This window comes from Actinomadura vinacea (assembly GCF_039532545.1).
In the GTDB taxonomy this organism is placed as follows: Bacteria; Actinomycetota; Actinomycetes; order Streptosporangiales; family Streptosporangiaceae; genus Spirillospora; species Spirillospora vinacea.
The window spans coordinates 169,761-285,103 of sequence record NZ_BAAARW010000039.1; the positions used below are offsets into that span (position 1 = coordinate 169,761).

Genomic DNA, 115,343 nt, shown 5'->3' on the forward strand with positions numbered 1-115,343 from the left:
CGCGGCGGCGAAGACCGCCCCCAGGAAGCAGCCGGTGCGGATGCCCATTGAGATCAGGTAGCGCCGCTGCCGGTAGCCGATGTCCTCGGACATCGGCCTGGGCGCGTCGGTGACGGTGTAGACCTCGGCGGTCCGGCGGTGAATGACCTTCACATTTCCACGGTATGCCCTGGGGGACCGACAGGCGACAGCAGGAGGGCTCCAATGACCGACCGCACCTACCGCGTGACCGAGATCGTCGGCACTTCGCCCGACTCCGTCGACGACGCCGTGCGCAACGGCCTGCGGCGGGCGGGGCAGACGCTGCGGCACCTGGACTGGTTCGAGGTGACCGAGGTCCGGGGCCAGGTAGTGGACGGGGAGGTGGCGCACTACCAGGTCGGGTTGAAGGTCGGCTTCCGTCTCGAGGACGTTTGAGACCCGCGGAGGCCTGAGGCTCGCGGAGAGACCTCGGACGCTCCCAGGGGTCAGTGGGGGAACCCGGGGCTGCCCGGAGCCGTCCAGGGGCGGCTCAGGGCGCTTCAGGCGCTGAGGAGGCGTTCGGGTGCTGAGGAGGCGTTCGGGCGCCCCACGGGCGCCGAGGGGCGCCCTCCGGGTCGTGCTGGAGGGCGCCCCTCACCCGCGGCCGCCGGGATGCGCCGTCAGGACGCCTGCGACACCGTCGACATGTTGAAGTCGCCGACCCGGACCGGCGGCATCGCGGCCCGCGTGAAGTAGTCCGACCACTCGCGCGGCAGCGTCGGCCCGGTCGCGCCGACCTCGGAGACCCGGGCGAGCAGGTCGACCGGACTCTCGTTGAACCGGAAGTTGTTCACCGCGCCCACCACCTCGCCGTCCTCGACCAGGTAGACCCCGTCGCGGGTGAGGCCGGTGAGCAGCAGCCGCTGCGGGTCGACCTCGCGGATGTACCACAGGCAGGTCAGCAGCAGCCCGCGCTCGGTGCGGGCCACCATGTCCTCCAGCGGCGCGCCGCCCTCCGGCCCCGTCATGATCAGGTTGTCGATCGCCGGGGTGAGCGGCAGCCCGGTGTGGGCGGCCGAGTGCCGGGTCTGGGCCAGCGCGGCGAGGGTCCCGTCGGAGATCCAGTCGGTGCGGCCGAGGGCCAGGCCGTTGTCGAACACCGACGACTCCCGGCTGGAGGCGTGCGCGACCACGAACGGCGCGCACTCCACCCCGGCCGCGCCCGGGTCGCTGGACAGCGTGATCGGCAGCCCGGCCAGCTTCTCGCCGACCCGGGTGCCGCCGCCGGGCGCGCTGAACACGGTGCGGCCGTCGTGGGCGTCCCGCGCCCCCGCCGACCAGTACAGGTAGATCATCAGGTCGGCCACCGCGGACGGCGGCAGGATCGTCTCGTACCGCCCGGCGGGCAGGTCGACGCGCCGCTCGCCCCACTCCAGCCGGCGGGCCAGGCCGCCGGTCAGGCCCGGGACGTCCACGTCGGTGAAGTCGCGGGTGCCCACGCCCGCCCAGGCCGACCCGCCGGCGCCCTTGGCGTTCAGCTCCAGCAGCCCGGTCGGCTGGTCGTGGCGCAGCCGCAGCCCGGCAGAGGTGCCCAGGAACGTCGAGGTCAGCACGTGGTTGGCGAACCCGTACAGCCTGCGCCCGCCGGCCTCGGCGGCGGCGAACGCCTCGCCCAGCGCGGGAGCGAACCGGGAGAAGACCTCGATTCCGGTCTCGGCCGGCGAATCGTCCCAGCCGGCGGCCGCGGGCCCCTCGTCGATCAGCGGGGCGGCGTCCTCCGCGGCGTCGTTGCCGGCCGCGTCCGCCTCGGCGGCGCGGACCAGGTCCTCCAGGTCGGCGGCGTCGACCGCCGCGCGCGACACCACGCCCGCCGCGACGCCGTCGCCGGCGCGGCGCAGCGCGATCACCGTCAGCCGGCTGGAGCGGGTGACGCCGTTGGTGGTCAGCGTGTTGCCCGCCCAGCGCAGGTTGGCGGTGCTGGACTCGTCGGCGATGACGATGCAGTCGTCGGAACGGGACAGCGCCAGCGCCCGCTCGACGGCCTCCTGCGGCCTGAGGATGCTCACTGGCCGGCCTCCTTGAGCGCGTTGAGGATGTTGACCCCGCGGAACAGCGCCGACGGGCAGCCGTGGCTGACCGGGGCGACCTGCCCGGGCTGGCCCTTGCCGCAGTTGAACGCGCCGCCCAGCACGTAGGTCTGCGGGCCGCCGACGGCCTCCATCGAGTTCCAGAAGTCGGTGGTGGTGGCCTGGTACGCCACGTCGCGCAGCTGCCCGGCCAGCCGGCCGTTCTCGATCCGGTAGAACCGCTGCCCGGTGAACTGGAAGTTGTAGCGCTGCATGTCGATCGACCAGCTCTTGTCGCCGACGATGTAGACGCCGCGCTCCACCCCGGAGATCAGCTCGTCGGTGGACGGGCCGCCGGGCGCCGGCCGCAGCGACACGTTCGCCATCCGCTGCAGCGGCATGCTGGAGGAGGCGTCGGCGAACGCGCACCCGTTGGAACGGTCGGCGCCGGTCAGCCGGGCGATCCGGCGGTCCAGCTGGTAGCCGGTGAACATGCCGGAGGTGACGATGTCGAACGCCTGCGTCCGGACGCCCTCGTCGTCGTAGCCGATGGTGGCCAGGCCGTGCTCGGCGGTGCGGTCCCCGGTGACGTTCATGACCTCGGAGCCGTACCGCAGCGTGCCGAGCTTGTCGGGGGTGGCGAACGAGGTGCCGGCGTAGGCGGCCTCGTAGCCCAGCGCCCGGTCCAGCTCGGTGGCGTGCCCGATCGACTCGTGGATGGTCAGCCACAGGTTGGACGGGTCGATGACGACGTCGTAGGAGCCCGGCTCCACCGACGGCGCGGCCAGCTTCTCGGCCAGCAGCTCGGGGATGCGGGCCAGCTCGCCGTCCCAGTCCCAATGGCCGCCGGTCAGCCACTCCCAGCCGCGGCCGACGGGCGGGGCGATGGTGCGCATGGTGTCGAACAGGCCGTCGCCGATGCCGACCGCGTTCAGCACCGGGTGCAGCCGCACCCGCTGCTGGGTGGTGACGGTGCCGTTCAGGTCGGCGAAGAACTTGTTCTCCTTGACCTGCAGCAGCGTGGCGTCGGCGTGGTCGACCCGGTCGTCGGCCAGCAGCCTGCGGCTCCAGTCGGCCAGCAGCGCCACCTTCTCGCCGGTCGGCACGGTGAACGGGTCGATCTCGTACGCCGAGACCCAGGTGCGCTCGCCGTGCACCGGCTCGGGCGCCAGCTCGATCGGCTCGCGGTTGACGGCGGCGGCGACCGCGGCCACGTCCACGGCCCGCTCGGCGACCTTGGCGGCGCCTTCGGTACTCAGGTCGATGCCGGCGGCGAAGCCCCAGGTGCCGTTCTTGACCACCCGCACCGACAGCCCGACGTCGTCGGCGTCCAGCGCGGTCTCCAGGGCGGCGTCGTGCAGGCGCAGGGTCTGGCTGCGGATGCGTTCGAGCCGGAAGTCGGCGTGCTCGGCGCCCAGCTCCCGGGCCCGGGCCAGCGCCGCGTCGGCCAGCGCGCGCAGCGGCAGCGCGGTGAATGCGGGATCGATGTCATGCACCTACCGCAACCTACCCGGAACCCGTGCCGCGCCGCCGCCGCGCGCCCTGACGGGCGGTGGCCGCGGCCGGAACAAAGCGGGGTCGGCGGAACTTGTCGGAACGGCACATCTCGTTCCCGCCGGAAGGCCGATACGCTCCTCGGCAGTTGTGACCCGCCCATGGAATCCGACGTCAGCGCCGGGAAGGCCGCCGGCGTCGTCGACGAGAGGTACGACGATGAGTCGCTCAGTCCTCGTGACCGGTGGCAACCGGGGCATCGGCCTGGCCATCGCGCGCGAGCTGTCCGCAGGCGGTGACGCGGTGGCGGTCACCTACCGCTCCGGGGAGCCGCCCGAGGGCCTGTTCGGCGTCCGCTGCGACGTGACCAGCTCCGAGGACGTCGATGCCGCCTTCGGCAAGGTGGAGGCGGAGCAGGGGCCGGTGGAGGTCGTGGTCGCCAACGCCGGCGTCAACAAGGACACGCTGCTGGCCATCATGAGCGAGGACGCCTTCACCTCCGTCCTGGACACCAACCTGACCGGCTCCTTCCGGGTCGCCAAGCGCGCGGTGAAGGGCATGATGCGCAAGCGCAACGGGCGGATCATCCTGGTCTCGTCCGTGGTCGGGCTGCTGGGGTCGGCCGGGCAGTCCAACTACGCGGCGTCCAAGGCGGGCATGGTCGGCTTCGCCCGGTCGCTGGCCCGCGAACTGGCCTCCCGCAACATCACGGTGAACGTGGTCGCGCCCGGGTTCGTCGACACCGACATGACCGCGGCGCTCACCGAGGACCAGCAGAAGGCCATCAAGCAAGCGATCCCGCTGGGCCGGACGGCCCGGCCGGAAGAGGTCGCCAAGACCGTGCGGTTCCTGGCCGGCGAAGACGCCGCCTACATCACCGGGGCCGTGATCCCGGTGGACGGCGGCCTGGGCATGGGGCACTGAGGAAACGGGGGCAGCGAGAAAGATGGGGAACGCAGGCATGGGCATCCTCGAGGGCAAGCGCATCCTGGTCACCGGCGTTCTCACCGACGCCTCGATCGGGTTCCACGTGGCGCGGGTCGCGCAGGAGCAGGGCGCCGAGGTGGTGCTGACCGCCTACCCGCGGCCGACGCTGACCGAGCGCACGGCCAAGCGGCTGCCGTCCGGGCCGGACAACCCGCCGCCGGTGCTGGAGCTGGACGTCACCGACGCCGGGCAGCTGGACGGGCTGGCCGACGGCCTGCGCGGGGTCGGCTTCGACCGGATCGACGGGGTGGTGCACGCGATCGCGTTCGCGCCGCAGAACGCGCTGGGCGGCAACTTCCTGGAGACGCCCTGGGAGGACGTGGCCACCGCGGTGCACGCCTCGGCGTACTCGCTGAAGTCGCTCACGATGGCGTGCCTGCCGCTGATGAAGGACGGCGGCTCGGTGGTCGGCCTCGACTTCGACGCCAGCAAGGCGTGGCCGGTGTACGACTGGATGGGCGTGGCCAAGGCCGGGCTGGAGTCGTGCGCGCGCTACCTGGCCAAGTACCTGGGGCCGCAGGGCATCCGGGTCAACCTGGTGGCGGCGGGGCCGCTGGCCACGATGGCGGCCAAGAGCATCCCCGGGTTCGAGGGGATCACCGACGTGTGGACGCAGGCCGCGCCGCTCGGCTGGGACCTCAAGGACAGCGAGCCCACCGCGCGCGCCTGCGCGGCGCTGCTGTCGGACTGGTTCCCGGCGACGACGGGCGAGATCGTGCACGTGGACGGCGGGCTGCACGCGATCGGCGCGCCCACCGGCTGACCGCGTCCAGGGCACAGGCCCGGCGAGGCCCCGTGCGGTGCGGCACGGGGCCTCGCGGCATGCCCTGGGGCGTTCAGGATCACCGCCTCACTGGACGACGAGGCGTGCCAGCCGGGTGCGGCGCGGCGGGGCGGGCCGGTCCCGCACGGCCGCCGCCAGCGCGGGACCGGCCGCCTGCACGACCGACAGATGCCGCAGCGCCAGCCCGAACGCGGTCGCCACCAGCGGCCGCGACAGCCCCGCCGCGGCCTCCTGACCCGCACCGTCCTGGCCCGCGGAGTCGCCGTCGGGCGGCAGCACGGCCACCACGGCGTCGTGACGCGTCCCCCGGCCCAGCGCGACGGTGACCGCCCAGCCTGGACGCAGCCGCGAGGTGAGCTCGGGCGGGACCACCGCGGTGCCCCGCGTGAACCGCACGTGCAGCCCGGCGGCGTCGGCGCCGGTGACGACTCCGCCCTCGCCCACCGCGGCCTGCGGGAGGGGCGCGGCGACCAGGACACGGTCCCCGGGATCGAACCCGCCGAACCTGCCCGGGCCGGGATTGAGCCTGGCCTTCAACGCGGTGTTGAGCGCCGCCGCCCCGGCCTCGCCCGGCGCCGCCGGGACGACGACCTGGATCTCCTCGACCGGGATCCCGAGCGCGCGCGGGATGGAGTCGGTCACCAGCTGCACCGTCCGGTGCACGGCCTCGCCCGCGCTCGCCGCGGGGACGATCACGACCTCCTTGCCGGGCGCCTCGACCGCCACCAGCTCCCGCCCCCGCACGGCGGCGGTCAGCGCCGCCGGCGGACCGCCGGCCCCGGTGGACTCCAGTTCGACGACCGGGACGGTCTCCGAGGACTCCAGGTCGTCCAGGACGCGGCCGGGGCCGGCGGGCGGGAGCGACTCGGGCTCGCCGCACAGCACCAGGTGCGTCCCGTCCGCGCACGCCTGGACCAGGACGGCGCACAGCTCCACGTCCAGGCCCGCCGCGTCCGTCAGGACGACCAGGTCCAGCTCCAGCGGCCGCCGCTCGCCGCGGCCGAAGACCACGGTGCCGGGGACCACGGAGCCGGGGACCACGGGGCCGGGGGCGGCGTCCGGGACGCCCTCGGCGTCGGCCAGCGGCTCCAGGAGCGCGTGCAGGCCGACGACCGGGTACGCGGGCGCGTCCGGCCCCGCCAGCCTGGCGGCGGCGCGGTCGGTGGGCGTCACCACGGCCGCCCGCACGCCGTGCGCGGCGGCGGCCTCGGCGAGCGCCAGCGCGGTGGCGGCCAGATCGGCGGCCGCGCCCCGCAGCACGGTCACGCCGGTGCGCAGCGCCGCGGTGAGGGCGAGCGAGCGGTCCTCGGGCAGCCCGGACCGCACCGCCTTGATCGTGGGGTCGTCCAGCAGCGGCGCGGCGGTGGCGGTGAGCCGGGACAGGCCTTCGGCGGCGTCCTCCTCGGCCAGCGCCCACCGCGCCAGTCCGAGCGTCTCCTCCGGTTCGGGGATCTCTTCCAGGTCGCCGTCCTCCAGCGCGGCCTCGTCGAAGTCCGGCTCCTCGGTGAGCGCGATGGCCTCGGCGGTGTCGAGGGCGTCCTCGATCGCCTGCCGCGGGTCGGGGACCTGCAGCCGCTCAAGCGCGGTCACCACCTGGGCGGGCGGCGTGACGGTGTGGCCGTGCCGCGCCGCCTCCGCCAGCAGGTGCGCGACCAGTGCCCGGCCGCGGCGGCGGTCGCCGGGACCGGCCTCGTCGCCGAGCAGCGCGCGGGCGAAGTGGTCGGCCTGCCGCGGCGCCACCCCCGGCACGCGCAGCAGCCGCCACGGGTCCTCGCGCAACCGGTCCGCGGCGGCCGGTCCGAGGCCGGTCAGGGCGCGCCCCACCAGTGCCGTCGGGACGCCCGTCTCGGTGAACAGCTCGGCGAGGGCGGCGCGGTCGGCGGCACCGGGCCCGCCGGGCACGGGGGCGCCGGGCACGGGGTCGGACGCGGGGCTGGAGTGGGAGTGGGAATCGGTCACGGGCTCCGGATCGTAGCCGATGCGAGCGGGCCGCCACGGCCGTCGGCGCGCGTCACGGCGAGGCCGGGGCGATGTCGGACACGTCGTCCAGCGCCGCCCGGATCTCCATGGGGAGGGTGACCTGCTCGCTCAGCAGCGCCTGGCCGAGTTGCGCCGCCGTCCGGGACCCGACGATCGGCGCCGCCACGCCCGGCCGGTCGCGCACCCAGGCCAGCGCCACGCTCAGCGGCGTCACGCCCAGTCCCTCGGCGGCCGTCACCACCGACTCCACGATCCGTCCGCACTCCTCGTCCAGATACGGCTGGACGAAGTCGGCGAAATGCGGCAGGGCGGCGCGGGACCCGGCCGGGATGCCGGTGCGGTACTTGCCGGTGAGCACCCCGCGGCCCAGCGGCGACCACGGCAGCAGCCCCGCGCCCGCGTCCAGCGCGGCCGGCACCGCCTCCCGCTCGATGTCGCGGCGCAGCAGCGAGTACTCCAGCTGGGCGGAGATGACCGGCTCGCGGCCCGGCCAGGCGCGCTGCCAGGCGGCGGCCTTGGCGATCTGCCAGCCGGCGTAGTTCGACACCCCGACGTAGCGGGTGCGGCCGGACAGCACCGCCTCGTCCAGCGCCGAGAGGGTCTCCTCCAGCGGGGTGGACGGGTCGTAGGCGTGCACCTGCCACAGGTCGACGTACTCCAGGCCGAGCCGGTCGAGCGAGGAGTCCAGCGAGTTCAGCAGGTGCCGGCGGGAGGCGTCGTAGCGGCCGTTGGACCGGATGGCGGCCTTGGTGGCGATGACGAGCCCGTCCCGGTCGACCGCCTCGCGGAGCAGGTGCCCGAGGATGCGCTCGCTGAGGCCGTCGCTGTAGACGTCGGCGGTGTCCACGAGGGTGCCCCCGGCCTCCACGAACGCCGTCAGCTGCGCGGCCGCCTCGTCGGGCTCGGTGTCCTGCCCCCAGGTCATGGTGCCCAGCCCCAGCCGGGACACCACGAGCCCGCTTCGCCCGAGGTGACGCTCTTCCATGGTCGGAACAGTAGCGGGACCCGCCGACCGGGCGGGCCCGGCCGGACGGACGCGCCGCACCGTGGCCGCCGGTGACCATGCGTGCGCGCTCGGTGGCGATACGCTTCCTGCGGGCAGGCGTGCCGCCTCCCGTCGCCGCCCGCTCATGCCGAGGGGAACCGCCGACCGTGAACGTCGTGGAAGCGACCGTGCTGGGGATCGTCCAGGGACTCACCGAGTTCCTCCCGATCTCCAGTTCGGGACACATGCTCTTCGTGCCCAGGTTCCTGGGCTGGGAGGACCCGGGGGCGGCGTTCAGCGCGGTGATCCAGATCGGCACGATGGCGGCGGTCGTCATCTACTTCTGGCGCGACCTGGCCCGCATCCTGGTCACCTGGACCCGCAGCCTGTGGACGCCCGGCCTGCGCGGCCACCGGGACGCCCGGATGGGCTGGTACATCGGCCTGGGCACCATCCCGATCGCGGTGTGCGGGCTGGCGTTCAAGGACTTCATCGAGGGCCCGTCCCGGAACCTGTGGCTCAACGCCGGCACGCTGATCGGAATGGGGCTGCTGCTGCTGGTCGCCGAGTGGGCGGGCAGCCGCAAGCGCGAGGTCGCCGACCTCGACCTGCGGGACGGCCTGATCATCGGAGCGTTCCAGGCGCTGGCGCTGATCCCCGGCTCGTCGCGGTCGGGGTCCACCATGACCGGCGCGCTGTTCCTCGGCTACACGCGCGAGGCCGCCGCCCGCTACTCCTTCCTGCTGTCGGTCCCGGCGGTGGTGCTGTCGGGCCTGTTCGAGATGCGGAAGGCCTTCGGCGGCGGGCTCCCGGTCGCGCCCACGGTCGTCGCGACCGTCGTGTCGTTCGCGGTCGGCTACGCCTGCATCGCGTGGCTGCTGAAGTACCTGGCCCGGCACTCGATGTTGATCTTCGTGTACTACCGGCTGGCGCTGGGCGGGATCATCATGGGCCTGCTGGCCGCCGGGGCCGTCTCCGCGACCTGACCCGGTGCCGGAGCGGCGGACGCGGGCCAGCGCGGCAGCCGCGGCCCGTTGTGGATCAGCAGGAGGACCAGCGCGATCCACAGCAGCACCAGCGTGATCACGGTGATCGGCCACCGCTTGTGCGGCCTGCCGGGCCGGCTCACAGCCAGCCGCTCTTGCGGAGCCGGATATAGACGATCACGCAGACCACCACCATGACGACCATCACGGCCGGATAGCCGTACAGCCAGTGCAGCTCGGGCATGTAGTCGAAGTTCATGCCGTAGAAGCCGGCGACCATCGTGGGCACCGCGATGACGGCGGCCCACGAGGAGATCTTGCGCATGTCCTCGTTCTGCTGCTTGCCCATCAGCGCCAGATGCGCGGTCAGGACGCTGTTGAGCAGTTCGTTGTGGGCGTCGACCTGGCCGTCCACGCGGAGCAGGTGGTCCAGGACGTCGCGGAAGTACTCGCGGGTGGCCTCGCATTCCCGCACCCGCCCGCGGACGATCTCCTCCATCACCGGGATCAGCGGGTCCTGCGCGGTGCGGAACTCCAGCACCTCGCGCTTGAGGGAGTAGATGCCCTCGGTGACGTCGGGGCCGCCGGGCCGGAACACGGCCCGTTCCAGCTCGATGATGTCGACCTCGACCTCGTGCGTCACCACGCCGTAGTGGTCGACGACCTCGTCGCAGACGGCGTAGAGGACGGCGGCGGGCCCGTGCTCGAGCAGGGCGGTGTCGCCCTCGAGCCGTTTGCGGACGGGGCCCAGCGGGTTACCGCGGCCGTGCCGGACGGTCACCACGAAGTCGGCGCCGAGGAACAGCATGATCTCGCCGACCTCGATGTCGGAGGTGGCGTCCTCGTAGACCAGGGTCTTCAGGACGACGAACAGCGTGTCGCCGTAGCGTTCCAGCTTGGGTCTCTGGTGGGCGGAGACCGCGTCCTCGGCGGCCAGCGGGTGCAGGCCGAGCTCGTCGCGGACCAGCTCGAACTCCTGCTCGGTGGGCTCGTGCAGCCCGATCCACACGAAGCAGCCGCCCGGGCCGCCGGTCCCGGTGCGCGCGGCCTCGGCGCGGGCGGCGTCGAAGGCGTCGCTGATGTCGCCCTCGATGGTGCGCCGGCTCCCGCGCGAATAGATGGCCTTGTCGACAATCACGGCAAGCCATCTTTGCGCATCCGGCGGATCCGGGCCATCCGGGTGCATCGGCGTCCATCGCGGGCGATCTCGTAGAGTGCCTGGCGTGACGACGCTTTTGCTGGTGCGGCACGGCCTCACCGCGATGACCGGCCCCGTGCTCGCGGGGTGGACCCCAGGGGTGGGCCTGGACGACCGCGGCCGCGAGCAGGTGCGCGACCTGGCCGCCAGGCTGGCCCTCGTGCCGATCGCCGCCGTGGTGTCCAGCCCGCTGGACCGCTGCGTGCAGACCGCCGAGGCGCTGGTGGAGGGACATCTGGCCGCGCCGATCGAGAAGGTCGAGTCCGACGAGCGGTTCGGGGAGGTCCGCTACGGCGACTGGACGGGCCGCCCGCTGAAGGAACTGGCGGAGGAGCCGCTGTGGAAGGTCGTGCAGGCCCATCCCAGCGCGGCCCGCTTCCCCGGCGAGGAGGGCGAGGCGATGGCCGACGCCCAGCACCGCGCGGTGCGCGCCGTCCGGGAGTGGAACGAGCGGATCGCCGCCGAGCACGGCGCGGACGCGACCTACGCGGTGTGCAGTCACGGCGACATCATCAAGGCGATCGTGGCCGACGCGATGGGCCTGCACCTGGACCAGTTCCAGCGGATCCAGGTCGCGCCCGCGTCGCTGACCGTGATCCGCTACACCGAGTTGCGGCCGTTCGTGGTGCGGCTGAACGACACCGGCGGCGACGTCCGCGACCTGCTGCCGCCGCCTCCCGAGGAGGGCGGCGGCGGGGGAGAGGGTGACGCGCCGGTGGGCGGCGGCGCGTAGGGTCGTTGTCATGCCGGTCATAGCCTATGAACTGCCCGAAAGGTTCGTCGCCGGGGCCGTGGGCCAGCCGGGCGACCGCGCCTTCTACCTGCAGGCGCGGTCCGGCCGCCGGGTCACCAGCGTGGGGCTGGAGAAGTTCCAGGTGACGCTGCTGGCCGAGCGCCTGGAGGAGCTGCTGGACGAGGTGCTGCGGCGCAGCGGCGGCGACGCGCAGGTGCCCGCGGTGACGCCGGACGAGCTGCGCGACGACGGGCCGCTGGAGCAGCCGGTCGAGGAGGAGTTCAAGGTCGGCACGATGGCGCTGGCCTGGGACCCCGAGGACGAGCGGGTGGTCATCGAGGCGCAGGAGGTCACCGAGGGCGAGGACGACGCCGAGGTGGGCGAGGACGATCCGATGATCGCGGTGCTGCGGGTGCGGATCACCGCGGCGCAGGCCAGGGCGTTCGCCGAGCGGGCGCTGAAGGTGGTGGCGGGGGGCCGGCCGCCGTGCCCGCTGTGCGGGCTGCCGCTGGACACCGCGGGCCATGTCTGCCCGCGCCAGAACGGCTACCTCGGATAGCGCGCGGGGCCGGGCGGACATGGCAGGGTGGGCGATGACACGGCGACCGGGCGCGGGCTGTGCTGGATCATGGGCGGAGTGGCCGGAAGAATGAACGCATGACGCAGTCCTCCCGGGATCGAACCCCCGCCGGCGACGGGCGCGCCGTCTCCCCCCGAGACGCGGAGGCCGCCGAGCGGCTGCTGAGCCTGGGCCGGCTGACGGTGGAGGGGCGGCTGGTGCAGGCGTCCAACGCCACGCTGTACTGCGCCGTCGAGTGGGAGGGGCTGAGCGCCGCCTGCGTCTACAAGCCCGTGGCCGGGGAGCGTCCGCTGTGGGACTTCCCCGACGGCACGCTGGCCGAGCGGGAGGTGGCCGCGTACGCGGTGTCGGAGGCGATGGGCCTGCACGTGGTGCCGCCGACGGTGCACCGCGACGGCCCGTACGGGCCGGGCATGGTGCAGTTGTGGGTGGAGCCCGATCCCGATGTCGACCTGGTGGCGCTGTCGCGCTCGGAGGACGAGGCGATCCGGCGGATGGCGGTGTTCGACGCGGTGGTCAACAACGCCGACCGCAAGATCGGTCATCTGCTGCCGCCGGGCGACGGGCACGTGTACGGCTGCGACCACGGGGTGTGCTTCTCGGTGGAGTACAAGCTGCGCACGGTGCTGTGGCAGTGGCGCGGCAAGCGCCTGACCCGGGAGGCGGTGGAGGCGCTCGCCCGGGTCGAGGAGGGCCTGCGGGACGGCGGCGCGCTGGGGCGGCGGCTGGGCGAGCTGCTGACCGAGGAGGAGGTCGAGGCCACCCGCCGCCGTGTCGAGCTCATGCTCAAGCACCGGATCCATCCGTACCCGCCCGAGGACTGGCCCGCGATCCCCTGGCCCCCGATGTAGGTCGCCGCCGGGCCCCGGCGCCGGGTGATTTATCGGACAATGCTCCAATAGGGGCCATGTGCACGGCGATCGTCAGCGTCGACCCCTCGTCCCCGGTGCCCGTGATCCTCGTCGGTGTGCGCGACGAGTTCGCGGACCGCTCCTGGCGTCCCCCCGGCCGGCACTGGCCGGACCGGCCCGCCCTGGTCGGCGGGCAGGACCTGCGCGCCGGCGGGACCTGGCTGGCCGCCGACCCGGTCGCGCCGCGGGTGGCGACCGTCCTGAACGCGCACGGCGCGATGGCGCCCGAGGACGGCCGCCTCTCCCGCGGCGAGCTGCCGCTGCGGGTGGCCGCCACCGGCAAGCTCGGCCGCCTCGACCTGGCGCGCTACGACCCGTTCCTGCTGGTCGGCGCCGAACCCGACGCCGTGCGGCTGTGGCACTGGGACGGCGCGGACCTGGCCGAGCGGGAGCTGGGCCCGGGCCTGCACATGGTCCTCAACAACGGGCTGGAGGGGGAGGGCCGGCGGGTCGGCGCGACCGAGGACGCGCACATGGCCGCCCGGCTCGCGCACTTCCGCCCCCGCTTCGCCGCCGCCCGCCGCCCCGAGCCGCGCCCCGTCCCGGCCCCGGACACCGGCCCGGCGCCCGCCGAGCCGGTGGAGCGGGCGTGGGGCGAGTGGCTGCCGCTGGTGCACGGCGACGCCCTGGACCGTACCGCCCCCGAGTCGCTGCTCCCGCTGATCGAGCTCGACGACGGGCGGGGCTGGGGCACCACCTCGGTGTCGCTGCTCGCCCTGTCGGCGGACGGCGTCCGCTACGACTTCGCCGCCTCCCCGGGCGCCGCCGACGGCTGGACCCGGGTGCTCTGACCCGCCGCCGCCCAACGCTGTGACCTGCGGTTACCCGCGCCTTTGTCGCTGTACCCCATCCTGACTCACCCTGAGTGCTACGTTGACTACCTCGTGCGATCTTTGTGCTGTCCGGAGGGGGCCGGTCACGGCTGAACGGGGGGAGTGCGCATGGCTGGCAGCGTCCCGGGCGGGGGAGGGCCGGACCGTCCACCGGATACCGGCGCCCCCGCCTATCCGCCGCCGGGCCCGGCGGGGGATCGCATCGAGGGCCGCTCCCCGTTCCGGCTCGCCTGGCGGCGGTTCCGCCGCGACCGGGTGGCGCCGGCGGCGCTGGCGACGCTGGCGCTGATCGTGCTGTTCGCCCTGCTGGCACCGCTGTGGGCGCGCCTGACCGGGCACCCCTACGACGCCACCTTCCCCAGGACCGGCCTCGACGCGGCCGGGCAGCCGGTGGGGCCGTCCGCGCGGTTCTGGCTCGGCGCCGACCAGCTCGGCCGGGACGTGCTGGTCCGCGCCGCGTACGGGGCGCGGGTCTCGCTGCTGGTCGGGATCTGCTCGGCGGCGCTGGCCGCGCTGGCGGGCGTGGTCGTCGGGACGGCCGCCGGGTTCGCGGGCGGGCCGCTGGACGCGCTGCTGGCCCGGCTGATGGACCTCACCCTCGCGCTGCCCTACCTGCTGGTGGCGATCACGCTGGCCACCACCTTCCCGATCTCCTCCGCGGGCGGCGGGCTGGTCATGACCGTGCTGGTGATCGCGTTCTTCTCGTTCGCCGCGCTGGGCCGGGTGGTCCGCGGCCAGGTGCTGGCGCTGCGCGAGCGCGGGTTCGTGGAGGCGGCGCGGTCGCTGGGCGCCGGCAACGCGCGGATCATGTTCGTGGAGGTGCTGCCCAACCTGACCGGGCACATCACCGTGCTGACCTCGCTGCTCGTCCCGTCGGCGATCGTGTTCGAGGCGACGCTGTCGTTCCTGGGCGTGGGGGTGCGGGCGCCGATGCCGAGCTGGGGCGGGATGCTCGGCGAGGGCGGCGAGATGTTCCGGACGGCGTGGTGGCTGCTGGCCGTGCCCGGCGTGCTGCTCCTGCTGACCACGCTGTCGTTCAACCTGCTGGGCGACGGGATCCGCGACGCCCTCGGCCCGCACGGCGCCGCGCCGCGCGCGGGGGCGGACGCGGCCGCGCGGCGCCCCCCGGCCACGCTCCCCGCCCGTTCCGCGCGGGGGAGGTGACCGGCGATGCCGTGCCTGCTCGTGCGGCGGCTGCTGTACTCGGGGCTGGTGCTGTGGCTGGTGTCGACGCTGGTGTTCGCGTTCCTGCACATGTCGCCGGTGCCGGTGGAACGGGTCATCGGGGGGCCGCGCGCCACCGCCGCGACGCTCGTGCAGATCCGCCACAACCTGGGCCTGGACCGCCCGCTGCCGGTGCAGTACGCCGAGTTCCTGAAGCGGCTGCTGCGCGGCGACCTCGGCGACTCCTACGTGTACGACGCCCCGGTCGCCGGGCTCATCGGCGACCGGCTCCCGACCACGCTGTGGCTGGTCTTCGGCGCCGGGGTGCTGTGGTTCGCCGGCGGCGTCGCGCTCGGGGTGCTGGGCGCGACCCGCGCCGGCCTGTGCGACCGTGCCACGACGGTGTTCGTGCTGATCGGGACGTCCACCCCGGCGTTCGTGATGGCGCTGGTCCTGCTGCACCTGTTCTCCACCGTCCCGGCGGAACTGGGCCTGGGGTTCTTCGAGGCCGGGCCACCGCTGCAGGAGCACTTCTTCCGGCGGATGGTGCTGCCCTGGATCTCGCTGGCGCTGCTGCTGCTGGCCGCCTACACGCGGCTCACCCGCGGCTCGTTGCTGGAGGTGCTGGAGGAGGACTACATCCGCACCGCCCGCTCCAAGGGGCTGCCCGAGTGGCGGGTGGTCTACCGGCACGGGCTGCGGGCGGCGCTGGCGCCGGTCCTGACCCAGTTCGGCGTCGACCTGGGGGTGCTGGTGGGCTCCACGATCGTCACCGAGAAGGTGTACGGGCTGCAGGGGGTGGGGCAGCTGGTCTACCAGTCGATCGCGGCGGGCGACACACCGGTGATCATCGGGGTGACGCTGACCGTGACGGCGTTCGTGATCGCGGCGAACCTGGCGGTGGACGTGGGGCACTCGCTGCTCGACCCGAGGGTCCGGTTCGCCTGATCTCCGGGTGATCTCGGCGTAGGGACCGGAACGGGGCATGGATAAGCTTTCGGTATGCGATCGTGGTCCGTTCCCCAAGTGCCAAATCTCCCCGCGACCGGACTGCCCACGGCATCGGAGGCGCTGCGGCTGCACGACTCCGGGACGGGCTCGGTACGACCCACGGCGCCGGGCGCGACGGCCCGGATGTACGTGTGCGGCATCACCCCCTACGACGCCACCCATCTCGGCCACGCCAACACCTATCTCGCCTTCGACCTCGTCAACCGGGTGTGGCGGGACCTGGGGCACGCCGTCCACTACGTCCAGAACGCCACCGACGTCGACGACCCGCTGCTGGAGCGTGCCAGGGAGACCGGCCAGGACTGGCGGGAGCTGGCCGACCGCGAGATCGAGCTGTTCCGCGAGGACATGGTGGCGCTGCGGATCCTGCCGCCCGACCAGTACGTCGGCGCGGTCGAGTCGATCCCGCTGATCGTGGAGATGGTGGAGAAGCTGCGGGCCAAGGACGCCACCTACGAGGTGGACGGCGACCTGTACTTCCCGGTCGCGGCCGATCCGGGGTTCGGCGGGGTGAGCGGGCTGTCGCGGGCGGCGATGGCGCCGCTGTTCGCCGAGCGCGGCGGCGACCCGGACCGGCCCGGGAAGAAGGACCCGCTCGACGCACTGCTGTGGATGGCGCACCGGGACGGTGATCCGGGCTGGGACTCCCCGTTCGGCAAGGGCCGGCCGGGCTGGCACGTGGAGTGCTCGGCGATCTCGATCGAGCATCTGGGGATGGGCTTCGACGTCGAGGGCGGCGGCTCGGACCTGGCGTTCCCGCACCACGAGATGAGCGCCGCGCACGCCCAGGTGGCGACCGGGGAACGGCCGCACGCCAAGGCGTACGTGCACGCGGGCATGGTCGGGCTGGACGGCGAGAAGATGTCCAAGTCCCGCGGCAACCTGGTGTTCGTGTCCAGCATGCGGGCGGCCGGGAACGATCCGATGGCGATCCGGCTGGCGCTGCTGGCCCACCACTACCGCGCCGACTGGGAGTGGACGCGCGCCGACCTGGACGCCGCGTCCGCGCGGCTGGAGCAGTGGCGCGCTGCGGCCGCCCGCCCGTCCGGGCCGCCGGCGGCGCCGGTGGCGGCGGAGGTGCGGCGCCGCCTGGCCGGCGACCTGGACGCCGCGTCCGCGCTGGCGGCGATCGACCGCTGGGCCGCCGAACCGGGGACCGACCCGGGCGCGCCCGACCAGGTGCGGGCGATCGCCGACGCTCTTCTCGGCGTCGCGCTCTGAGCTGTGTTATTTCAATCCCGGCCCAGGGGCTCGCCTGGCGGCTCGCACCCTGACCGGGCCTGGGCGAGCGCGACATCGCTTCGCGATCTGGCCGGTGCTGCTCGCCTCCGGCGTCGCCCCACCGGCCAGGTAACGCGCTCGCGCGGCACCTGAGGCGACTTCGAGGTCCCGCCCTTCCCTTGGGGCCGGGTGGGCGCCGGTTCAGGCGGGGGTGGCGGAGCGCCGCGCGGTGTGCTCGCCGGCGCGCCGGGCGACCCGCCGCCGCGATGACCACAGCATGAGCGGGATGCCCGCCTGCCGCACCCGCCGGGGGACGAGCCGGTAGACGGACGAGACGGCGCGGAGCACCGTCCACAGCACGCGGTCCTTGCGGTCGCTCCACGGCAGCCCGTACTGCTCCCGGATCGGCTCGGGCAGCATCCCGGTGGTGACGAACCGGTTGACCCACAGCGCGGGCGCCATCCAGCGCAGCTTCCGCGACCACAGCACGGCCCGCATGACCTCGCGGCCGGTGTCGGTGACCTCCAGCGTGGAGATCATCTCGTCCATGTAGCGGCGGAAGGCGGCGATGTCGGCGGGCTGCGCGCCGGGCGGGCAGCCCAGCACGTCGGCGACGCAGCGGGCCTGGTCGACGTAGGCGGCGGCGAGGTCGCCGCTGGGGGAGCCCAGGACGCGCTCGTAGACGTGCAGGGCGGCGTCGATCAGCGTGGCGTTCACCCAGACCTGCAGGTCGGGGTCGTTGCCGGAGTAGCCGGGGCCGGTGATCCGCTCGTGCATGCGGCGGATCGCGCGGCCGATCCGCTCGGCCTCCTCCTCGGTGCCGAATGCGACGATGGTCAGGAAGTCGAGGGTGCCGAACAGCCGGTCCAGCGGCCGCTGCCGCAGGTCGCTGTGGTCGGCCACGCCCTGCGCGATCCTGGGGTGGGCGACCTGGAGCAGCAGTGCCCGGCCCGCGCCCAGCAGGACGGCGGGCTCGGCGGCGACGCGGCGCAGGACGGTGCGGTCCACGGCGATCCTTCCACCGGCAACGCGATAAGCGCATATTTACGCACGTTGCCCCGCATCTCAACACTTATTGGCGAATTGCCAACAAGGTAGGCGGCGGGGGCGGCCGGGGCCAGGGCCGCTTCAGGGCTTTTCAGGGCCGCTTCGTGACGTAGCAGTCCCAGTCCGCGGGGGTTCCGGCGTCGCCGTTGAGCCGGGCGTCGCCGTCGGCGGCGAACTGCGACCGGCAGACCTGGCTCATGGTGATCGGGGAGTCGGAGCTCAAGCCGCTGTCCTGCACGCAGTACCAGTGGCCGGAGCGGAAACCGGCCTGGAGATGGCCGATGGACTCGCAGTACCGCTGCGGGTCGGGCGCGCCGAGCACGACGGGCGAGGACGATGGCAGGGTCGGTCGGGGCCGGTCGCCGCCGTCGCCGCTTCCGGTGGGCGTGGGCGTGCCCCCGTCGCGCTGGGGCGGGGGCGTCCCGCCACTGCTCGGGCTCTGCCCGGGGGTCTGGGACTGCGGCGGGTCGGCGGCGGGCCTGCTCGCCTGCCCGCTGGGCGGGGCCGAGGACGCCGAGGCCGTGGGCGAGACGGCCGAGGGGCCCGCGATGTTCCGGCTCTTGCCGGTCTCGTCGGCGGTCGTCGCCAGGACGGCGAGGGTGCCGCCGCCGGCGACGGCGGCGAGCCCCAGGGCCGCGAGCGCGGCGGGGACCTTGCTGCGCTTGCGGCGCCGCCGGCCGCGCCGGGAGGGCGGTGAGGCCCCGCCGGGCCGGGGGCCGGCGCCCGCGTGCCGCCCACCGCCCGTGCTCTCGGACCCTGCCGCCTCCTTCTCGGCCGCCTCCTTCTCTCCCGCCTGCTGCGCGTCCGCCACGGGCCCGCCGGACGGGCCGTCGGCGGGGGCGTCGGCGAGGGTGTCGGAGGGGGCCGGCGGGTCGGCGGTGATGGCCGAGGCCTCCTCGCCGGCCGTGCCGAACGCCTCGTCGTGCCCGACCAGCCGCAGCAGCACCTGCTCGGCCGTGGGCCGCTTGGCGGGATCCTTGTCCAGGGCCGCGATGATCAGCTCGCGCAGTTCGCCGTCCAGGTCGCCCAGGTCGGGCTCTTGGTGCAGGACGCGGTCGGTGACGGCGCCGGCCGAGTCCGAGCCGAACGGGGGCCGGCCGGTGGCGGCGAAGGTCATCGTGGCGCCCCAGGCGAACACGTCGGCGGGAGAGCCCCCGGCCTCGCCGTCGACCTGTTCGGGAGCCATGTAGGCGGGGCCGCCGGCGGGGGCGCCCGCGGCGCCGAGGACCCGGGACAGCAAGAAGTCGATGACGCGGGCGCCGTCGGGGCCCAGCAGCACGTTGCCGGGCTTGAAGTCGCGGTGGACGATTCCGGCGCGGTGGATCGCCGACAGCGCGCTGGCGGTGTTGACGGCCAGGCGCTCCAGCGCGCCGCCGGTGACCGGCCCCTCCTGCTCGACCCGGCGGCTCAGCGCGGGCCCGGGGACGTACTCGCTGACCAGGTAGGGGCGGCCGGCGGCGACATCGGCGTCCAGGACCTGCGCGGTGCAGAACCGGGCGACCTGGCGGGCGACGCGGGTCTCCCGGATGAACCGGGCGCGCGCGGTCTCGTCGTCGTCGAAACTCACCCGCAGCAGCTTGACCGCGACCTGCTCACCGCCGGGACCGGTGCCGAGGAAGACCGTGCCCTGGCCGCCCGAGCCGAGCCGGCCGACCAGCTCGTACGCCCCCAGGCGCGTGGGGTCCTCCGCCTGCAGCGGCTGGGACTCCGGCACGGGCTCTCCTTTTCGGTCCGGTCTTATTGGACCCATCGCATAATGCCATCAAACGTTCACTCTTACAGCAGAGTCCACACCTATCACCTGGGATCGGTGTTCGCGTACCGGCGGAAGGGCGCCCTGTGCGGCCGAGGGGGACGCGCGGAAGGGACGCGCGAGGGATGCGCAAGCGGCACGGAAGGGGGCGGGACGGGGGTGCGGGTCAGCCGGCGTCGCGGCGGCGCAGGTAGCGCTCGAACTCGCGGGCGATCGCGTCGCCGCTGGCCTCGGGCAGCTCGGTGGCGTCCTTCTGCTCCTCCAGCGTGCGGACGTACTCGGCGACCTCGGAGTCCTCCTCGGCCAGCTCGTTGACGCCGTTCTCCCAGGCCCGGGCCTCCTCGGGCAGCTCGCCCAGCGGGACGGTGACGTCCAGCAGGTCCTCCACGCGGCGCAGCAGCGCGAGGGTGGCCTTGGGGGAGGGCGGCTGGGCGACGTAGTGCGGCACGGCCGCCCACAGCGACACCGTGCTGAGGCCGGCATGGGCACAGGCATCCTGGAGCACGCCCAGGATGCCGGTGGGCCCCTCGTACCGGGTCGGCTCGAGGTGGAGGGTGGTGACCAGGCCCGCCTCGGAGGCGGCGCCGGTCACCGGCACCGGGCGGGTGTGCGGGGCGTCGGCCAGCAGCGCGCCCAGCAGGACGACGTTCTGCACGTCCAGCTCGAGCATGATCCCGACCAGCTCGCGGCAGAACGAGCGCCACCGCATGTTGGGCTCGATGCCGTGCACCAGCACCACGTCGCGGCCTGTGGGCAGCCGGGTCCAGGACACGCGGGTGGTGGGCCAGGTGATGCCGCGGCTCTCGCCGTCGCGCATCTCGATCAGGGGGCGGGTGACCTGGAAGTCGTAGTAGTCGTCGGGGTCGAGTTCGGCGATGGGGACGGCGTCCCAGGTCGACTCGAGATGCTGGATGACCCCGCTGGCGGCCTCCCCGGCGTCGTTCCACCCCTCAAAGGCGGCCACGAGCACCGGATCGACGAGTTCCGGCACGTTTTCGAGCTCGACCACGCGCTGCCTCCTTCCGACGTCGGGTACAGCGTCACCGCGAGGGCCGTCATTCCCGGGGTCGGGGTCCCGGGGAGATGATCGGTGGCTGCCAGCCTACGTCCCGACGGGGACCTACCCCACCGTCCCACCGCCCAGACCCGCGGTGGGGCGGGGGCGGGGGACCGGCGGTCACGATTGGGTCTCACCGGTTTCCGCGTCCGTTCCGGGGGGCGTCCGGCGGGGCGCCGGCCGACATGTTCCGCGCGGCGGTACCCGCCGCGCGGAACATGATCGCAGAGCCGGCGGCCGGGCCGGGGATCATTTTCTCCCGTCGGTGGTGTGCACGATGAGGATGTCGCAGGGGGACCGGTGGGACAGGTCGGCCGGGACCGAGCCCAGGATCCGGCCGGCCAGGCTGTTGAGCCCGCGGTTGCCGACCACGACCAGGTCGGCGTCGCGGTCCTTGGCCAGCCTGCTGATCACGTCGACGGCGTCGCCCTCCACGGCCTCGTGCACGATGTCCTTGGCGCCGGCCGCCACGGCCCGTTCCCGCGCGGCGCGCAGGGCGTCGTCGGCGGGCGTGGAGCCCTGCACCTTGTAGGCCAGCTCGCCCAGGCGGTCGGCGGCGCTCAGCCGTTCCCGCTCGGGCATCGGGCTGTAGGCGGAGGCGAGCAGCAGCGTGGCGCCGGTGGCGGCGGCCAGCTGGGCGGCGCGGTCGACCGCGCGGAACGAGGTGTCCGAGCCGTCGGTGCCGACGAGGATGGTGCGGTACGCGCTCATGCCGCTCCTTACCGGGGAGTAGGTTACCGGGTGGCACGCTATCCTCCCGGTGACCCATCCGTCACGGGCCATGCGCGGAGCGAACGGATGTGACCGGCGCCTCGGCCGCGCACCGGAAGGTGCGCCCGGCCGGTCGGGACGCCCGGTTAGGCTTGTGCACCATGAGCACTCCCACATCGCAGTCACTGCGCCAGGCCCTCAAGCAACGCGTCGTCGTGGCGGACGGTGGCATGGGGACGATGCTCCAGGACGCCGGCCCCACCCTCGACGACTTCCAGGGCCACGAGGGCTGCAACGAGATCCTGAACGTCACCCGGCCCGACATCGTGCGCGGGGTGCACACGGCCTACTTCGACGCCGGCGTCGACTGCGTCGAGACCAACACCTTCGGCGCCAACCTCGGCAACCTCGGCGAGTACGACATCACCGAGCGGATCTTCGAGCTGGCCGAGGCCGGCGCCCGGCTGGCCCGCGAGGTCGCCGACTCCTACTCCACGCCCGAGCGGCCGCGCTGGGTCATCGGGTCGGTCGGGCCCGGCACCAAGCTGCCCACGCTGGGCCACGTGCCGTTCGCCGAACTGCGCGACGCCTACCAGCTGAACGCCGAAGGGCTCATCGCCGGCGGCGCGCAGGCGATCCTGGTGGAGACCTGCCAGGACCTGCTGCAGGCCAAGGCCGCGCTGATCGGCGCCAAGCGCGCCATCGCCGCGGCCGGCGCCGACACGGTGCTGATCGGGCAGGTCACCATCGAGCAGAACGGCGCGATGCTGATGGGCTCGGAGATCGGCGCCGCGCTGACCGCGCTGGAGCCGCTGGACCTGGACCTGATCGGCCTCAACTGCGCCACCGGCCCGGCCGAGATGAGCGAGCACCTGCGCTACCTGGCCCGGCACGCCCGGATCGGGCTGTCGTGCATGCCGAACGCGGGCCTGCCCGAGCTGACCTCCGACGGCGCCCACTACCCGCTGACGCCGGGCCAGCTGGCCGACGCGCACGACACCTTCACCCGGGACTTCGGGCTGTCGCTGGTGGGCGGCTGCTGCGGCACCACCCCCGAGCACCTGCGGCAGGTCGTGGAGCGGGTCCGCGGCCGCGAGCCGGCCGAGCGCAGGCCCCGCCCCGAGAACGGCGCCGCCTCGCTCTACCAGCACGTCCCGTTCCGCCAGGACACCTCCTACCTGGCGATCGGCGAACGCACCAACGCCAACGGCTCCAAGGCCTTCCGCGAGGCGATGCTGGACGAACGCTGGGACGACTGCGTCAAGATCGCCCGGGACCAGGCCCGGGACGGCGCGCACATGATCGACCTGTGCGTCGACTACGTCGGCCGCGACGGCGTGGGCGACATGAAGGAGCTGGCGTTCCGGTTCGCCACCGCGGCCACGCTCCCGATCGTGCTGGACTCCACCGAGACCCCGGTGATCGAGGCCGGGCTGGAGATGCTCGGCGGCCGCGCGGTGGTCAACTCCGTCAGCTTCGAGGACGGCGACGGCGAGGGCTCCAAACTGCGCCGGCTGATGCCGATCGTCCGCGAGCACGGCGCCGCGGTCGTGGTGATGTGCATCGACGAAGAGGGGCAGGCGCGCACCGCCGAGTGGAAGGTGCGGATCGCCGCCCGGATGATCGAGGAGCTGACCGGCAACTGGGGGATGCGGGTCGAGGACATCATCGTCGACTGCCTCACCTTCACCATCGGCACCGGCCAGGAGGAATCGCGCCGGGACGCGCTGGAGACCATCGAGGCGATCCGCGGGCTCAAGCGCCGCCACCCGAACGTGCAGACCACGCTGGGCCTGTCCAACGTCTCCTTCGGCCTCAACCCCGCCGCCCGGATCGTGCTGAACTCGGTGTTCCTGAACGAGTGCGCCGACGCCGGACTGGACTCGGCGATCGTGCACGCCTCCAAGATCCTGCCGATGGCGCGGATCCCCGAGGAGCAGCGCAAGGTCGCCCTCGACCTGGTCTACGACCGGCGCACCGAAGGCTACGACCCGCTGATCCGCTTCATGGAGCTGTTCGAGGGCGTCGACACCGCGGCGCTGAAGGCCGACCGGGCCGCCGAGCTGCTGGCGCTGCCGCTGTGGGAGCGGCTCAAGCGCCGCATCGTCGACGGCGAACTGGACGGCCTCAACGCCGACCTGGACGAGGCCCTCGCCCAGCGGCCCGCCCTGGAGATCGTCAACGACGTGCTGCTGGACGGCATGAAGACGGTCGGGGAGCTGTTCGGGTCGGGGCAGATGCAGCTGCCGTTCGTGCTGCAGTCGGCGGAGGTCATGAAGACCGCCGTGGCCTACCTCGAGCCGCACATGGAGAAGGCCGACGACGGCGGCAAGGGCCGGATCGTGCTGGCCACCGTCAAGGGCGACGTGCACGACATCGGCAAGAACCTGGTCGACATCATCCTGTCCAACAACGGCTACGAGGTGGTCAACCTCGGCATCAAGCAGCCGATGTCGGCGATCCTGGAGGCCGCCCGCGACAAGCAGGCCGACGTGGTCGGGATGTCCGGGCTGCTGGTGAAGTCCACCGTGATCATGAAGGAGAACCTGGAGGAGCTGAACTCCCGCGGCCTGGCCGAGGAGTGGCCGGTGCTGCTGGGCGGGGCCGCCCTCACCCGCGCCTACGTCGAGCAGGACCTGGCCGAGCTGTTCGACGGCGAGGTCCGCTACGCCCGCGACGCATTCGAGGGGCTGCGGCTGATGGACGCGTTCATGGCCGTCAAGCGCGGCGAGGAGGGCGCGCAACTGCCGCCGCTGCGGGAGCGGCGGGTCAAGCGGCGCGGCGCCCGGTTCGAGGTGACCGAGCCGGAGGACATGCCCGCCCGGTCCGACGTCGCCGCCGACAACAAGCTGCCCGAGCCGCCGTTCTTCGGCGACCGGATCGTCAAGGGCATCCCGCTGAACGACTACGCCGCGTTCCTGGACGAGCGGGCCACGTTCATGGGCCAATGGGGCCTCAAGCCGGCCCGCGGCGGCGACGGCCCGTCCTACGAGGAACTGGTGGAGACCGAAGGCCGGCCCCGGCTGCGGATGTGGCTGGACCGCGTGCAGACCGAGGGCCTGATCGAGGCCGCGGTCGTGTACGGCTACTACCCGGCCGTTAGCGAGGGCGACGACCTGGTGCTGCTGAACGACGACGGCTCCGAGCGCGAGCGGTTCACCTTCCCGCGCCAGCGCCGCGACCGGCACCTGTGCCTGGCCGACTTCTTCCGGCCGCGCGCGTCGGGCGAGGTCGACGTGGCCGCGTTCCAGCTGGTCACCGTCGGCTCCAAGATCAGCCAGGCCACCGGCGAGCTGTTCGCCAAGAACTCCTACCGCGACTACCTGGAGCTGCACGGCCTGTCGGTGCAGCTGACCGAGGCGCTGATGGAGTACTGGCACACCCGGATCCGCTCGGAGCTGGGCTTCGGCGGCGAGGACTCCTCCGACGTGGAGGACTTCTTCAAGCTCGGCTACCGCGGCGCCCGGTTCTCCTTCGGCTACGCCGCCTGCCCGGATCTGGAGGACCGCGTCAAGCTGGTGCGGCTGCTGGACCCCGAGCGGGTCGGGGTGAGCCTGTCGGAGGAGCTGCAACTGGTCCCCGAGCAGTCGGCGGACGCGCTCGTCGTCCACCACCCCGAGGCCAAGTACTTCAACACCTGACGGGATGTCGTACCGGCGGAAGCGGAACGCCGCGGCCCGGCGGGAGGGGCGTGCCGCGGACCGGGACGCGCGTCCCGATCTCGGTATGCGGCTCCTCGGCGGGCTGCTGCTCAAGCCTCGCGCGCGGCGTGCGGTGCGCCACAAGCAGGCCGGTCCGCGCCCGCCATGACGTACCGTCGATGATCGTTGCCGGTACGTCCGGCGACTTCCGACCGACGACACTGGGGAAGCGTGTGAAGGGCAACGGCGGCCTGGGGGCCGTGCTGTTCGACATGGACGGCCTGCTGATCGACTCCGAGCGGCTGTGGCTGGAGGTCGAGACCGAGGTCATGGCGTGGCTGGGCGGCTCGTGGGGACCCGAGCAGCAGGAGCACCTGGTGGGCGGCTCCCTGGACTCGGCCGTGGCGTACATGCTCGACCTGACCGGCGCCGCCGCCTCCCCGGAGGAGGTGGGGCGGCGGATGCTGGAGGGCATGGCCGGGCGGCTGGAGACGGCCGTGCCGATGATGCCCGGCGCCAAGGACCTGCTGGCCGAGGTGCGCGCCGCGGGGGTGCCGGCGGCGCTGGTGTCCTCCAGCCACCGGCGGCTGATCGAGCCGGCGCTGGAGGCGATCGGGCGGGAGCACTTCGTCCTCAGCGTGGCCGGCGACGAGGTGTCGCGGACCAAGCCCGACCCCGAACCGTACCTGACGGCGGCGCGACGCCTCGGCCTGCCGCCGGGCCGCTGCGTGGTGCTGGAGGACTCCCCGAACGGGGTCGCGGCGGCGGAGGCGGCGGGCTGCGTGACGGTGGCGGTGCCGTGCCTGCTGCCGATCCCCCCGGCGCCGGGCCGGACCGTCGTCGAATCGTTGCACGACATTGATCTTCCCCGGTTGCGGGCCCTGGTCCCCTGACCCCTCCCTAGGGGACGGGATCACGCAGAAGGATGAGACCGGACAGGCCGGAAACCGTCCGCCGGGAGGAGCGGGAACCGGCTCGGGCGTGTGACGATGGGAAGAGCACGACCGAGGGAGATTGAGGGGCCGGCATGACCGACGCGACCATATTCGCGATCAGCCTGGGGATCACTCTGCTCGGGCTGGTCATCAGCTGGGGTGTCTACAAGCGGCGCGGTCTCGCCTCGGCCATGCGCGGGGCGGCCTGGTCGCTGGTGCCGCTGGCGGCCACCATGACGGGCGTGACGAAGTTCTTCGTCGACATGGCGACCTTCAACCTGGAGAAGTGGGGCGGCGCCGCCATCGCGGGCGTGGCCGTCCTGCTCTACCTGACCTCGGGGGTCATGCTGAGCCGCCGCGCGGGCGCGGCCGCCCCCGAACGGCCTGCGGCCGGCGGCCGGCAGGAGCGCAAGGCCGCCGGGAAGAAGCCGGCCAAGGCGCCCAAGGGCGAGATCGGGTCCGCGGGCCCCGCCGCCGACCCGGAGATGGCGGAGATCGAGGAGATCCTCCGCAACCGCGGAATCAAGTGACCCGCCTCCCGGAGCCGCTGCCCCTTCACACGGCGCCGCCCCCCCGGAAGCCTGCTCTAGCTCGAGCCGCCCGAGCCGAGCCGCCGGGTTCTTGACCCGTCCGGCCCGAGCCGCCTGAGCCGAGCCACCCGGAAGGCCGGGGCCGAGCCACCGTGGTCCTGAGTCGCCTGGGCTGAGTCGTCCGGGCCGGGCCCGGCCTTCGGGCGGTCGCCGAGTCGTCCGCTTGAGACGAGCGGTGGCGGATCGTCCCATCGCTCACTTCTGGCACAGCCGTCACGCCGGGTGGGGAGGTGCACCGTCGGCGGTGCGCCTCCCCGCTCGGCGATTTGCCGTTTCCGGGGCCCTGACCTGCGCACGATCGGTATCGAAACGGACTCAGTCCGGTAAAGCTTCCTGGTCTAGACCGGTTCGCCGTTGCGTCACCCGCGGTCGCGGGCCGTACTATTCGGGCGCTTTGCCGATGCATTGTGCGGATCGCATGTGCCCGAGATGACGACGAGATCACAAGTCAGATACGGGTACTGGCCACAGCCCGCTTCGTGGATGGACAGTCTTCCCCGAAGGACTAGGTTTCCCTCCAGCAAACGCGGCGTAACGGGCACGGGCGGCGGACGATCTCCACGCCCGCGCGAGGTCGGGCGGCCGCAGCGTGGCCCGAGGGTAGGAGGTACGGAGCGTGACCGCACCGATCGAGGTGACGGGGTCGGACAAGGAGGCCCAGCCGGAGGCCGTGCTGGCCGGCGTCGGCGGGAAGGCCATCCAGGGCCGTTCGCTCGGGCAGATCGCCTGGCTGCGGCTGCGCCGCGACAAGGTCGCGATGATCGGCGGAATCCTGATCATCCTGCTGACCCTCATGGCCGTGTTCGCTCCGCTCATCGTCAAGCTGCTCGGGCACCCGCCCAACCAGTTCCACCAGGAACTCCTCGACCCGACCTTCGGCTCGCCCACCAAGCCGATGGGCGGCATGAGCGGCGAGTACCTGCTGGGCCTGGAGCCCAACACCGGCCGCGACCTGTTCAGCCGCATCGTCTACGGCGCGCGCGTGTCGCTGCTGGTCGGGTTCCTGGCCACCGTGGTGGCCGCCGTGATCGGCACCGCGCTCGGCGTGGTCGCCGGCTACTTCGGCGGCTGGGTCGACTCGGTGATCGCGCGGCTGATGGACGTCTTCCTCGCCTTTCCCCTGCTGCTGTTCTCCATCGCCGTGGTCGGCGTCATCCCCGAGTCGATGCTGGGGCTGACCGGCAACGGCCTGCGGATCGGCGTGCTGGTGTTCGTCATCGGCTTCTTCGGCTGGCCCTACATCGGCCGCATCGTCCGCGGCCAGACCCTTTCGCTGCGCGAGCGCGAGTTCGTCGACGCGGCCCGCAGCATGGGCGCGCGCGGCCCCTACATCATCGTCCGGGAGCTCCTGCCGAACCTGGTGGCGCCGATCCTGGTGTACGCCACGCTCATGATCCCGACCAACATCCTGTTCGAGGCGGCGCTGTCGTTCCTGGGCGTCGGGATCGAGCCGCCCACGCCGTCCTGGGGCGGGATGCTGACCACGGCCATCCAGACCTACCAGGTCGCGCCCTACTTCGTGGTCATCCCCGGCGTCGCGATCTTCATCACCGTCATGGCCTTCAACGTCTTCGGTGACGGTCTGCGTGACGCTCTCGACCCACGGACCCGCTGACCCTCGCGCGGTCCGAACGTCATTAAGGAAAGGGATCTCATGAAAAGGCCCAAGGTTCTGACCGCCGCGGCGGCCGGTGCCGTCGCGCTGAGTCTGGGACTGTCCGCCTGCGGCGGCGGTGGCGACGAGGACAGCGGCGGCACGAGCGTCAGCAACGCCGCCGTCGGCAAGATCCACAACGCCTCGGAGAAGCGCGGCGGGACGCTGAAGATGGCGACCAGCTCCGACATCGACTCCACCGACCCGGGCAACATGTACTACGCCTGGGCGAACAACTTCACCCGGCTGTACTCGCGGATGCTGCTCACCTACCCGGCCAAGCCGGGTCCGGAGGGCTTCAAGCCGGTGCCCGACGTCGCCGAGGCGCTCGGCACTTCCAACGCCGACAAGACCGAGTGGACCTACAAGCTGCGGCGCGGGCTGAAGTACGAGGACGGCTCGGAGATCAGGGCCAAGGACGTCAAGTACGCCGTCGCCCGCACCTTCGACCGCGGCGTGCTGCGCAACGGCCCCAGCTACTTCTCCCAGTTGCTGGACGCCGACGGGTACAAGGGCCCGTACAAGGACAAGAACCTTGACAACTTCAAGGGTGTGTCGACCCCCGACGACTACACCGTGGTGTTCCACCTGAAGGACCCGTTCGCCGAGTTCAACGAGCTGGTGACCTTCAGCGGGCAGACGGCCCCGGTGCCGCAGGCCAAGGACAAGGGCGAGCGGTACGGTCTGCACCCCTTCTCCTCCGGCCCGTACAAGTGGCAGGCCGACTACCAGCCCGGCAAGGGCGGCACCCTGGTCCGCAATGACCAGTGGAACCAGTCGACCGACCCCAACCGCAAGCAGCTGCCCGACCAGATCCAGGTGATCGCGGGCATGAACCAGGACGAGCTGGACAACCAGCTGCTGGCCGGCCAGATCCACGTCGACCTGCCCGGCACCGGCGTGGCCGACAACGGCCGCAAGACGCTGCTGTCGAGCGCGGACCACCGCAAGAACGCCGACAACGCGCCCGGCGGGTTCACCTGGTACAACCCGATCAACACGGCGGTGGTCCCCAACATCGACTGCCGCCGCGCGATGGTGTGGGCCGCGAACCGCGACGCCATGTGGCGCGCCTACGGCGGTGACGTCGGCGGCGAGCTGTCGACCACGATCATGCCGCCGAACATCGAGGGCCGCGAAAAGGGCACCGACCACTACACCAAGTCCCAGAAGGGCTACACCGGCGACGTGACCAAGGCCAAGGAGGCCCTGGCCAAGTGCGGGAAGCCCAACGGCTTCGAGGTCAAGATGGTGTACCGCAGCGACCGCCTGAAGGAGAAGGCCGTCGCCGAGGCGCTGCAGGAGTCCCTGGGCCGTGTCGGCATCAAGCTGACGCTGCAGGGCTACCCGGCCAACACCTACACCAACGACCAGTTCGGTTCCCCGGCCTTCAACAAGAAGGAGAACATCGGGATCGGCACCTACGGCTGGCACGCCGACTGGCCGACCGGCTACGGCTACCTGCAGGCGGTCACCGACAAGAAGGCGATCGTCGAGTCCGGCAACGCCAACAACTCGGAGTTCAACGACGCCTGGGTCAACCAGCAGTGGAACGACGTCGTGAAGGTCCAGGACCCGGCGCAGCGCGCCAAGGTCTACAACCAGATCGACGACAAGTACCGCGAGCAGGCCGCGGTGGTCCCGAACGTGTACGCCAAGTCCCTGCTGTACCGGCCGGCCACGCTGACCAACATCTTCTTCCACGAGGGCTTCGGGATGTACAACTACTCGACCCTGGGCCTGAGCGGCTAGAGCACGCCCTGGTCGACTCGCTGAACGAAAGCAGGTGAAGGCAGCGGGCGGCCTTCCGGGGCGACACCCCGGGAGGCCGCCCATCGCCGCAGACCGTGATCGCATATATCGTTCGCCGGCTGGTGGGCGCGGTCGCGCTGATGCTGGTCATCAGCGCGGTGACCTTCTCGATCTTCTTTCTGCTGCCCCGGATAGCCGGTACCACCAGCGATGATCTCGCCTCCCGGTTCGCGGGGAAGGCGCCGACTCCCGAGACGGTGCAGGCCGTCAAGGAGCGGTTCGGGTTCGACGACCCCATCGCGGTTCAGTACGGCCGGTTCGTCAAGGGCGTGGTGGCCGGCGACACCTACGACACCGGCACCGCCGAGATCGACTGCCCGGCGCCGTGCTTCGGGTACTCCTTCCGCACCAACACCAATGTGACCGACCAGCTCGTCGACCGGCTCCCGGTCACGCTGTCGCTGGTGGTGGGCGCGGCCGTGCTGTGGCTGGTGATCGGGATCTCGATCGGAGTGCTGTCGGCGCTGCGCCGCGGCTCGTTCTTCGACCGGGCGACGATGCTGGTGGCGCTGGCGGGGGTGTCCCTGCCGATCTTCTTCACCGGGCTGCTGTCGCTGACGTTCGTGGTCCACGAGTGGGGGCTGCTGCCTCCGGTGAGATACACCGGCTTCCTGGACAACCCGTTCGCGTGGGCGGGTAATCTCATCTTGCCCTGGGTGACCCTGGCGTTCCTGTACGCGGCGATGTACGCGCGGATGACCAGGGCGGGGATGCTCGAGACCCTGAACGAGGACTATATCCGCACGGCCCGCGCCAAGGGCCTGCCGGAGGGCACGGTGATCAGCAAGCATGCGCTGCGGTCCACTCTGACGCCGCTGCTGACGCTGTTCGGCCTGGACATCGGGCTGCTGCTGGGCGGGGCGGTGCTGACCGAGCGGACGTTCTCGCTGGCGGGCCTGGGCCGGCTGGCGCTGGACGGGGTGGTCGGCAGCGACCTGCCGGTGGTGCTGGGCGTGGTGACGGTCGCGGCGCTGTTCATCGTCATCGCCAACCTGGTCGTCGACATCCTGTACGGGGTCGTCGACCCGAGGGTGAGGCACAGCTGATGGGCAAGGGCGAGCAGAGGGGAGGCACGGTGGGGGAGTCCGCGTCGGAGTCGTCGCCGGAGCCGAGGTCCTTCCTGGACGTGCGCGACCTGCGCATCCATTTCCCGACCGACGACGGCCTGGTCAAGTCGGTGGACGGGCTGTCGTTCCGGCTGGAACGCGGCCGCACGCTGGGCATCGTGGGGGAGTCCGGTTCGGGCAAGAGCGTGACCAGCCTGGGCATCCTGGGCCTGCACAACCGCAAGAACGCGCAGGTGGCGGGGGAGATCTGGCTGGACGGCCAGGAGCTGGTGGGCGCGACGCCGGATCAGGTGCGGCGGCTGCGCGGCCGCCGGATGGCGATGATCTTCCAGGATCCGCTGTCGTCGATGCACCCCTTCTACACGGTGGGGCAGCAGATCGTCGAGGCGTACCGGGTGCACAACGACGTGTCCAAGAAGGTGGCGCGCAAGCACGCGATCGACATGCTGGGCCGGGTCGGGATCCCCAGGCCGGACCGGCGGGTGGACGACTACCCGCACCAGTTCTCCGGCGGGATGCGGCAGCGCGCGATGATCGCGATGGCGCTGTCGTGCGACCCCGAGCTGCTGATCGCCGACGAGCCCACGACGGCGCTGGACGTGACGGTGCAGGCGCAGATCCTGGATCTGATCCGGGATCTGCAGCAGGAGTTCAACTCCGCGATCATCATGATCACCCACGATCTCGGGGTGGTGGCCGAGCTGGCCGATGACATCCTGGTGATGTACGGCGGCCGGTGCGTGGAGTACGGCGGGGTGGACGACGTCTTCCACCGTCCCGAGCACCCTTACACGTGGGGGCTGCTGGGGTCGATGCCGCGGCTGGACCGGCCGCCGGCGGAGCGGCTGATACCGATCAAGGGCGCGCCGCCGAGCCTGATCAATCTCCCGGCGGGCTGCGCGTTCAACCCGCGCTGCGCCTACGAGGGGCTGACCGACGGCAAGGCCACCGCGGAGCGTCCCGAGCTGGTGGAGACCGCGCCGGGGCACAGTGTGGCCTGCCATCTGGCCGCCGAGCGGCGGCGCCGGATCTGGACCGACGAGATCGCTCCCAAGCTGTGAAGGGGGGCAGTGGAGACATGGTGAGCACTTCCGACGACAAGAGCCCCGAGGAGCCCGCGGCCCGCGGCGGAGCCGAGGCCGGGGCCGTTCCGGAGGAGGCCGGCGTGAAGGCGGAGGCGGCCCCGAAGACCAGGCCGGCTCCCGAGGACGACCCCGAGCCGGAACCCGCCTCGGAGTCCGCTTCGGAGTCCGCTTCGGAGGCAGCCTCGGAGCCCGGGGCCGGGTCCCGGGCCGGGGCCGGCAAGGCGTCCGGGGTGCCGCTGGGCAAGGAGGCCCGGTCCGCCGGGGACGGCGGGGGCGGGGAGGTCCTGCTGGAGGTGGACGGCCTCGGCAAGCACTTCCCGGTCACGGCCGGCGTGCTGCGCCGCCAGGTCGCCGCGGTCAAGGCCGTGGACGGGGTGTCGTTCACGGTACGCAAGGGCGAGACGCTGGGGCTGGTCGGCGAGTCGGGCTGCGGCAAGACCACCACCGGCCGCATGATCATGCGGTTGCTGGATCCCAGTTTCGGCCGGATCGTGTTCGAGGGCCGGGACATCACCAAGCTGTCGCAGAAGCGGATGCGGCCGCTCCGCCGCGACCTCCAGATGATCTTCCAGGATCCGTACTCCTCGCTGAACCCGCGGCAGACGGTCGGCGCGATCGTGGGGGCGGCGTTCCGGCTGCAGAAGATCCAGACCGAGCAGGGCGTGAAGAAGGCCGTCCAGGAGCTGCTGGAGCTGGTGGGCCTCAACCCCGAGCACTACAACCGGTACCCGCACGAGTTCTCCGGCGGGCAGCGGCAGCGGATCGGGATCGCGCGGACGCTGGCGCTGCGGCCCAAGCTGATCGTGGCGGACGAGCCGGTGTCGGCGCTGGACGTGTCGGTGCAGGCGCAGGTGGTGAACCTGCTGGAGGACCTGCAGGACGAGCTGGACCTCACCTATGTGGTGATCGCGCATGACCTGTCGGTGGTGCGGCATATCGCCGACCGGGTCGCGGTGATGTACCTGGGCAAGATCGTGGAGATCGCGGATCGCGACGATCTGTACGAGCGGCCGATGCATCCGTACACCAACGCGCTGCTGTCGGCGGTGCCGGTGCCCGATCCGTCGCGGCGGGAGGGCCGGGACCGGATCCGGTTGCAGGGGGACGTGCCCAGTCCGCTGGACCCGCCGCCGGCGTGCCGGTTCCATACCCGCTGCTGGAAGGCGCAGGACATCTGCAAGCAGGTGGAGCCGCCGCTGGTGGAGCTGAGCCCGGGGCATCAGGCAGCGTGCCATTTCCCGGAGAACACCACGGTCAGCGCGACCGATCTGGTGGCGGCGCAGTCGGCGGTGACCAAGGGCGCGGCCGATTCGGGCACGTTGAAGAAGGGCAAGGCCGACTCGGTCGACGACTGACGCGCGCGGCCGGTCCGGGCGGTGAACGTGCCGCCCCGGGCCTGTCCGCCGGTGCGGTATCGATGGCGGCCGGGCGGTCGTGGACGCCGTCGTGCTCCCGTTCGGAGAGCGCGGCGGCGTCGAGCCTTCCCGGGGCGAGGCGGCGGCGTGCGGCGCCGGCGATCGCGGGGAGGTCCGTGCCGGTCCGTTGGATCATTTCGGGTGGCCGGGGCGTTCCTGCACGCTGCGGATGGTGGCGTTGTCGGCGCTGGTGTACGCGCGGACGGGGTCGCCGCTGCTGGCGGCGGTGGCGTTCGGGATCGGTTTTCTGCCGCAGGTGCTGGGCGGGGCGCTGCTGGGGTCGCTGGCCGACCGGCTGCGGCCGCGGCCGCTGGTGGCGGGGGTGTACGCGCTGGAGGCGGGCGCCGCGGCGGCGCTGGCACTGCTGGATCCGCCGATCGCGGTGTGCCTGCTGCTGGTGGCGGTGGTGGCGTGCGTGACGCCGGTGATGTCGGGGGCGGTGTACCGGCTGGCGGCGGAGGTGCTGCCGGGGGACGGGTACGTGCTGGGCCGGTCGCTGATGATGGTCGCGGCGTCGGTGGCGCAGCTGCTGGGGCTGGCGTTCGGCGGGGTCGCGGTGGTGGCCTTGGGGGCGCGGCAGGCGCTGCTGGTGGCCTGCGCGGTGTACGCGGTGGCGGCGCTGCTGGTGCGGGTGCTGCTGGAGGATCTGCCGCCGGCACCGCCGTCCGGCGGTGCGGGCGGGGGCGCCGCGGGGTCGTTCGTGGGGGCGAGCTGGGCGGTGAACCGGCGGCTGCTGGCGGATCGGACGGTGCGGGTGGTGCTGCTGGCGCAGTGGCTGCCGGTGTCGTTCGTGGCGGGTGCGGAGAGCCTGCTGTTCCCGTACGCGCAGGTGCGGGGGTTCGCGGAGGGGGCAGGGGCGTTCCTGCTGGCGTGCCTGCCGGTGGGGATGATGGCGGGGAATCTGGTGGGCGGGCGGTTGCTGGGGCCGGGGACGCGGGAGCGGCTGGTGGTGCCGTTGATGGTGTTGTTCGGGTTGCCGCTGGCGGCCGCTGTGCCGCTGCCGGTCGCGGCGGTGCTGCTGGGGGTGACGGGCGCGAGTTTGGCCTACGAGCTGGGGCTCCAGCGGCGTTTCGTGGACGTGGTGGCGGCGGGCGCGCGGGGGCAGGCGTTCGGGCTGCTGTCGACGGGGACGATGACGTTGCAGGGGGTCGGCCCGGTGGTGTTCGGCGGGGTGGCCGAGGTCGCGGGGGTGGGCGCGGCGATCGCGTCGGCGGGTGCGGCGACGCTGGTCGTGGCGCTGTCGCTGCGCCGGGGCCTGTCGCGGCCGTCCGCGGCGCCGGTCGCCGACGCGGATGCGGGTTCCGCCCCTCGGCCGGCGGCTTGAGCGGGCCCGCGCCGGGGCCGTGACCGAGCCCGCGGCGGCCGGGCCGCCGTGGAGGATCTCGCCGGTCTCGGCGTCCAGGTGCCGCGGCCTTCGCGCAGCGTGCCGGGGTCGAGTTCGCGGCCGTTGAGGACGGCGCGGCGCAGCCGGCGGGGGAGGAGCTCGGCGAAGGAGTCCGCGCCCGGCCGGGCGCACTCGAACCGCAGGACGGTCCTGGCCGGTGCGCTCGAGCCGACCGAACCTGACTCGCCGACGAGAAAGACCCCCCGCGCGGCCCGTCCGGGACGCGTCCGGACGTGTTCGAGGGCGCCACGCCCCGGGGGTCTCCCGGCGCGTGGCGCCCTTCCGTGTCAGCCGACGAAGGTCACTCGGTGGAGATGGCCTTGAGGACGTCCATCCGTCCGGCGCGCCAGGCGGGCCACAGCGCGGCCAGGACCCCGATCAGGGCGGCGATCACCAGGTAGGCGAACAGCGTCCCGTAGGGGACGCTCAGGTGCGTCAGACCCTGCCCCACCAAGGACCGCTGCAACGCCGCGCCGAAGGACACCCCCACCGCGACACCGAGGACGGCGCCGAACACCGCGATCACGATCGACTCCAGCCGGATCATGCGGCGCAGCTGCCGGCGGCTGATCCCGATCGCGCGCAGCAGCCCGATCTCCCGGGTCCGCTCGATGACCGACAGCGCGAGGGTGTTGACCACCCCGACCGCCGCGATGATCACCGACATGACCAGCAGCACGGTGAGGAAGGTGACGAACACGTCGACCTGCTCGCGGGCGCTGTCCTTCATCGCCGCCTGGTCCTGCACCTCCAGGTTGGGCTGGTCGCGCAGCGTCCCCTGCAGCGCCTTGAGGGTCGCGGCGTCGGCCTGGCGGGCATCGACGAACACCCTGGCCACGATCGGCCGGGCCGTGTGCGCCTGATGGACCGCCTCAGGCACCAGATACGGGCCGAGGAACTCGTTCTTGGAGTACACCCCGGCGACGCGCAACGACCGGGTCCTGCCGTCGGTGAACTGGACCGAGACCGCGCCGCCGACACTCCACCCGTTGGAGCGGGCGGTGTCCTCGTTCACCAGGATCCCGTCGCGGCCCGCGTCCAGCGACCCCGACACCAGCCGCAGGCGCGTGGCCCGGGCCAGCGCCGCGGTGTCGCCCGAAACGTAGGAGGCCCGGTCGCCCTTGATGTTGGCGCTGCCGATGTAGTACGGCGCCGCGCTCTCGACACCGGCGGTGGAGCGCACCCTGCCGACCACATCGGCGCCGATCTGCCCCATCCCGGCCGGCTGGACGATGTAGTCGGCGCCGAACTGCCGGTCGACCTGCGCCTCCACCGAGGTCCGCATGGAGGCCCCCAGCACGTTCACCGTGGTGATCAGCGCCAGCCCGATCATCAACGCGGCGGCGGTGGCGGCGGTACGGCGCGGATTGCGCAGCGCGTTCTGCCGGGCCATCCGGCCCGGAGCGCCCATCAGCCGGGCGAACGGCGCGCCCAGCACCCGCACCACCGGCACGCTGATCACCGGGGCGAGCATCGTCACACCCAGGAACACCGCGAACGCGCCGACCCCCACCAGCACCACCTCGCCGTCCCCGGCGAGCCCGACCCCGATCAGGCCCGCGCCGATCAGGGTGAGCAGCGAGCCCAGCGCGACCCTGACCCGCATCGAGCGGCGCGGCAGCGCCACGTCGTCGCGCATCGCCGCCACCGGCGGGACCTTGGCGGCGCGCCGGGCGGGGAAGTACGCCGACACCATCGTCACGGCGATCCCGACCGCGTACGAGGAGACGACCGGGTTGGCGGTGAGCACCAGCCCGCCCGCGTCCGCGCCCATCATCTGCCCGTTGAGCAGGTACGCCAGCCCCGCGCCGGCGGCCAGGCCGATGCTGGAGCCGACCACGCCGACCGCGAACGCCTCGCCCAGCACCGCCCTGGTGACCTGCGGGCGGGCCGCGCCGATCGCGCGCAGCAGCGCCAGCTCGCGGGTGCGCTGGGCGACCAGCATGGAGAAGGTGTTGAAGATGATGAACGCCCCGACGAAGATCGAGATCAGTGCGAACACCAGCAGGAACGTGCGGAAGAACGTCATGAACCCGGCGACCTCGCTCTTGGCGTCATCGCGCATCTGGGCGCCGGTGACGGCCTCCAGGTTCGCCGGCAGCACCCGCGCGATCCGGTCCCGCAGCACCGTCTCGGAGACGCCGGTGGAACCGACCTGGACGTCGCTGAAATAGCCGGGCTTGAGCAGCAGCCGCTGCGCGGTGGCGGTGTCGAACGCGGTGATGCTGGCGCCCATCATGTCGCCGGTGTCCATCAGCCCGACGACGCGGGCGCGCATCGAGGCGCCGGCGGTGACGATGTGCGCGGTGTCGCCGACCTTCATCTCGGCGCGTTCGGCGGTGGTGGTGTCGAGCGCGACCTCCGACGGGCCCTTGGGCGCGCGTCCCGACGACAGGTCGTAGTCGCCGCCCGGGGTCCAGTTCACCCCCAGCTGCGGCGGCCCCTGCCCGCCGATGACCTTGCCGTCCGGCCCGACGACGGCCGCGTAGCCGCTGACGTTCCCGATCGGTTCCTTGACGCCCTCGACGCGCCGCAGCGTCTCCAGGACCGAGGCGGGCACCGGCTCGGCCGACTGCCCGTCGGGGTTGCTGCCCTTGACGACCTCCTTGGCCCGCACATCGACGGCGACACCCTTGCCGATGCTGTTGAACAGGTCGTCGAACTGCCGGTTCATCGTGTCGGTGAAGATCAGCGTCCCGGCCACGAACGCCACGCCCAGGATCACCGCGACCGCGGTGAGCACGAGCCTGATCTTGTGCGCCGCCAGGTTGCGGAGCGTGACCTTGGCCATCATCGGGCCGCGACCCCCGGCAGATCGAAGCCCTTCATGCGCTCCAGCACCCGGTCGGCGGTCGGCGCCGCCATGGTGTCGACGATCTGCCCGTCGGTGAGGAACACCACCTGGTCGGCGTACGCGGCGGCGGTGGGGTCGTGGGTGACCATCACGACCGTCTGGCCCATCTCCCGGACCGACTCGCGCAGGAACCCCAGCACCTCGGCGCCCGAGCGGGAGTCCAGGTTGCCGGTCGGCTCGTCCGCGAAGATGATCTCCGGGCGGGACGCCAGCGCCCGGGCGCACGCCACCCGCTGCTGCTGGCCCCCCGAAAGCTGGCTGGGCCGGTGCCCCAGCCGCGGCCGCAGCCCCACGGTGTCGATCACCTGGTCGAGCCAGGCCCGGTCGGGCTTGCGGCCCGCGATGTCCATCGGCAACGTGATGTTCTCCAGCGCGGTGAGCGTCGGGACCAGGTTGAACGCCTGGAACACGAAGCCGACCTTGTCGCGGCGCAGCCGGGTCAGCTGCTTGTCCTTCAACCGGGTCAACTCGACATCGCCGATGTAGACCTCTCCGGAGTCCACCGCGTCCAGGCCCGCCATGCAGTGCATCAGCGTGGACTTCCCGGACCCGGACGGCCCCATGATCGCGGTGAAGCGGCCGCGGGGGATGCCCAGGCTCACCCCGTCCAGGGCGATGACCTCGGCGTCCCCGGAGCCGTAGACCTTGGCGATCCGCTGGGCACGCGCGGCGAAATCGCCCGCCCCCGGCGCGGAAGGCGCGTCAGCGGTCGATCGGGCGGTGTCCGTCACTGTGAACTCCCTGTCTGGTCGTCGTGCACCCGGTGCGACCACCGGGCACGGCCGGTCGTCGAACGACCGGATGATGAGGCGAGGTGATCGTGCGCGGACCCGGTCGAAACACCGGACGCGGCCCATTCGTGATCCCCGCATACAGAACATTAGGAGACGGGCGCCTTCAGCGGATGAGTCCCAGGAAGGGAGTTCCCACTCCACCGCTTGCAGGAGGCGCGGGGCCGCGATCGTCCTTCCGGAGTAGGGGAAGACGAGCACCGACCTCAGGGATCCCCCTGCCCCGCCCTCGCGCGCCGCGAACGGCGGCCCCCGATGACCTGCGCCTCCGCACCCGCCACGAGGTACCGCGACGGTCGCGCGCCCCAGGGATGAGACCCCGCCCCGCTGGACACGCCCCCGAACGAACCGACCGGAACCGCGGACCCGAAAAGCCGGCCCCGCGACCTCACAGGACAGAGAACAGACGCGCAACACCCTGTGTGCGCGACGGCTCGGGTATGCGCGGCAGTCGGGTCCCCGCGCGCGGCGGTTCAGGCTCGTGCGCAACGGTCGAGTTCGTGTGCGGCGGTCGGGTTCGTGCGCGCGGCGGTTCAGGCTCGTGCGCAACGCTCGGGTCCGTGCACAACGGGTCGGTGCGCAACGGGTCGGGTCCGTGTGCGGCGGTCGGGTTCGTGCGCGCGGCGGTTCAGGTTCGCGCGCAACGGTCGAGGTCGTGCGCGGCGGTCGGGTCTGGGGGCGAAGTGGGTCGGGTCCGCGCGTGCGGCCGTCAGGACTGGCCGGGGCGGCTCAGACCCGTCTCGTAGGCGTACACGACGGCCTGCACGCGATCGCGCAGCCCCAGCTTGGCCAGCACGTTCCCCACATGCGTCTTCACCGTGGTCTCGCTCACGACCAGCTCGGCCGCGATCTCGGCGTTGGACTGCCCCCGCGCCACATGCGTCAGCACCTCGCGCTCCCGCTCGGTCAGGGTGTTCAGCCCAGGCGGCGGCGACGCGTCCCGCACGGCAGGCAACCGGGTCGCGAACTTGTCCAGCAGCCGCCGCGTCACGCTCGGCGCCACGATCGCGTCACCGGCCGCCACGATCCGGATCGCCTGCACCAGGTCCTCCGGCGGGGAGTCCTTCAGCAGGAAACCGCTCGCCCCGGCCCGCACCGCCTCGATCACGTACTCGTCCAGATCGAAGGTGGTCAGGATCAGCACCCTCGGATCGTGCGAGGCCGCACCGTCCCGGATGATCCGCCGGGTCGCCTCGATCCCGTCCACGCCCGGCATCCGGATGTCCATCAGCACCACGTCCGGCAGCAGCGACCGGGTCATCTCCACCGCGACCCCGCCGTCACCGGCCTCACCCACCACCGCGATATCCGGCTCGGCCTCCAGGATCAACCGGAACCCGGTCCGCAGCAGCGGCTGATCGTCCACCAACAGCACCCGCACCGCGCCCGCCGACCCGCCGTCCATCGCCCCGCCGCTCATCGCGCCACCGCTCATCGCCTCGTCACCACTCGTCCCGCCAAATCTATGCCCACCGCGCACCGCACCGGCTACGCCTCCAGAGGGAACCGGGCACGCACCCCGAACCCCCCGCCGACCCGCGGCCCGATCCTCAGCTCACCGCCGTACAACGCGACCCGCTCGTACATCCCGACCAGACCGTGCCCGGGACGGTCCCCGTTGTCAGCCATGATCGTCGCAGTGCCGCGCCCGTCGTCCTCGATCTCCACCGTCAGGTCCGCGCCGGTGTAACGCAGCCGCACCCACGCCCGCGCCTGCGGCCCCGCGTGCTTGAGAGTGTTCGTCAACGCCTCCTGGATCAACCGGAACGCCGCCACGTCCACGCCCGGCGACGGCGTCCGCGCCTCGCCCTCCACCCACAACTGCACCGACAGGCCCGTGTCACGGACATGGTCCAGCAACTCCCCCAGATCACCCAGACCCGGCTGCGGCGCCAACTCCCCGCCCGCGCTCTCGTCCCGCTCGGTGCGCAGCACCCCCACGATCCGCCGCATCTCGCTCAACGCGGTACGGCCGACCTCCTCGATCGTCGTCATCGCCTCCCGCGCCCCCGCCGGATGCCGGTCCAGGATCCGCCGCGCCGCACCCGCCTGCACCGTCATCACGCTCACATGATGGGCCACGACGTCATGCAGCTCCCGCGCGATCCGCGACCGCTCCTCCACCCGCGCGGCCCGGGCGTCGGTGCCCCGCGCCCGCTCCAACCGCGCCGCCCGGTCCTCCAACTCGGCGAAGTAGGCCCGCCGCAGCCGCAGGTTGCGGCCCAGCACCCACAACCCGATCACCAACGCGTTGTCGGTCATGAACGACATGATCCCCAGCTCGCCCGGGAACGCCACCAGGAACCCGTTCAACGCGACCAGCGCCACCAGCCCGCCCAGCGCGCTGATCGCCAGCCCCCGGTGCGCGGCGACGCTGTACACCGCGACGAGATAGGCGGCGAAATCGGGAATGGACGGCGGGTAATGCCACACCGTCAGCACCACCCAGCCCGCCACGATCACGCACAGCGCCGCCAGCGGCCGCGTCCGCCGGAACGCCAGCATCATCGTCATCGCCACGATCACGACCAGATGCCGCAGATCGGTCTCGGCGTAATAGACGTCCAGCCCGCGAGGGAGATCCTCCAGATACAGCTGCGGCAACCCCAACAGCAGCAACGCCAGCGCCAAAACGGCGTCGGCGGCCTGCGGGCGCGCCTCGAGCCAGGCACGGCAGGTACGAAGACCACTGATGCGGGGTGACACAACACTCACCCTAGGAGTTCGCACCAGGTCGTGAGCCCTCCTGGACGCGGATCCGCGATCCTCCCCAAGGAGGACCCCGGGCCCCGCCCGCTCGCCTGACCGGCCCAGACCCACACCCTCCCCGCGCAAATCACCCCAGGCCACCCGGGCCGCACCACCCGCCCCCGGCGAGCGCCCCACGAACGCGCCCCCGCGGCACCGGAGACCTCAGAGCTCGTCCCGCTCACGCGCCACCGGCTCCAGATCGGCCGGCGACGGCCGATCCACCGGAGCCTCCGGCAACGGCGGGGGAGTGCCACCGAAACCCGGGCACCGCACCTTGTGATCGCACCAATCGCACAACCGGCCGGTGCGATACTGCCACTCGCCCGACTCCATCGCCCGCCGGATCGCCTGCCACAGCGCCACGACCTTACGCTCGGTCGCCCGCAGATCGGCCTCGTCCGGCTCGTACCGCAACACCTCCCCATTCCCCAAATACATCAACTGCAGCAACCGCGGCACCCGACCCTCCCGCCGCCACAGCACCAGCGCATAGAACTTCATCTGGAACAGCGCCCGCGCCTCGAAATCGGCCCGCGGCGCCGCACCGGTCTTGTAATCGACGATCCGCACATCACCCGACGGCGCCACATCCACCCGGTCGATGTAGCCGCGCAGCTTCAACCCCGACTCCAGCACCGTCTCCACGAACAACTCGCGCTCGGCCGGCTCCAGCCGCCGCGGATCCTCCAACGTGAAGTACCGCTCCACCATCGCCCGCGCCTGCGCCAGCCACTCCTCCCGCTCGGCCGCGCCCGCCTCGCCCTCACCGAACAGCGACACCAGCTCCGGCTCGGCCTCCAACAACCGCTCCCACTGCGGCGCCAGCAACCCCACCGCCTCCGCAGAGGTACGCCGCGCCGCGGGCAGGTCGTACAGCCGCTCCAGCACCGCGTGCACCAGCGTGCCCCGCACCTGCGCCAGGGTGGGCCGCTCGGGGATCCGGTCGATCACCCGGAACCGGTACAGCAGCGGACAGGTCATGAAGTCACCCGCCCGCGAAGGGGACAGCGAACCGATCACCACCGGGTCCGAGATGGTCTGCTCGCTCGCCTCACGGCCCGCACCGGTGGTCGTCATGGCACAGCACACTAGGGGACGCCTACGACGAAACCCGCGACACGAAACCGCGACACGAAACCGCGACACGAAACCCGCGACCAGAACCCGCCCCCGCCCGCGCGCCACACCCGCGCCCAGGGCCGTAGCATCGAGGACGTGGCAGACAGCGCACCCCCGACCGACGGCAAGACCACCACAGGCGACCGGCCGGACGGCCCCGACACCCCACCCCCCGGCGACGGCCCCGACCGCCGGCCCACCGGCGCAGCCGCCCCCGGCATCTACATCGGCCGCCCCTTCGGCGTACCCGTCTACGTCTCCCCCAGCTGGTTCCTGGTCGCCCTCGTCGTCACCGTCATGTTCGAAGGCCAGGTCGACGGCGTCGTCGCCCGCCCCGCCAGCTTCGCCGTCGCCTTCGCCTACGCCGTCCTGCTCTACGCCTCGGTGTTCGTCCACGAACTCAGCCACGCCGTCACCGCCCGCACCCTCGGCCTGCCCGTCCGCTCGGTCGTCCTGCACATCCTCGGCGGCGAAACCTCCATCGACCGCGAAGCCCCCACCCCCGGCCGCGAATTCCTCATCGCCTTCGCCGGCCCCGTCACCAACCTCGTCCTGGCCGGCCTGGGCCTGCTGGCCCGCCTGACACTGCACCTCCCCGACGTCGCCCTCCTCCTGGTCGACGCCCTCACCTTCGCCAACCTCCTCGTCGGCGTGTTCAACCTCCTCCCCGGCCTCCCACTGGACGGCGGCCGACTGGTCCGCGCCGCCGTCTGGAAGATCACCGGACAGGCCCGCAACGGCGCCGTCGCCGCCGCCTGGATCGGCCGCGGCGTCGCCATCCTCTGCCTGGCCGCCGGCGCCTTCATGGCCACCTACCCCGCCGCCGGACAGAACACCGGCTTCGGCTGGCTCGCACTCCTCTGGACCGCCCTCGTCGCCTCCTTCATCTGGGTCGGCGCCACCCAGGCCCTACGCGCCGAAAAAGTCCGCGACCGCATCCCCACCCTCATCGCCCGCCGCCTCGCCCGCCGCGCCACCCTCGTCACCGCCGACGTCCCCCTCGCCGAAGCCATCCGCCGCGCACACCAACAACGCGCCGGCGCCCTGGTCATCGTCGACCACGACGGCCGCCCCCGCGGCCTCGTCAGCGAAAAGGCCGTCACCGCCACCCCCGAACAGCGCCGCCCGTGGATCGAGGTCGGCGAACTGTCCCGCGGCATCCACGACGACCTCACCCTCCCCGCCGACCTCGCCGGCGAAAACCTCATCGTCGCGCTCCGCCGCGCCCCCGCCTCCGAATACCTCCTCATCGAACCCGACGGCCGCGTCTACGGCGTCCTCGCCGCCGCCGACGTCGACCGCGCCTTCGCCGGCATCTGAACACCCCGCCCGCCCCGCCCACACCACCGAAAACGCCGCCAGAACGGTCCCCCAAGGCCGCTAGCCTTGACGACCATGAGCGAACCCACCCCGCCGACCACCCCGGCAAGCACCGGCCGCATCCCGCACGGCCCCTTCCGCCCCGGCGACCAGGTTCAGCTCACCGACCCCAAAGGCCGCCACAACACCATCACCCTCCAACCCGGCAAGCTCTACCACTCCCACAAAGGCTCCATCGCCCACGACGACATCATCGGCACCCCCGAAGGCACCGTCTTCCGCTCCACCGGCGGCACCGAATACCTCGCCTTCCGCCCCCTCCTGACCGACTACGCCGTCCGCATGCCCCGCGGCGCCGCCGTCGTCTACCCCAAAGACGCCGCCCAGATCGTCGCCATGGCCGACATCTTCCCCGGCGCCCACGTCGTCGAAGCCGGCGCCGGCTCCGGCGCCCTCACCTGCTTCCTCCTCCGCGCCGTCGGCGAACACGGCCTCGTCTCCTCCTACGAACGCCGCCCCGACTTCGCCGACATCGCCCGCACCAACGTCGAGAAATTCTTCGGCGGCCCCCACCCCGCCTGGCGCCTCACCACCGGCGCCCTCGAAGACGCCCTCACCGACACCCAGGTCGACCGCGTCGTCCTCGACATGCTCGCCCCCTGGGAATGCGTCGACCCCGTCGCCAAAGCCCTCATCCCCGGCGGCATGATCTGCGCCTACATCGCCACCACCACCCAGATGTCCCGCATCGTCGAAGAACTACGCGGCCACGGCGCCTTCGCCGAGCCCTACGCCTTCGAAACCCTGCTCCGCTCCTGGCACGTCGAAGGCCTCGCCGTCCGCCCCGACCACCGCATGGTCGGCCACACCGGCTTCCTCGTCACCGCCCGCCGCCTCGCCGACGGCGTCACCCCACCCCTCCGACGCCGCCGCCCCGCCAAAGGCGCCCAGCGAACCGACCCCGCCACGCCCGGCGACACGTCCGAACGCCCAAGCGAGTCATAGATCACACTCACCGGCCCGGACCCCGCCCCACCACCCCGCCCGCAACCCCGGGCCACCACGCCACGCCAAACCCCCACCACCCCCACCGCCCCGCCGCCACGCCCCTCACCAGGCACGAAAACGGCCGAACGCCCGCCGCACCACCGCAAACGGGCCCGCCATCACACACCTCCACGCGCCCCCCACGCGAACCCCCACCGGCCCCCAACACGCCCCCTCCGACCAGTGGAGATCCCCCCGCCACGACACGAGTACCGAATGGGCAGGTTACGGAAGCCCTCCAGATAGGTAGGGTCTCAGTAGGTCGTCGGCTCTCTTCGTGAGGAGGTGACGGGGCGTGGCCGCTCGTGACGATGCTGGGGCGCGCAAGGCGCAGCACGAAAAGGAGGTCAGGGACCTCCAGACGCAGGTGTCCTTCCTGGAGGAGGAGATCTCCGTGCTGCGCCGAAAGCTCGCGGAGTCCCCGCGCCAAGTACGTGTTCTGGAGGAACGTCTCCATGAGGCTCAGGCCAATCTGGCCGCCGTGACGGGTCAGAACGAACGTCTCGTGGCGACCCTCAAGGAAGCCCGCGAGCAGATCGTGGCGCTCAAGGAGGAGGTCGACCGCCTGGCGCAACCGCCGTCGGGCTACGGAGTCTTCCTCGAAGCCCGCGACGACGGCACCGTCGACATCTTCACCGGCGGACGCAAACTCCGGGTCAACGTCAGCCCGGCCGTCGACATCGAGGAACTCCAGCGTGGCCAGGAGGTCATGCTCAACGAGGCCCTCAACGTCGTCGAAGCCCTCGAATTCGAAGAGCAGGGCGAAGTCGTCATGCTCAAGGAACTCTTCGACGACGGCGAACGAGCACTGGTGATCGCGCACGCCGACGAGGAACGCGTCATCAAGCTCGCCGAGCCGCTCCGCGGAGTACCCCTCCGCGCCGGCGACTCCCTCATGCTCGAATCCCGGTCCGGATACGCCTACGAGAAGATCCACAAGGCCGAGGTCGAAGAACTGGTCCTCGAAGAGGTCCCGGACATCTCCTACAACGACATCGGCGGGCTCGGCTCCCAGATCGAAATGATCCGCGACGCCGTCGAGCTGCCCTACCTGCACGCGGACCTCTTCCGCGAGCACCAGCTCCGCCCGCCCAAGGGCGTCCTCCTCTACGGCCCCCCAGGCTGCGGCAAGACCCTCATCGCCAAGGCCGTCGCCAACTCCCTGGCCAAACAGGTCGCCGAAAAGACCGGCCAGGAAGGCAAAAGCTTCTTCCTCAACATCAAGGGCCCCGAACTCCTCAACAAGTACGTCGGCGAAACCGAACGCCACATCCGCCTCGTCTTCCAGCGAGCCCGCGAAAAGGCCTCCGCCGGCACCCCCGTCATCGTCTTCTTCGACGAGATGGACTCCATCTTCCGCACCCGCGGATCCGGCGTCTCCTCCGACGTCGAGAACACCATCGTCCCCCAGCTCCTCAGCGAGATCGACGGCGTCGAAGGCCTCGAGAACGTCATCGTCATCGGCGCCTCCAACCGCGAGGACATGATCGACCCCGCGATCCTGCGACCCGGCCGCCTCGACGTCAAGATCAAAATCGAACGACCCGACGCCGAAGCAGCCAAGGACATCTTCTCCAAGTACATCCTCTCCGGCCTCCCCCTCCACCCCGACGACGTCAAGGAACACGGAGGAATCGAGACCGCCACCGTCGACGCCATGATCCAACGCGTCGTCGAACGGATGTACACCGAAACCGAGGAGAACCGCTTCCTCGAAGTCACCTACGCCAACGGAGACAAGGAAGTCCTCTACTTCAAGGACTTCAACTCCGGAGCGATGATCCAGAACATCGTCGACCGGGCCAAGAAGATGGCGATCAAGCAGTTCCTCGACACCGGACAGAAGGGCCTGCGCGTCAACCACCTCCTCGCCGCCTGCGTCGACGAGTTCAGCGAGAACGAAGACCTGCCCAACACCACCAACCCCGACGACTGGGCCCGCATCTCCGGAAAGAAGGGCGAACGGATCGTCTACATCCGCACCCTCGTCTCCGGCAAGGAAGGCGCAGAGGCCGGCCGCTCCATCGACACCGTCGCCAACACCGGCCAATACCTCTGAACCCAGACCAGCACCCGCACACACCGCGGCGGCCACCCGACACCGGGCGGCCGCCGCGCCGCGTTCACCCCACCAACGCCAAACCCCTCACGCCGTCCCCTACGCTCGACCCCAATGCCTTCCCAGAACCACCAGCACAGCCCAGACGACCGCCGACAAGCCCCCAAGCCCACCACATCGGCACCACAAGCCCCCCGCCAACCCCGCCTGAGAGAACTCGACCTACTCCGCTTCCTCGCCGCCCTAGCCGTCCTCCTCTACCACTACACCGGCACCAAAGGCGGCCCCTGGGACGACCAGAACGCCCGCGAACTCTTCGCCCCCATATCCCTCACCACCCAATTCGGCTACCTCGGCGTCGAACTCTTCTTCCTCATCAGCGGCTTCGTCATCCTCATGAGCGCATGGGGCCGCACCATGGCCGAATTCACCATCTCCCGCATCACCCGCCTCTACCCCGCCTACTGGCTCACCGTCATCCTCATCGCCACCCTCTACCTCACCACCGGCCAAGGACGCGGCCGCCCCGAGAACATCATCCCCAACCTCACCATGTTCCAGCAGGGCATGGGCGTACAGAACGCCAGCGGAGTCTTCTGGACCCTCTGGATAGAAATGCACTTCTACGCCCTCATCGCCATCCTCGTCCTCACCGGAATCACCTACCAGCGCTGCATCACCTTCATGACCACCTGGACGGTCCTCGCCGTCTTCGCCCAAGAAACCGGCAACGACACCCTCCAAAAACTCCTCATCCCCGAATACGCCCCCTACTTCATCGCCGGCATGGCCCTCTACCTCATCCACCGCTTCGGCCCCACACTCCTCCTCTGGGGCCTCACAGCCTTCTCCTGGGCCACTTCAATACGCCACGCCATCCCCATGGCCACCGACACCCCCTACAACATCCCCCAAGCCAACGCCTGGCCCGCCATCCCCATCATCATCACCCTCATCTACGCCCTAATGAGCCTCGTCGCCACCGGCAAACTCGCACGCCTCAACTGGCGCGGACTCGCCACCCTCGGCTGCCTCACCTACCCCACCTACCTCATCCACTACGAAGCAGCCCCACCCCTCGCAGACCTCCTCCACCCCACCCTCCCCTACTGGGCCGCCACCCTCACCATCACCGCAACCGTCCTCACCGCCGCCTACCTCATCCACCGCCTCGTCGAACGCCCCCTCGCCGCCTGGCTCAAACCACGCCTACGCCACTCCTTCAACCGCCTACACGTCCCCGAACCAGCCCGCCACCACCCCGGAACCCACCACGACGACACACCGCGAGACAAGCCCGGAAACCCCACGCCCACAAGCGAAACGCAAACCCAGGACCCCGCATCCGCGCCGCACGACCAGGAGCCCCATGGCTCCACCCCCTCGGCCCCGATAGGCTCGACGATATGAGTGTTCGGCGGGTGATGGGCATCGAGACCGAGTACGGCATCTCCGTACCGGGACAGCCAGGGGCCAACGCGATGGTGACCTCCTCCCAGGTCGTCAACGCCTACCTCGCGGCATCAGCGGCACGAGCCCGAAGGGCACGCTGGGACTTCGAAGAAGAAAACCCCCTCCGCGACGCCCGCGGCTTCGACCTCGCCCGCGAAGTCGCCGACCCCACCCAGCTCACCGACGAAGACCTCGGCCTCGCCAACGTCATCCTCACCAACGGCGCACGCCTCTACGTCGACCACGCCCACCCCGAATACTCCGCACCCGAATGCACCAACCCCCGCGACGCCGTCATCTGGGACAAAGCCGGAGAACGCGTCATGGCCGACGCCACCGAACGCGCCGCCATGGTCCCCGGCACCCACCCCATCCAGCTCTACAAGAACAACACCGACAACAAAGGCGCCTCCTACGGCTGCCATGAGAACTACCTCATGCGCCGCGAAACACCCTTCGCCGACATCGTCCGCCACCTCACCCCCTTCTTCGTCTCCCGCCAGGTCGTCTGCGGCGCCGGCCGCGTCGGCATCGGCGTCGACGGCCGCGGCGACGGCTTCCAGATCAGCCAGCGCGCCGACTTCTTCGAAGTCGAAGTCGGCCTCGAGACCACCCTCAAACGCCCCATCATCAACACCCGCGACGAACCCCATGCCGACCCCGAGAAATACCGCCGCCTCCACGTCATCATCGGCGACGCCAACATGAGCGAGGTCTCCACCTACCTCAAACTCGGCACCACCTCACTCGTACTCGCCATGATCGAAGACGGCTTCCTCACCGTCGACCTCTCCGTCGACATGCCCGTCGCCGCACTCCGCGCCGTCTCCCACGACCCCGCCTGCAAGCACCTGCTCACTCTCCGCGACGGCCGCAAGATGACCGCCGTCCAGCTGCAGATGGAATACCTCGAACAATCCCGCAAGTACGTCGAAGACCGCTACGGCGTCGACGTCGACGAGATGACCAAGGACGTCCTGGACCGCTGGGAGTCGGTCCTGCACCGCCTCGGCGACGACCCCATGCAACTCTCCCGCGAACTCGACTGGGTCGCCAAGCTCTCCCTCCTCCAGGGCTACCGCGACCGCGATGGCCTGGACTGGTCACACCCCCGCCTGCAGCTCATCGACCTGCAGTACACCGACATCCGGCCGGAGAAGGGCCTCTACAACCGCCTGGTCGCCCGCGACAGGATCGACCGGATCGTCGCCGAGCCCGAGGTCCAGGCCGCCATCGAGGACCCGCCAGAGGACACCAGGGCCTACTTCCGGGGCCGCTGCCTGCGCCAGTACGCCGAATCCGTCGCCGCCGCCTCCTGGGACTCGGTCATCTTCGACGTCCCCGGCCGCGAGTCCCTGCAGCGCGTCCCCACCCTCGAGCCCCTGCGCGGCACCAAGCAGCATGTCGGCGCCCTGCTCGACCGCTGCCGCACCGCGGCCGACCTGGTCGCCACGCTCACCGGCCAGAACTGAGGCCGCCGCATATTTGTGACCGGTTTGCCCGTTTCACTGGTTGGCGGACCGGCGATAACCCCTGCAGGCCCCCGCGCCGTCGGAGCGATGAAATCCGCTCGACGTCGATGATCGGAGATAGCCTGGGGGGACCGACGAAGTGGGAGGTAAGGATGGCCACGAAGGACAACTCGGGCGGCCAGAAGCAGGCCCCGCGGCGTACCGAAGAGGTCGAGGAGACCCAGGACGCACCAAAGGACGACGTCCAGGAACGCCAGGAAAAGCTCACCGACGACGTCGATGCAATTCTGGACGAAATTGACGAAGTTCTCGAAGAGAACGCAGAGGAATTTGTGCGCAGTTACGTCCAAAAGGGAGGAGAGTAGGCAAAACGGACATCGGAAATAAGGGAATTCGAGAAGGTATCCATACCTCTTGATGGCCTGAATCGAAAATCTCTTCCAAGGGCACGGGTGAGGGCGGTAGGGTCGGGGCCGTGTCCGTAAAAGAATGCCGTGATTGCGGCCAGGTCAAGCCCCAGAGTGAGTTCTTCAAACGCAAAGCCTCCAAGGACGGCCTAGCGCTCTACTGCAGAGACTGCTTCGGCCTGCGAAATGCGAAGTCGAAACGCAAGCGTCTCGCCAAAGAAGGCAAGGAGTCTAAGCCTTATCAGAAGCGACGCGTAGTGCCCGAGGGGATGAAGTTCTGTCCTCGCTGTGACGAGGTCAAGCAGGTCCGCGAGTTCGGGCGTAACCGTGCTAACAAGTCTGGTTTGGCCAATTACTGCAAGCCCTGTCACAACGTGACGATGGTGGAGATCAAGCGCCGGAAGCATGGTAGCGAACGCAGCTATCTGCTCAAGTTGCGCTACGGTCTGACCGCTGAGCAGGTGAAGGAACACCGTCGGAAGCAGGGCGGGATATGCGTGATATGCCTCCGCAAGGAGGCCTCACATGTGGACCATTGCCACGAAACAGGCTTGTTCCGCGCTCTTCTCTGCTTTCCCTGCAATGGCGCGCTGGGGCAGTACGAAGACGATCCCGGGCGTATGCGAGATTCCGCCGCCTATCTCGAGGGGCGGACCTATCATGCCCGCTCGATGCTTCTCGAGTTCGGTGTGGTGGCCATTGCTGGTCACGCTCGCAGACTTGCCTTTAAGGGAAGTCTTGTGGGCGAGGACGGCGTTCGGATCAGGCGGTTGGAGACAGCGCGTGACGACCACTTGCGGGCGCGCTACGGGCTCGGGCAGACCGAGATCCAGGAGATCGTCGACATGCAGCGGGGGCTGTGTGCGATCTGCTGTGACCGTCCGGCGGAGAACGTCGATCACGATCATGAGACCGGTGTGGTGAGGGGCATCCTGTGTGGCGGGTGCAACACCGGCATGGGGCAGCTGCGGGACGATCCGGTGGCTCTGCGCCGCGCGGCCGACTATGTGCAGGGCGCGCTGATCCGGCAGATGCCGACAGAAGGGGGCGGAGTTCGCCTTTCCTTCACGTTTCCGGACGTGGATCCCGTGGCGGTGCCGCTGGGCGGCTGGGAGTCGTACCGGGCGCGGGACGGGGAGCATCGGAAGGTGTTTTTGGAGCTGGACGAGCGGATGTACGGCCTCCCGCGGCTGCGTTTGGCGGCGTCGGGGCCGGGCTACTGCAGGCGCTGGTCGCTCGGTCCGCGGCGTCCGTCGTTCAGTGAGCGGGTGAGTGCTCTGGTGCGCGGCTCGCGGGACCAGTTCGTGCTGGAGGGCTGAGGGGCGTCTCTGGGGCTTGGCGGCCTCGTCCTCTGTGTTGTCGCAGGGGGCGAGGCCGTTCACTTGCTCGTTATTTAGCTAATTGCCATAATGCCTTCGTGTTGGACGTTGAGGTGATCAAGGCGCTGGCGAACGAGAAGCGGCTGCTGATCCTGGAGTGGCTGCGCGATCCGGTGGCGCACTTCCCGCCGCAGCGGGACGGGGATCTGGTGGACGACGGGGTCTGCTCGCTGTTCATCGCGCAGAAGCTCGGGGTGAGCCAGCCCACGTGCGGCGAGCATCTGAAGGTCCTGAGCCGGGCCGGGCTGGTCCGGGGCACCAAGATCAAGCAGTGGGTGTTCTACCGGCGCGATGAGGAGCGCATCGCCGCGGTGAAGGGGTGGTTGAGCGGTGAGTGGTGAGGGCGGCGCGGTGGCGCCGGGGGCGTATGAGCGGCTGATCGGGGTCCTGGACGAGGCGGGGGCTCGCTATCGGCTGATCGATCATGCGCCTGAGGGGCGTACCGATGTGGTGAGCGCGTTGCGGGGCAATGCGGTCGCGGATGCGGCGAAGTGTCTGATCGTGATGGTGAAGGCGGGGAAGAAGGAGCGGCGGTACGTGCTGGCGGTGGTTCCTGGTGACGCGCGGTTGGATCTCCAGGCGGTGAAGGGGCTGGTGGGCGGTTCTTACGCCGGGTTCGCTGCGAAGGAGAAGGCGGAGGCGCTGGCGGGGAGTGTGAGCGGGACGGTGTTGCCGTTCGCGTTCCATCCGGAGTTGGAGTTGGTGGTGGATCCGGTGTTGCTGGAGGCTCCGGAGTTGTTCTTCAACGCGGGGCGGCTGGATCGTTCGATGGCGTTGGTGACGGAGGATTACGTGCGGGTGGCGGAGCCGAGGTTGGAGCGGATCTCGGTTCGGGACGGGGAGGCCGCCCCGCCTGATGGGGCCGTTGAAGGGTCCGCGGCATCTGTTGAGGGCGCTGTGGAAGCCATGTGACCCCGCGTCGGCCGGAAGGGGCCGGAGACGGCTCTGTAGCGGCCGGGGCTTGACGAGAGGGCGTGCGCGTCGAGCGCCGCCCTCTCTGGCGTTTCAGGGGGCGTTCAGCTGTCCTGGAGGGTTTCGAGGTGGGCGGCCTGGGTGTTGGCGGTGGTGAGGCCGCCCGGTGGGACGGGGACGCCGGCGAGGCGGCACCAGGCGAAGCCGAGGGCGGCGGTGGCGCCGAGGGCTTGGAGGGTGGTGTCGGGGTCGTCGCTGGTGGGGGAGGGCCAGTGGGTGCGGAGGGGGTGGGTGTTGTTGTTGAGGATGCCGTTGAGGAGGGCGCGGAGTTCGGGGTCGAGCCAGCGGCCGACGGGGGTGGCGAGGTCGGGGCGGTAGCCGGCGAGGTCGGCGGCGAGGAGTGCGGTCGCGGTGTGGCGGGGTTCGGTGTGGGTGGCGGGGTCTTGGGGGTCGCCGCTGAGGGGGTGCAGGGCGGTGGCGAGGTCGTAGAAGGCGAGTTGGAGGCGTTCGCCGGGGGCGGAGTCGGCGAAGAGGGTGGCGAAGAGGGGGGCGGGGCAGCGGCTTCGCCATTCGCGTTCGAGGACTTGGTCGCCGTAGGGGAGGGCGCGGTGGTCGAGGGCGGGGTTGCTCTGGAGGGGTTCGATCATGGAGAGGAGGGCGGAGGCGCGGACGCGGAAGCGGGGGTCGTCGCGGAGGGCCTGGGCGGTCATGACCATGCAGCGGATGATCTGGGCGGCGGCGTCGGCGCGGCCTGCGCGGAGGCGTTCGGCGTAGAGGCCGATGATGGTGTGGAGGGGTGGGGGTGTGAGCCAGCGGAGGTCGCGGGTGTCGGCGGGTTCGGTGGTGGGTTGGGGGGCGAGGTGGGGTTCCCAGAGGTCGAGGAGGCCGAGGGCGGGGTCGAAGAGGGGGACTGAGGCGCACCAGAGGAGGGTGCTCCAGGTGGCGGCGATGGTGCTGGGGGTGCCGTGGAGGAAGCGGTTCCAGCCGAGGGGGTAGTCGTGGGGTGGTGCTTGGGCGGCTTCGGTGAGGACGGAGCGGAGCCGGTAGGTGAGGGCGCCGGAGACTGGTTTGCCGGCGAGGGGGAGGGGTGGGCCGTAGTCGGTGAGGTAGTCGGCGCCGGTGGGGAGTATTTCGGCGGGGATGGGGGGTGGGTTGGGGCCGTGGGTGGCGGTTTGGCGGGTGTGGGTGGCGTGTGGGGGTGGTGAGGGGAACCAGCGGCTGTCGGCGGGGTGCCAGCGGTACCAGCGGGTCCATGCGGCGAAGAGCCACCAGCTGTGGTCGGGGAGGGTGAGGAGGTGGGGGAGGAGTGCTTGGCGGCGTTGGAGGGGGGTGGAGGCGGGCCACCAGGGTGCGGTGACGGTGGTGCGGGTTTGGTGTTCGGCGATGGTGAAGGGGTCGGCGTCGGGTGGGAGGGTGATGTCTTCTTCGGTGGGTGGTGGGTTGTAGGCGGGGCGTCGTGGGGGCCAGCCGGGTTGTCCGGGGGCGCTTGGCCATGTCGGCTGCCCGAGGGGGCTCGGCCAGCCGGGCTGGCCAGGGGTTCCCAACACCACGCCGTCATCGTAATGGGCTGTGGGGGGTTCGCCGTGGGCGGACTGTGGAGGGGATCGCGTGGCATGCGGTGGGTGCTGGTTGAACAGTAGGGTCTGAGTTGGTCAGCGCCGGTGGGCTTGTGAGGGGAGCCGGTGCCGTGGTGGAGGAAGGAGTCGCGTGGCGTCGCACGATGCTCACACCGGACGGGTGCCGGGGTTGTTCGTGAACCCTGACCTGTCGTCGTTCACGGAGTTCCTGGGTGCCTACAGTCCGCAGTCGCTGCCGGGGCGGCGGCCGGTGCCGGCCGGGTCGGCGGGGGATGCGATCCCGCATGCGACGACGATCGTGGTGGTGACGTTTCCCGGTGGTGTGGTGATGGCGGGGGATCGTCGGGCGACGGCGGGGCATCAGATCGCTCAGCGTGATGTGGAGAAGGTGTTCCGGGCGGACGAGTTCTCGGCGATCGCGGTGGCGGGGACGGCCGGGATCGGGATGGAGCTGGTCCGGTTGTTCCAGGTGGAGCTGGAGCATTACGAGAAGCGTGAGGGCCGGACGCTTTCGGTGGAGGGTAAGGCGAATCGGCTGGCGACGCTGGTCCGGGGGAACCTGGGGATGGCGATGCAGGGGCTGGCGGTGGTGCCGTTGTTCGCCGGGTACGACGAGGAGCGCGATGGGGGGCGGATCTTCTCCTACGATCCGGCGGGGGGCCGGTATGAGGAGCGGGATTTCTACTCGATCGGGTCGGGGTCGGTGTTCGCGCGGGGGGCGTTGAAGAAGCTGTGGCGCGCGGATCTGTCGGTGGAGGATGCGGCGCTGGTGTGCGTGCAGGCGTTGTATGACGCCGCCGATGACGATTCGGCGACGGGTGGGCCGGATCTGACGCGGCGGATCTTCCCGGTGGTGGCGGTGGTGTCGGACGAGGGGTACCGCCGGCTGGGTGAGGACGAGGTGGGCGCGTTGGCGCGGTCCGTGGTCGAGGGACGTTACGACTCGCCGGGCGGGCCGACCGCCCCGCTGCGATAGAAGGGATCCAGACCGGTGTCGATGCCGTTCTATGTGTCGCCTGAACAGCAGATGAAGGACAAGGCGGATTACGCGCGCAAGGGTATCGCGCGTGGCCGTAGCGTGGTCGTGCTGCAGTACGACGACGGGATCCTGTTCGTGGCCGACAATCCGTCTCGGGCGCTGCACAAGATCAGTGAGATTTATGATCGGATCGCGTTCGCGGCGGTGGGGAAGTACAACGAGTTCGAGAATCTGCGGCTGGGCGGGGTGCGGTACGCGGATGTGAACGGGTACCAGTACGACCGTCGTGATGTGACGGCGCGGGGGCTGGCGAACGTGTACGCGCAGTCTCTTGGGACGATCTTCACGGAGACGAACAAGCCGTACGAGGTGGAGTTGGTCGTCGCGGAGGTGGGCGATGGTGCGGAGACCGATCAGATCTATCGGTTGACGTTCGATGGTTCGGTGGCCGACGAGCATGGTTATGTGGCGATGGGCGGTCAGGCGGACGCGGTGGCGCAGGTGCTGAAGGATCGGTACCGGGAGGGGATGTCGCTGGCGGAGGCGCTGAAGGTGGCGGTGCGTGCGCTGGAGGCGCAGGACGCGGATCGTCATCTGGAGGCGAAGTCGCTGGAGGTGGCGGTGCTGGATCGTAATCGGGAGCATCGTTTGTTCAAGGCGTTGCCGGCGGCGCGGATCGAGCGGCTGCTGAACGAGGCGAACGACGGCGGCGGCGCGGATGCCGGCGACGGCGACGGCGACGGGGCGAATGGCGCGGGCGGGTCGGAGGACTCCGCGGGGTAGCCGTCGAGGAGTGGGCGAGGGCCCGTCGCGCTGGTCGCGGCGGGCCTTCGTCGTCTCCGGGGCGCGACGCAAATGATCTACAACGTAAAGGCGTCGGCCTGGGGGTCCGTCTCATCCCCGTCTCCAAAACTTTGTCATCACGCTCCGAAGTCCCGCGATTCCGCACCGAGGCAGCGTCGCCGCGCGTCCTGGCGTGTACCGGCGGTGAAACCAGAGGCTTCAGAGGCTGCCAAGTCGGCTCCCGGCCGCATAGGCTCACGGTGTGGACAGGCGCATCTTCGGGCTTGAGAACGAGTACGGCGTCACCTGCACCTTCCGCGGGCAGCGGCGGTTGTCACCCGACGAGGTGGCCCGCTACCTGTTCCGGCGGGTGGTGTCGTGGGGTCGTAGCAGCAACGTGTTCCTGCGCAACGGCGCGCGGCTCTACCTGGACGTGGGAAGCCACCCCGAGTACGCCACGCCCGAGTGCGACAGCGTGATCGACCTGGTGACGCACGACAAGGCGGGGGAGCGGATCCTGGAGGGTCTGCTGGTGGACGCCGAGCGGCGGCTGCGCGAGGAGGGCATCGCCGGCGATATCTACCTGTTCAAGAACAACACCGACTCGGCCGGCAACTCCTACGGCTGTCATGAGAACTACCTGGTGGGGCGGCACGGGGAGTTCGGCCGGCTGGCCGATGTGCTGATCCCGTATTTGGTCACGCGGCAGATCATCTGCGGGGCCGGGAAGGTGCTGCAGACGCCGCGCGGTGCGGTGTACTGCGTGTCGCAGCGGGCCGAGCACATCTGGGAGGGCGTGTCGTCGGCGACGACGCGGTCGCGGCCGATCATCAATACCCGGGACGAGCCGCATGCCGACGCCGAGCGGTTCCGGCGGTTGCACGTGATCGTGGGCGATTCGAACATGAGCGAGACCACGATGCTGCTGAAGGTCGGGGCGACCGACCTTGTGCTGCGGATGATCGAGGCGGGCGTGGTGATGCGCGACCTGACGCTGGAGAATCCGATCCGGGCGATCCGCGAGGTCAGCCATGACATGACGGGCCGGCGGAAGGTGCGGCTGGCCAACGGCCGGGAGGCCAGCTCGCTGGAGATCCAGAAGGAGTACTACGGCAAGGCCAAGGACTTCGTGGACCGGCGCGGCGGCGACGAGGTGACGATGCGGGTGCTGGACCTGTGGGAGCGGACGCTGCGGGCGGTGGAGACCGGCGATCTGGACCTGGTGGCGCGGGAGATCGACTGGGTGACCAAGTACCGGCTGATCGAGCGGTACCGGCGCAAGTACGATCTGCCGCTGTCGTCGCCGCGGGTGGCGCAGCTGGATCTGGCCTATCACGATGTGCACCGCGATCGCGGGCTGTACTACCTGCTGGAGAAGCGGGGGTCGGTGGAGCGGGTGGCGCGCGATCTGGCGATCTTCGAGGCGAAGTCGGTGCCGCCGCAGACGACGCGGGCGCGGCTGCGCGGGGAGTTCATCCGGCGGGCGCAGGAGAAGCGGCGCGATTTCACGGTGGACTGGGTGCATTTGAAGCTGAACGACCAGGCGCAGCGGACGGTGCTGTGCAAGGACCCGTTCCGTTCGGTGGACGAGCGCGTCGACAAGCTCATCGCGGGGATGTGAGCGGGCCCGCCGGGCGCGTACGGAGAGGCCGGAGGAAGCGGAGCGTGCGAGGCGCTACCGCCCGGGCCCGCGGCTCGGGGGAGGGGCGTCCCGGGGTGACCGGGCGTGGTCGTGCGACACGCCCGGGTGAGCGCCGGTAGAGGCTACCGGCGGGTTACCAGAGGGGTAGGGTGAGCGCTCAGTTGCGCTCGCCACCCCCGAAGGACCCGTATGCGACGTCGACTCTCCATCGTCGTTCCCGCGGCCGCCGTGCTGGCCGTTCCGTTGCTGCTGACCGGAGCGTGTTCCGGTGCGGACGACGTCGAGGTGGCGGTGAAGGGCGACTTCGGTTCCCGTCCGGAGGTGTCGTTCCCCAAGGAGGCGCCGGGCCGGGAGCTGGCGGTGAAGACGGTGACCGGCGGCGATGGGGCCGAGGCGCGCGAGGGTGATCTGGTGGTGGCCGACTATGTCGGGTACCGGTGGAACAAGGACGGCAACAAGCTGCTGGCGAGCAGTTTCATCGCGGGTCGTCCCGGGGCGTTCCCGACCGGTCGGCTGGTGCCCGGCCTGGAGAGGGCGCTGGAGGGGGCGCGGGTCGGCGGCCGGGTGGTGGCCAAGATTCCGCCGAGGGACGGCTACGGCGACAAGGGCGCCGCCCAGCACCAGGTCGGGGCGGGTGACACGCTGCTGTACGTGCTGGATGTGCGGGCGATCTACGCCAGGACGGCGCAGGCCAAGGGGCGGCAGCAGCCGTTGAGCGATCCGCGCCTGCCGAAGGCGGGGCCGGTGGTGGCGGGCCAGGGCCCGTCGGTGACCGTGCCGAAGATCGCCCCGCCCAAGGATCTGCAGGTGCGCACCCTGGTCCAGGGGGAGGGGGCGGCGGTCCGCGGGGGGCATCTGCTGGCGCTGCAGTACGTGGGGGTGTTCTGGCGGGACGGCAAGGCGTTCGACTCGTCCTGGAAGGCCGGGCGTCCGTACGCGGCGACGATCGGGACCGGCCAGGTGATGAAGGGCTGGGACCAGGCGCTGGTGGGGCAGAAGGTCGGCAGCCGGCTGCTGCTGGTGGTGCCGCCGTCGCTGGGGTACGGCCCCAAGGGGCTTGCGCAGGCCAAGATCAAGGGCGACGACACGCTCGTCTTCGTCGTCGACATCCTCGGCGCCCACTGACCCCGCCCCCCGCAGCACCCGGCCCCCCGCAGCTTCCACAGCCTCCGGCGCCCACCGACCGATCGATCGCGGCCGGCCCTCTAAAACAGATCCCGGTTGTTCTTAGACTGGGCGGGTGGAGGACATAGAGGCGATCGCCCTGCTGCAGGATCCCGTCCGGCGGCGGCTGTACGCGTACGTGGGGGCGCAGGATCGCGAGGTGAGCCGGAACGAGGCGGCCGAGGCCGCGGGGATCCAGCGCACGCTGGCGGCCTTCCATCTGGACAGGATGGTCGAGGCGGGGCTGCTGGAGGCCGTCAGCCGGCGCCTGACGGGCCGTTCCGGGCCGGGTGCGGGCCGTCCGGCCAAGCTTTACCGCCGGACGCCGGGGGAGCGCGAGGTGTCGCTGCCGCCGCGCGACTACCGTACGGCGGCCGGGCTGCTGGCCGAGGCCGCCGAGGCCGCCGGGCTGGACGAAGAGCTCCGGGACGCCGCCCGCGCGCATGGCAAGGAGTTGCGGGAGGAGGGGGCGGCTCCGTGCCGGGGTCTGGAGGAGGTCGCGGCTCTGCTGGAGCGTCGCGGGTACGAGCCGTGCCTGGACGGGCGGTTGCTGTTGATGCGCAACTGTCCCTTCCATGCCCTCTCCGAGCGGTTCCCGCCGCTGGTGTGCGGGATGAACCTGGCGTTGCTGGAGGGGCTGCTGGAGGGCGTCGAGGGGGTGCGGGTGCGGATCGAGGCCGGGCCGGGCCGGTGCTGCGCCGTGGTCGAGCCCGCGGACGCGCCCGCGGACGCGCCCGCGGACCCGCAGGCCGATCCGCTCGCGCCCGGCCCTTCTAAAAATAATGGAGATTGACATAGAGATCCGGTGCGTGGTGGGCTAGGCGCATGCACGGTCACCACCTGGCCCAGTTCAACGTGGGCACGCTGAAGTCCCCCCTCGACGACCCCCGGCTCTCCGAGTTCGTCGCGCTCCTTGAGCCGGTCAACGCGCTGGCCGACGCCGCGCCCGGCTTCGTGTGGCGGCTGGTGGGGGAGGGGGCCGACGATGCCACCGGCGTGCAGCCGATGGGCCCCGACGTGATCATCAATTACTCGGTGTGGGAGACCCGCGCGGCGCTGTGGGACTTCGTGTACCGCAGCGCCCACCTGGAGGTGCTGCGCCGCCGCCGCGAGTGGTTCCAGCGGCACGTGGAGTCGCACCTGGTGCTGTGGTGGATCACCGCGGGACGCACGCCCACGGTGGAGGAGGGCGTCGAGCGGCTCGCGACGCTGCGCGCACAGGGCCCCTCGCCGCGGGCGTTCACCTTCCGCGAGTCCTACACCCCCGAAGGCGTCCTGGTGCACTCTTGACGGCCGAGCCCTCTTGACGGCCGCGCCCTCCTGGCGAGCCCCGCCGGGGAGCGGTCACAGCAGGGTGGCGGTGTGGCGGCCCGCGGCGGCGGCGGTGAGGAAGTAGGGGAGGTCCTCGTCCAGGCGGCGGCCCATCGTCGACAGCCGCACGCCCCACTCCTGCTCCGCCGCGGACAGCGCCTCGCGCAGGCCGTCCACGGTCACCGGGACCAGTTCGTGCCGGTCGCCGAGCGAGGCGGCCTCGCCGGCCACCCGGGCGCCGAACTCGCCCCCCAGTTCGGGCACCGCGATCTGCGCGCGCGCCAGCGCGACCCTTCCGTAGGCGGTCAGGCTGTGGTGGGACACCCCGATGTGCCGCTCGCGCTTGTCGCCGTCGCTGACCCGCAGCGATCCGACGGGGCGTCCCGACAGCACCGCCGCGGCGTTGACCGCCTCACCGGCCGACACGCCCGAGAACCCCCACCGGGTCCCCGTGCCCAGGTTGCCCGGCCCCTGCGCGACGATGATCACCTCGGCGTCCAGGACCAGCCGCGCCGCCAGCAGTCCGGTGTGCACCGTCACCGCCTCCAGGTCGCCGCCGAACGCCTGCCCGACCGTGACCGTCGCGGCCAGCGCGCCCGCCTCCCGCAGCCGCGCGATCGACATGGAGAACCAGGCCGGCAGCGCCCCGCCGTCGGGCATCACGTACACCGCGCGGGTGCCGGGACGGGCCGCCAGCAGGCCGGCCAGGATCGGCGGCAGCGCCGAATGCAGGTCGGCCACGATCACCGGTGCGCCGTCCAGGGAGTCGGCCTCGCGCAGCAGCGCGTGGTGGGGGGAGTCCTGTTCGTCGGCGCCCAGCACGGTGGCCTGCAGCGGCGTGTAGCGGGCCTTCACCAGGTGCCCCGGCCCGGACGGGTCGGGCGGCAGCCGGTCGGGGACGGCCACCACCATCGCGTAGCCGCCCGTCCCCAGGCCCATCGCCAAGGCCGTAGTGTTGAGCAGGACGGTATCGCCCGGTTCGGGGCGTCCTACGAGCGCGGGATAGGCCAGGGCGCGGCAGGCCGGTGCCGGGTGCGTGCCGTCGTCCCGGATCGTGACGTCCAGTTCGACCGCCCCCGGCCATTCCCGGCGGACGCTTTCTACCGTGCCTTTGCGCCATCGGATCACAAGGAAACGGTAGCGTCCTGACACGAGCGACATGCTGAAGCGCGGGCTTCTCCGCCGCGCCGCCCGCAACGCCGCCTGATCGCGCCGCCCGGCGGCACGATCCATAGGGCCCTCGCGGCCCGTACAACCGCATACCCGGACCGCATGATCCGAACCGCATGACCAGAACTAGGGCTTCACGAACTGGAGAGGTGGTGGCGAAGTGTCGCGGCGCAAGACCGAGCGCCTGCTCAACCTGGTGGTCTGCCTGCTCGCCACGCGGCGCTACCTGACGGCCGAGCAGATCCGGCGGGCGGTTCCCGGCTACCCCGACTCCGACGAGGCGTTCAAGCGGATGTTCGAGCGCGACAAGGAGGAGTTGCGCGAGCTCGGCGTCCCGCTGGAGGTGGGCAGCGACCAGCTCGGCGGCACCGGCGAGGAGATCGGGTACCGGATCCCCCCGCAGGCCTACGAGCTGCCCGACATCCATCTGTCCCCCGACGAGGCCGCCGTGCTGGGCCTGGCCGCGCGGGTCTGGCAGCGCGCCAGCATGGCCGACGCGGCCTCCGGCGCGCTGCTGAAGCTGCGCGCCGCCGGCGTCGACACCGGCGCCGCCGACGCCACCACCGCGATGGGCATCGAACCGCGCGTCGACACCGGCGAGCCGGCCTTCCCCGCGTTGTGGGAGGCGGTCCGCGACGGCCGCCCGGTCGCCTTCGACTACCAGGGCGTCGGCCGCACGTCGGTGTCGCGCCGCCATCTGGAGCCGTGGGGGGTGGTCAGCCGGCGCGGCCGCTGGTACGTCGTCGGCCACGACCGCGACCGCGGCCAGACCCGGGTGTTCCGGCTCAGCCGCATCGCGGGCGAGGTCGCCGCCGACGGGCCCGACGGCAGCGTCACCGTCCCCGACGGCGTGGACGTGCGGCGGCTCGCCTTCGACTGGGGCGACCCGGTCACCGAGCCGCGCCCGGCGACGGTGCGGCTGCGGATCGGGGCCGCCCAGGGCCCGCGCCGCTGGGCCGGCGACGTGCGCCCGGTCGGCGACGGCGTCTGGGACGAGGCCGTGCTGACCTTCCGCGACGCCGACCGGTTCGCCCCCTACCTGGCCGGGTTCGCCGACGACGTGGTGGTGCTGGACCCGCCCGACCTGCGCGAGGCGGTCATCCAGCGGCTCAAGTCGACCCTGGCGGCGGCCGGTGACGGCCACGCCCACCCGCAGGCCAGATGAGCGCGAGGGACACATGACCGCGAACACGAGCGGAACGACCGCAGGCACGGCCGAGCAGCCGCGGGGCAGGGGCGGCGCGGCCGGCGGCGGCCGGAACCCCGGCAAGACGCCCCCCGGCAGGGCGGGCGGCTCCACCACCTCCACCGACCGGCTGGCCCGCCTGCTGGCCCTGGTCCCCTACGTGATCAGCCGCGACTCGGTCGCGCTGGACGAGGCCGCCGCGGCCTTCGGCGTCACCCAGAAGCAGCTCATCGACGACCTCAACCTGCTGTGGTGCGTGGAACTGCGCGCCCCCGACCCCTACTGCCCCATCGACCTGTCCTACGAGGGCGGCGAGATCACCGTCACCGAGGCCGAGTCGATCGCCCGCCCGCTGCGGCTCAAGGTCGACGAGGCCAGCGCGCTGCTGGTCGCGCTGCGGATGCTGGCCGGCATCCCCGACCTGCAGGACCGCGACGCGCTCAGCCGCGTCATCGCCAAGCTGGAGGGCGCCGCCGGCGCCGCCGCCCAGGTGTCCAGCAAGGTCGCCGTCGAGGTCGACGCCCGCGGCGACACCCTCGGCCGGCTGCGCGCCGCGATCGGCGCCGGCCGCCGCGTCCACCTGTCGTACTACGTCCCGGCCCGCGACGAGAACACCGAACGCGACGTCGACCCGATGCGGCTGCTGGTCGTCGAGGGCAACACCTACCTGGAGGGCTGGTGCCGCCGCGCCGAGGCGGTCCGGCTGTTCCGCCTCGACCGCATCACCGGCCTCACCCCCCTGGACGTGCCCGCCCAGGTCCCCGCCGGGGCCGAGCCGCGCGACGTTGACGCCGGCCTGTTCCGGCCCTCGCCCGGCGACGTCCCCGTCACCATCGAGCTGACCGCCCAGGGCCGCTGGGTCTCCGACTACTACCCCTGCGACAGCGTCGAGGAACTCGGCGAGGGCCGGCTGCGGATCACGCTGCGCACCCCCGACACCCGCTGGGTGCGGGGCCTCGCGCTGCGGCTGGGCGACCAGGGACGCATCGTGTCGCCGCCCGAACTGGCCGACGGCGTCCGCGCCGACGCCGCCCGCGCCCTCGCCCTCTACGACACCGTCTGAGGATTTCGGCTACCGTGACGATCATGGCGTGGGGTGCGGTGTCGGTCGCGTTGGGCTTCGCCGGCCTGGCGGTGCTCGCGGCCTGCTCGTTCAGGGTCTACCTGGGGGTGCGGCGGCTGTCGCGTGAACTGGAACGGACCCGGCGGCGGCTGGAACCCCAACATCGCGCGCTCCGTGATGAACTCCACGACCTGCAGGAAACCCGTGCGGCGCAAGAGCCGGACGACGGCGTACGATCGTCTTAAGTATCACGCTGCTGAAGAGGAATCTCATGCCGAACATCGGGACCCCCGAGCTGCTCATCATCCTGGTGGCCGTACTGCTGATCTTCGGGTCGGCCAAGCTGCCGCAGCTGGCGCGCTCGCTGGGCAAGTCGGCGCGCATCCTGAAGGCCGAGACCAAGGGCCTGCGCGACGATGATGACAAGGCCGATGACGACAAGCCCGCCCCGGCCGCGCACACCGCCGACGCCGCCCCCGCCGAGACGGCCCGCGACCGCGCCGCCCGGCTGCGCGAGGAGGCCGCCCGGCTCGAGCGCGACGCCGCCCAGGAGCCCGGCGCCGCGCAGCGCGCCCAGGGCGCGCTGCCCTCCGGCGAGCCCATCGAAGGCGTGCCCGTCTCCGACTACCGCACCCGCAAGACCTCCTGACCCACCGTCCCCCCGACGAATGGACCGGCGAGACCAGATCCCAGAGCGCCCACGATGAAGCTGATGACGCGGCAGGCCGCCGACCCCGAGGGCCGCATGCCCCTGATGGACCACCTGCGGGAACTGCGCAACCGCCTGATCAAGGCACTCCTGGCGCTGCTGGCCGGCACCATCATCGGCTGGATCTTCTTCAGCCCGGTCTGGGACTTCCTCAAAGAGCCCTTCTGCGCGCTGCCGCAGTCCAAGGACCTCAACGGCCGCTGCTCCCTGGTGGTCAACGGGATCTTCTCCTCCTTCTTCCTCCGGTTGAAGATCGCGTTCATCCTGGGGCTGGTGATCTCCTCGCCGGTCTGGCTGTTCCAGCTGTGGGCGTTCGTGGCGCCCGGCCTGTACCGCAAGGAACGCCGCTGGACCTACCTGTTCATGGGCGCGGCGATCCCGCTGTTCTTCGTCGGCACCGCGCTGGCCTACGTCACCGTCGACAAGGGCCTGTCGATCTTCCTGGGCTTCGTGCCCGACGACGTCGCCGCGCTCATCAGCGTCGACCAGTACCTCGGCTACGTGCTGGCCATGCTGCTGGTGTTCGGCCTCACCTTCGAACTTCCGCTGTTCGTGGTCATCCTCAACATGGCCGGAGTGCTCAGCTCCCACCGCATCCGCCGCTCCCAGCGAATGATCATCTTCGGTATCTTCGTGTTCTCCGCGGTCGCCACCCCCAGCGCGGACCCGTTCACCATGCTCGCGCTGGCGCTGCCGACCGTCCTGCTGTTCGAGGTCGCCGCGCTGCTGGCCTTCCTCAACGACCGCCGCCGCGCCCGCCGCCCCGACCCATACGCGGGCCTGTCCGACGACGAGGCCGCACCCCTGAACATCGAAGAGATCGACGCCGAACTCGAAAAGGGCGAAACCCGGCACTGATCGGCCACCGGCTCCGCCGGCCGGCGGAGGTCGGCCGGACGCGAACACCGCGCCGCACCGGCCGCCGATCGGGAACTGATTGGGAATCGGGCCGCTCCAAACCGTAGGCTCGAACCATGACCACCCCCGACACGCAGTCGGCCGCCGGGACCCCGGCCCAGCGCTACGCCGCCTACCGCGAGCGCACCGCCGGGAACGGCCCCGCTCTCCTGGACTTCCGCACCCTCTACGACTTCGAACTGGACGCCTTCCAGCTCGAGGCCTGCCGGGTGCTGGAGGACGGCAGCGGCGTCCTGGTCGCCGCGCCCACCGGCTCCGGCAAGACCGTCGTCGGGGAGTTCGCCGTCCACCTCGCCCTCACCGGCGGCGGCAAATGCTTCTACACCACCCCGATCAAGGCGCTGTCCAACCAGAAGTACGCCGACCTGGTCCGCCGCTACGGCCCCGAGAAGGTCGGCCTCCTCACCGGCGACAACAGCGTCAACGGCGAGGCGCCCATCGTCGTCATGACGACCGAGGTGCTCCGCAACATGCTCTACGCCGGCTCCCCGACCCTGGCCGGGCTGGCGTTCGTGGTCATGGACGAGGTCCACTACCTCGCCGACCGCTTCCGCGGCGCCGTCTGGGAAGAGGTCATCATCCACGTCCCCGACTCGGTCCGGATCGTGGCGCTGTCGGCCACCGTCAGCAACGCCGAGGAATTCGGCGAATGGCTCCAGGCCGTCCGCGGCGACACCGCCGTCATCGTCGACGAGCACCGCCCCGTCCCCCTCTTCCAGCACATGCTCGTCGGCACCCGCCTGTACGACCTGTTCGTCGACACCGGCCCCGGCAAGGCCGCCCGCAACGGCAAGCGCGGCCCCGACGGGACGGGCTCCGACGGGACGGGCTCCAATGGCAAGGGCCGCGACGGGAAGGGCCGCGGCGACGGCGGGGACCGCCCCGCCCGCATCAACCCGCAACTGCAGCGGATGGCCGTCGAAGAGGTCCGCCGCGCCAAGGTCAACCAGGGCCGCCGCACCGGCCGCCGCCGCGCCCCCCGCCCCCAGCGGTTCCGCCCCCCGGCCCGCCCCGACGTCATCGAACGCCTCGACCGCGCCGGGCTGCTGCCCGCCATCACCTTCGTCTTCTCCCGCGCCGGCTGCGACGCCGCCGTCCTGCAATGCCTCAACGCCAACCTGCGCCTCACCTCCAAAGAGGAGGCGGAGGAGATCCGCGCGCACGCCGAACTGCGCACCGCCGACATGTCCCGCGACGACCTGCGGATCCTGGGCTACGACGACTACCTCGCCGGACTCGAACGCGGCATCGCCGCCCACCACGCCGGCATGCTCCCCACCTTCAAGGAGATCGTCGAGGAGCTGTTCACCCGCGGGCTGATCAAAGCCGTGTTCGCCACCGAGACGCTCGCGCTCGGCATCAACATGCCCGCCCGCACCGTCGTCATCGAGAAACTCGACAAGTGGAACGGCGAAGCCCACGTCGACCTCACCCCCGGCGAATACACCCAGCTCACCGGACGCGCCGGACGCCGCGGCATCGACGTCGAAGGCCACGCCGTCGTCGTGTGGACCCCCCACGTCGACCCCAACTCCGTCGCCGGCCTGGCCGGCACCCGCACCTACCCCCTCAACTCCAGCTTCCGGCCGTCCTACAACATGGCCGTCAACCTCGTCGGCGCCGTCGGCATCGAACGCGCCCGCACCCTCCTGGAGGAATCCTTCGCCCAGTTCCAGGCCGACCGCGCCGTCGTCGGCCTGGCCCGCCAGGTCCGCAAGAACGAGGAAGCCCTCGCCGGCTACGCCAAGGCCGCCGACTGCCACCTCGGCGACTTCATGGAATACGCCGCGCTACGCCGCCGCCTGTCCGACCGCGAAGCCGACCTGTCCCGCGAACGCTCCTCCGCCCGCCGCGCCGAAGCCGCCCGCTCCCTGGAACACCTGCGGCCCGGCGACGTCATCCTGGTCCCCTCCGGCCGCCGCTCCGGCCTCGCCGTCGTCCTGGACCCCGGCCTCGGCCGCCGCTCCGACGGCCCCGCCCCCCTCGTCCTGACCGCCAACCGGTCCGTGCAGCGCCTGTCCATCCAGGACTTCCCCCGCGCCGTCGACCCCGTCGACCGCATCCGCATCCCCAAATCCTTCAGCCCCCGCAACCCCCAGGACCGCCGCGACCTGGCCGCCACCCTCCGCAACAAGATCCCCGACGACGTCCGCGAACGCCGCCGCCACCGCGACGTCCCCGCCACCGACGACACCGAGATCACCCGCCTGCGCGCCGAACTGCGCGCCCACCCCGTGCACGGCTGCGACAAACGCGAAGACCACGCCCGCTGGGCCGAACGCTACTTCCGCCTCGAACGCGAAACCGAGCAGCTGCGCCGCCGCGTCGAAGGCCGCTCCCAGGTCATCGCCCGCACCTTCGACCGCGTCTGCGCCGTCCTGGAACAACTCGGCTACCTCCATGACGGCGCCGTCACCGACGAAGGCCGCCGCCTCGGCCGCATCTACAACGAACTCGACCTCCTCACCGCCGAAAGCCTGCGCGCCGGCGTCTGGGAACACCTCGACCCCGGCGAACTCGCCGCCTGCGTCTCCGCCCTGGTGTACGAGTCACGGCAACCCGACGACGCCGCACCGCCCAAGACGCCCACCGGCCCCACCCGCGACGCCCTGGCCGCCATGGTCGGCCTCTGGGGCGAACTCGACGCCGTCGAAAAGGACAACCGCGTCTCGTTCCTCCGCGAACCCGACCTCGGGTTCGCCTGGACCGCCTACCGCTGGGCCAAGGGCCAGGAACTGGACGAGGTCCTCCTGGAGACCGACATGACCGCCGGCGACTTCGTCCGCGCCGTCAAACAGCTCCTGGACCTCCTCGGCCAGGTCGCCGACGCCGCACCCCCCAACAGCCACATCCGCAAGACCGCCCGCAAGGCCATGGACGCCATGCGCCGCGGCGTCGTCGCCTACTCCTCGGTCACCTGACCGGCCCCGGCCCGCACCGGCGCGCCGTCCACCGCGTGGACGGCGCGCCGGTCGTCCCGCAGCCAGCGGTGCGCCAGCGCCACGATCACCGCCAGCGCCGCGATCTCGCCCAGCGCCCACCCCAGGCCCCCGCCCACCCGCTGGTCCCGCAGCGGCGAATCCCCCCACGCCCGGCCCAGCCGCCCGTACCAGTCGGCCGCCAGCACCCCGCCCCGGCCCATCACCGCCGCGCCGAACAGGGCATGGAACGGCACCACCACCGCCGCCAGCAGGAACCGCACGCTCAACGACGGCCGGCGCGGCAACGGATCGACCCCCACGATCGGCCACAGATATACCAGCGCCGACACCACGAACACCGCCATCGCGAACGAATGCAGCGCATGGTTCCGCAGCGACGCCTCGAACAGCGGCGACAGGTAGAACCCGTACAGGCCCGCCACGAACACCACTGGCGCCACCAGCGGATGCGACGCCACCCCGAACGCCCGGCTCCGCAACACCGCCACCAGCATCTCCCGCACCGGACGCCCGCCCGCGTCCGCACCCGCCCGCGAACCACGGGGCAGTGACCGCAGCGCCAGTGTGACCGGCGCCCCCAGCAGCAGGAACACCGGCACCACCAGGCTCAGCACCAGATGCTGCACCAGATGCGCGCTGAACAGCACCATGCTGTAACGCGCCAGCCCGCCGCACGTGACCAGCAGCATGACCGCCAGCCCCGCATACCACGCCACCGTGCGCGACAGCGGCCAGGACAGCCCCGCCCGCCGCATCCGGAGCAGCCCCAGCGCATACAGGCCCGCCGCCACCGGCACCACCGCCGAGAACAGCGGGTCGAACCGCCAGTCCAGCAGGTAGGCCCCCAAGGAGGCCGGGCCCGGAAGCGGGAACCCCAGCTTCAGCGTCACCAGATTCAGCGTCCCCTGCGCCACCTCCGGCGGAGGCGTCCGCGACAACCCCGTCGCCAGCGCCATCGTCGCCGCCATCACGACGATCTCCACCGCCGCGATCCGCACGAACACACCCCGCCCGGAAAGGGACCCGGCACCCCCCTTCACAGCGCCGCCCTCCTTGCCGGCGCGCAGGGCGGGCAGGCTCACCCGGCGATGCCACCACCCGAACGCCCCCAGCCCCACCAGAGCCGCCGTCTTCGCCGCCACCAGCGCCCCGTACCGCGACCCCAGCTCCAACCCGCCCAGCCGGATCCACGCGTTCACCAGACCGCTCACCGCGACCACCGCGAAACACGCCAGCGCCAGACGGCTGTACCGTCCCACCACCCCCGCCAGCCGGACCCCAGACCCGCCCACATCGCCCCCGCCCCCGACCCCGGAGACGCTGCTCGGATTCCGCGCCACCGCGACCAGGACGATCAGGCCCCCCACCCACAGCGCCGCCCCCAGCACGTGCGCGACCAGGCTGTACACGGCGGCCGCATGACTCGAGGTGTCGGCCGCGTGCCCGGTGAACACCGGCGGCAGCAGCCCGCCCAGCGCGAGCACCAGCACATACCCGGCGCCACCCGGCGTCGACACCGCCTGCGCCGCCACCGCCACCGCCACCACGGCCGCCAGCACCACCAGCAGAGCCCGGCCCTGAGACAGCTCCAGCAGGAAGCTGAACAGCATGTTCCCGGTGACCCCCGTCGTCACCGGCACCCCGTACAGGTCCGACACCGAGAACATCACCACCGCCAGCACCGACAGCGCCCACGCCCCGGCCCACACCGTCGCCGACCGCAGATACCGCCGCACCCCCGCCGCCGGCGCCCGAGCGGGCAGGAACACCGCCACCAGCAGCAGCCACCCCACCGTCACCGCCCCGAACACCTGCGCGGACAGCTCGGCGACCGCCAGCCCCACCTTGGTCAGCGCCCCCGCCTGCGTCAGCCCCGGCGCCGCCTCCGCGCTGAACGCCCCGCCGTACCGCACCACCAGCGCCAGCACCAGCAGCGCCGCCCCCACCGCCAGCGGCCACGGCGCCACCGGTCGCGCACCCGCCGGGGCATCCGGCGTCCTCATCGGCGTGCTCGTCAGCGCCCGGGTCGGCCTGCCGTCGGTCGTGGTCACAGCTGCCCTCACGGAGAAGTCGGAAACGGGCCGTCCCCCGGCTGTACGGCCTGGCCGCCACGCCCGTTCAACCCCGGATCCGCCCACACCAGCCCGTGCCGCGCCAGGAAGTCCGTCAGCCCGGCCCCGGCCGCCGTCAGCGCCCTCCCGCACCCCTCGCACGCCTCGCACGGCACCCGCTCCGGCCCCGACGGCCGCGTCCGCACGTGATCGTCGATGGCCCGGTCGATCGCCGTGACGATCGCGGGCGCCGTGGCCGGCTCCCCCCACGCCGCCCCCGGCTCCCCCCGGGCCGCCCCCGGCTGCGGAGCCGCCGCCGGCCCGGCGACCACGGGTCCCGTGGCCGCCGGCCCCGCGACGGGCTGCCCCGCCACCGGCGGCCCAGGCGCGACCGGCCGTGCCCCCGGGACGGCCGACGCATGGGCCCCCGCGGGCGCCATCTGCGGGACGCCCTGCGGCGTCGTCTCGCGAAACGCCTGCGGAACCGACCCTGGAACGGTCCCGCCGGGTACGCCGTTCCCCTGCGCCGCGCCACCGCCTCCAGGGCCGCCGGCCGGGACGGCACCGCCGGCCGGGGGCGCACCGCCCCGGCCGGCGGCCGACTGCAGCGTCGTGGCCCGCTGGGCGGCCTGAGCGACCCTGATCAGCTCGCCCGCCCGCTCGTGCCACGCCTTCCAGTCGCCGCTGAGCACGCTCCCGGTGCCGCCGCACGCCGCGCACGGGCGCTCCAGCGACGCCAGGAGCCGCTGCCACAGTTCAGCGGCCATCTCATCGGAACCGTCCGCCCTGGTCATCGAGGACCTGAACCCAAAGGAGCCCTCCATCACCGGCCGAGAGTCACCACACTGCCCACCAGTACGCGCCGCATGCCCGGGACGGTTCACCGGTTAGGGTGGCCGTCCGGTCCGGAAACGAGGCGGAGAGGCGGGGCCATGGGAGAGGGCGACCCGTTCGGCGAGGACGTCGTACGGCAGATCACGCGGCACATGAACCAGGACCACGCGGAGGACTGCGCCACCATCTGCCGCGCCCTGGGCGGCCGGCCCGGCGCCGCCGCCGCCCGCATGACCGGCCTGGACGCCGACGGCATCGACTTCGCCGCCACCGTCGACGGCGTGGAGGTCCCCGTCCGGATCCCCTGGAGCGAGCGGCTGACCGAACGCGCCCAGGTCCGCCGCGAGGTCGTCCGCATGGCGACCGAGGCGCGCCAAGCCCTCGGCCTGCCCGCCCACGAACCCCACTGACACCGGGAGACCCTAGGCATTCCGACGGGCTGTCGGTAAAGTAGCCGACATGACGTCGGGAAAACCCGGCGCACCCACTGTCGCCGAAAGTTAGGTGAGGCTAGCCTAACAAAGCGTCCGGGTGTCGAGAGGTGAAGGGGAGCGCCGGAGATGACCGAACCCGACCGGGGCTTCGCGGCGGAACTGCGCGAGGCCACCTGGAGCGACCACGGCGACAACGAAGGCTCCGCCTACATGGCGGCGCTGTTCGACGGCAGGCTGGGACGCGAGGAGTACGCCGCGCTCGTCGCCCAACTCCACCCCGTCTACGACCTCCTGGAACAGGCCACCGACCGGATGTCCGCCGACCCCGTCGCCGGCCCATTCGCCCTCGACGGCCTGCGCCGCCGCCAGGCGCTGGAAGCCGACCTGGCCTACCTGTACGGGCCGGGCTGGCGCGACCGCCTCCGCCGCCTCCCGGCCACCCTCCGCTACTGCGACCGCCTCCGCGAGGTGTGCTTCGACTGGCCCGGCGGCTTCGTCGCCCACCACTACACCCGCTACCTCGGAGACCTGTCCGGCGGCCAGTACATCGGCGCCCAGGTCCGCAAAACCCTCGGCCTGGCCGCCGGCGACCCCGGCGTGCGGTTCTACCGTTTCCCCGGCAAGCCCAAGGCGTACAAGGACCACTACCGCGGCCTGCTCGACACCGCCCCATGGGACGAAACCGAACGTGCCAAGATCATCGACGAGGTGAGGCGCGCCTACCGCCTCAACGCCGAGATCACCGCCGACCTCAGCCGCGACCTCGACATCCGGCCCGCCGCCTGAACCCGCCGCCTGAGCCGGCACGGCCGCGGCCGCCCGGCACAGATCACCGGCTGGCCGATCGGGTGAGCTACTCCACGTCGGTCTCGCGGGTCCAGGCCGTGCAGTCGCCGGCGCCGTGCCGCAAAGCACGACCGCCGGATCGTCGAACGCGCTGCCGCGGTCAGCCGCCGGCCACTCGAGGGGCATGCGCCCCCTCGGAGAACTGGTGGAGCCCGGAGGCTTTCCCCGCCTCCGGGCTCCTGGTTACCGCCCACTTGCGCACGCCGGCACGTTTAAGGACGCGGATCAGTCCTCATATCGTCGTGCTCTACGGTTGAGCTATCGCGCCATGAGAGGCGCGAGCGGGAGTTGAACCCGCAACCCGACGATTACGTCCGCGTCCGGGCGATCCGGCGATCGGCGGTGAATGCTGAAGCTGGAGCGAGAGTCTGAGCTTGGTCACGGCTGCCTCTACCCGTTTGGGCCACCCCGGCAGGAGTGCCGGGGGAGGGACTCGAACCCCCACTGAACACCGTGCGGTTCAGGCTGACGTTTCAGTTTCAGCTTCGCGCCCTTCTGGGGCGCGCCCCCGCGCTCCACACGGGGAGCCTGCGACTCTAACCGAACAGGTAGCCGAACACCACCTCGCCCACGCTGCGTTCGTCCACCTCCGTGCCGTTGGCCTCCTCGCGCGCGAACTTGACCGCCTGCTGCAGCTTCTCGATCCGGTCGAGCAGCTCGTTCAGGCGCCGCGCGGGCAGCGCGCCCGAGAACTTCACCGTCGTCCAGTAGCCGACCGCCACGTCCTCGTAGAACACCTCGACCTGCGCCGGATGCTTGTCGGTCGCCTCGGCCTTGACGTGGTTGAACGGCACCTTCTTGGTCTTGACGGTGCGGACCGGGTCGGTCCTCCAGCTGTCGGTGGACCCGTCGAACGTCCACGACTCCGCGGCGTCCAGCACCGGCAGCTTTTTGATGAAGGTCTGCAGGTCCACCAGCTGCTTCTCCAGGAACAGCAGATAGGTCACCGGCACGTCGCCCAGCAGCGTCCGGCCGTCCACCGTGATGTCGGCGCGGGCGGCGCAGTTGGTCCAGTCCTTGGTCGCGGTCACGTCGAACAGCCGGGTCAGCGTCGCGGACGCCTGCCGCAGCACCTCCTCGGCCTTCACCTGCACCCGGGTCGACTCCGGCGGCAGCTGCTCGCCTTCCTCGTCCTTGGGCTGGTAGGACCGGGAGATGCCCGAGAGCAGGGGCTGCTTCTGCACGGTGTGGTGCGCGTCGGTCAGCTCCCGCAGCGCCTTGGCCTTGACGCCCTTCTCCACGGCGATGATCTGATTGAGTCTCGGCACGTTTCCTCCCGTTCGAACGAAACGACCGTAGTGGTTTCGGACGCCCGGACGCATGCGGTTTTTCGAGCGCAAAGCGCCACGGGTTTAACGGCCCGCGATTCGGAGATCGCCTGGTTGCGCTCGGGGATACGCCGACCCTTGGAGGTCTCCATGCTCGCGATCGCCGCCGCCGCCGTCTTCGGCCTGGCACTTCTCTTCGACCTGGCCGACGTCGCCTCCGACCCGTTCGACTACCAGACGCTCATCACCGTGGGGCTGCTGCTCGTCGCGCTCCACCTGGCCGGCATCGGCGCGGGCGCCGACTGGCGCAGCCGCGGCTGGTCCCGCCGCCGCGGCGCACGCCGCTGACCCGCCCACCGCACGACCCCCAGAGCAGCCCCCTGACGGCCCACGTGCTTCTGTCAGGGGGGCGGGTGGCCGTGGGCGTAGGCGCGCAGGCCCGGTAGGTCGACCACGGTGATGCGTCGCCATCCGGTTCGCACCAGACCCAGCGTGCGCAGGCTGTTGAGCGCCCGCGCCACCGTCTCGCGCGAGGCGTCCATCCAGCTGCCCAGCTCCTCCTGCGACAGCGGCGGCGCGATCTCGATGCTGCCGTCGGGCGCGGGCGGCGCGTGCCGCGCCGACAGCTCCGCCAGATTGCTCAGCAGCAGCGCCAGCCGCTGCGCGCCCTTGGCCGCCACATGCGCCTGCAGCCGCTGGTCGGCGTCGTCCAGACGGCGCACGAAAGTGCCGCTGACCAGCCGCCACACCACCGAATGCGCGTCCAGGAACCCGGTGAAACGGGCCGCCGGGACCACCAGCGCCCGCACCGGGCTCAGCGCCGTCACCGTCGCCGACCGCAGCCGGCTGCCCAGCACCGCGCTCTCGCACACCAGGTCGCCCGGGCCCCGGACGGCCAGCACCACGTCGTGCCCGTCCTCGGTGGCCGAGGTCACCTTCGCCCAGCCGTCCTCGATGATGATGATGTGATCGGACTCGTCACCCTGGTAGCACAGCGGCTTCTTCGCCGGGTACGTGCGCGGGCGCGAGACATGCCGCAGCGCGGCGCGCTGCGTGTCGTCCAGGGCGTCCCAGAAGCCCTCCGGGCGGCCGGGGACGTGGTGGTCGCCCGGGAGCGAGATCCGTTCCGTCACGGGAGATCCGTTTCCTGTGCCCTCCACGCGGGAGAGTCGGCGGTCGGGGTGAGACTGGACTCGAGCGGACAGGACCCGAGTGGACAGGCCGCGGTGAGCCGGCGCCCGCGGCAGTTGGGGGGAGTGGGGCGGTGAGGCCCAGTGCCACGGGCGCCGGCCCGCTCATGCGCCGGTCCCGGAACGGGCCGCGGGCAGGGCCCGCCGCGCTCCGGCGGCCGTGCGATCATGCCGTCCACATCTCCCAGGCAACCCCGCCATCGATCAGGATGCTGCTGCAGACGGCACGGCCTGTCTGCGTCATCTGCCACATTCGACAGCACAGCGTTGCCTTAACGTCAGATTTTTCGGTCAGGACGGGGCGAGGGCGTTCAGCAGCCGGTTGACCGGTCCCGACAGGTTCCACTCGTCGGCCAGCGCCACCAGCGCCTCCGGATCGCGCGGCGCCGCCGGCAGCCGGTCGTCCAGGTCGCGAAGCACCGGGGCGTCGATGCCGGTGACCACCCGCACCACCGTCTCGGCCGTGGCCAGGTAGTCGCGCGCGGCCTCCAGCCGGCGCCGCGCCCCCGCCGGGAACCCCTCCGCCGACCCCGACTCCAGCGCCGCCACGATCCCCTCCAGCGACCCGAACCTGGACACCAGCGCCGCGGCGGTCTTGTCGCCCACCCCCGGCACCCCCGGCAGCCCGTCGCTGGGATCGCCGCGCAGCGTGGCGTAGTCGGCGTACCCGCGGCCGGGGATGCCGTACTTGGCGGCGACCTCCTTCTCGCCCATCACCTGCAGGTTGCGGATGCCGCGCGCGGTGTAGAGGACCTGGACCGGGCCGCGCTCGTCCACCAGCTGGAACAGGTCGCGGTCGCCGGTCACGACGTCGACCGGGCCCTCCGCCGCACCGCGCACCGCCAGGGTGCCGATCACATCGTCGGCCTCGTACCCCGGCACGCCCGCGACGGCCAGCCCGAACGCCGCCAGCACCGCCTCGATCACCGGCAGCTGCGCCGCCAGCGCGTCGGGCGTCTGGTCGCCGCCGTCCTCGGCCATCCGGTGCGCCTTGTACGACGGCAGCGCCGCCACCCGGAACGCCGGCCGCCAGTCGGCGTCCATGCAGCACACCAGCCGCTCGGGCCGGCGGTCCTGGACCAGCCGGGCGATCATGTCGACCAGGCCGCGCACCGCGTTCACCGGGGTCCCGTCCGGTGCGGTCACCGACTCGGGCACCCCGAAGAAGGCGCGGAAGTACAACGACGGCGTGTCCAGCAGCATCAGCCCGCTCATGGCGCCCATCGTCGCACGCCCCGCCGCCGATCGGCGGTACGCCGCGGCCCGCCCCGTCGTCCTGCGATCCTGGACCGGTAAGGAAGATCGGGCCGACACGGGAGGGGAGGGAGCGGCGGAGCCGGCGCAGCCCGGAACCGCCGCGATCCACATGGGAACGGAAGTGCCGACGGAGTTGTATCCGGCGGAACGGCTCACCCGGGTGCGCGAGGCCGCCGGGCGGGCCGGCCTGGACGCCCTGCTGCTGACGCCGGGCCCGGACCTGCGCTACGTCACCGGCTACGACGCGCTCCAGCTGGAACGGCTGACCTGCCTGGTCGTACCGGCGGCCGGCGAGCCGTTCCTGGTGGTGCCGCGGCTGGAGCTGCCCGCCGCGCGGGAGTCCCGGGCCGGGGCGCTCGGGGTGGAGCTGGTGCCGTGGGACGAGACCGACGACCCGTACGCGCTGGTCGCCGCGCGGCTGCCGCGGCAGGCCGGCAAGGTCGCGGTTGCCGACCGGATGTGGGCGGTCATGGCGCTGCGGTTCCGGGCCGCGCTCCCGGGCGCCGAGCAGGTCGCCGCCGGGGGCGTGCTGCGCGAGCTGCGGATCCGCAAGAGCCCCGCAGAGGTGGCGGCGCTGCGCGAGGCCGGCGCGGCGATCGACCGGGTGCACCGCCGGGTCCCCGGGTTCCTCAAGCCGGGCCGTACCGAACGCGAGGTCGGCCGGGACATCGCCGACGCGATCATCGCCGAGGGGCATGCGTCCGTCGACTTCGTCATCGTCGGGTCCGGGCCCAACGGCGCCAACCCGCACGCCGAACCGTCCGACCGCGTCATCGGGGCCGGCGAGCCGGTCGTCGTCGACATCGGCGGGACGATGCCCAGCGGCTACTGCTCCGACTCCACCCGCAACTACTGCGTCGGCGCGCCGCCCGCCGACTACGCCGCCTACCACGCGGTGCTGCGCGAGGCGCAGGAGGCGTCCTGCCAGGCGGTGCGGCCCGGCGCCACGCCCGAGGCGGTGGACGCCGCCGGCCGCGACATCATCGCCGCCGCCGGGCTCGGGGAGCACTTCTTCCACCGCACCGGCCACGGCATCGGGCTGGAGACCCACGAGGACCCCTACATCGTGGCCGGCAACACCGAGCCGCTGGAGCCGGGCATGGCGTTCTCGATCGAGCCGGGCATCTACCCCGGCGCGCACGGCGCCCGCATCGAGGACATCGTGGTCTGCACCCGGGACGGGTTCGAGCGGATGAACCACACCCCGCGGGAGACCGTGATCGTCGACTGATCCGCGCGCCCCGCCGCCGGTCAAGGAACGGCAAAAGCCCGCGTTGATCCGCACGGCGCGGCCGAACATTGACCGGTGGCGGGGGCGCGCCGATCCACCGGGCGCGGGCCCTTCCTTTTCCGGGGAGAGGGAGGCTCGTCTTGAGGAGAAGCCGCAAGGTCGCCATCGCGGCGGTGGGAGCGACCGTGCTGGCGGCCGTCCCCGCGGGCCGGCCGGCCGCCGTGTCAGGCGCTGCCGGGCGCTGGGTCCTGGTGGCCCACGAGGGGTTCGACCGGCCGCTGCGAGTCGACCGGGCCCCGTGGCGCCTGGACCCGCAAGGACCGCGCAGCCCGTGGCACGTCGACGCGTTCGACGACGACGGCGAGGCCTGGAAGAAGATCAGCGGATCCGAGTTCGAACGACGGCTCTCCACCCTGAACGTGTTCCGCAAGCGCGTCGAGTTCGGCCGCCAGGGCTGGCTGACCGCCGAGATCGCGGCCGTCGACAAGGACCGCGACGGGCGTCCCGACTCGCGCCCCGGCCTGTCGAACGAGGCCCTGCCGGACGGGCAGCGGGTCGCGCACATCTCCGAGCCGAGCTGGGACGCCGGGGTGCTGATCAGGCCCACCCGCCCGCTGCCGCCGCGCTACCGCGTGGAGATGACGCTGCGCGGCATCGACTTCGGCGGTGAGCGGGGCGGCCGCTTCGACTACGGCGGCAGGCACAACGGATACACCGCGGAGCCCTGCAAGACCCGGTACCCGTGGACGTTCCAGGGCGCGCTGCCCGGCAAGACCCGCTGCGACTACCCCGACGTCACGCGAGAGAACGGGTTCTACTACCTGACGATCCTCGACTACGCGACCCCCGCGCCGCACGGCAACCCCGGCATCCACTACCGGCGCAAGGTCATCATGGACGGCTACTACAGCGACGACGACCGCTGGAAGAACGCCGGGACCTGCAACCCGAGGACCGGCCAGATCTACCGCACCTTCGACGGCACCTTCAACGGCGTCAACGCGCTGTTCGCGCGCGGCGACAAGTTCCGCGAGGCCGCCAACAACAACGTCAGCAACGAGTACTACATCAAGACCGCCTGCGGGAACGTGTCCATGGACAAGCCCTACGGGCCCGGCGGCCGGTTCCGGGGGCACCTCACCAGCGCCGAACTGCGGCCGGAGCTGCTGCCGCAGGCCGCCTACCGGTTCGCGGTGGAACGCGACGGCGCCGGGTACACGCTGGAGATGAGCGGCCCGTTCCTGCACGCCGGGCAGACCACGCTGCGCGTCCACCACAGGTTCGTCGAGGACGGCCGCCCGATCTGGCACTACAACCAGACCCCCGGCGAGTACGACGGCCGTTTCGACCGCAGGCTCACCCACCGGGGCCCCGCCGGGACCTACACCACCGAGCACTCCTGGCCGAAGGGCTCGGCCTACCCCGACTCCTTCATCATCGGCGACCCGCACCTGAACTACTACGAGGGATCGGCGCACGTCGACGACATCCGTCTGTACGTTCCCGGCGACGGGTGAGGCCGGATGCCCGCCCTGACGAGGAGAAGGAGAACCGCGGCCCTGGCCGGCGGCGTCATGATCGTCCTGGCCGCGTCGCAGGGGGCGGCCGCCGCGACACCGGCGTCGGGCGTGACGGGGACGATCCTCGCGCGCAGGACGGTGGGCGGCACCGACCACGTCCTCCGGGAGTTGGTGATCGCGCCCGGAGGCACCACCGGCTGGCACTTCCACGACGGCCCGGTGCGCGCGGTGGTGAAGCGGGGCACGCTGACCCACAACGCCGCCGACTGCTCCCTGGACGGGACGTACCGCCGAGGGGACGTCATCGTGGAACCGGCCGGCCACGTGCACATCGGCCGCAACCTCGGCTCCACGCCCCTCGTCCTGACCGCCGTCTACACCCTTCCGCACGGAAGCCCGCCGGCCCGGGACGCGCCCAACCCCGGCTGCGACTTCCAGTGACCCTGGACCAGCGGATATGACGGGAACGCATCAACGCATGCCTCTTTGATGTTGGCCGTCTCTCGCAGGCCGACTCTATGTTCCGTGCGAACGACCCGGGCACCGGGTCGCGTGCGAGCAGCGAGGAGACGCAGGATGCGAGCGCACCCCGCGAGAACCCGCCGGAATCGCCGCGCGCTGCGAGGTCTCCTGGCCGTCGCGGCGGCGGCCGCCCTCACGGCAGCGACGGCCGGCCCCGCCCCGGCGAACCCCACCCCCACCCCCACCCCCGCCCTACCGGACGACGCCTTCTTCTCCTACACCCGGGAAGCGCGGTTCGGCGTCACCCGGACGGACGTGCACGTTCCCGTCCGCGACGGAAGCTTCATCGACTGTGACCTGTACCGTCCGGGAGGAGCGCAGGGCCCCGCGCCGGGACGCCACCCCGGGCTCGTCGTCGACTACACCGCCTACCCGCAGAACGTCGAGCACTACGGCCGGATGGCCGCGCACTTCGCCCGCTTCGGCTACAACGGGCTGGTGTGCACCGCGCGCGGTTCAGGCGGTTCGCCCGGCCGCGTCGACCCGTTCGGCCCTCAGGAACAGCGGGACAACTACGACGTCATCGAGTGGCTCGCCGCCCGGCCGTGGTCGACCGGCCGCATCGGCCAGATGGGCAACAGCTACGGCGCCCACTCCGCCCTGCTCGTCGCGGTGAACCGGCCACCGCACCTGAAGGCGATCATCCCCGTCAACGGCATCCACGACTGGTACGAGAACACCATCTACCGGGGCGGCGTCTACTCGGCCCGCATCCGCCCCTGGCAGCAGGCCACCGCCCCGGACACGCTCACCACCTACGCCGAGCACCCGCTCTACGACGGCTTCTGGCGGGACCGCAGCGTGATGTCGCGCTGGAACCGGCTCACCGTTCCCGTCCTCGAGGTCAACGGCTGGTACGACCGCTACCGCGACGGCATGGTCAAGAACTACCTGGCCCGCAAGAAGAACGTCTGGATGGTGTCCGGCCCCTGGCAGCACGGCTACCCGTCCGGGCAGCACGCCGACATCGGCCTCGGCCCGTACCTGGCCTGGTGGGACCGCTGGCTGCGGCAGGACCCCGCGGCGCCGCTCCCGGAAACCAAGATCACCTCGTACGAGGTCCCCGGCCCGGGCGCGGGCACCGGCTGGCACCGGTACCCCGACTGGCCGCCGCCCGGCGCCCGGACCGTGCGCCTGGCGCTCAACGGCGACGGCGGCCTCGGGACGTCCCCCGGCCGCCCCGGCACCGCCGGGTTCACGGTCAACACCGGGCAGGACGCGGCCGCCCCCGGCGAACGGCTCCTCTTCCAGACCGGCCCCCTGCGGCGCGACCTGGTGCTCGCGGGCGACATCGAGGCCGGTGTGAAGGCCTCGTTCACGGCACGGGACGGCAACGTCGCGATCGTCGTGTCCGACGTCGCCCCCGACGGCACCGCGACCCGGGTGACCGAAGGGTGGCTGAAGGCCTCGCACCGGTCCGGGCACCGGCGCCCCGTCCGCGTCGTCCCCGGCCGCACCCACGACCTGCGGGTGCACGTCTGGCCCACGCACTACCGGCTGGCGGCCGGGCACCGGGTCCGCGTCACCGTCTCCAGCGACGACTACCCGGAGATCGACTCCGACGCCCCCGCCGGGAGGGTCGGAGTCAGGGTCGGCGCGCGCGGCTCGTACGCGCAACTGACCGTGCTGCCCGGCCCATGACGTTCCGCCGAGCGGCGTCCGGGCACGCGTCCCGGACGCCGCTCACCACCACCCGTCCTAGCGCCTGTTCGCAGTGGCCTCGGGTACCGCGCGAGCGCGCTACCTGGCCGGTGGGGCGATGCCGAAGGCGAGCGCCACTGGCCAGATCGCGAAGCGATGTCGCGCTCGCACCAAGCACGGTCAGGGTGCGAGCCGCCAGGCGAGCACCCTGGGCCGGGATTGAATAAATACAGCGCTCTAGGCCGAGGCCTTGGTGGTGACCTCGGCACCGGTGGACGCGGCGTCGGGGTGGCCGATCGCCAGGCCGCTGGCCGGGTCGAAGAAGTGCAGCCGGTGGGTGTCGACGGCCAGCTCGATGGCCTGGCCGGGCCGCACGTGCGAGCGGGCGTTGACCCGGGCCGTCCACAGCGCCTTGTTCTCCACCAGCGGGATCGCCATCTCGCTCTCGCCCTCGGCGGCGTCCTCGGCCAGGTCGGCGGTGTCCTTGTGCTCGACCGGCGGGGCGTCGATGGTGAAGATGACGTTGATCTCGCTGCCCAGCTCCTCGGTGACGCTGCTGGTGGCGGCCAGCGGCGCCCAGTCGGGCTTGGCGTGCGCGGCGTCCTCGAAGTCCGAGGGCCGCACGCCCAGGATGACCTTCTTGCCGAGGTAGCCCTCCAGGCCCGGCTTGTCCTCCAGCAGGCCGTCGGGGACCGGCAGGGTGTAGCCGGCGAACGACACCTGGGGTCCCTCGTCGCCGCGTTCGAGGTCGGCGGCGACGAAGTTCATGGCCGGCGAGCCGATGAACCCGGCGACGAACAGGTTGACCGGGTTGTCGAACAGCCGCTGCGGCGTGTCGACCTGCTGCAGCCTGCCCTCGCGCAGCACGCAGACCCGGTCGCCCAGCGTCATGGCCTCGACCTGGTCGTGGGTGACGTACACGGTGGTGACCTTGAGGCGCTCGTGCAGCTGGCTGAGCGAGGCGCGCATCGACACGCGCAGCTTGGCGTCCAGGTTGGACAGCGGCTCGTCCATCAGGAACGCCTGGGGCTCGCGGACGATCGCGCGGCCCATCGCCACGCGCTGCCGCTGCCCGCCCGACAGCGCGGCCGGCTTGCGCGACAGGAACTGCTCCAGGCCGAGCATCTTGGCGGCCTCCTGCACCTTCTGCGCGCGCTGCTCCTTGGAGACCCCGCGCAGCTTCAGCCCGAACGCCAGGTTCTGCTCGACGGTCATGTGCGGGTAGAGCGCGTAGTTCTGGAACACCATGGCGATGTCGCGGTCCTTGGGCGCCAGGTCGTTGACGACCCGCTCGCCGATGGAGATGCTGCCGCCGCTGATCTCCTCCAGGCCGGCGATCATCCGCAGCGCGGTGGACTTGCCGCAGCCCGACGGGCCGACCAGCACCATGAACTCGCCGTCGCGGATCTCCAGGTCCAGCCCGTCCACGGCCTTGACGCCGCCGGCGTACACCTTGTCGACCCCGTCCAGCACGATCTCGGCCATCTCACACCTCTCGATGGAAACGTTTCCAACGCCCGCCGCCCACCTGGGCGCTTATCCTGTGGGTGGAGTAAACATCATGGAAACGTTTCCAGAAAACGCCCGGTCATGAGAAGATCCGGCCGGGGTGGCGGAAGGGGCCTGCGCATGGCGGCGGACCGGGGCGCGGACGGGCGGCGACCGGCCACGATCAAGGACGTGGCGGCCGCCGCCGGCGTCGGCATCGCGACCGTCTCCCGGGTCTTCTCCGGCACCGGATCGGTCAGCCCCGCCACCCGCGAGCGCGTCCTGGCCGCCGCCCGCGGGCTGGACTACCGCCCCAGCGCGCTGGGACGCGGGCTGAAACTGCGCAGCAGCGGCGGCATCGGGCTGATCGTCCCCGACGTCACCGACCCCTTCTGCGCCGACCTGGTGGCCGGGGTGCTGGCATGCGCCCGCACCTTCGGCGAGCACGTGATCCTGGACACCGCGCACGGCGACCCCGCCCGCGAGGCCGAGATCGTCGACCGGCTCGTCGAGCAGCGGATGGACGGCGTCATCGCGGTCCCGGCGGGGGAGCGGGCGGCCTGGCGCACCGCCGCCGGGATCGGCGCCGGCGTCGTGTTCGCCGACCGGGTGCCGCCCGGCGTGCGCGACGTCCCGGCCGTGCTCGCCGACGACCGCGCGGGAGTGCGCACCCTCACCGAGTACCTGGTCGGCCTCGGCCACCGCCGCATCGCCTTCCTCGGCGCCGCACCCGCCGGGCCCGCCACGGCGACCGCGGCCGGCGCCGTGGCGGAGGTGCGCGAGCGCGCGTTCCGCGACACCCTCGCGGCCCTGGGCCTCACGGCGGACGAGGACCTGATCGTCGCCGGCCGGCACGAGCGCGACAGCGCCTACGCCGCCGCGGCCGGGCTGCTGCAGCGGCGCGGCGACGTCACCGCGGTGCTGGCCGCCGGGCACCTGCTCGGCGAGGCCGCCGTGCTGGTCGCGCGCGAGCTGGACCTGCGCGTCCCCGCCGACGTCTCGATCGCGATGGTGGACGACGTGCCCTGGGCCGAGCTGTGCGACCCGCCCCTCACCACCGTCGCCCGGCCCGGCCACGACATCGGCTACCGGGCGTGCGAGGTGCTGCTGCGCGACCGCGCCCGGCGCACCCGCGGCGGCCCCGTGCTGCTGCCCGCCGAACTGGTCGTGCGCGGCAGTTGCGGCCCGCCGCGCGGGGGCCGCTCGCCCGGCCGCCCCGCCTGAAAGACGCCTCCGCCGCCATCGGCTTTGTCCGTACATGGTGACCGCGGGCGCGCTAGATTTCCTGGGTGGAGGAGATCGATCGTCAGATCATGGCGTTGCTGGCCGACGACGGCCGGATGAGCTTCACCGATCTGGCCAAGGAGACCGGTCTGTCGGTGTCCGCCGTGCACCAGCGGGTACGGCGGCTGCAGAAGCGTGGCGTGATCAAAGGGTTCGCGGCCCAGCTGGACAACGCGCGGATCGGGCTGCCGCTCACCGCGTTCGTGTCGATCAAACCGATCGACCCGGCCGCGCCCGACGACGCACCCGACCGGCTGTCCCACCTGGCCGCGATCGAGGCCTGCCATTCGGTGGCGGGGGAGGAGAGCTACATCCTCAAGGTGAGGGTCGCCTCCCCCAACGAACTGGAGGAACTGCTCCAGATGATCCGCGCCGCGGCCAACGTCGCCACCCGCACCACGGTCGTCCTCAGCACCCCCTGGGAAGGCCGTCGTCCGCCCCTGTGACACGCGGTTGACGCGTTAGAAAGGAACGATCAGGCTCCCCTCCGCGGCCCGCGGAGGGGGGTCACGCGTCCGGGGCGAACGCCTGCAGGGCCTCGCGGGCCCGGAACATCGAATCCCACGGGTCGGCCTCGGGGCCGGTCAGCTCCGGGTCGAAGTTGAGGTCCACGAACAGCTCGGTCACCCCCTGCGCCGCGATGTCCTCGAAGTCGGCGCGGATCTCGTCGTGCGACCCGGTGAGCGGACGGCGGTCCCGCCGCGCCGCCTCCCGCACGCGCACCGCGGCCCGGCACACGAAGCGCAGCGCCGACGGGTCCCGCCCGGCCCGCTCCGCCGCCTCCCGGACGATCCCGACGGACCGGCCCAGCGTGGCCGGATCGGCCCGGCTGGAGCTGACCCAGCCCGCCGCCAGCCGCCCGGCCCGGCGCAGCGCGGGCTCGGCCGTGCCGCCCAGCAGGATCGGCGGCCCGGGCGACTGCAGCGGCTTGGGCTCCATGATCACCGGTGGCAGGTCGTAGAACTCCCCGCGGAACCGGCTGACCTCCTCCGTCCACAGCGACCGCAGCGCGGCCAGGAACTCCTCGGCCCGCTCGCCCCGCCGCTCCATCGGCGCGCCCACCGCGGCGAACTCCTCCGGCATCCAGCCCAGGCCCAGCCCCAGGTCGAGCCGTCCCGCGGTGACGTGGTCCAGCGTGGCGGCCTGCTTGGCCAGCAGCGCCGGGGAGAAGAACGGCATGTTGAGCACCGCCACGCCCAGCCGCACCCGGTCGGTCCGCCCGGCCAGGTAGGCCAGCGTCACCAGCGGATCGGGCACCGCCCGGTAGGTCGGATCGGCCGAACCGGCCGGGTTGAGCAGGCGCTGCAGCGTCCAGATCGAGTGATAGCCGAGCTCCTCGGCCTGCTGCGCGATCAGTACCTGGTTGGCCGGGGTCGACCACCCGCCCGACACCGGCACGGCGAACCCGATGAGCACGATCTTCCTCCCTGTCCACTGCGCTCGACGAAGGCGACCCTATCCGCCCGGGGCGTTCCATTCCCCGGTGGCCAGGAACCGGTCGACCGCCGCGGCGTACGGGGCCGGGTCCAGTCCTCTTCCGGCCGCCCAGCCGTCGTCGTGCCAGGTCCGCAGGTGCCGCTCCCCGGCGTCGCAGACCAGGGACACCACCGTGCCCGCCTCGCCCCGCTCGCGCATCCGCGCGACCAGGTGCAGCGCGCCCCACAGGTTGGCGCCGGTCGACCCGCCGACCGGCAGCCCGGTCGCGGCGCGCACGGCCCGCGCCCCGGCGACACTGGCGGCGTCCGGCACCGGCAGCATCAGGTCGATCAGGGACGGCAGGAACCCCGGCTCCATCCGGGGCCGCCCGATGCCCTCGACCCGCGACGGCATGCCCGTCGCGTAGTCGCGCGCCCCGGCGGCCCACCCGGGGAAGTAGGCCGAGTTCTCCGGATCCACCACCGCCAGCCGCGCGGGCAGCCCGTGGAGGCGGACGTGGCGTCCCAGCGCGGCGGCGGTGGCGCCCGTTCCCGCGCCCACGACCACCCACACCGGATCGGCCGCCTGCGCGAACAGCTCCCCGGCCAGGTCGTCCCCGCGCCAGTCCAGCGCCCGTTCCGCCCAGGTGAACTGGTCGAGGTAGCAGCCGCCGCGGTCGTCGGCGAGCCGCCGCGCCTCCTCGTAGATCGCCAGCGGGGGCGTGACGAAGCGGCACTCGCCGCCCAGCGCCCGGACCGGCTCGGCGCGCCCGGGGCTCTCGGCGCCCGGCATCACCGCGATGTAGGGAAGGTCCAGGAGCCGCGCGAAGTGGGCCTGCGCCACGGCCGCGTTCCCGCCGGTCGCCTCGACCACGGCCGTGCCCTCGGCGATCCGGCCCGTCGCGATCGCGTGGCGGAACAGGGCCCGCGCCGCACGGTGCTTCAGGCTCCCGGTCGGGTGCGCGGACTCGTCCTTGAACAGGAGCGTCACGCCCCACTCCGCCGGGAGCGGGAAGCGGATCAGCGGGGTGGGGCCGTGCTCCTCGCGCTCGGCCGTCAGCCGCCGGACGGCCCGGGCCGCCCACTCCCGCCCCTCCCGGAGCGCGGCCTCGTCGTCTGCCATCCCGCAATGAAACCAGCCGGGGCGGGGGCCGGGCGCCGCTCAGGACGAGGTGACGATGAAGCTGGAGTTGCCGAAGCCGACCTCGTCGCCGGGCCGCACCCGGGTCGGGCCGGTGAGCCGCCAGCCGTTGACGCGGGTGCCGTTCATCGAGCCCAGATCGGAGATCATCCAGCCGTCGTCGTTGCGGTAGATCTCGGCGTGGAACCGGGACACGGTGAGGTCGGTGAGGATGAACTGGCAGCCCGGGGCGCGGCCCACCACGATCCGGGTCAGGCCGGCCGGCGGCAGCATGAACCGCGGCAGCCGGGGCCCCCGCCAGGCCGCCTCGAACCGCGCGGTCACGTGGGAGACCGAGGAGATCAGCCCGGTCAGCCGTCCCACCACGCGGTTGGTGGGCGGCAGATCGTGCACGATGTCGGCCAGTTCGGCCTGGCTCTGAGCGCGCAGCACCTGGTCGACCCGGCGCTCGAACGTCTCATGGGACATCCGGCCCTCGGCGACCCGCTCGCTGAGCACCTGCAGCACCCGGTCGCGCTCCGTGTCGGACGCTCTCACCGGATATGAGGGCTGACCGTCCATAGCTGTGAGTATCCAGATCCCATCGTCGCCTGTCCAGAAAAGACCGCACGCGGCGGACAAGTGATCGTTCTCACCCGCCCCCCGCGCGTAGGACGCCCGCCCGACACCGGAAGTTCGGCCGCCCTTGATACGGGACGCCCGTATTCTGCGCCGTCCGCCGGCCGGGACCGTCCGAGGGCGGTCCTTCGCACCACGAGCGTGTTGCCGGTCTTGCCAAAGCATTGTGAAAACGCAATGATCGATACATGACGGGCAAGGCTGATCGAGGCAAACGCAAGAAGACGGCCGTGCACAACCGGCTGGCGGTACTGCGCGCCGAACACGGCGTGTCCCGTGCGGACCTGGCCGCCGCGGTCGGCGTGAACCCGCAGACCATCGGCTTCCTGGAACGCGGCGACTACGGGCCGTCCGCGGAGCTGGGGCTGCGGATCTGCGAGTTCTTCGAGCTGCCGTTCGAGGCGGTCTTCTCGCTCCGGCCCTTCACGCCCATGTCCAGCCGGCTCTACCGTTCCGCCGACTCGACCACAGGAGAGCAGCCATGACCGAGCAGACCAGCGGGATCAAGGACCGCCTGCGGCATCACCGAGAGGTGCTCGCCGCGGCCAAGGACGCCACGCCCGAGGAGCGCCGCGCGATCCTCGACGCCCTCCGGGACGACCAGGAGGCCTGGCGGAACCACCGCCGCGCCCGCCCCCTCCCGCCGTGGCTCGCCCGCCGCGGGACGCGCCGCGCCCTGGCCGCCGTCGCGGTCGTGCCGTTCGGCTGCGGGACCGCGGCCGCGTTCCTGGCCCCCGCATCGCTCCCCTCGATAGCGCTCCAGGCGGGCGCCGTCGCCGGCGTGGGCGCCGGCCTGATCCTGCTGCGCCGGGCGACCAGGCTGCTGACCGAGGTCCCCGACGCCGAACTCGACGAGCGCGAGCTGGCCGAACGCGACCGGGCCCGCGGCCTCGCCTACCTGGCCCTGGCCTGCTGCGTGGGCCTGGTCGCGCTCGTCGCGATCGCCGACGGCCCGCTGCTGGACACTCGCGCCTGGGAACCGCTGATCCTCGGCACCCTGTTCACCGCGCTGCTGCTCCCCTCGGCCGCCGCGGCCTGGGAATGGAACGAACTCGACGACGCCGACCAGTAGCGCGCCGTGGCGGCGGGCCGCGCGGTAAACGGGTCGCCCGGCCGAGCCGCCGCGCGTTACCGTCGCGACGGTGAGCGGGAACAGGGCCGGGACGGACGCGATCAGGACGGACGTGGTCGTGCAGTGGGTCCGGACCTACTGGACGGCACGCTCGCAGGGGGCTCCCGGGGCCGTCCTGCGCAACTCCCTGCCCGAGGCGTTCCCGCTTCCCGATGCGGAGCCCCCGTTCGTGCACGAAGTCCGCATGTACGAAGGCGACGGCTTCACCCCGCACGCCACGCTGACCGGCGGCCTCCCGCCGGACACCGACGTGCCTGAGCGAGGACGTGACCGAGGGCGAACGAGTCCTGCATGTGCAGCCGGCTGGGCGGGCCGTCCCGGAATGGGCCGGCGGCGGCCGCCCTCCCGGCGCGTCGACGAACTCGTCCATTACCCGTGAAGCCCCGCCGACGGCGTCGTCTGCCGTCGGCGGGGCCGGAGCGGGTCGCTCGGGAATTCAGCGCGAGGCCGAGGGGTCGCGGTTGTACAGCTTCCTCGCCCAGAGGTAGGCGACCAGCGTGAGGCCGGTGCACCAGGCGACCGTCTGGGCCGCGCTGCCACCGATGGGCGTGCCCATCAGCAACCCCCGCACCGTCTCGATCAGCGGCGTGAACGGCTGGTACTCGGCGAACCAGCGCAGCCCCGTCGGCATCGAGTCGGTCGGGACGAACCCGCTGCTGAGGAAGGGCAGCAGCATCAGCGGCATGGGCGTGTTACTGGCGGTCTCGACGCTGTCGGCGGCCAGGCCCAACGCGACCGTCAGCCAGGTCAGCGCGAAGGCGAACAGCATGAGGACGCCCGCCGCCGCCAGCCACTCGACCGGGCTCGCGTCGGGCCGGTACCCGATCAGCACGGCGACGCCGAGAACGACCGCCAGGCCGAGCACCGTCTGGAGCATGGCGCCGATGACGTGCCCGGTCAGCACCGAGGCACGGGCGATCGCCATGGTGCGGAACCGGGCGACGATGCCCTCGGTCATGTCCATGGCCACCGACACCGCCGTGCCCTGGGCGAAGGCGGCGATCGTCATCAGGATGATCCCGGGGGCGACGTAGTCGATGTACTCGGAGCGGCCGCCGCCCGACGGGCCGCCCATCCCGGCGCCCATGGTGCCGCCGAAAACGTAGACGAACAGCAGCAGGAAGACCACCGGCATGCCGAGGAGCATCAGCGTCAGCGACGGGTAGCGCTGCATGTGCCGCAGGTTGCGGCGCAGCATCGTCGCCGAGTCGGTCAGGGTGTGGGAGAGGGCGGTCATCGCAGCGTTTCCTTCATTTCCTCGGGCCGGCCCGTGAGGGCCAGGAACACGTCGTCGAGATCGGGGGTGTGGACCGACAGCTCCTCGACCTCGATGGCCTGGTCGTCCAGCTGGGAGAGCAGGGCGCGCAGCGACCGGACGCCGCCGTCCCCGGGAACCCGCAGGGTGAGGTCGTCCCCGTCGAGCGAGGCCGTGCGCAGGACACCGAGCGCCGCCTCGACTTCCCGCGTGTCGCCGAACCGGAGCCGGACGTGCCCGCCGGGGATGAGCCGCTTGAGCTCGTCCGCGGTACCCTGCGCGATCAGCTTGCCGTGGTCGAGGAACGCGATACGGTCGGCCAGTTCGTCGGCCTCCTCCAGGTACTGGGTGGTGAGGAGGATCGTGACGCCGTCGGCCACGAGGTTCCGGATGATCTGCCACATGGTGCGGCGGCTGCGCGGGTCCAGGCCGGTGGTGGGCTCGTCCAGGAAGATGAGGCTCGGGGAGCCCACCAGGGTCATCGCCAGGTCGAGCCGCCGCCGCATGCCGCCGGAGTAGGTGCCGGCCATCTTCCGGGCCGCGTCGACCAGGTCGAACCGCTCGAGCAGCTCGGCGGCGCGCCGCCGGCCCTCGCGCTTGCCGAGATGGTGCAGGTCGGCCATCAGGATCAGGTTCTCCTCGCCGGTGAGGAGCCGGTCGACCGCCGAGTACTGGCCGGTGACGCCGATCGCGGCGCGCACCGCGTCCGGTTCGCGGACCGGGTCGTGGCCCGCGACGCGGACCTCGCCGCCGTCGAAGCGGATCAGCGTGGACAGGATCTGCACCATCGTGGTCTTGCCGGCGCCGTTGGGGCCCAGCAGCGAGAAGACCGTTCCCTGCGCGACCTGCAGGTCGATGCCGTCCAGGACGGTCTTGTCGCCGTACGACTTGCGCAGGCCCGTGACCGCGATCGCCGGATTGGGGGGAGCGTTGTTCATGTCCTCTTCCTTCGTGACGTGAGCGCGGGGGAGCGCAGGGGGTGCGGTCATGTGCGGTGGATCAGGACGTCGCCCCAGCCGGTGCGGGCGCGCACCTCGACGGTCTCGCCGGCCTTCGGCGGGTCGTCGGAGGTCTCCAGGTCGCTGCGCACGCTGCCGTGCTCGGCGCCGACGTCCAGCCAGGCGGCGGTGCCTTCGGGGATGCCGACCTCCAGCTCGCCGAAGCGGGTCTCGAGCGTGACCGCGCCGCGCACCGCCTCGCCGATCCGGACGTCGCCGAACGCGGCCGTCGCGCCCACGCCGGCCAGGGCGCGGTCGACGGTGATGTCGCCGGTGCCGGTGGCGAGGCGGACGTCGTCGGTCGCCTCGCCGACGGTGATGTCGCCGGTGGTGGTCTTGGCCACCGCGGTCCCGTCGATCCCGCCGAACCAGATCTTGCCGACCGACACGACGACGTCGGTGTGCCCGGCCGACCGCTGGACCCGGACGTCCCCGGCGGCCGAGCGCGCCTTGAGCGCGCCGGTCCGGTCGAGCCGGATGGACCCGGCGGCGGTGTCGAAGGAGGAGTCGCCGAGACGGCCCTCGCCGCGGAAGTGCGCGGCGCCCTTGGCCTCCACCCGGGAACCGCTCGGGAGCCGCACCGTCAGCTCGATCGAGGGGGAGCGGCGGCCGAACAGTGAGCGGGGGTGCCGGGGGCCCTTCACCCGCAGTCGGCCGCCGGTGTACTCGACGGTGGTCTGCTTTGCGGCCTCGACGTCCTTGTCGTGGGACTCGTCGGTCGGGCCGACCTCGACGACGGTGTCGGCGCGGTCGCTCGCGTGGATCCGGACGTGCCCGATCGCCAGCTCGATGGACGCGGTGATCGGCTCGGGGGTGTCGAACGTGGGCATGGCGAAGCTCTCCTTGGGGCGCGGACGCGAGGCGGTGGGCGGGGGATGCGGTGATCGAGGGCGGGGCGGTCAGCTGACCCAGCCGGTGTGCTGGTTGCCGTACGGGCGCCCGGAGGCGTCGCCGGTGGCGACGTCCGGGCCGAGCGCGGCGGCCACGGTGCGGACGAGCCAGGCGTTGACCGACAGGCCCGCCCGGCCCGCGGCCTCCTCCACCCGCGGCTTGAGGTGCTCGGGGAGGCGCAGCGTGACCCGGGACGTGCCGCCGCCCTCGTCGCCCTCCGGCGGCGCGGGCAGCACCGGGGGCCGGACGCCCATGGTGACCTCAAGGGAACGGGCCAGCGCGCTCTTCAGACTGCTCCCGTGCGCGGCTTCCGGCAGCCGTTCCACCGGCGGTGGCGTCACGATGAAGTCAGGGTCGAGGCCGCGCATGCGCACCTCGACCGAGCCCGGCGCCAGCTCGCGGGTGATCTCGTCCGCGGCCGCCGACAGCGCCTCGAGCAGCGCGAGCCGGGCGGCCGACTCCAGTGGTGCGGTGAGCCGCTCGGCGAGCTCGCGGGCCTCGCCGCTGCCCGCCGCGGCGGCGACCGCGAGCTCCCGGCGGAGCCTGTCGACATACGGCATGACATCCATGACGTCACTATGACATCAGTGTGACGTCAATTGCAAGCGGCAATTGGGATAAGTGACGTCATGCCTGGTCGTGCGGGTGGAACCGGAGGACGCCGACCCGGTGGGCTCGGACGGCTCGAGACCCGGAAGCCGGTCCGGATTCGGTCAGGGTCTGGCACTCATGATCAATACTCTGGAACGTTGGTCGTGGACGAGGCGGAGGTCGGGATGGGCTTCCTGCGCGTGCGGCGGACCGCCGCGGCGATCGTGCTGGGCTGTGCCGCCCTGGCGGGCTGCGCGGGCGGCGAGGAGTCCCCGCTGCTGGCGAAGGGAACGCTGGTGGCCGGGGTTCGGCCGGATCTGCCGGGGCTGGGCGTCCGGCTGCCGGACGGCCGCTTCGAGGGCCTGGACGTGGACGTCGCCCGGTACGTCGCCGGGCGGCTGGGAATGGGCGTGCGGTTCCGGCCGGCGCTCGCGCGCGACCGGGAGCGGCTGCTGCGCGAGGGCGAGGTGGACCTGGTGCTGACGTTCTGGGTGGAGCCGGAATGGAAGCTCAGGCTGGCCTTCGCGGGCCCGTACTACCTGTCGTACCAGGACATCCTCGTCCGGGCGGACGAGCGCGAGGTGCGCGGCGTGCGGGATCTGAAGGGGCGCAGGCTGTGCGCCGTCGCCGGGGCCGGCGCGGCCGAGCAGGTGATCGAGGAGCGGCAGGTGGCCGCGGTGCCGGTGCCCGCGCGCGGCTACGACGAGTGCGCGGCCATGCTCGCCGACCGCCGGGTCGACGCGATCACCACCAACGACACGATCCTGGCCGGGCTCCAGAAACGGCAGGGCACGGGCTTCCGGCTGGTGAACGCCAGGTTCGGGGAGCGGCGCACGGGGATCGGGATGCGCCGCGACGACCCCGGCGGATGCGAGGCGGTCAACAAGGCGATCACCCGGATGTACCAGGACGGCACCGCCGCCAGGCTGATGGGCAAATGGTTCGGCGGCTCCGGGCTGGACCTGTCGGTCGTGGAGGTCCCGCAGTTCGAGGGCTGTGAGTGAGGACGCGCGCGATAGACGAACCGGCACCCGGCGGTTAGGGGTTGCGCACACCGCGGCTATAACGGTCCGCGGCCGCCTCGCTACACACTGTGTGGTGAAGGAGGTGGTGATGTGCGTCTTGGGTTCGGACGTGCTCCGGCGGCCGCCGCTGACGCCGCGACGGTGCCCGGTCTTTCGCCCCTTGGCTCATTCGCCGGCGCGACATGGGACGCCAAGTTCAAGGCGGCTCTGTCATATGCGGGCGCGCAGACCTTCCGGCCGGTGATCCTGCTGCCCAACGCCAACATCGAGCTGTCGGGAGGCCCCTACCCCTTCCTGGACGGGCTGCGCCTCTCCGGCCCGCCGGGAGGATCGGAACGCGAGTTCTCCGGGCGCGGCCCGCAGACGATCGTCACCGTCAAGGGCAAGCCGCTGTTCGCGCTGCCCACGGGGGGCGTGCGGTCGATGTCGATGCGCGGGATCCAGTTCCGCGCCTCCGGGGCGGTCGACTGGATGGTCCGCGAGACCGACTTCGCCGGCGGCCCGATCATGAGCGACGCCAACTTCCTGGACGTCGGCTGGGTCGGATTCCGCTCGGTCATGCACGCCCGGCACCTGCGCGTCACGATCGACCGTGCCTACATCAACAACGGCACGGACGTGCAGCTGAAGCTCGGCGGCAGCGACAACTACTACTTCACCGCCGGCCAGTCGTTCATGTCCGGGTCGCTGCCGCCGACGGCGGCCGCCTACGTCCACTTCACCAGCATGTCCCGCACCAGGGTCGGCCCCCTCTACATCACCCCGCAGTACGCCACCGCGTTCCGGATCGAACGCGGGTACGGCGGCCTGTCGTTCGAGGGCACGATCATCGACTGCACGGGCCGCGACAAGAACACCGCCTGCCAGGGCTCGGCGATCGACGTCCACTCCGGTGAAGGCCACGTCTTCTCCAACCTGTGGTTCTTCAACTGCACCACCAACCCGGCCGCGACCGGCCGCGCCGGTGAGAAGGGGCAGGTCCGCGTCCGCGCGGAGGCCAAGGAGATCGCGTTCATGGGCTGCCAGTGGTCGGGCGGCACGAAACAGCGCGTCCTCACCCCGGCGGGAACGCCCGCGATCTACTGCGACGCCGGTGCCACCGGCGTGCGCGTGCACGCCCCGCTCGCGCCCAACGGCGGCGAGAAACGGCTCCAGCAGGCCGCCGCCGGCGCGATCAGGTGCGACGATCCCGGCTGGACGATCGTCACCGCGCGCTGACCGCTGCGTCCCACCCGGAGCCGCGCTATTCCCAGCCGGTTCGTCGCCTCCGGCGGCACCCCTTCCAGGGGTCCGCCCATGCGTCCATCGTGCCGCGCGCCCGCCGGCGCCGATCGCATTGTCACGATCCAATCTCGGCCGTCCGGTTCAACGGACCACAGGAGTTGACCTTCGGCCCTGACATGGCAGAGTGACACGATGGGCGCCGACCAGGTACGGGACGGGGTACCGCCGACCGACCTCGACCAGCCGCCGTTCGAGGCGGCCGCGGCGGACAGGCGATGATCGAGATCGCGGACCGGGTCGTGCCGGTCGCGTCCGAGACCGGGTTCCCCGGCACCGGATCGCCGCGCGTGCACTCGCCGGATCCGCGGACGCTCGAACTCGGCGGCCGGGCGGGCGGAAAGGTGATCATCGCATGAAGCTGGCCATTCTCGGAGGCGGCGGGTTCCGGGTGCCGTACGTGTACCAGGCCCTGCTGCGCGACCGGAGCACCCCGCGGATCGAGGAGGTCTGGCTCCAGGACGCCGACACCGGCCGCCTGGAGGTCATAGCGGCGGTGCTGGCGCGGCTGGCCGAGGGCGCCCCGGCCGCGCCGAAGGTCGTCACGACGACGCGCCTGGACCCGGCCCTGGAGGGCGCCGACTTCGTGTTCGCCGCGATCCGGGTCGGCGGCCTGGCGGGACGGGTGTGCGACGAGCGGGTCGCGCTCGACCTGAACGTGCTGGGCCAGGAGACCACCGGGCCGGGCGGGGTGGCGTACGGGCTGCGCACCATCCCGGTCATGGTCGACATCGCGCACCGGGTCGAGGCGCTGGCCCCGGAGGCGTACGTCATCAACTTCACCAACCCCGCCGGGATGATCACCGAGGCGATGCAGCGGGTCCTCGGCGACCGGGTGCTGGGCATCTGCGACACCCCGTCCGGGCTGGGCACCCGGGTCGCCGCCGCGCTCGGCCTGGACCCGCGGCGGATCGAACTCGACTACGTCGGGCTCAACCACCTCGGCTGGATGCGCCGCGTCCTGCACGACGGCGTGGACGTGCTGCCCGGCCTGCTCGCCGACGACGACCTGCTCGGCGGGCTGGAGGAGGGCGTGGTGTTCGGCCGGGAATGGCTGCGCGAGCTCGGCGTCATCCCCAACGAGTACCTGTACTACTACTACTTCAACCGCGAGGCGGTGCGGGCCACCCTGGACGCCCCGCAGACCCGCGGCGAGTTCCTGCTCAAGCAGCAGGGCGCGTTCTACGAGCGGATCGCCGCGGCGTCCGGAGGCCGGGCCCTGGAACTGTGGCGCGAGACGGTCGCCGCGCGCAGCGCCAGCTACATGGCCGAGATGAAGGGCGCCGAGACCGGCCAGGCGCTCGACGGCCACGCCGGCGTCGACCCGGTGGACGAGGGGTACGCCGGGGTCGCGCTGAGCGTGATGGCCGCGATCGCCCGGGACGAGCCCGCCACCATGATCCTCAACGTGCGGAACGGCCCGACCGTCCCCGCGCTGCCCCCCGACGCGGTGGTCGAGGTGCCCGTCACCGTCGGCGCCGGCGGCGTCCGCCCGCACGCCGCCGCCCCGCCCGACCTGCACCAGACCGGGCTGATGCAGCAGGTCAAGGCGGTGGAGCGGCTGACCATCGAGGCCGCGCTCAGCGGCTCGAAGACCGCCGCCGTCAAGGCGTTCGGGCTGCACCCCCTGGTCGACTCGGTCTCGGTCGGGCGGCGGCTGCTCGACGGCTACATCGACCGCATCCCCGAGGTCGCGGCCGTGTTCGCGGGCGCCCGCCCGTCCCGGCGGTGACTCCTCGCCCCACTTCCGCTCCGATCGCACGCCATCGCGAGGAGGCGCCTTGACCGAGACCCTGAACGCGGCCCGCGCCGCGCTGCCGGCGGAGGCGCCGCCGCCCGCCGAGGCGCCGGCCGGGGTGCCGCCCGAGCTCTCACTGGCCGACCCCTGCGCCGAGCGCGGCCAGGCCGGCGAGCGGCTCCGCCGCGCCGGCGCCCCCCGCGGCGAGGGCGCGCTGCCCGACCTGGACGTCTTCCTGACCGGCCAGGTGTTCATGGACATGATCTTCACCGGGCTGCCCGGGCTGCCGCCGCCCGGAACCGAGCTGTTCACCGATGGGCTCGGCTCGGCGCCCGGCGGCGTCGCCAACATCGCGGTGGCGATGAGCCGGCTCGGGCTGCGCGTCGGCCTGGCCGCCCCCTTCGGCGACGACCTGTTCGGCGCCTACCTGTGGCGCACCCTGGCCGAGCAGGAGGGCATCGACCTGGGACGGTCCCGGCGGGTGCCGTCCTGGCCCACGCCGGTCACGGTGTCCCTGGCCTACGACTCCGACCGCAGCATGGTCACCTACGCCAGGCCCATGCCGGAGGCGGGGCCGGACGAGACGGGCCGGGTCGGCGGTGACCCGCTCGGCTCCCCGCCGCCGTCGGCGCGGGCCTGCTTCGTCGACATCGAACGGCCCGTCCCCGAGTGGACGCGGCGGATGCGGCGCGAGGGCACCGCCGTGTTCGCCGACCTCGGCTGGGACGCGACCGAGACCTGGTCGAGCGAGGTCCTCGACCGGCTGGAGCACGTGGACGTGTTCCTGCCGAACGCGGTGGAGGCGATGGCCTACACCCGGACCGGCTCGCCCGAAGAGGCCGCCCGCGCGCTGTCCTCCCGGGTCCCCGTCGTGGTCGTCAAGCGCGGTGGCGAGGGCGCCATCGCGATCGACGCCGCGACCGGCGAGACCGCCGAGACCCGGGCGCTGCCGGTGGAGGCGCTCGACGCCACCGGCGCGGGCGACGTGTTCGCCGCCGGCTTCGTCTTCGGGACGCTGGCCGGCCTGCCGCTGGCCGAACGGCTGAAGTTCGCCAACCTGTGCGCGGGCCTGTCGGTGCGGCACCGCAGCGGCTCGCTGGGCGCGCCGTGCTGGGGGGAGATCGCCGCGTTCGGCGAGTCCGGCGAGGTCCCCGAGTCCGTGCTGGAGGACTACGCCTTCGTCGTCCCCTACATCCCCGAGGCGGCCACCGACACCGTCGTGCGGGCCGAGCCCACGCTGCGGGCCGACCTCCCGCGGCCCTCCTGACCCAGCCTGCCCGCTCCAGCCCCCCACCCAGTAAAGGAACCGCAGGAATGACGACACTGAAGAGACGAGGGGTGATCGCCGCGGCCGCGGTCCTCGCCACCGCGCTCGCCACCGCGTGTGCCCCGGGCTCCTCCAACGACCGGCCCGAGGCGAAGGCGCCCTCGGCGGTCAGCACCGACGTCGCCAAGGCCGGGAACGTGACCCTGACCGTCTGGGACCAGGAGGTCCAGGGCGGGCTGCGCGAGCAGATCGAGAAGCTCAACGCCCAGTTCCAGGCCAAGTACCCCAACGTGAAGATCAACCGGGTCTCGCGGTCGTTCTCCGACCTGCAGAAGACGCTGCGGCTGGCGCTGTCGGGCGACGACCCGCCCGACGTGGTCGAGGCCAACCAGGGGTACGCGGCGATGGCGCAGTTCGTCAAGGCCGGCATGCTGCTCCCGCTGGACGGCTACGACAGCGTGTACGGGTGGAAGAAGCGCTACCCCAAGGGCCTGATGGACCTCAACAGCGTCACCAAGGACGGCAAGCTCATCGGCTCGGGCAACCTGTACGGCGTCTCCCTGAACGGCGAGATCGTCGGCCTGTATTACAACAAGGAGAAGCTGTCCAAGCTGGGCCTGCAGCCGCCCAAGACGTGGGCCGAGTTCGACCAGGCGCTGGCCACGGCCAAGAGCAAGGGCGAGGTCCCGATCGCGTTCGGCAACCTGGAGAAGCTGCCCGCCATGCAGCTGTACGGCGTGCTGCAGGACGGCTTCGTCGGCAAGGAGTCCGTGCGCAAGCTGGTGTTCGGCAGCGGCGGAGCCTGGACCGACCCGCAGAACGTCCAGGCCGCGCAGAAGCTGGCCGACTGGGCCAAGCAGGGCTACCTGAGCAAGGACGCCAACTCGGTGAAGTGGGACGACACCCCGGTCAACTTCGCCAAGGGCGACGGCGTGTTCCTGTTCGGCGGCACCTGGTGGGCGCCCGACCTCAACGACCGGATGAAGGACAAGGTCGGGTTCATGCTGCCGCCGCCGTCCCAGGCGGGCGCGCCGGCGGCCACCATGGGCGGCGAGAGCCTGCCCTGGGCGATCACCTCCAAGTCCAAGCATCCCGACGTCGCCGCGGCCTACATCAACTTCATCACCTCGCCGGAGGCGATGGACGTCTCGGTCGAGACCGGTAACCTCCCCGTCCTCCAGGCCCCGTCCAAGCAGCCGTCGGCGGCGCTGATGAAGGAGGTGTCGGCGGCCTGGGCGGTGCTCAGCAAGAACGACGGCACCACGCCGTACATCGACTACGCCACCCCGACCTTCACCGACGCGTTCGGCGGCCCGCTGCAGAAGCTGGTCGCCGGGCAGGCGAGCGCTCAGGAGGTCATGAAGGCGGCCCAGGACGACTACGCCGCCTTCCAGAAGAAGAAGTGACGACCTGAACCGATGACTCGGCCCGAGGGAGCGCGCACATGACGACCGTCGCGCGGCACAAGAGCCCCGATTCCCGGCGCGGCGCGCCCGGGGCGCGGCGCGCCCGGTCCGGCGCGGGGAACCGCTCCCGGCCGGCAGCCGGCGAACCCCGCCGGATCGGCTGGCTCTACGTACTGCCGGCGCTGCTGGTGTACGGGACGTTCCTGCTGTGGCCGCTGGCGCGCGGGGCGCAGTTCTCGCTGTACGAGTGGGACGGTCTCGGCCCCGCCACCTGGGCCGGGATCTCCAACTACACCAGCACCTGGTCCGATCCCGTCCTGCGGGGCGCCTTCGGGCACCTGCTGGTCCTGGTCGTCTTCTACTCGGCGCTGCCGTGCTGCATCGCGTTCCTGCTCGTCGCCGCGATGTCGCGGACCCGGGTCCGGGGCCTGGCGTTCTTCCGGACCGTGCTGTTCCTGCCGCAGGTCGTGGCGATGGTGGCGGTGGCGGTGGCCTGGCGGTGGGTGTACTCGGCCGACGGGCCGATCAACACGGTGCTGGGATGGCTGCACGCGCTCGGGCTGCCGGACTGGTCCCGCGGCTGGCTGGGCGACTTCACCTTCGCCCTGCCGGCCGTGGGGCTGATCGGCACCTGGGTCGGGATCGGCCTGGCGCTGGTGCTGTTCCTGGCCGGCGTCCAGAAGATCCCGCCGGAGCTGTACGAGGCGGCGCGGATCGACGGCGCCGGCCCGGTCCGCGAGTTTCTCACGGTCACGCTGCCGGCGCTGCGGCGCGAGCTGGCGGTCGCGCTGACGCTGACCACGATCATGGCGATCCGCAACTTCGACCTGATCTACATGGCCACCGGCGGCGGGCCGGGCGACTCGACGAAGGTGCCCGCCTACGAGGTCTACAACCGCACGTTCAACACCGGCGAGGTCGGCCTGGGCTGCGCGATCGGCATCACGCTCGCCGTGCTGGCGTTCGCGGCCACCGCCGGCATCGGCCGGCTGGTCGAGGGGAGGGACCGATGAGCGGGGGGCAGGCCATGAGCACCCGCCGGGAACGGCTGGTCAACCACGCGATCCTGGGCGTGTTCGCGGTGATCGCGCTGTTCCCGATGATCGGCGTGGTGGCGCAGGCGCTGCAACTGCCCGATCTCAGCTTCGCCGCCTTCGGGACGGCGTGGCGGGAGGGCCGCTTCGGCACCTACATGCGCAACAGCGTGATCGTCACCGTGATCACCGTGCTGGTGGCCACGGTCCTGTCGATCATGGCGGGGTACGCGCTGGGCACGATGCGCTTCCGCGGCGCGTCGGCGGTGTTCCTGCTGTTCCTGGCCGGGCTGACCATCCCGACCGAGACGATCGTGGTGCCGCTCTACTTCGACCTGCGCACCGTGGGGCTGGACAACACCTACGCCGGGCTGATCCTGCCGCAGATCGCCATGTCGGTGGCGTTCGGCACGTTCTGGATGCGCGCTTACTTCCGCAGCGTGCCGCGCTCGCTGATGGAGGCGTCCCGGCTGGACGGCGCGTCCAGCTGGGGCACGCTGTGGCGGGTGCTGGTGCCGATGGGCCGGCCGGCGATCGTCACCATGATCGTCCTGACCACCATGTGGACCTGGAACGAGTTCCTGCTGCCACTGGTGATCATCAACTCCGACGAGGGGCTGCGCACCGCGCCGCTCGGGCTGTCCTTCTTCCAGGGCACGCACAAGACCGACTACTCGCTGCTCATGGCGGGCGCGCTGATCATCGCCGCGCCCATCGTGACCGTCTACGTCTTCCTGCAGCGCCAGTTCATCGCGGGAATGCTCTCGGGGGCCATCAAGGAGTAGGGAGCCGAGGGTCGGCCACCCCGCCCGACCCCGGCCGGCAGGGACAACCGAACAGGAGAGTTCATGCGAAGACTCGCCCTACCCGCCGTCCTGTCCGCCGCTCTCGCAGCCTCGGCCATCGCGCTCGCCGGCGTCCCCGCGGGGGCGCAGGCCGCGCCCCCGCCCCGCCCGGGCGAGCTGGACGTCCTGTTCGTCGGGGCGCATCCCGACGACGAGGCCGGCGGCCTGTCCACCTACGGCCAGTGGAACGAGTTCGACGGCGCCCGGGTCGGCGTGCTGACCGTCACCCGCGGCGAGGGCGGCGGCAACGCGGTCGGCACCGAGGAAGGCCCGCCGCTCGGCCTGCTGCGCGAGAACGAGGAGCGCCGCGCGGTCGGCAGGGCCGGCGTCGGCGACGTCCACTACCTGGACAAGGTCGACTTCTACTACACGGTGAGCGCCCCGCTGGCCGACGAGGCGTGGGGCCACGACGAGAGCCTGGCCAAGGTGGTGCGGCTCGTCCGCCAGACCCGGCCCAAGGTGATCGTGACCATGGAACCGGCGCCGCTTCCGGGCCAGCACGGCCACCACCAGCAGGCGGCGCGGCTGGCCACCGAGGCGTACTTCGCCGCCGCCGACGCCGGGAGGTTCCCCGACCAGACCGGCCGGGAGCGGCTGCGGCCGTGGTCGACCGGACGGCTGTTCCACACCGGCGGCGCCTCCGGGCCCACCGGACGGGCGTGCGCCAAGGACTTCACCGCGACCACGCAGGCGGCGCCGACCTACGGTGTCTGGACCGGCCGCGCCTCCGCCCGCAACGGCGGCAAGTCCTGGGCGCAGGTCGAGCGGGAGGCGCAGCGCACCTACGTCAGCCAGGGCTGGGGCGGCTTCGCGGACGTCCCGGCCGATCCGGAGCGGCTCGGCTGCGACTACTTCACGCAGATCCACAGCCGCGTGCCGTACACCCTCGGTGACACCGAGCCGACGGCGATGCTGGAGGGCGCGCTCAGACCGGCCAAGGGCGGTCTCCCGCTGGGCACCGAGTTCTTCCTGACCACCGAGGCGTTCGGGGTCAACGCCGGGCGGGCGTTCACGGTGACGGCGCACGCGCGCTCGCAGCGGCCGCTGCCGGGCGGGAAGGCCGCGCTGTCCGTCCCGTCCGGCTGGACGGTGACCGGATCGGGTGACCTCGGGACGATCGGCTCCCGGGAACGCACCGCCACGTTCACCGTCAAGCCGCCCGCCGGCACGCCCAACGGGCGGGTGCGGCTCGCCGGGACGCTGACCACCGCGCGCGGCTCCGGGCAGACGGCCACGCCCGTCGAAGTGCGGCCCGGTGTCACCGGCGCGCAGGAACCGCTGCCGCGCGTGGCCGACTTCGACGCCTGGGCGGGCAAGACCGGTGTCCCCGCGCTGAGCGGACGGATGAAGCGCGTGCTCACGCTGGCGTCCGGGAAGTCCCGCCAGATCCGCGTCGACCTGGCCAACACCACCGGCTCCGCCCAGGAGGGGACGGTGTCGGCGGGCCTGCCCGCGGGCTTCGGCGCGGACGCCCCGTCCAAGCCGTACCGGCTGGCCGCCGGGGCCAAGGGATCGGTGACCTTCACCGTCACCAACACCGACGCCTCGCTGCCCACCTCCAACCAGGGAGGCGCCGGCGGGGACTACGACTTCACCGTCACCACGACCTCCGCGTCCGGCACCGACACCCAGAAGGGCGGGCTGGAACTGGTCCCGGTCGCCGAGCTGCCGAAGGCACCGACCGCGCCCGTGGTCGACGGCAAGGAGGAACCCGGAGAGTACCCCGGCCCCGAGCTCGACCTCTCCCGGGTCTGGGAGGGCACCGCCTGCGATTCGGCGGCCGACTGCTCGGCGACCGGCAAGGTGACCTGGACCGGCGACGCCCTCCACGTGCTGGTCGAGGTCCGCGACGACAAGCGCGGCACGGTCCTCGGCGCCGACGACTGCAAACGGCACTGGCGCACCGACGCGGTCGAGATCACCGTCGACCCGCGCGGCGACTCCGAGAACACCTCCACCACCTTCAAGACCGGCGTCTTCCCCGGCATGGCCGACGGCAGGCCGTGCTTCGAACGCGACGCCGACCAGCACCAGGGGCCAGGCGAGCAGACCGCGCCGGGCATGCGGGTGGCCTCGACGGTCAACGCGCCCTACGACGGCTACGTGATCGAGACGAGCATCCCGTTCGCCGCGCTGCCCTCCGCCGTCGACCCGGCGCGGATGGGCCTGAACATCTTCGTGTACGACTCCGACACCCAGGACAAGGTCGGCCAGACCCGGATCGGCTGGTCCACCTGGGGCGGCGTGCAGGGCGATCCGTACCGCTGGGGGCTGGTCTCGCTGCCCGGCCACACCCCGCCGCCGGGGATGCCCGGCACGCCGGAGCCGCCGGTGCTGCCGGCGGACGCGGCGGCCTCGGCCGGCTCGCCCGAGTCGATCATCCAGGCCGCGCGGACCGGGATCCCACTGGCCGCCGGGCCCGCCGCGCCGCCGTCGCGCACCGCGCGCATCGCCGGACGGCCCGCGGTGTCCGGCGGCGCCGTCACCTTCAGGCTGGCGGCCACCGGGCCGGGCACCGCGTACGCGCACGTCTGGGACGGCAGGCTCCTGGGCACCAGGAAGATCGCGGTGACGCGCGCCGGGACCCGCACGGTCACCGTGCCGGGCGCGAGCGGCGTCCTGGCCGTGGCGTTCGAGGCGAAGGGGGGAGGCACCGCGAGCAGCGTCGCCCGGCTCTCCGGATGAGGTTCCGCCGGGCGGGCCGGACGACGGTCCGCCCGGCGGGGCGGGCTACTTGCCGACGAGGGTGTGGGAGAAGGCGTAGCGGTCGGCGCGATAGACGTGGGCGCCGTACTCGACGGCCGCCCCCTTGTCGTCGTAGGCGGTCCGGGTCATGGTGAGCAGCGGCGCGCCGCGGCGCTCGTCCAGCAGCCGGGCCTCGGCCGCGGTGGCGGCGCGCGCGCCGATCGTCTGGTGCGCGATGCGCAGGTTGATCCCCGCGGCCCGCAGCGTCTCGTACAGGCCGTGCTCCTCCAGGTCGGCGGCGGTGACCTCGAGGAGCCCGGCGGGCAGGTGGTTGGTCATGAGCGCGAGCGGCTCGCCGCCGGTGAGGCGCAGCCGCCGCAGCCGCAGCACCTCGGTGCCGGGCGCGACGCCGAGCTGCTCGGCGGCCTCGCCCTCGGCGGGTACGGGGCCGAGCTCCAGGACGCGCGTGCGCGGCCCGCGGCCGGCCGCCGCCAGGTCGTCGTACAGGCTGGACAGCTCCAGCGGGCGCCGCACCTGGGACTGGACGACCTGGGTGCCCACCCCGCGCCTGCGCACCAGCAGCCCCTTGTCGACCAGGTGCTGGATCGCCTGCCGGACGGTCGGCCGCGACAGCTTGTAGCGGGCCGCCAGCTCCAGCTCGTTCTCCAGCCGGCTGCCGGAGGACAGGTCGCCCGCCAGGATGGCGGCCTCCAGCTGCTGGGCCATCTGGAAATAGAGCGGAACGGGGCTGCCCCGATCCAGCCTCAGCGCGGGCGTCGGGACGGGCCTCGGGGCGGTGCTGCGCACGTCGGCGGCTCCCTCGGTCGGTCGCCACGAGGATAGCCGAGCCAAGAACGATAAGTCGTTAAGTCCATATGTCCTGACATACTCTTGACAGTTGTTGGAGCGGTCCATGAGACTCGCTCACAGTGGGCGTCGTACGGCCGCGAGGAGGCGTCATGAGGGTCGGACTGGCCGGGGTGGGCCGGATCGGGGCGGGGCACGCGGAGACGCTGCGCGGCATCGCCGGGATCGAGGAGGTCGTCGTCGCCGACGCCGACTCCGGACGGGCCCGGGAAGTGGCCGCCAAGCTCGGCCTGCGGGCCGCGGACGGGGTCGAGGCGCTGTTCTCGGCCGGGCTGGACGCGCTGGTCATCGCCACCCCCACCGCCGCGCACGCCGACCTGCTGGTCAGGGCGGTGGAGGCGGGGCTGCCCGCGTTCGTGGAGAAACCCGTCGCCGCCGACCTCGAGGAGACGGTCAAGGTGCTGGCCGCGATCCGCGGCTCCGGCGTGCCCGTCCAGGTCGGCTTCCAGCGCCGCTTCGACCCCGGCCACGCCGCCGCGCGGGAGGCGGTGCGCTCCGGCCGGATCGGCTGGGTGCACACGGTGCGCTCCTGCACCTTCGACCCCGTGCCGCCGCCGGACGCCTACATCCCGACCTCGGGCGGGCTGTTCCGGGACTGCTCGGTGCACGACGTCGACGCCGTCCGGTTCGTCACCGGGCGGGAGGTCGCCGAGGTGACCGCGGCGGGTGCCAACCGGGGCGCGCCGGTCTTCGCCGAGTCCGGCGACGTCGACACCGGATCGGCGCTGCTCACCCTGGACGACGGCACCCTCGCCGTCGTCTCCGCCACCCGCTACAACGCGGCCGGGTACGACGTGCGGCTGGAGGTCTTCGGCTCCCGCGACAGCGTCGTGGCCGGCGCGGACGACCGCACCCCGCTGTCCCCGGTCGGCGGCGGGACCGCGCCCGCCGGGCCGCCGCACACCGGCTTCCTGGAACGCTTCGCCGAGGCGTACGCGGCCGAGTTGCGGGCCTTCGCGGACGTGGCCGCCGGACGCGCGGCCAGCCCGTGTCCCCCCGAGGAGAGCCTGGAGGCGTTCTACGTGGCCGAAGCCTGCGAGGTCTCCCGGCGGGAACGGCGCACCGTCGCGGTCGAGGAGGTCCGCCGATGACCCACGACCTGATCACCATGGGCCGGGTGAGCGTGGACGTGTACCCGCGCCAGGTCGGCGTCCCGCTGGAGGAGGTCGAGTCGTTCGGCAAGTACCTCGGCGGCAGCCCGACCAACGTGGCCGTCGCCGCCGCCCGCTACGGGCACCGGACGGCCGTCATCACCCGCACCGGCGAGGACCCCTTCGGCCGCTACATCCACAAGGCGCTCCAGGGGTACGGCGTGGACGACCGCTTCGTCACCGCGGTGCCGGGGCTGCCGACGCCGCTGGCGTTCTGCGAGATCTTCCCGCCGGACGACTTCCCGCTCTACTTCTACCGGTACCCCAAGGCGCCCGACATGGAGATCCGCCCCGGCGAACTGGACCTGGCCGCGATCGGCGCCGCGCGGATCTTCTGGGCGACCGTCACCGGGCTGTCGCAGGAGCCCAGCCACGAGGCGACGCTCGCCGCGCTCACGGCGCACCCGGGCACGACCGTCCTCGACCTGGACTACCGGCAGATGTTCTGGGCGTCACCGCAGGAGGCGCGGCGCCGGATCGGCCGCGCCCTGGAACACGTGTCCGTCGCCGTCGGCAACCTGGAGGAGTGCGAGGTCGCGGTCGGGGAGCGCGAGCCGCTCGCCGCAGCGCGCGCCCTGCTGGACCGCGGGGTGTCGCTGGCGATCGTCAAGCAGGGGCCGCGCGGGGTGCTGGCGGCCGGCGCGGACGGCGTCGTGGAGGTGCCGCCGACCCCGGTCGAGGTCGTCAACGGGCTCGGTGCCGGGGACGCGTTCGGCGGAGCGGTCTGCCACGGCCTGCTGGAGGGCTGGCCCCTGGACCGCGTCCTGCGTTTCGCGGGCGCCGCCGGGGCGCTCGTCGCGTCCCGGCTGGCGTGCGCGGACGCCATGCCGACCGCCGACGAGGTCGAGCGGCTGCTCGCCGCGCGCGCCGGGGAGGACGGACCATGAGCACGGGAACCTTCGCCGCGCGTTACGCGGAGCTGGTCGAGACCAGGGCGGCGCGGCCGGACGCGATCGCCGGGGCCGCCGCGCGGCGGCGTCGACCGCCGGGGCCAGCGGGCGCCGCCGGCCCGCTGATGATCATCGCCGCCGACCACCCGGCGCGCGGGGCGCTCGCCGCCGGATCCGCGCCGCTGGCCATGGGCGACCGCCGCGACCTGCTGGAACGGATCTGCGTCGCGCTGGAGCGGCCGGGCGTGAACGGCGTGCTCGGCACCCCCGACGTGATCGAGGACCTGCTGCTGCTCGGCGCGCTGGACGGCAAGTTCGTCGTCGGCTCGATGAACCGGGGCGGGCTGGCCGGGGCCGCGTTCGAGATCGACGACCGGTTCACCGCCTACTCCGCCGCGGCCATCGACGCCGCCGGGCTGGACGGCGGCAAGATGCTGCTGCGCGTCGACCTCGACGACCCCGCCACCGCCCGCACGCTGGAAGCGTGCGGACGGGCCGTGTCGGACCTGGCCGAGCGGGGGATGATGGCCATGGTCGAGCCGTTCCTGTCGGCCCGGAAGGGCGGCGGCAGGGTCGGCAACCTGCTGACCCCGGAGGCCATGATCCGTGCGATCGCGATCGCCTCCGGGCTGGGTGCCACCTCCGCCCGCACCTGGCTGAAGGTCCCCGTCGTCGATCGGATGGAGGAGGTCATGGCGGCCTCGACACTGCCCGCCGTGCTGCTCGGCGGCGAGGTGCCCGCCGACCCCGGCGCCGCGCTGGCCGGCTGGAAGGCGGCGCTCGCCCTGCCGACCGTCCGCGGCCTGGTCGTCGGCCGCACCCTGCTCTACCCGCCCGGCGGCGACGTCGCCGGCGCCGTCGACGCGGCGGTGGGGCTGCTGTGAGCGGGCCCGGCACGACCGAGATCACCCCCGAGGGCGCGGGCTGGACGTACTCGGGGCTGCGCGTGGTCGCGCTCGGCGCGGGCGAGGAGGTCGCGCTCGAGACCGGGGCGGCCGAGACGCTGGTCCTGCCGCTCTCCGGCGGCTGCGAGGCGACCGTCGGCGTCCCGGCCGACGAGGTCGCGGTGACCTTCCGCCTGCGCGGCCGTCCCGACGTGTTCTCCCGGGTCACCGACTTCGCCTACGCGCCGCGCGACGCGACGCTCGTGCTGTCGTCCCGGGAAGGCGGCCGGTTCGCGCTGCCGTCCGCGCGGTGCGAGAAGCGGCTGCCGCCCCGCTACGGCCCGGCCGAGAAGGTGCCGGTCGAGCTGCGCGGCGCGGGTTCGATGACCCGCCAGGTCAACAACTTCTGCACGCCCGAGGCGTTCGAGGCCGACCGGCTCATCGCGTGCGAGGTACTGACACCGGGCGGGAACTGGTCGTCGTACCCGCCGCACAAGCACGACGAGGAGACGCCGGCCGAGGCCGTCCTGGAGGAGATCTACTACTTCGAGGTCCGCGCGGGCCTGGACGGCCGGGAGGGCATGGCCTACCAGCGCGTGTACGGGACCCCCGAGCGTCCCATCGACGTGCTCGAAGAGGTGCGCACCGGCGACGCGGTCCTCATCCCGCACGGCTGGCACGGCCCGTCCATCGCCGCGCCCGGCTACGACCTCTACTACCTGAACGTGATGGCCGGGCCGGGCGCCGAGCGCGCGTGGCGGATCTGCGACGACCCGGCGCACGCCTGGATCCGCGACACCTGGCCGGGGCAGCCGGTCGACCCGAGGCTGCCGATGAGCTCGGCCGCCGGACCGGAGGGGGAAGCATGACGGCGACCGAGCGGCTCACCGTCGGGCAGGCGGCCGTCCGCTTCCTGGCGAACCAGTGGACCGAGCGCGACGGGGCGCGGCGGCGCCTCTTCGCGGGCTGTTTCGGGATCTTCGGGCACGGCAACGTGGCGGGGCTGGGGCAGGCCCTGCTGGAGTACCGCGAACTGCTGCCCTTCCGCGCGGCCCGCAACGAGCAGGCGATGGTGCACGCGGCGGCCGGATACGCGCGGATGAGCGACCGGCTGGCGACGTTCGCGTGCACGACGTCGATCGGGCCCGGCGCGACGAACATGGTGACGGGCGCGGCGCTCGCGACGGTCAACCGGTTGCCGGTGCTGCTCCTGCCCGGGGACGCGTTCGCGACGCGTCCGGCCAATCCGGTGCTGCAGGAACTGGAGGACGCGCGGTCCTACGACGTGTCGGTCAACGACTGCCTGCGGCCGGTGTCGAAGTACTGGGACCGGATCAACCGTCCCGAACAGCTGCCGTCGGCGCTGCTGGCGGCGATGCGGGTGCTGACCGACCCGGCCGAGACCGGCGCGGTCACGCTCGCGCTGCCGCAGGACGTCCAGGCCGAGGCGTACGACTGGCCGGCCGAGCTGTTCGGCGAGCGGGTCTGGCGGATTCCGCGCCGCGTTCCCGAACCGGAGGCGCTCGCCGACGCGGCCGCCGTCCTGAGAGGCGCGGAACGGCCGCTGATCGTCGCCGGGGGCGGCGTCATCTACTCGGGCGCGACCGCCGAACTGTCCGCGTTCGCCGAGGCGACCGGGATCCCGGTCGCCGAGACGCAGGCGGGCAAGGGCGCGCTGCCCTGGGACCACGCCCGCTCGGCCGGCGCGATCGGGGCGACCGGCAGCACCGCCGCCAACGCCCTGGCCCGCGAGGCCGACGTGATCCTCGGCATCGGCACCCGCTACAGCGACTTCACCACCGCCTCGCGCACCCTGTTCGCCCGTCCCGGCGTACGGTTCGTCAACCTCAACGTCGCCGCGTTCGACGCGGTCAAGCAGGCCGGCGTGCCGCTGGTCGCCGACGCCAGGGCCGGGCTGACCGCGCTCCGCGCCGCGCTCGGGGCCTGGACGGTCGTGCCGTTCTACCGGCGCGAGACCGCCGGACTGGCCGCGGGCTGGAACGCCGCCGTCGATCGCGCGTACCGGCCGGGGCACGGGCGCGACCACGCCTCGCTGCCCGCCCAGTCGGAGATCATCGGCATCGTCAACGAGGTGAGCGGCCCGCGCGACGTCGTCGTCTGCGCGGCCGGCTCGATGCCCGGCGACCTGCACAAGCTCTGGCGGACCAGGGACCCGAAGGGCTACCACGTCGAGTACGGCTACTCGTGCATGGGCTACGAGATCGCCGGCGGCCTCGGCGTGAAGCTGGCCGCGCCCGACCGCGAGGTGTTCGTCCTGGTCGGCGACGGCTCCTACCTGATGATGGCCCAGGAGCTGGTCACCGCGGTCGCGGACGGCATCAAGCTGGTCGTCGTCCTGGTGCAGAACCACGGCTTCGCCTCCATCGGCGGCCTGTCGGAATCGGTCGGCGCCGAGCGCTTCGGCACCCGGTTCCGGCTGCCGGGGGACCTGGCCGCGAGCGCCGCCGCGATGGGCGCCGACGTGCTGCGCGCCGCCACCGCCGAAAAGTTCCGCGACGCGCTCGTCCGGGCGCGCGACTCCTCCCGCACCACGGTCGTCCACGTCGAGACCGACCCCCTCGCCCCGGCGCCGGACAGCGAGGCATGGTGGGACGTCCCGGTCGCCGAGGTCTCCGCGCTGGAGTCCACCCGCGAGGCGCGGGCGCGTTACGAGGAGGCCAAGAAGACGCAACGCCCCTTGCTGTGACCGCCCCTTGCCGTGACATCGCGCGTCCCCGGTGAGGCCGTGCCGGCGGCCTCACCGGGGACGCGGTTCTCAGCGGGTCAGGAGCCCGCGACCACCTGGAACTTCACGTTCTTGGTGGTGGCGTGCCCGGCCCGGTCGGTGGCGGTGACGACCAGCTCGTGCTCGCCGGCGCCGAGCTTGGACAGCGGGATCGGGGCACCGGAGGCGATCTTGTCTCCGTCGATCTCCGCCTTGAGGCTGCCGACGCCCGAGACGGGGTCGGCCGCGGAGAACACCGGAGTGATCGTCTCGGCGATGCCGTACTGCTTGGCCTCCACCCCGCTCACCGTCAGGACCGGGGCGGTCCTGTCGATCTGGACCTTGGCCCTGCCGACCTTGGAGAGGTTGCCGGCGCTGTCGACCGCCCGGTACCGCACCTGCGTCTCGCCCTCCGCGCTGAGCACCAGCCCAGCCGCCGGGACGTTCACCCAGGTGGCGCCGCCGTCCAGCGAGTACTGGCGGGCCGACACCGCGCCGTCGTCGCTGGCGTCGACCTGGACGGTGACGTTGGTCTTGTACCAGCCGTGCGAGCCGTTCGGCTGAGCCGGGTTGAGCGTCAGCTTGGCGCTCGGCGGCGTCGCGTCGGCTATGCCGTCGCCCCGGAAACCGAACGAGTCGACGTCCAGCCCGCCGGTCGAGGTGACGTAGAGGCGTCCGGTACCGCTGGGCGCCTTGTCGAGCTTGGTGGTGACGGTGCGCCAGCCGGAACCGCTCGGCACCGAGACGGTGGCGAACGGCTGGGCGGTCGGCGAGTTCCAGCGCAGCGAGAGCGTGCCGGCGCCCGCCGCCCTGGTCTCCACCGAGTCGATTCCGGTGAAGTCGACCGGGTCGTAGGCGATGTGGTCGCCGGCGTCGAACGAGGTGAGCTTGAACTTGCCGGACGCGGTGTCGTCGGCCGTCTTGGTCACCCCGCTGTTCACGTCGCCGTGCTCGGCCTGCATCAGCTTCGGATTGACGATCATGCTGGCCTCGCCCTGGGCGCTCGGGACGCCGTTGGCGCCGTTGTCCCGGTAGGTCACCACGATCACGCCGTAGATGTTCTCCGTCTCGCCGTGCTCGGGCGCGTTCGCCGGGGTCGGCCAGGCGCCGCCGCAGCCCGTGCCCAGGGTCTCCGGGTGCGCGTGGACGTCGTGGCCGAGGCCGAACGTCCACTGGACCCGGCTGCACACCGGGCTGTTCCCGTCCTCGGCGTCCTGCACGCCGATCTTGAACGGGAGCGGCTGGCCCCAGTCGAAGAAGCCGCCGTTGGGCGGGGTCTGGATCGTCACCTCGGGCGCGGTGTTGCCCACGGTGATCTCGGTCGAGGTCAGGCCCGCCCGGCCGCCGGAGTCGGTGACCCGCAGCCGCGCGGCGTACTGCCCCAGCTCGGTGTAGGTGTGGGACGCCGTCGCCCCGGTCGCGTCGAAGGTGCCGTCGCCGTCGAAGTCCCACTCGTAGGTGAGGGGGCCCTCCTCGGTGTCGGTGGACGTGGACGCGTCGAACGCCACCGTGAGCGGCGCCGTGCTGCTCGACGCCTTGTCCACCTTGATCCTGGCCTGCGGCGTCTTGTTGTCGGGGGAGTAGTCGATGCGGTAGAGGCCGGCGTCGGGGTTGGCCCGGAAGAAGCCGTCGCCGTAGTCGAGCACGTACAGCGACCCGTCGGGACCGAACTCGATGTCCATCGGGCTGTCGGTGATGGGCATCGCGGCGGTCCGCAGCGCGCTGTTGGGCAGGAAGTGCTCGATCTTGGTGACCGGCCCGTCGGGTTTCGTCACCTCGAACGCCGCCAGGTAGTCCTGCGAGAACTCGGCGAAGAACGCCTTCTTGTCCCAGTACTCGGGGAACTTGCCGGGTGACGGGTTGTCGGGGTCGTAGTTGTAGATGGGCCCGCCCATCGGCCCCTGGCCGCCCTGCGGGTCGAAGTCCACGAGCCCCGCCCACTCGGCCGGTTGATGGCTCGCGTTGTCGCCGTAGTACAGGTCGGCCGGCACGGCCGCGGGCAACTGCTCGACGCCGGTGTTCCACCGCGAGGTGTTCTTCGGGCCCGCCGCGCAGTCGAACCATTCACGCGGCTGCGAGGTGGCGAAGTTCCAGTCGTTGTAGTTGAAGTCGTCGCCGGTGCAGTACGGCCAGCCGCTGTTCATCGGCTTGCCGATCGGCGTGATGTTCCACTCGACGTAGCCCAGCGGCCCGCGCTGCGGATCGCCGGTTCCGGCGTCGGGCCCGTAGTCGGCCCACGACACCGTGCCGCTCTTGCCGTCCACGTCGATCCGGAACGGGTTGCGCACGCCGGTCACGAAGATCTCCGGCCGGGTCCTGGGCGTGCCCGGCGCGAACAGGTTGCCCGCCGGGACGCTGTAGGACCCGTCGTCGGCGACCTTGATCCGCAGGATCTTGCCGCGCAGGTCGTTGCTGTTGCCCGCGCCGCGCCGGGCGTCGAAGCCGGGGTTCATGCCGGGCGCGTCGTTGTTGGGCGCGTAGCCGTTGGCCCCTGGCGTGCCGGCGGGCGTGTTGTCACCGGTGGCGAGGTAGAGGTTGCCGGCGTCGTCCCAGTCCAGGTCGCCCGCGACGTGGCAGCACTGCCCGCGCTGGACCTCGACCTTGATGATGACCTGCTCGCTGGACAGGTCGAGGGCGTTCCCGGTCCACTTGAAACGCGACAGCTGGTTGTAGCCCTTCCAGCGGTCCCAGTACGAGTCGTCCTCGCCCTCGGGCAGCGAGTTGGGCGCCGACCCGGTCGGCGTCGTCTCCGGGTAGGGCGCCGTCATCGTCTTGGGCGCGTAGTAGACGTAGACCCACTTGTTCTGCTCGAAGTCCGGGTCGATGGCGATGGTCTGCAGGCCGTCCTCGGAGTTGGCGTAGACCGGGATGTTGTTGATGACCCGGGTGACGCCGCTGGCGGGGTCGGTCATCCGGACCTCGCCGCTGCGTGCGGTGTGCAGCACCCGCCGGTCGGGCAGGACGGCCAGGTCGACCGGCTCGCCCACGTTCTTGGTCAGGGTGATCTTCTCGTAGCTCGACCACTCGGTGGCCGGGTCGTGCCCGGGATGGGCCTGCGCCGGCGTGCCGAGCGCCGTCAGCACCAGCGCCGCGGCGGCCAGCAGGGCGCCGAGCACGGCTGAAGTACGCTTCATTTGTTGCTGCTCCTCGGGGAGAGGTGTCAGTGCCCCGGGCCGCTACGCCTGCCGCTGCAACGGCAGTTCCCACGTAGCGGCCCGGTCTTGCGACGGACCGGGGTCAGGCGCGGAGCGGGCGCGCGGGGGGCGGACATCTTCAGGCGCGCAGCGCGGACATGTTGTCGTAGCTCAGATCGGCGAATTCGAGGGACTGGCCCGGGTTCGCGGTGCCGCCCGGCGCGTTGTCCTGCTCGTACATGGGGTAGTGGTGCCCGCTCTTCAGCGCCCGGAAGAACGCGGTGTAGTCGATGTCGCCGGTCCCGAACGGGACCATGTCGTACCCGTTGGCGCTGCCGGCGTTGATCTTGCCGTCCTTGGCGTGGAACAGCGGGAAGCGCCGCTCCTGCGGCTTGACCACGGCGATGGGGTCGAAGACGTCGGTCTGGACGGACCCGTCGGGCGCGGTGAAGGTCTTGAACTTGTGCTGGGCCACGTGCGCCCAGAAGATGTCCATCTCCAGGAAGACGTAGCGCGGGTCGGTGATCGTGAGGAAGTACTCCAGCCTGCGGATGCCCGACGACCGGGTCGGCCTGCCCTGCGCGTCCGGCGGGCCGCTGTCGAGCAGGAAGTCGTAGGCGGCGTCGTGGTTGTGGGTGTAGAGCTTGGTCCCGCCCGCCGCCTTGGCGATGGTGCCGAGCTGGAGCCACTTGTCGGCCGCCACGTCCCAGTCGGCCTTGTACGGGCTGGAGGTGGGGTCGGCGCCGGTGCCCATGTGGTCCAGGCCGAGGATGTTGGCGATCTCCAGCGTCCGCTTGAACCGGTCGAGGTCGCTCTGCGTCAGCGGCCAGGACGCGGGGATGAAGCCGTGGTTGCCCTCGGCCCGCAGCCCGTTGTCGTCCAGCCACCGGCGCAGCAGCCTGGCGCCCTCGACGGTCTCCAGGTCGGCCCCGCCCTCGGCGTTGGCATGCTGCCGGAAGCCGGCGAACTCGACCCGTTCGAAGCCGATGTCGCTGAGCGCCTCGAGCACCTTGCGGAAGCCGGACGGAAGGCCGGTGGTCAGCGGATCGCGGGAGATCGCGTCGCGGACGGTGTAGAGGATGATGCCGCGCTTGCTCTTGCGGATCAGCGGTCCGCCGTCCGCGGCGGCCCGTCCGGGCGGTGCCGGGATCGCCGCCGCGGCCGCGATCCCGGTGGTGGCCGCGAGCAGCTGGCGGCGGCTCAGCCCGAGCCTGCGGCCGAGCGCGTCATCCTGGGGGTCGCCGGGCGGCTGAGACCGGGGTGGTTGAGAGGAGGCCACGCACGTATCCCTTCCTGGGGAACGCGTGCGCCGACCGCGTCGCGACGAACCGATCTCCGCCCCGTCCGGCGTGCCACCGCCGTCCGGCTCGGATCGCCCACATTGTCATACGGGGCCGTTGCGGGGTCAATGGTCCTCAACCGGCCACGGTGCGGTCGATGGTGTCGGGCGCGAGCACGTGCTCGACCACCATGACGGCGGCGCCGATGACGCCGGCCCGGTCGCCCAGCTCGCTGGCGCGGATGCTCAGATGCTGGGTGGCCAGCGGCAGCGAGCGGCTGTAGATGACCTCCCGCACGCCCGCCAGCACGTGCTCGCCGGCCTCGGCGATGTCACCGCCGATGATGATGACCGACGGGTTGAAGAAGTTCACGATCGAGGCCATCACGCCCCCGACCTCGCGCCCGGCCTGCCGGATGAGCTGCGCGGCCCTGGTGTTGCCGGCGCGCATGAGCGCCACCACGTCGCGGCTGCCCCGCGCCTCGATGCCCTCGGCGCGCAGCGCCGCCGCCATCGCCGCGCCGCCGGCGACCGCCTCCACGCAGCCCACGTTGCCGCACCGGCACAGCACGTCCGAGCCGGCCAGGCGGATGTGGCCGACGTCGCCGGCGGCGCCCTGCGCGCCGCGGTGCAGCCGGCGGTCGGAGACGATCCCGCAGCCGATCCCGGTGCCGATCTTGATGAAGATCATGTGGTCGACCTCCGGCCGCGCGGCCCAGTGCTCGCCGAGCGCCATGATGTTCACGTCGTTGTCGGCCAGGACCGGCGCGCCGAGCCGCTCGCCGAGCCACTCGGGGACGGGGAAGCCGTCCCAGCCCGGCATGATCGGCGGGTTCACCGGCTGCCCGGAGGTGTGCTCGACCGGCCCCGGCAGGCCGACGCCGACACCGCACACCTGCGCCGGATCGCGCCCGGTCTGGGCGAGCATGTCCTGGAAGGCGGTCACCAGCCAGCCGAGCGTGGCCTCGGGCCCCTGGTCTATGGGCAGCTCGAAGGCCCGCTCCTCCAGCACGGTCATGCCCAGGTCGATGAGGGCCAGGCGGGCGTGGGTGGCGCCGAGATCGGCCGCCAGCACGACCCGGACGCTCTCGTTGAAGGCGAACGCCGCGGCCGGCCGCCCGCCCGAGGAGATCGCGTCCTCGGTGGCCACCACCCAGCGGTGGTGCATCAGCGCGTCCAGCCGCTGCGACACCGTGGATCTGGCCAGCCCGGTGAGCTGGACGAGCTCGGCGCGGGTCCGGGCCTGCCCGTCCCGGAGGATCGTCAGGAGCGCTCCCGCCCCCACGTTCTGGCTGCTGGCTTCACCTGGCATACGCCCCACTTTATTACGATCATCGGCGGACTTTCGTTGACAGGAATCATAAGTCGTGCCTATGTTCCCAGAACAGGCTGGAATTATTGGACCCACTGGCCTCGTCCATCCCCCTAGCCCCCGCCGCTAGACCCCGCCGCCCGGCGGGTTCGGTCCGGTTC

General features: G+C 72.2%; 102 protein-coding genes (1 of these 102 only partly in view). 68 read left to right on the forward strand and 34 right to left on the reverse strand.

Annotated elements, in window-relative coordinates:
• Positions 1-153: the beginning of a DUF3099 domain-containing protein gene (locus tag ABD340_RS42050; RefSeq protein WP_344597028.1), read on the reverse strand. The gene continues 177 nt to the left of window position 1, outside the view; 153 of the gene's 330 nt are visible here — the first part of the coding sequence; its start codon is at positions 151-153; its stop codon lies off the left edge, out of view.
• 51 nt (positions 154-204) lie between these two features.
• Here ABD340_RS42050 and ABD340_RS42055 point away from each other — a divergent pair, with 51 nt between their 5' ends.
• Positions 205-417, forward strand: a complete 213-nt coding sequence (locus ABD340_RS42055; RefSeq protein WP_344597030.1) for a dodecin — start codon at positions 205-207, stop codon at positions 415-417.
• A gap of 224 nt (positions 418-641) precedes the next feature.
• Here ABD340_RS42055 and ABD340_RS42060 read toward each other — a convergent pair whose 3' ends face one another.
• Both ABD340_RS42060 and ABD340_RS42065 read right to left on the reverse strand, forming a co-directional pair.
• Positions 642-2,027, reverse strand: a complete 1,386-nt coding sequence (locus tag ABD340_RS42060; RefSeq protein WP_344597032.1) for a metallopeptidase TldD-related protein — start codon at positions 2,025-2,027, stop codon at positions 642-644.
• Positions 2,024-3,523 carry a TldD/PmbA family protein gene (locus tag ABD340_RS42065; RefSeq protein ID WP_344597034.1) on the reverse strand — a complete coding sequence of 500 codons (1,500 nt, stop codon included), beginning with the start codon at positions 3,521-3,523 and terminating at the stop codon, positions 2,024-2,026. The genes ABD340_RS42060 and ABD340_RS42065 overlap by 4 nt, the downstream gene beginning before the upstream one ends.
• A 217-nt stretch (positions 3,524-3,740) precedes the next feature.
• Between ABD340_RS42065 and ABD340_RS42070 the strand changes: the two genes are divergently transcribed.
• Both ABD340_RS42070 and fabI read left to right on the forward strand, forming a co-directional pair.
• Positions 3,741-4,445, forward strand: coding sequence for a beta-ketoacyl-ACP reductase (locus tag ABD340_RS42070; RefSeq protein ID WP_344597036.1), 705 nt, complete (start codon positions 3,741-3,743; stop codon positions 4,443-4,445).
• Positions 4,446-4,482: 37 nt separating this feature from the next.
• Positions 4,483-5,271 (forward strand): enoyl-ACP reductase FabI, encoded by a 789-nt coding sequence (gene fabI / locus ABD340_RS42075; protein ID WP_344597037.1) that lies wholly within the window; start codon positions 4,483-4,485, stop codon positions 5,269-5,271.
• Between the two features lie 87 nt (positions 5,272-5,358).
• On the opposite strand, the gene ABD340_RS42080 is transcribed toward fabI, so the two are convergent.
• Both ABD340_RS42080 and ABD340_RS42085 read right to left on the reverse strand, forming a co-directional pair.
• Positions 5,359-7,251: a helix-hairpin-helix domain-containing protein gene (locus ABD340_RS42080; protein ID WP_344597038.1), complete on the reverse strand. Its 1,893-nt coding sequence runs from the start codon at positions 7,249-7,251 to the stop codon at positions 5,359-5,361.
• Positions 7,252-7,303: 52 nt separating this feature from the next.
• The gene (locus ABD340_RS42085) at positions 7,304-8,257 is read right to left on the reverse strand and encodes an aldo/keto reductase (protein ID WP_344597040.1); all 954 of its coding nucleotides are present in this window, start codon (positions 8,255-8,257) and stop codon (positions 7,304-7,306) included.
• 167 nt (positions 8,258-8,424) lie between these two features.
• Here ABD340_RS42085 and ABD340_RS42090 point away from each other — a divergent pair, with 167 nt between their 5' ends.
• Positions 8,425-9,243 carry an undecaprenyl-diphosphate phosphatase gene (locus ABD340_RS42090; protein ID WP_344597041.1) on the forward strand — a complete coding sequence of 273 codons (819 nt, stop codon included), beginning with the start codon at positions 8,425-8,427 and terminating at the stop codon, positions 9,241-9,243.
• A 139-nt stretch (positions 9,244-9,382) separates the two neighbouring features.
• Here ABD340_RS42090 and corA read toward each other — a convergent pair whose 3' ends face one another.
• A complete protein-coding gene (corA, locus tag ABD340_RS42095) occupies positions 9,383-10,381 on the reverse strand; it encodes a magnesium/cobalt transporter CorA (RefSeq protein ID WP_344597043.1) in 999 nt (332 codons plus the stop codon).
• Between the two features lie 85 nt (positions 10,382-10,466).
• Here corA and ABD340_RS42100 point away from each other — a divergent pair, with 85 nt between their 5' ends.
• The 7 genes from ABD340_RS42100 (at position 10,467) to mshC (ending at position 16,894) form a co-directional block, all read left to right on the forward strand.
• Positions 10,467-11,174: a histidine phosphatase family protein gene (locus ABD340_RS42100; RefSeq protein ID WP_344597045.1), complete on the forward strand. Its 708-nt coding sequence runs from the start codon at positions 10,467-10,469 to the stop codon at positions 11,172-11,174.
• Between the two features lie 10 nt (positions 11,175-11,184).
• The gene (locus ABD340_RS42105; protein WP_344597046.1) at positions 11,185-11,733 is read left to right on the forward strand and encodes a DUF3090 domain-containing protein; all 549 of its coding nucleotides are present in this window, start codon (positions 11,185-11,187) and stop codon (positions 11,731-11,733) included.
• Positions 11,734-11,831: 98 nt separating this feature from the next.
• The gene (locus tag ABD340_RS42110) at positions 11,832-12,605 is read left to right on the forward strand and encodes an SCO1664 family protein (RefSeq protein ID WP_344597047.1); all 774 of its coding nucleotides are present in this window, start codon (positions 11,832-11,834) and stop codon (positions 12,603-12,605) included.
• A 56-nt stretch (positions 12,606-12,661) separates the two neighbouring features.
• On the forward strand, positions 12,662-13,456 hold the full coding sequence (locus tag ABD340_RS42115) for an NRDE family protein (RefSeq protein ID WP_344597049.1): 795 nt from the start codon (positions 12,662-12,664) through the stop codon (positions 13,454-13,456).
• 150 nt (positions 13,457-13,606) lie between these two features.
• Entirely contained in the window at positions 13,607-14,662 is a 1,056-nt protein-coding gene (locus ABD340_RS42120) for an ABC transporter permease (RefSeq protein ID WP_344597051.1), read from the forward strand.
• A 6-nt stretch (positions 14,663-14,668) separates the two neighbouring features.
• The gene (locus tag ABD340_RS42125) at positions 14,669-15,610 is read left to right on the forward strand and encodes an ABC transporter permease (protein ID WP_344597053.1); all 942 of its coding nucleotides are present in this window, start codon (positions 14,669-14,671) and stop codon (positions 15,608-15,610) included.
• A gap of 54 nt (positions 15,611-15,664) precedes the next feature.
• Positions 15,665-16,894, forward strand: a complete 1,230-nt coding sequence (mshC, locus tag ABD340_RS42130) for a cysteine--1-D-myo-inosityl 2-amino-2-deoxy-alpha-D-glucopyranoside ligase (protein WP_344597055.1) — start codon at positions 15,665-15,667, stop codon at positions 16,892-16,894.
• Between the two features lie 201 nt (positions 16,895-17,095).
• Here the strand turns inward: mshC and ABD340_RS42135 are convergent, their stop codons facing one another.
• The 4 genes from ABD340_RS42135 to ABD340_RS42150 all read right to left on the reverse strand — a co-directional run bounded on the left by ABD340_RS42135 (position 17,096) and on the right by ABD340_RS42150 (position 21,462).
• Positions 17,096-17,902 (reverse strand): oxygenase MpaB family protein, encoded by an 807-nt coding sequence (locus ABD340_RS42135; RefSeq protein WP_344597057.1) that lies wholly within the window; start codon positions 17,900-17,902, stop codon positions 17,096-17,098.
• A 130-nt stretch (positions 17,903-18,032) separates the two neighbouring features.
• Entirely contained in the window at positions 18,033-19,655 is a 1,623-nt protein-coding gene (locus ABD340_RS42140; protein WP_344597059.1) for a serine/threonine-protein kinase, read from the reverse strand.
• Between the two features lie 205 nt (positions 19,656-19,860).
• Positions 19,861-20,703 carry a PAC2 family protein gene (locus tag ABD340_RS42145; protein WP_344597061.1) on the reverse strand — a complete coding sequence of 281 codons (843 nt, stop codon included), beginning with the start codon at positions 20,701-20,703 and terminating at the stop codon, positions 19,861-19,863.
• 297 nt (positions 20,704-21,000) lie between these two features.
• Positions 21,001-21,462, reverse strand: a complete 462-nt coding sequence (locus ABD340_RS42150) for a universal stress protein (RefSeq protein ID WP_344597063.1) — start codon at positions 21,460-21,462, stop codon at positions 21,001-21,003.
• Between the two features lie 161 nt (positions 21,463-21,623).
• Here ABD340_RS42150 and metH point away from each other — a divergent pair, with 161 nt between their 5' ends.
• The 10 genes from metH to ABD340_RS42200 all read left to right on the forward strand — a co-directional run bounded on the left by metH (position 21,624) and on the right by ABD340_RS42200 (position 34,985).
• Positions 21,624-25,103 (forward strand): methionine synthase, encoded by a 3,480-nt coding sequence (metH, locus tag ABD340_RS42155; RefSeq protein WP_344597064.1) that lies wholly within the window; start codon positions 21,624-21,626, stop codon positions 25,101-25,103.
• 4 nt (positions 25,104-25,107) lie between these two features.
• A complete protein-coding gene (locus ABD340_RS42160) occupies positions 25,108-25,272 on the forward strand; it encodes a hypothetical protein (RefSeq protein WP_344597066.1) in 165 nt (54 codons plus the stop codon).
• A gap of 10 nt (positions 25,273-25,282) precedes the next feature.
• On the forward strand, positions 25,283-25,996 hold the full coding sequence (locus ABD340_RS42165; RefSeq protein WP_344597067.1) for an HAD family hydrolase: 714 nt from the start codon (positions 25,283-25,285) through the stop codon (positions 25,994-25,996).
• Between the two features lie 134 nt (positions 25,997-26,130).
• Positions 26,131-26,568, forward strand: coding sequence for a hypothetical protein (locus ABD340_RS42170; protein ID WP_344597069.1), 438 nt, complete (start codon positions 26,131-26,133; stop codon positions 26,566-26,568).
• A 676-nt stretch (positions 26,569-27,244) separates the two neighbouring features.
• Positions 27,245-28,243, forward strand: coding sequence for an ABC transporter permease (locus ABD340_RS42175; RefSeq protein WP_344597071.1), 999 nt, complete (start codon positions 27,245-27,247; stop codon positions 28,241-28,243).
• A gap of 39 nt (positions 28,244-28,282) precedes the next feature.
• Positions 28,283-30,034, forward strand: a complete 1,752-nt coding sequence (locus ABD340_RS42180) for an ABC transporter substrate-binding protein (protein ID WP_344597073.1) — start codon at positions 28,283-28,285, stop codon at positions 30,032-30,034.
• A 95-nt stretch (positions 30,035-30,129) separates the two neighbouring features.
• On the forward strand, positions 30,130-31,140 hold the full coding sequence (locus ABD340_RS42185; protein WP_344597075.1) for an ABC transporter permease: 1,011 nt from the start codon (positions 30,130-30,132) through the stop codon (positions 31,138-31,140).
• Complete coding sequence (locus tag ABD340_RS42190) at positions 31,140-32,222, forward strand: ABC transporter ATP-binding protein (protein WP_425547522.1); 1,083 nt, start codon at positions 31,140-31,142, stop codon at positions 32,220-32,222. The genes ABD340_RS42185 and ABD340_RS42190 overlap by 1 nt, the downstream gene beginning before the upstream one ends.
• 254 nt (positions 32,223-32,476) lie before the next feature.
• Positions 32,477-33,601 carry an ABC transporter ATP-binding protein gene (locus ABD340_RS42195; protein WP_425547530.1) on the forward strand — a complete coding sequence of 375 codons (1,125 nt, stop codon included), beginning with the start codon at positions 32,477-32,479 and terminating at the stop codon, positions 33,599-33,601.
• A 91-nt stretch (positions 33,602-33,692) separates the two neighbouring features.
• Positions 33,693-34,985, forward strand: a complete 1,293-nt coding sequence (locus ABD340_RS42200) for an MFS transporter (RefSeq protein ID WP_344597079.1) — start codon at positions 33,693-33,695, stop codon at positions 34,983-34,985.
• Positions 34,986-35,346: 361 nt separating this feature from the next.
• Here ABD340_RS42200 and ABD340_RS42205 read toward each other — a convergent pair whose 3' ends face one another.
• The 5 genes from ABD340_RS42205 to ABD340_RS42225 all read right to left on the reverse strand — a co-directional run bounded on the left by ABD340_RS42205 (position 35,347) and on the right by ABD340_RS42225 (position 42,518).
• On the reverse strand, positions 35,347-37,839 hold the full coding sequence (locus ABD340_RS42205) for an ABC transporter permease (RefSeq protein WP_344597080.1): 2,493 nt from the start codon (positions 37,837-37,839) through the stop codon (positions 35,347-35,349).
• Positions 37,836-38,630, reverse strand: coding sequence for an ABC transporter ATP-binding protein (locus ABD340_RS42210; protein WP_344597082.1), 795 nt, complete (start codon positions 38,628-38,630; stop codon positions 37,836-37,838). Before ABD340_RS42210 ends, ABD340_RS42205 begins: the two co-directional genes overlap by 4 nt.
• A gap of 769 nt (positions 38,631-39,399) precedes the next feature.
• Positions 39,400-40,125, reverse strand: a complete 726-nt coding sequence (locus ABD340_RS42215; protein ID WP_344597084.1) for a response regulator — start codon at positions 40,123-40,125, stop codon at positions 39,400-39,402.
• Between the two features lie 53 nt (positions 40,126-40,178).
• Positions 40,179-41,396 carry a sensor histidine kinase gene (locus tag ABD340_RS42220; protein ID WP_344597086.1) on the reverse strand — a complete coding sequence of 406 codons (1,218 nt, stop codon included), beginning with the start codon at positions 41,394-41,396 and terminating at the stop codon, positions 40,179-40,181.
• A gap of 207 nt (positions 41,397-41,603) precedes the next feature.
• Positions 41,604-42,518: a RecB family exonuclease gene (locus ABD340_RS42225; RefSeq protein WP_344597087.1), complete on the reverse strand. Its 915-nt coding sequence runs from the start codon at positions 42,516-42,518 to the stop codon at positions 41,604-41,606.
• A 138-nt stretch (positions 42,519-42,656) separates the two neighbouring features.
• On the opposite strand from ABD340_RS42225, the gene ABD340_RS42230 reads away from it, so the two are divergent.
• From ABD340_RS42230 to ABD340_RS42270, 9 genes are all read left to right on the forward strand, one after another.
• Entirely contained in the window at positions 42,657-43,880 is a 1,224-nt protein-coding gene (locus ABD340_RS42230; protein ID WP_344597089.1) for a site-2 protease family protein, read from the forward strand.
• Positions 43,881-43,955: 75 nt separating this feature from the next.
• Positions 43,956-44,885 carry a tRNA (adenine-N1)-methyltransferase gene (locus ABD340_RS42235; RefSeq protein WP_344597091.1) on the forward strand — a complete coding sequence of 310 codons (930 nt, stop codon included), beginning with the start codon at positions 43,956-43,958 and terminating at the stop codon, positions 44,883-44,885.
• Between the two features lie 337 nt (positions 44,886-45,222).
• On the forward strand, positions 45,223-46,986 hold the full coding sequence (gene arc, locus ABD340_RS42240; protein WP_344597093.1) for a proteasome ATPase: 1,764 nt from the start codon (positions 45,223-45,225) through the stop codon (positions 46,984-46,986).
• Positions 46,987-47,100: 114 nt separating this feature from the next.
• Positions 47,101-48,396, forward strand: a complete 1,296-nt coding sequence (locus ABD340_RS42245; RefSeq protein WP_344597095.1) for an acyltransferase family protein — start codon at positions 47,101-47,103, stop codon at positions 48,394-48,396.
• Positions 48,393-49,910, forward strand: coding sequence for a depupylase/deamidase Dop (gene dop, locus ABD340_RS42250; protein WP_344597097.1), 1,518 nt, complete (start codon positions 48,393-48,395; stop codon positions 49,908-49,910). Before ABD340_RS42245 ends, dop begins: the two co-directional genes overlap by 4 nt.
• Positions 49,911-50,062: 152 nt before the next feature.
• Positions 50,063-50,275, forward strand: a complete 213-nt coding sequence (locus tag ABD340_RS42255) for a ubiquitin-like protein Pup (RefSeq protein ID WP_344597099.1) — start codon at positions 50,063-50,065, stop codon at positions 50,273-50,275.
• 110 nt (positions 50,276-50,385) lie between these two features.
• Positions 50,386-51,636 carry an endonuclease VII domain-containing protein gene (locus tag ABD340_RS42260; RefSeq protein ID WP_344597100.1) on the forward strand — a complete coding sequence of 417 codons (1,251 nt, stop codon included), beginning with the start codon at positions 50,386-50,388 and terminating at the stop codon, positions 51,634-51,636.
• Between the two features lie 98 nt (positions 51,637-51,734).
• Positions 51,735-52,037 (forward strand): ArsR/SmtB family transcription factor, encoded by a 303-nt coding sequence (locus ABD340_RS42265; RefSeq protein WP_344597102.1) that lies wholly within the window; start codon positions 51,735-51,737, stop codon positions 52,035-52,037.
• The gene (locus ABD340_RS42270) at positions 52,027-52,608 is read left to right on the forward strand and encodes a YbaK/EbsC family protein (RefSeq protein WP_344597103.1); all 582 of its coding nucleotides are present in this window, start codon (positions 52,027-52,029) and stop codon (positions 52,606-52,608) included. Before ABD340_RS42265 ends, ABD340_RS42270 begins: the two co-directional genes overlap by 11 nt.
• Positions 52,609-52,712: 104 nt before the next feature.
• On the opposite strand, the gene ABD340_RS42275 is transcribed toward ABD340_RS42270, so the two are convergent.
• A complete protein-coding gene (locus tag ABD340_RS42275) occupies positions 52,713-54,158 on the reverse strand; it encodes a hypothetical protein (protein ID WP_344597104.1) in 1,446 nt (481 codons plus the stop codon).
• Between the two features lie 157 nt (positions 54,159-54,315).
• Between ABD340_RS42275 and prcB the strand changes: the two genes are divergently transcribed.
• The 6 genes from prcB to ABD340_RS42305 all read left to right on the forward strand — a co-directional run bounded on the left by prcB (position 54,316) and on the right by ABD340_RS42305 (position 60,043).
• Positions 54,316-55,161, forward strand: a complete 846-nt coding sequence (gene prcB, locus ABD340_RS42280; protein WP_344597106.1) for a proteasome subunit beta — start codon at positions 54,316-54,318, stop codon at positions 55,159-55,161.
• Between the two features lie 21 nt (positions 55,162-55,182).
• Entirely contained in the window at positions 55,183-55,947 is a 765-nt protein-coding gene (prcA, locus tag ABD340_RS42285; protein WP_344597540.1) for a proteasome subunit alpha, read from the forward strand.
• A 262-nt stretch (positions 55,948-56,209) separates the two neighbouring features.
• Positions 56,210-57,568 carry a Pup--protein ligase gene (gene pafA / locus ABD340_RS42290; protein WP_344597108.1) on the forward strand — a complete coding sequence of 453 codons (1,359 nt, stop codon included), beginning with the start codon at positions 56,210-56,212 and terminating at the stop codon, positions 57,566-57,568.
• A gap of 210 nt (positions 57,569-57,778) precedes the next feature.
• A complete protein-coding gene (locus ABD340_RS42295) occupies positions 57,779-58,714 on the forward strand; it encodes an FKBP-type peptidyl-prolyl cis-trans isomerase (protein ID WP_344597110.1) in 936 nt (311 codons plus the stop codon).
• A gap of 115 nt (positions 58,715-58,829) precedes the next feature.
• Positions 58,830-59,546 carry a helix-turn-helix transcriptional regulator gene (locus ABD340_RS42300; protein WP_344597111.1) on the forward strand — a complete coding sequence of 239 codons (717 nt, stop codon included), beginning with the start codon at positions 58,830-58,832 and terminating at the stop codon, positions 59,544-59,546.
• A 32-nt stretch (positions 59,547-59,578) separates the two neighbouring features.
• Entirely contained in the window at positions 59,579-60,043 is a 465-nt protein-coding gene (locus tag ABD340_RS42305) for a DUF3291 domain-containing protein (RefSeq protein ID WP_344597113.1), read from the forward strand.
• A 54-nt stretch (positions 60,044-60,097) separates the two neighbouring features.
• On the opposite strand, the gene ABD340_RS42310 is transcribed toward ABD340_RS42305, so the two are convergent.
• Complete coding sequence (locus ABD340_RS42310) at positions 60,098-61,192, reverse strand: DUF3866 family protein (RefSeq protein WP_344597115.1); 1,095 nt, start codon at positions 61,190-61,192, stop codon at positions 60,098-60,100.
• Positions 61,193-61,394: 202 nt separating this feature from the next.
• On the opposite strand from ABD340_RS42310, the gene ABD340_RS42315 reads away from it, so the two are divergent.
• From ABD340_RS42315 to ABD340_RS42340, 6 genes are all read left to right on the forward strand, one after another.
• The gene (locus tag ABD340_RS42315) at positions 61,395-62,399 is read left to right on the forward strand and encodes a helix-turn-helix transcriptional regulator (protein WP_344597117.1); all 1,005 of its coding nucleotides are present in this window, start codon (positions 61,395-61,397) and stop codon (positions 62,397-62,399) included.
• A 13-nt stretch (positions 62,400-62,412) separates the two neighbouring features.
• Entirely contained in the window at positions 62,413-63,483 is a 1,071-nt protein-coding gene (locus ABD340_RS42320; protein WP_344597119.1) for a helix-turn-helix transcriptional regulator, read from the forward strand.
• 23 nt (positions 63,484-63,506) lie between these two features.
• Positions 63,507-63,728, forward strand: a complete 222-nt coding sequence (locus ABD340_RS42325; protein ID WP_344597542.1) for a hypothetical protein — start codon at positions 63,507-63,509, stop codon at positions 63,726-63,728.
• A 26-nt stretch (positions 63,729-63,754) separates the two neighbouring features.
• Positions 63,755-64,132 (forward strand): Sec-independent protein translocase subunit TatA, encoded by a 378-nt coding sequence (tatA, locus tag ABD340_RS42330; RefSeq protein ID WP_344597121.1) that lies wholly within the window; start codon positions 63,755-63,757, stop codon positions 64,130-64,132.
• Positions 64,133-64,186: 54 nt separating this feature from the next.
• On the forward strand, positions 64,187-65,050 hold the full coding sequence (gene tatC / locus ABD340_RS42335; RefSeq protein WP_425547523.1) for a twin-arginine translocase subunit TatC: 864 nt from the start codon (positions 64,187-64,189) through the stop codon (positions 65,048-65,050).
• Positions 65,051-65,166: 116 nt separating this feature from the next.
• Complete coding sequence (locus ABD340_RS42340) at positions 65,167-68,031, forward strand: DEAD/DEAH box helicase (RefSeq protein WP_344597124.1); 2,865 nt, start codon at positions 65,167-65,169, stop codon at positions 68,029-68,031.
• Here ABD340_RS42340 and ABD340_RS42345 read toward each other — a convergent pair.
• Both ABD340_RS42345 and ABD340_RS42350 read right to left on the reverse strand, forming a co-directional pair.
• Entirely contained in the window at positions 68,013-70,055 is a 2,043-nt protein-coding gene (locus tag ABD340_RS42345; RefSeq protein WP_344597126.1) for a bifunctional copper resistance protein CopD/cytochrome c oxidase assembly protein, read from the reverse strand. The two genes, ABD340_RS42340 and ABD340_RS42345, sit on opposite strands and share 19 nt — an antisense overlap.
• Positions 70,056-70,111: 56 nt before the next feature.
• A complete protein-coding gene (locus ABD340_RS42350; protein WP_344597128.1) occupies positions 70,112-70,870 on the reverse strand; it encodes a hypothetical protein in 759 nt (252 codons plus the stop codon).
• 165 nt (positions 70,871-71,035) lie between these two features.
• Here ABD340_RS42350 and ABD340_RS42355 point away from each other — a divergent pair, with 165 nt between their 5' ends.
• Together ABD340_RS42355 and ABD340_RS42360 are read left to right on the forward strand one after the other, a co-directional pair.
• On the forward strand, positions 71,036-71,347 hold the full coding sequence (locus tag ABD340_RS42355) for a DUF2470 domain-containing protein (RefSeq protein ID WP_344597129.1): 312 nt from the start codon (positions 71,036-71,038) through the stop codon (positions 71,345-71,347).
• 150 nt (positions 71,348-71,497) lie between these two features.
• Positions 71,498-72,157, forward strand: coding sequence for a biliverdin-producing heme oxygenase (locus tag ABD340_RS42360; RefSeq protein ID WP_344597131.1), 660 nt, complete (start codon positions 71,498-71,500; stop codon positions 72,155-72,157).
• Positions 72,158-72,753: 596 nt separating this feature from the next.
• On the opposite strand, the gene ABD340_RS42365 is transcribed toward ABD340_RS42360, so the two are convergent.
• Positions 72,754-73,485 carry a DUF7873 family protein gene (locus ABD340_RS42365; protein WP_344597133.1) on the reverse strand — a complete coding sequence of 244 codons (732 nt, stop codon included), beginning with the start codon at positions 73,483-73,485 and terminating at the stop codon, positions 72,754-72,756.
• Positions 73,486-73,635: 150 nt separating this feature from the next.
• On the opposite strand from ABD340_RS42365, the gene ABD340_RS42370 reads away from it, so the two are divergent.
• Positions 73,636-73,833 carry a hypothetical protein gene (locus tag ABD340_RS42370; RefSeq protein ID WP_344597135.1) on the forward strand — a complete coding sequence of 66 codons (198 nt, stop codon included), beginning with the start codon at positions 73,636-73,638 and terminating at the stop codon, positions 73,831-73,833.
• Positions 73,834-73,886: 53 nt separating this feature from the next.
• On the opposite strand, the gene ABD340_RS42375 is transcribed toward ABD340_RS42370, so the two are convergent.
• Together ABD340_RS42375 and ABD340_RS42380 are read right to left on the reverse strand one after the other, a co-directional pair.
• Positions 73,887-74,618, reverse strand: a complete 732-nt coding sequence (locus ABD340_RS42375) for a Crp/Fnr family transcriptional regulator (protein WP_344597136.1) — start codon at positions 74,616-74,618, stop codon at positions 73,887-73,889.
• Positions 74,619-74,966: 348 nt separating this feature from the next.
• Positions 74,967-75,890, reverse strand: a complete 924-nt coding sequence (locus ABD340_RS42380; protein ID WP_344597138.1) for a 5'-3' exonuclease — start codon at positions 75,888-75,890, stop codon at positions 74,967-74,969.
• A 151-nt stretch (positions 75,891-76,041) separates the two neighbouring features.
• On the opposite strand from ABD340_RS42380, the gene ABD340_RS42385 reads away from it, so the two are divergent.
• From ABD340_RS42385 to ABD340_RS42400, 4 genes are all read left to right on the forward strand, one after another.
• Complete coding sequence (locus ABD340_RS42385; RefSeq protein WP_344597544.1) at positions 76,042-77,163, forward strand: M24 family metallopeptidase; 1,122 nt, start codon at positions 76,042-76,044, stop codon at positions 77,161-77,163.
• Between the two features lie 140 nt (positions 77,164-77,303).
• Entirely contained in the window at positions 77,304-78,680 is a 1,377-nt protein-coding gene (locus ABD340_RS42390; protein WP_344597140.1) for a hypothetical protein, read from the forward strand.
• A 6-nt stretch (positions 78,681-78,686) separates the two neighbouring features.
• Positions 78,687-79,124 carry a cupin domain-containing protein gene (locus ABD340_RS42395; protein ID WP_344597141.1) on the forward strand — a complete coding sequence of 146 codons (438 nt, stop codon included), beginning with the start codon at positions 78,687-78,689 and terminating at the stop codon, positions 79,122-79,124.
• A 135-nt stretch (positions 79,125-79,259) separates the two neighbouring features.
• The gene (locus ABD340_RS42400; RefSeq protein ID WP_344597142.1) at positions 79,260-80,846 is read left to right on the forward strand and encodes a CocE/NonD family hydrolase; all 1,587 of its coding nucleotides are present in this window, start codon (positions 79,260-79,262) and stop codon (positions 80,844-80,846) included.
• A 237-nt stretch (positions 80,847-81,083) separates the two neighbouring features.
• Here ABD340_RS42400 and ABD340_RS42405 read toward each other — a convergent pair whose 3' ends face one another.
• Positions 81,084-82,331 carry an ABC transporter ATP-binding protein gene (locus tag ABD340_RS42405; protein WP_344597144.1) on the reverse strand — a complete coding sequence of 416 codons (1,248 nt, stop codon included), beginning with the start codon at positions 82,329-82,331 and terminating at the stop codon, positions 81,084-81,086.
• A gap of 144 nt (positions 82,332-82,475) precedes the next feature.
• Between ABD340_RS42405 and ABD340_RS42410 the strand changes: the two genes are divergently transcribed.
• Both ABD340_RS42410 and ABD340_RS42415 read left to right on the forward strand, forming a co-directional pair.
• Complete coding sequence (locus ABD340_RS42410; RefSeq protein ID WP_344597146.1) at positions 82,476-83,558, forward strand: LacI family DNA-binding transcriptional regulator; 1,083 nt, start codon at positions 82,476-82,478, stop codon at positions 83,556-83,558.
• Positions 83,559-83,623: 65 nt separating this feature from the next.
• Positions 83,624-84,064, forward strand: coding sequence for an Lrp/AsnC family transcriptional regulator (locus ABD340_RS42415; RefSeq protein ID WP_344597148.1), 441 nt, complete (start codon positions 83,624-83,626; stop codon positions 84,062-84,064).
• Positions 84,065-84,125: 61 nt separating this feature from the next.
• Here ABD340_RS42415 and ABD340_RS42420 read toward each other — a convergent pair whose 3' ends face one another.
• The 3 genes from ABD340_RS42420 to ABD340_RS42430 are packed head-to-tail and all read right to left on the reverse strand — an operon-like array spanning position 84,126 to position 86,711.
• On the reverse strand, positions 84,126-85,034 hold the full coding sequence (locus ABD340_RS42420; RefSeq protein ID WP_344597150.1) for a TIGR03619 family F420-dependent LLM class oxidoreductase: 909 nt from the start codon (positions 85,032-85,034) through the stop codon (positions 84,126-84,128).
• A gap of 39 nt (positions 85,035-85,073) precedes the next feature.
• Complete coding sequence (locus tag ABD340_RS42425) at positions 85,074-86,156, reverse strand: PLP-dependent cysteine synthase family protein (protein WP_344597151.1); 1,083 nt, start codon at positions 86,154-86,156, stop codon at positions 85,074-85,076.
• Positions 86,157-86,195: 39 nt separating this feature from the next.
• Positions 86,196-86,711: an FHA domain-containing protein gene (locus ABD340_RS42430; protein ID WP_344597153.1), complete on the reverse strand. Its 516-nt coding sequence runs from the start codon at positions 86,709-86,711 to the stop codon at positions 86,196-86,198.
• 269 nt (positions 86,712-86,980) lie between these two features.
• Here ABD340_RS42430 and ABD340_RS42435 point away from each other — a divergent pair, with 269 nt between their 5' ends.
• From ABD340_RS42435 to ABD340_RS42445, 3 genes are all read left to right on the forward strand, one after another.
• Complete coding sequence (locus ABD340_RS42435; protein WP_344597154.1) at positions 86,981-87,277, forward strand: helix-turn-helix transcriptional regulator; 297 nt, start codon at positions 86,981-86,983, stop codon at positions 87,275-87,277.
• Positions 87,274-87,864: an MFS transporter gene (locus ABD340_RS42440; protein WP_344597156.1), complete on the forward strand. Its 591-nt coding sequence runs from the start codon at positions 87,274-87,276 to the stop codon at positions 87,862-87,864. Before ABD340_RS42435 ends, ABD340_RS42440 begins: the two co-directional genes overlap by 4 nt.
• A gap of 70 nt (positions 87,865-87,934) precedes the next feature.
• Positions 87,935-88,303, forward strand: coding sequence for a hypothetical protein (locus ABD340_RS42445; RefSeq protein WP_344597158.1), 369 nt, complete (start codon positions 87,935-87,937; stop codon positions 88,301-88,303).
• Between the two features lie 57 nt (positions 88,304-88,360).
• On the opposite strand, the gene ABD340_RS42450 is transcribed toward ABD340_RS42445, so the two are convergent.
• From ABD340_RS42450 to ABD340_RS42465, 4 genes are all read right to left on the reverse strand, one after another.
• Positions 88,361-89,161, reverse strand: a complete 801-nt coding sequence (locus tag ABD340_RS42450) for an ABC transporter permease (protein WP_344597160.1) — start codon at positions 89,159-89,161, stop codon at positions 88,361-88,363.
• Positions 89,158-90,117 carry an ATP-binding cassette domain-containing protein gene (locus ABD340_RS42455; protein ID WP_344597161.1) on the reverse strand — a complete coding sequence of 320 codons (960 nt, stop codon included), beginning with the start codon at positions 90,115-90,117 and terminating at the stop codon, positions 89,158-89,160. Before ABD340_RS42455 ends, ABD340_RS42450 begins: the two co-directional genes overlap by 4 nt.
• A gap of 47 nt (positions 90,118-90,164) precedes the next feature.
• Entirely contained in the window at positions 90,165-91,007 is an 843-nt protein-coding gene (locus ABD340_RS42460) for a DUF4097 family beta strand repeat-containing protein (RefSeq protein ID WP_344597163.1), read from the reverse strand.
• 69 nt (positions 91,008-91,076) lie between these two features.
• Positions 91,077-91,637 carry a hypothetical protein gene (locus tag ABD340_RS42465; protein ID WP_344597165.1) on the reverse strand — a complete coding sequence of 187 codons (561 nt, stop codon included), beginning with the start codon at positions 91,635-91,637 and terminating at the stop codon, positions 91,077-91,079.
• 186 nt (positions 91,638-91,823) lie between these two features.
• On the opposite strand from ABD340_RS42465, the gene ABD340_RS42470 reads away from it, so the two are divergent.
• From ABD340_RS42470 to ABD340_RS42510, 9 genes are all read left to right on the forward strand, one after another.
• On the forward strand, positions 91,824-92,663 hold the full coding sequence (locus tag ABD340_RS42470) for a transporter substrate-binding domain-containing protein (RefSeq protein ID WP_344597546.1): 840 nt from the start codon (positions 91,824-91,826) through the stop codon (positions 92,661-92,663).
• 111 nt (positions 92,664-92,774) lie between these two features.
• Positions 92,775-93,902, forward strand: coding sequence for a hypothetical protein (locus ABD340_RS42475; protein WP_344597167.1), 1,128 nt, complete (start codon positions 92,775-92,777; stop codon positions 93,900-93,902).
• Positions 93,903-94,183: 281 nt separating this feature from the next.
• Positions 94,184-94,324, forward strand: coding sequence for a hypothetical protein (locus ABD340_RS42480; RefSeq protein WP_344597169.1), 141 nt, complete (start codon positions 94,184-94,186; stop codon positions 94,322-94,324).
• The gene (locus ABD340_RS42485; RefSeq protein WP_344597170.1) at positions 94,321-95,697 is read left to right on the forward strand and encodes a 6-phospho-beta-glucosidase; all 1,377 of its coding nucleotides are present in this window, start codon (positions 94,321-94,323) and stop codon (positions 95,695-95,697) included. The genes ABD340_RS42480 and ABD340_RS42485 overlap by 4 nt, the downstream gene beginning before the upstream one ends.
• 49 nt (positions 95,698-95,746) lie before the next feature.
• Positions 95,747-96,970: a carbohydrate kinase family protein gene (locus ABD340_RS42490; RefSeq protein ID WP_344597171.1), complete on the forward strand. Its 1,224-nt coding sequence runs from the start codon at positions 95,747-95,749 to the stop codon at positions 96,968-96,970.
• Between the two features lie 47 nt (positions 96,971-97,017).
• Positions 97,018-98,376: an extracellular solute-binding protein gene (locus ABD340_RS42495; protein ID WP_344597173.1), complete on the forward strand. Its 1,359-nt coding sequence runs from the start codon at positions 97,018-97,020 to the stop codon at positions 98,374-98,376.
• 38 nt (positions 98,377-98,414) lie between these two features.
• Positions 98,415-99,389: a carbohydrate ABC transporter permease gene (locus ABD340_RS42500; protein ID WP_344597174.1), complete on the forward strand. Its 975-nt coding sequence runs from the start codon at positions 98,415-98,417 to the stop codon at positions 99,387-99,389.
• Complete coding sequence (locus ABD340_RS42505) at positions 99,386-100,195, forward strand: carbohydrate ABC transporter permease (RefSeq protein WP_344597176.1); 810 nt, start codon at positions 99,386-99,388, stop codon at positions 100,193-100,195. Before ABD340_RS42500 ends, ABD340_RS42505 begins: the two co-directional genes overlap by 4 nt.
• Positions 100,196-100,258: 63 nt before the next feature.
• On the forward strand, positions 100,259-102,940 hold the full coding sequence (locus ABD340_RS42510) for a sugar-binding protein (RefSeq protein WP_344597177.1): 2,682 nt from the start codon (positions 100,259-100,261) through the stop codon (positions 102,938-102,940).
• 45 nt (positions 102,941-102,985) lie between these two features.
• On the opposite strand, the gene ABD340_RS42515 is transcribed toward ABD340_RS42510, so the two are convergent.
• Positions 102,986-103,666 (reverse strand): GntR family transcriptional regulator, encoded by a 681-nt coding sequence (locus ABD340_RS42515; protein ID WP_344597548.1) that lies wholly within the window; start codon positions 103,664-103,666, stop codon positions 102,986-102,988.
• A 233-nt stretch (positions 103,667-103,899) separates the two neighbouring features.
• Here ABD340_RS42515 and ABD340_RS42520 point away from each other — a divergent pair, with 233 nt between their 5' ends.
• The 5 genes from ABD340_RS42520 to iolD are packed head-to-tail and all read left to right on the forward strand — an operon-like array spanning position 103,900 to position 109,439.
• Positions 103,900-104,898, forward strand: a complete 999-nt coding sequence (locus ABD340_RS42520; RefSeq protein ID WP_344597179.1) for a Gfo/Idh/MocA family protein — start codon at positions 103,900-103,902, stop codon at positions 104,896-104,898.
• On the forward strand, positions 104,895-105,845 hold the full coding sequence (gene iolC / locus ABD340_RS42525; protein ID WP_344597180.1) for a 5-dehydro-2-deoxygluconokinase: 951 nt from the start codon (positions 104,895-104,897) through the stop codon (positions 105,843-105,845). The genes ABD340_RS42520 and iolC overlap by 4 nt, the downstream gene beginning before the upstream one ends.
• Positions 105,842-106,732, forward strand: a complete 891-nt coding sequence (locus ABD340_RS42530) for a Cgl0159 family (beta/alpha)8-fold protein (protein ID WP_344597181.1) — start codon at positions 105,842-105,844, stop codon at positions 106,730-106,732. Before iolC ends, ABD340_RS42530 begins: the two co-directional genes overlap by 4 nt.
• On the forward strand, positions 106,729-107,601 hold the full coding sequence (gene iolB / locus ABD340_RS42535) for a 5-deoxy-glucuronate isomerase (RefSeq protein WP_344597183.1): 873 nt from the start codon (positions 106,729-106,731) through the stop codon (positions 107,599-107,601). Before ABD340_RS42530 ends, iolB begins: the two co-directional genes overlap by 4 nt.
• Positions 107,598-109,439: a 3D-(3,5/4)-trihydroxycyclohexane-1,2-dione acylhydrolase (decyclizing) gene (iolD, locus tag ABD340_RS42540; RefSeq protein ID WP_344597184.1), complete on the forward strand. Its 1,842-nt coding sequence runs from the start codon at positions 107,598-107,600 to the stop codon at positions 109,437-109,439. The genes iolB and iolD overlap by 4 nt, the downstream gene beginning before the upstream one ends.
• A gap of 77 nt (positions 109,440-109,516) precedes the next feature.
• Here iolD and ABD340_RS42545 read toward each other — a convergent pair whose 3' ends face one another.
• The 3 genes from ABD340_RS42545 to ABD340_RS42555 form a co-directional block, all read right to left on the reverse strand.
• Positions 109,517-112,591, reverse strand: a complete 3,075-nt coding sequence (locus tag ABD340_RS42545; RefSeq protein ID WP_344597185.1) for a PQQ-dependent sugar dehydrogenase — start codon at positions 112,589-112,591, stop codon at positions 109,517-109,519.
• Positions 112,592-112,730: 139 nt separating this feature from the next.
• Positions 112,731-113,870 carry a sugar phosphate isomerase/epimerase family protein gene (locus ABD340_RS42550; RefSeq protein ID WP_344597187.1) on the reverse strand — a complete coding sequence of 380 codons (1,140 nt, stop codon included), beginning with the start codon at positions 113,868-113,870 and terminating at the stop codon, positions 112,731-112,733.
• 136 nt (positions 113,871-114,006) lie between these two features.
• Positions 114,007-115,182, reverse strand: a complete 1,176-nt coding sequence (locus ABD340_RS42555; protein ID WP_344597189.1) for an ROK family protein — start codon at positions 115,180-115,182, stop codon at positions 114,007-114,009.
• Between the last annotated feature and the right edge of the window lie 161 nt (positions 115,183-115,343).

Excerpts from the sequence above, each read along its gene's own strand:
- ABD340_RS42360 (WP_344597131.1), top strand. The coding sequence starts at position 71,498 with ATGACCGAACCCGACCGGGGCTTCGCGGCGGAACTGCGCGAGGCCACC.
- ABD340_RS42435 (WP_344597154.1), top strand. The coding sequence starts at position 86,981 with ATGACGGGCAAGGCTGATCGAGGCAAACGCAAGAAGACGGCCGTGCAC.
- ABD340_RS42385 (WP_344597544.1), top strand. The coding sequence starts at position 76,042 with ATGGGAACGGAAGTGCCGACGGAGTTGTATCCGGCGGAACGGCTCACC.
- ABD340_RS42255 (WP_344597099.1), top strand. The coding sequence starts at position 50,063 with ATGGCCACGAAGGACAACTCGGGCGGCCAGAAGCAGGCCCCGCGGCGT.
- ABD340_RS42205 (WP_344597080.1), bottom strand. The coding sequence starts at position 37,839 with ATGATGGCCAAGGTCACGCTCCGCAACCTGGCGGCGCACAAGATCAGG.
- ABD340_RS42325 (WP_344597542.1), top strand. The coding sequence starts at position 63,507 with ATGGCGTGGGGTGCGGTGTCGGTCGCGTTGGGCTTCGCCGGCCTGGCG.
- ABD340_RS42225 (WP_344597087.1), bottom strand. The coding sequence starts at position 42,518 with ATGACGACCACCGGTGCGGGCCGTGAGGCGAGCGAGCAGACCATCTCG.
- ABD340_RS42320 (WP_344597119.1), top strand. The coding sequence starts at position 62,413 with ATGACCGCGAACACGAGCGGAACGACCGCAGGCACGGCCGAGCAGCCG.
- dop (WP_344597097.1), top strand. The coding sequence starts at position 48,393 with ATGAGTGTTCGGCGGGTGATGGGCATCGAGACCGAGTACGGCATCTCC.
- ABD340_RS42340 (WP_344597124.1), top strand. The coding sequence starts at position 65,167 with ATGACCACCCCCGACACGCAGTCGGCCGCCGGGACCCCGGCCCAGCGC.
- ABD340_RS42495 (WP_344597173.1), top strand. The coding sequence starts at position 97,018 with ATGACGACACTGAAGAGACGAGGGGTGATCGCCGCGGCCGCGGTCCTC.
- tatC (WP_425547523.1), top strand. The coding sequence starts at position 64,187 with ATGAAGCTGATGACGCGGCAGGCCGCCGACCCCGAGGGCCGCATGCCC.
- ABD340_RS42555 (WP_344597189.1), bottom strand. The coding sequence starts at position 115,182 with ATGCCAGGTGAAGCCAGCAGCCAGAACGTGGGGGCGGGAGCGCTCCTG.
- ABD340_RS42530 (WP_344597181.1), top strand. The coding sequence starts at position 105,842 with ATGAGCACGGGAACCTTCGCCGCGCGTTACGCGGAGCTGGTCGAGACC.
- tatA (WP_344597121.1), top strand. The coding sequence starts at position 63,755 with ATGCCGAACATCGGGACCCCCGAGCTGCTCATCATCCTGGTGGCCGTA.
- ABD340_RS42345 (WP_344597126.1), bottom strand. The coding sequence starts at position 70,055 with ATGAGGACGCCGGATGCCCCGGCGGGTGCGCGACCGGTGGCGCCGTGG.
- ABD340_RS42180 (WP_344597073.1), top strand. The coding sequence starts at position 28,283 with ATGAAAAGGCCCAAGGTTCTGACCGCCGCGGCGGCCGGTGCCGTCGCG.
- metH (WP_344597064.1), top strand. The coding sequence starts at position 21,624 with ATGAGCACTCCCACATCGCAGTCACTGCGCCAGGCCCTCAAGCAACGC.
- ABD340_RS42505 (WP_344597176.1), top strand. The coding sequence starts at position 99,386 with ATGAGCGGGGGGCAGGCCATGAGCACCCGCCGGGAACGGCTGGTCAAC.
- ABD340_RS42545 (WP_344597185.1), bottom strand. The coding sequence starts at position 112,591 with ATGAAGCGTACTTCAGCCGTGCTCGGCGCCCTGCTGGCCGCCGCGGCG.
- ABD340_RS42510 (WP_344597177.1), top strand. The coding sequence starts at position 100,259 with ATGCGAAGACTCGCCCTACCCGCCGTCCTGTCCGCCGCTCTCGCAGCC.
- ABD340_RS42245 (WP_344597095.1), top strand. The coding sequence starts at position 47,101 with ATGCCTTCCCAGAACCACCAGCACAGCCCAGACGACCGCCGACAAGCC.
- ABD340_RS42460 (WP_344597163.1), bottom strand. The coding sequence starts at position 91,007 with ATGCCCACGTTCGACACCCCCGAGCCGATCACCGCGTCCATCGAGCTG.
- ABD340_RS42150 (WP_344597063.1), bottom strand. The coding sequence starts at position 21,462 with ATGAGCGCGTACCGCACCATCCTCGTCGGCACCGACGGCTCGGACACC.
- ABD340_RS42425 (WP_344597151.1), bottom strand. The coding sequence starts at position 86,156 with ATGGCAGACGACGAGGCCGCGCTCCGGGAGGGGCGGGAGTGGGCGGCC.
- ABD340_RS42160 (WP_344597066.1), top strand. The coding sequence starts at position 25,108 with ATGTCGTACCGGCGGAAGCGGAACGCCGCGGCCCGGCGGGAGGGGCGT.
- prcA (WP_344597540.1), top strand. The coding sequence starts at position 55,183 with ATGCCGTTCTATGTGTCGCCTGAACAGCAGATGAAGGACAAGGCGGAT.
- iolC (WP_344597180.1), top strand. The coding sequence starts at position 104,895 with ATGACCCACGACCTGATCACCATGGGCCGGGTGAGCGTGGACGTGTAC.
- ABD340_RS42465 (WP_344597165.1), bottom strand. The coding sequence starts at position 91,637 with ATGGATGTCATGCCGTATGTCGACAGGCTCCGCCGGGAGCTCGCGGTC.
- ABD340_RS42455 (WP_344597161.1), bottom strand. The coding sequence starts at position 90,117 with ATGAACAACGCTCCCCCCAATCCGGCGATCGCGGTCACGGGCCTGCGC.
- ABD340_RS42440 (WP_344597156.1), top strand. The coding sequence starts at position 87,274 with ATGACCGAGCAGACCAGCGGGATCAAGGACCGCCTGCGGCATCACCGA.
- ABD340_RS42370 (WP_344597135.1), top strand. The coding sequence starts at position 73,636 with ATGCTCGCGATCGCCGCCGCCGCCGTCTTCGGCCTGGCACTTCTCTTC.
- ABD340_RS42485 (WP_344597170.1), top strand. The coding sequence starts at position 94,321 with ATGAAGCTGGCCATTCTCGGAGGCGGCGGGTTCCGGGTGCCGTACGTG.
- ABD340_RS42450 (WP_344597160.1), bottom strand. The coding sequence starts at position 89,161 with ATGACCGCCCTCTCCCACACCCTGACCGACTCGGCGACGATGCTGCGC.
- ABD340_RS42395 (WP_344597141.1), top strand. The coding sequence starts at position 78,687 with ATGCCCGCCCTGACGAGGAGAAGGAGAACCGCGGCCCTGGCCGGCGGC.
- ABD340_RS42125 (WP_344597053.1), top strand. The coding sequence starts at position 14,669 with ATGCCGTGCCTGCTCGTGCGGCGGCTGCTGTACTCGGGGCTGGTGCTG.
- mshC (WP_344597055.1), top strand. The coding sequence starts at position 15,665 with ATGCGATCGTGGTCCGTTCCCCAAGTGCCAAATCTCCCCGCGACCGGA.
- ABD340_RS42190 (WP_425547522.1), top strand. The coding sequence starts at position 31,140 with ATGGGCAAGGGCGAGCAGAGGGGAGGCACGGTGGGGGAGTCCGCGTCG.
- ABD340_RS42410 (WP_344597146.1), top strand. The coding sequence starts at position 82,476 with ATGGCGGCGGACCGGGGCGCGGACGGGCGGCGACCGGCCACGATCAAG.
- ABD340_RS42055 (WP_344597030.1), top strand. The coding sequence starts at position 205 with ATGACCGACCGCACCTACCGCGTGACCGAGATCGTCGGCACTTCGCCC.
- ABD340_RS42215 (WP_344597084.1), bottom strand. The coding sequence starts at position 40,125 with ATGAGCGGTGGCGCGATGAGCGGCGGGGCGATGGACGGCGGGTCGGCG.
- ABD340_RS42515 (WP_344597548.1), bottom strand. The coding sequence starts at position 103,666 with ATGGCCCAGCAGCTGGAGGCCGCCATCCTGGCGGGCGACCTGTCCTCC.
- ABD340_RS42120 (WP_344597051.1), top strand. The coding sequence starts at position 13,607 with ATGGCTGGCAGCGTCCCGGGCGGGGGAGGGCCGGACCGTCCACCGGAT.
- ABD340_RS42165 (WP_344597067.1), top strand. The coding sequence starts at position 25,283 with ATGATCGTTGCCGGTACGTCCGGCGACTTCCGACCGACGACACTGGGG.
- ABD340_RS42355 (WP_344597129.1), top strand. The coding sequence starts at position 71,036 with ATGGGAGAGGGCGACCCGTTCGGCGAGGACGTCGTACGGCAGATCACG.
- ABD340_RS42380 (WP_344597138.1), bottom strand. The coding sequence starts at position 75,890 with ATGAGCGGGCTGATGCTGCTGGACACGCCGTCGTTGTACTTCCGCGCC.
- ABD340_RS42405 (WP_344597144.1), bottom strand. The coding sequence starts at position 82,331 with ATGGCCGAGATCGTGCTGGACGGGGTCGACAAGGTGTACGCCGGCGGC.
- ABD340_RS42350 (WP_344597128.1), bottom strand. The coding sequence starts at position 70,870 with ATGGCCGCTGAACTGTGGCAGCGGCTCCTGGCGTCGCTGGAGCGCCCG.
- fabI (WP_344597037.1), top strand. The coding sequence starts at position 4,483 with ATGGGCATCCTCGAGGGCAAGCGCATCCTGGTCACCGGCGTTCTCACC.
- ABD340_RS42520 (WP_344597179.1), top strand. The coding sequence starts at position 103,900 with ATGAGGGTCGGACTGGCCGGGGTGGGCCGGATCGGGGCGGGGCACGCG.
- ABD340_RS42480 (WP_344597169.1), top strand. The coding sequence starts at position 94,184 with ATGATCGAGATCGCGGACCGGGTCGTGCCGGTCGCGTCCGAGACCGGG.
- iolD (WP_344597184.1), top strand. The coding sequence starts at position 107,598 with ATGACGGCGACCGAGCGGCTCACCGTCGGGCAGGCGGCCGTCCGCTTC.
- ABD340_RS42070 (WP_344597036.1), top strand. The coding sequence starts at position 3,741 with ATGAGTCGCTCAGTCCTCGTGACCGGTGGCAACCGGGGCATCGGCCTG.
- ABD340_RS42115 (WP_344597049.1), top strand. The coding sequence starts at position 12,662 with ATGTGCACGGCGATCGTCAGCGTCGACCCCTCGTCCCCGGTGCCCGTG.
- ABD340_RS42085 (WP_344597040.1), bottom strand. The coding sequence starts at position 8,257 with ATGGAAGAGCGTCACCTCGGGCGAAGCGGGCTCGTGGTGTCCCGGCTG.
- ABD340_RS42400 (WP_344597142.1), top strand. The coding sequence starts at position 79,260 with ATGCGAGCGCACCCCGCGAGAACCCGCCGGAATCGCCGCGCGCTGCGA.
- ABD340_RS42170 (WP_344597069.1), top strand. The coding sequence starts at position 26,131 with ATGACCGACGCGACCATATTCGCGATCAGCCTGGGGATCACTCTGCTC.
- ABD340_RS42235 (WP_344597091.1), top strand. The coding sequence starts at position 43,956 with ATGAGCGAACCCACCCCGCCGACCACCCCGGCAAGCACCGGCCGCATC.
- ABD340_RS42105 (WP_344597046.1), top strand. The coding sequence starts at position 11,185 with ATGCCGGTCATAGCCTATGAACTGCCCGAAAGGTTCGTCGCCGGGGCC.
- ABD340_RS42295 (WP_344597110.1), top strand. The coding sequence starts at position 57,779 with ATGCGACGTCGACTCTCCATCGTCGTTCCCGCGGCCGCCGTGCTGGCC.
- ABD340_RS42110 (WP_344597047.1), top strand. The coding sequence starts at position 11,832 with ATGACGCAGTCCTCCCGGGATCGAACCCCCGCCGGCGACGGGCGCGCC.
- ABD340_RS42305 (WP_344597113.1), top strand. The coding sequence starts at position 59,579 with ATGCACGGTCACCACCTGGCCCAGTTCAACGTGGGCACGCTGAAGTCC.
- ABD340_RS42500 (WP_344597174.1), top strand. The coding sequence starts at position 98,415 with ATGACGACCGTCGCGCGGCACAAGAGCCCCGATTCCCGGCGCGGCGCG.